The organism is Acinetobacter sp. Ac_5812 (assembly GCF_013072695.1).
In the GTDB taxonomy this organism is placed as follows: domain Bacteria; phylum Pseudomonadota; class Gammaproteobacteria; order Pseudomonadales; family Moraxellaceae; genus Acinetobacter.
Genome location: NZ_LXUK01000005.1, coordinates 57672 through 173014 on the forward strand (window position 1 = coordinate 57672; position 115343 = coordinate 173014).

Annotated in this window: 112 protein-coding genes and 1 riboswitch (2 of these 113 cut by a window edge); of the genes, 60 read left to right on the forward strand and 52 right to left on the reverse strand. The window is 41.1% G+C overall.

From position 1 onward, the window contains the following. Nucleotides 1-711: the 3' portion of a branched-chain amino acid transaminase gene (locus A7P55_RS03705; RefSeq protein ID WP_004652473.1), read on the forward strand. Its footprint begins 216 nt before the window's first position; 711 of the gene's 927 nt are visible here — the last part of the coding sequence; the start codon falls outside the window, past its left edge; it ends in the stop codon at nucleotides 709-711. A 175-nt stretch (nucleotides 712-886) separates the two neighbouring features. Then, nucleotides 887-1642 (forward strand): hypothetical protein, encoded by a 756-nt coding sequence (locus A7P55_RS03710; protein WP_016162601.1) that lies wholly within the window; start codon nucleotides 887-889, stop codon nucleotides 1640-1642. Nucleotides 1643-1727: 85 nt separating this feature from the next. Here A7P55_RS03710 and A7P55_RS03715 read toward each other — a convergent pair whose 3' ends face one another. The 3 genes from A7P55_RS03715 to A7P55_RS03725 are packed head-to-tail and all read right to left on the reverse strand — an operon-like array spanning nucleotide 1728 to nucleotide 4836. Then, a complete protein-coding gene (locus A7P55_RS03715; RefSeq protein WP_171551134.1) occupies nucleotides 1728-2753 on the reverse strand; it encodes an NAD-dependent epimerase in 1026 nt (341 codons plus the stop codon). Beyond that, the gene (locus A7P55_RS03720; RefSeq protein ID WP_171551135.1) at nucleotides 2750-3919 is read right to left on the reverse strand and encodes a nucleotide sugar dehydrogenase; all 1170 of its coding nucleotides are present in this window, start codon (nucleotides 3917-3919) and stop codon (nucleotides 2750-2752) included. Before A7P55_RS03720 ends, A7P55_RS03715 begins: the two co-directional genes overlap by 4 nt. A 35-nt stretch (nucleotides 3920-3954) precedes the next feature. Next, on the reverse strand, nucleotides 3955-4836 hold the full coding sequence (locus A7P55_RS03725) for an ATP-grasp fold amidoligase family protein (protein ID WP_171551136.1): 882 nt from the start codon (nucleotides 4834-4836) through the stop codon (nucleotides 3955-3957). A gap of 375 nt (nucleotides 4837-5211) precedes the next feature. Here A7P55_RS03725 and A7P55_RS03730 point away from each other — a divergent pair, with 375 nt between their 5' ends. From A7P55_RS03730 to A7P55_RS03760, 7 genes are all read left to right on the forward strand, one after another. Next, a complete protein-coding gene (locus tag A7P55_RS03730) occupies nucleotides 5212-6210 on the forward strand; it encodes a Stealth CR1 domain-containing protein (protein ID WP_171551137.1) in 999 nt (332 codons plus the stop codon). A gap of 3 nt (nucleotides 6211-6213) precedes the next feature. Next, complete coding sequence (locus tag A7P55_RS03735; protein ID WP_171551138.1) at nucleotides 6214-6972, forward strand: glycosyltransferase family 25 protein; 759 nt, start codon at nucleotides 6214-6216, stop codon at nucleotides 6970-6972. A gap of 73 nt (nucleotides 6973-7045) precedes the next feature. Then, nucleotides 7046-7960, forward strand: coding sequence for a capsular polysaccharide synthesis protein (locus tag A7P55_RS03740; protein WP_171551139.1), 915 nt, complete (start codon nucleotides 7046-7048; stop codon nucleotides 7958-7960). A 77-nt stretch (nucleotides 7961-8037) separates the two neighbouring features. Next, nucleotides 8038-8817, forward strand: coding sequence for a glycosyltransferase family 25 protein (locus tag A7P55_RS03745; RefSeq protein WP_171551140.1), 780 nt, complete (start codon nucleotides 8038-8040; stop codon nucleotides 8815-8817). 9 nt (nucleotides 8818-8826) lie between these two features. After that, a complete protein-coding gene (locus A7P55_RS03750) occupies nucleotides 8827-9594 on the forward strand; it encodes a glycosyltransferase family 25 protein (RefSeq protein WP_171551141.1) in 768 nt (255 codons plus the stop codon). A 27-nt stretch (nucleotides 9595-9621) separates the two neighbouring features. Further along, nucleotides 9622-10401, forward strand: a complete 780-nt coding sequence (locus A7P55_RS03755) for a glycosyltransferase (protein ID WP_171551142.1) — start codon at nucleotides 9622-9624, stop codon at nucleotides 10399-10401. Nucleotides 10402-10421: 20 nt separating this feature from the next. Further along, a complete protein-coding gene (locus A7P55_RS03760; protein WP_016540675.1) occupies nucleotides 10422-11573 on the forward strand; it encodes a glycosyltransferase family 4 protein in 1152 nt (383 codons plus the stop codon). A gap of 22 nt (nucleotides 11574-11595) precedes the next feature. Here A7P55_RS03760 and A7P55_RS03765 read toward each other — a convergent pair whose 3' ends face one another. From A7P55_RS03765 to A7P55_RS03780, 4 genes are all read right to left on the reverse strand, one after another. After that, nucleotides 11596-12459, reverse strand: a complete 864-nt coding sequence (locus A7P55_RS03765; RefSeq protein ID WP_171551143.1) for a lysophospholipid acyltransferase family protein — start codon at nucleotides 12457-12459, stop codon at nucleotides 11596-11598. Between the two features lie 4 nt (nucleotides 12460-12463). Continuing rightward, nucleotides 12464-12685 carry a hypothetical protein gene (locus tag A7P55_RS03770; protein WP_004802750.1) on the reverse strand — a complete coding sequence of 74 codons (222 nt, stop codon included), beginning with the start codon at nucleotides 12683-12685 and terminating at the stop codon, nucleotides 12464-12466. A 124-nt stretch (nucleotides 12686-12809) separates the two neighbouring features. After that, the gene (gene aspS / locus A7P55_RS03775) at nucleotides 12810-14591 is read right to left on the reverse strand and encodes an aspartate--tRNA ligase (RefSeq protein WP_171551144.1); all 1782 of its coding nucleotides are present in this window, start codon (nucleotides 14589-14591) and stop codon (nucleotides 12810-12812) included. Nucleotides 14592-14735: 144 nt separating this feature from the next. Continuing rightward, nucleotides 14736-15506 carry a DUF4184 family protein gene (locus tag A7P55_RS03780; RefSeq protein ID WP_171551145.1) on the reverse strand — a complete coding sequence of 257 codons (771 nt, stop codon included), beginning with the start codon at nucleotides 15504-15506 and terminating at the stop codon, nucleotides 14736-14738. Between the two features lie 137 nt (nucleotides 15507-15643). On the opposite strand from A7P55_RS03780, the gene znuD reads away from it, so the two are divergent. Next, nucleotides 15644-17722, forward strand: a complete 2079-nt coding sequence (gene znuD / locus A7P55_RS03785) for a zinc piracy TonB-dependent receptor ZnuD (RefSeq protein ID WP_171551146.1) — start codon at nucleotides 15644-15646, stop codon at nucleotides 17720-17722. Between the two features lie 138 nt (nucleotides 17723-17860). Here znuD and A7P55_RS03790 read toward each other — a convergent pair whose 3' ends face one another. Continuing rightward, entirely contained in the window at nucleotides 17861-18181 is a 321-nt protein-coding gene (locus A7P55_RS03790) for a helix-turn-helix domain-containing protein (RefSeq protein ID WP_171551147.1), read from the reverse strand. 108 nt (nucleotides 18182-18289) lie between these two features. Here A7P55_RS03790 and A7P55_RS03795 point away from each other — a divergent pair, with 108 nt between their 5' ends. From A7P55_RS03795 to A7P55_RS03805, 3 genes are all read left to right on the forward strand, one after another. Next, entirely contained in the window at nucleotides 18290-18706 is a 417-nt protein-coding gene (locus A7P55_RS03795; RefSeq protein WP_171551337.1) for a carboxymuconolactone decarboxylase family protein, read from the forward strand. A 220-nt stretch (nucleotides 18707-18926) separates the two neighbouring features. Continuing rightward, nucleotides 18927-20390, forward strand: coding sequence for a phospholipase D family protein (locus A7P55_RS03800; protein ID WP_171551148.1), 1464 nt, complete (start codon nucleotides 18927-18929; stop codon nucleotides 20388-20390). Nucleotides 20391-20414: 24 nt separating this feature from the next. Beyond that, nucleotides 20415-21224 (forward strand): hypothetical protein, encoded by an 810-nt coding sequence (locus A7P55_RS03805; protein ID WP_171551149.1) that lies wholly within the window; start codon nucleotides 20415-20417, stop codon nucleotides 21222-21224. 84 nt (nucleotides 21225-21308) lie between these two features. Here the strand turns inward: A7P55_RS03805 and A7P55_RS03810 are convergent, their stop codons facing one another. Beyond that, nucleotides 21309-21755 (reverse strand): hypothetical protein, encoded by a 447-nt coding sequence (locus tag A7P55_RS03810; RefSeq protein ID WP_171551150.1) that lies wholly within the window; start codon nucleotides 21753-21755, stop codon nucleotides 21309-21311. Between the two features lie 170 nt (nucleotides 21756-21925). Here A7P55_RS03810 and A7P55_RS03815 point away from each other — a divergent pair, with 170 nt between their 5' ends. Together A7P55_RS03815 and A7P55_RS03820 are read left to right on the forward strand one after the other, a co-directional pair. After that, the gene (locus A7P55_RS03815) at nucleotides 21926-22417 is read left to right on the forward strand and encodes an RcnB family protein (RefSeq protein ID WP_171551151.1); all 492 of its coding nucleotides are present in this window, start codon (nucleotides 21926-21928) and stop codon (nucleotides 22415-22417) included. Between the two features lie 153 nt (nucleotides 22418-22570). Beyond that, nucleotides 22571-22942 (forward strand): RcnB family protein, encoded by a 372-nt coding sequence (locus A7P55_RS03820; RefSeq protein ID WP_171551152.1) that lies wholly within the window; start codon nucleotides 22571-22573, stop codon nucleotides 22940-22942. 44 nt (nucleotides 22943-22986) lie between these two features. On the opposite strand, the gene A7P55_RS03825 is transcribed toward A7P55_RS03820, so the two are convergent. The 4 genes from A7P55_RS03825 to A7P55_RS03840 all read right to left on the reverse strand — a co-directional run bounded on the left by A7P55_RS03825 (nucleotide 22987) and on the right by A7P55_RS03840 (nucleotide 28039). Beyond that, on the reverse strand, nucleotides 22987-23484 hold the full coding sequence (locus A7P55_RS03825; protein ID WP_005296737.1) for a phosphate-starvation-inducible PsiE family protein: 498 nt from the start codon (nucleotides 23482-23484) through the stop codon (nucleotides 22987-22989). A gap of 122 nt (nucleotides 23485-23606) precedes the next feature. Then, nucleotides 23607-25388 carry an acyl-CoA dehydrogenase C-terminal domain-containing protein gene (locus A7P55_RS03830; protein WP_171551153.1) on the reverse strand — a complete coding sequence of 594 codons (1782 nt, stop codon included), beginning with the start codon at nucleotides 25386-25388 and terminating at the stop codon, nucleotides 23607-23609. A 162-nt stretch (nucleotides 25389-25550) separates the two neighbouring features. Next, nucleotides 25551-27353, reverse strand: coding sequence for an acyl-CoA dehydrogenase C-terminal domain-containing protein (locus tag A7P55_RS03835; protein WP_171551154.1), 1803 nt, complete (start codon nucleotides 27351-27353; stop codon nucleotides 25551-25553). A gap of 311 nt (nucleotides 27354-27664) precedes the next feature. Next, entirely contained in the window at nucleotides 27665-28039 is a 375-nt protein-coding gene (locus A7P55_RS03840; RefSeq protein ID WP_065343946.1) for a heavy-metal resistance, read from the reverse strand. Nucleotides 28040-28170: 131 nt separating this feature from the next. Between A7P55_RS03840 and baeS the strand changes: the two genes are divergently transcribed. From baeS to A7P55_RS03860, 4 genes are all read left to right on the forward strand, one after another. Then, the gene (gene baeS, locus A7P55_RS03845; protein ID WP_171551155.1) at nucleotides 28171-29844 is read left to right on the forward strand and encodes a sensor histidine kinase efflux regulator BaeS; all 1674 of its coding nucleotides are present in this window, start codon (nucleotides 28171-28173) and stop codon (nucleotides 29842-29844) included. Nucleotides 29845-29889: 45 nt separating this feature from the next. Then, a complete protein-coding gene (locus A7P55_RS03850) occupies nucleotides 29890-30576 on the forward strand; it encodes a response regulator (protein WP_004652437.1) in 687 nt (228 codons plus the stop codon). 163 nt (nucleotides 30577-30739) lie between these two features. Continuing rightward, nucleotides 30740-32095 (forward strand): hypothetical protein, encoded by a 1356-nt coding sequence (locus A7P55_RS03855; RefSeq protein WP_171551156.1) that lies wholly within the window; start codon nucleotides 30740-30742, stop codon nucleotides 32093-32095. Between the two features lie 38 nt (nucleotides 32096-32133). Next, a complete protein-coding gene (locus tag A7P55_RS03860) occupies nucleotides 32134-33207 on the forward strand; it encodes a hypothetical protein (RefSeq protein WP_171551338.1) in 1074 nt (357 codons plus the stop codon). Between the two features lie 358 nt (nucleotides 33208-33565). Here A7P55_RS03860 and A7P55_RS03865 read toward each other — a convergent pair whose 3' ends face one another. The 3 genes from A7P55_RS03865 to A7P55_RS03875 all read right to left on the reverse strand — a co-directional run bounded on the left by A7P55_RS03865 (nucleotide 33566) and on the right by A7P55_RS03875 (nucleotide 36909). After that, a complete protein-coding gene (locus A7P55_RS03865; RefSeq protein WP_171551157.1) occupies nucleotides 33566-34147 on the reverse strand; it encodes a L,D-transpeptidase family protein in 582 nt (193 codons plus the stop codon). Between the two features lie 12 nt (nucleotides 34148-34159). Then, nucleotides 34160-35602 (reverse strand): protein adenylyltransferase SelO family protein, encoded by a 1443-nt coding sequence (locus tag A7P55_RS03870; protein ID WP_171551158.1) that lies wholly within the window; start codon nucleotides 35600-35602, stop codon nucleotides 34160-34162. Nucleotides 35603-35739: 137 nt separating this feature from the next. Then, nucleotides 35740-36909 carry an acyl-CoA desaturase gene (locus tag A7P55_RS03875; protein ID WP_016162632.1) on the reverse strand — a complete coding sequence of 390 codons (1170 nt, stop codon included), beginning with the start codon at nucleotides 36907-36909 and terminating at the stop codon, nucleotides 35740-35742. A gap of 211 nt (nucleotides 36910-37120) precedes the next feature. Here A7P55_RS03875 and A7P55_RS03880 point away from each other — a divergent pair, with 211 nt between their 5' ends. Further along, nucleotides 37121-37645 carry an META domain-containing protein gene (locus A7P55_RS03880; RefSeq protein ID WP_171551159.1) on the forward strand — a complete coding sequence of 175 codons (525 nt, stop codon included), beginning with the start codon at nucleotides 37121-37123 and terminating at the stop codon, nucleotides 37643-37645. A gap of 37 nt (nucleotides 37646-37682) precedes the next feature. Here A7P55_RS03880 and A7P55_RS03885 read toward each other — a convergent pair whose 3' ends face one another. The 3 genes from A7P55_RS03885 to A7P55_RS03895 all read right to left on the reverse strand — a co-directional run bounded on the left by A7P55_RS03885 (nucleotide 37683) and on the right by A7P55_RS03895 (nucleotide 40936). Then, nucleotides 37683-38399, reverse strand: coding sequence for a glycerophosphodiester phosphodiesterase (locus A7P55_RS03885; RefSeq protein ID WP_171551160.1), 717 nt, complete (start codon nucleotides 38397-38399; stop codon nucleotides 37683-37685). A gap of 21 nt (nucleotides 38400-38420) precedes the next feature. Next, nucleotides 38421-39008 carry a cob(I)yrinic acid a,c-diamide adenosyltransferase gene (locus A7P55_RS03890; RefSeq protein WP_171551161.1) on the reverse strand — a complete coding sequence of 196 codons (588 nt, stop codon included), beginning with the start codon at nucleotides 39006-39008 and terminating at the stop codon, nucleotides 38421-38423. A gap of 104 nt (nucleotides 39009-39112) precedes the next feature. Further along, complete coding sequence (locus A7P55_RS03895; RefSeq protein ID WP_171551162.1) at nucleotides 39113-40936, reverse strand: TonB-dependent receptor; 1824 nt, start codon at nucleotides 40934-40936, stop codon at nucleotides 39113-39115. 34 nt (nucleotides 40937-40970) lie between these two features. Beyond that, nucleotides 40971-41185: riboswitch (cobalamin riboswitch) on the reverse strand. A 119-nt stretch (nucleotides 41186-41304) separates the two neighbouring features. Here A7P55_RS03895 and A7P55_RS03900 point away from each other — a divergent pair. The 3 genes from A7P55_RS03900 to A7P55_RS03910 are packed head-to-tail and all read left to right on the forward strand — an operon-like array spanning nucleotide 41305 to nucleotide 43696. After that, entirely contained in the window at nucleotides 41305-41961 is a 657-nt protein-coding gene (locus A7P55_RS03900; protein ID WP_171551163.1) for a phosphoribosylanthranilate isomerase, read from the forward strand. Beyond that, nucleotides 41945-43174 carry a tryptophan synthase subunit beta gene (gene trpB / locus A7P55_RS03905; RefSeq protein WP_171551164.1) on the forward strand — a complete coding sequence of 410 codons (1230 nt, stop codon included), beginning with the start codon at nucleotides 41945-41947 and terminating at the stop codon, nucleotides 43172-43174. The genes A7P55_RS03900 and trpB overlap by 17 nt, the downstream gene beginning before the upstream one ends. 9 nt (nucleotides 43175-43183) lie before the next feature. Continuing rightward, nucleotides 43184-43696, forward strand: a complete 513-nt coding sequence (locus A7P55_RS03910) for a DUF1543 domain-containing protein (RefSeq protein WP_171551165.1) — start codon at nucleotides 43184-43186, stop codon at nucleotides 43694-43696. Nucleotides 43697-43755: 59 nt separating this feature from the next. On the opposite strand, the gene A7P55_RS03915 is transcribed toward A7P55_RS03910, so the two are convergent. Further along, nucleotides 43756-45531, reverse strand: coding sequence for a bifunctional metallophosphatase/5'-nucleotidase (locus tag A7P55_RS03915; RefSeq protein ID WP_252727825.1), 1776 nt, complete (start codon nucleotides 45529-45531; stop codon nucleotides 43756-43758). Between the two features lie 217 nt (nucleotides 45532-45748). Here A7P55_RS03915 and A7P55_RS03920 point away from each other — a divergent pair, with 217 nt between their 5' ends. Together A7P55_RS03920 and A7P55_RS03925 are read left to right on the forward strand one after the other, a co-directional pair. Beyond that, a complete protein-coding gene (locus A7P55_RS03920) occupies nucleotides 45749-46744 on the forward strand; it encodes a DUF2804 domain-containing protein (protein WP_171551167.1) in 996 nt (331 codons plus the stop codon). Between the two features lie 125 nt (nucleotides 46745-46869). Next, nucleotides 46870-47247 carry a hypothetical protein gene (locus A7P55_RS03925; RefSeq protein ID WP_241312102.1) on the forward strand — a complete coding sequence of 126 codons (378 nt, stop codon included), beginning with the start codon at nucleotides 46870-46872 and terminating at the stop codon, nucleotides 47245-47247. Nucleotides 47248-47332: 85 nt separating this feature from the next. Here A7P55_RS03925 and A7P55_RS03930 read toward each other — a convergent pair whose 3' ends face one another. Continuing rightward, nucleotides 47333-48208 carry a metal-dependent hydrolase gene (locus A7P55_RS03930; RefSeq protein WP_005206151.1) on the reverse strand — a complete coding sequence of 292 codons (876 nt, stop codon included), beginning with the start codon at nucleotides 48206-48208 and terminating at the stop codon, nucleotides 47333-47335. Nucleotides 48209-48324: 116 nt separating this feature from the next. On the opposite strand from A7P55_RS03930, the gene A7P55_RS03935 reads away from it, so the two are divergent. After that, nucleotides 48325-49347, forward strand: coding sequence for an AraC family transcriptional regulator (locus A7P55_RS03935; RefSeq protein WP_171551168.1), 1023 nt, complete (start codon nucleotides 48325-48327; stop codon nucleotides 49345-49347). A gap of 293 nt (nucleotides 49348-49640) precedes the next feature. Here A7P55_RS03935 and A7P55_RS03940 read toward each other — a convergent pair whose 3' ends face one another. Next, nucleotides 49641-50972 (reverse strand): Na+/H+ antiporter NhaC family protein, encoded by a 1332-nt coding sequence (locus A7P55_RS03940; RefSeq protein WP_171551169.1) that lies wholly within the window; start codon nucleotides 50970-50972, stop codon nucleotides 49641-49643. Between the two features lie 275 nt (nucleotides 50973-51247). Here A7P55_RS03940 and trpA point away from each other — a divergent pair, with 275 nt between their 5' ends. From trpA to A7P55_RS03965, 5 genes are all read left to right on the forward strand, one after another. Then, nucleotides 51248-52051, forward strand: coding sequence for a tryptophan synthase subunit alpha (trpA, locus tag A7P55_RS03945; RefSeq protein ID WP_005149961.1), 804 nt, complete (start codon nucleotides 51248-51250; stop codon nucleotides 52049-52051). Continuing rightward, on the forward strand, nucleotides 52048-52944 hold the full coding sequence (accD, locus tag A7P55_RS03950; RefSeq protein WP_171551170.1) for an acetyl-CoA carboxylase, carboxyltransferase subunit beta: 897 nt from the start codon (nucleotides 52048-52050) through the stop codon (nucleotides 52942-52944). Before trpA ends, accD begins: the two co-directional genes overlap by 4 nt. Further along, nucleotides 52941-54227 (forward strand): bifunctional tetrahydrofolate synthase/dihydrofolate synthase, encoded by a 1287-nt coding sequence (gene folC, locus A7P55_RS03955; protein ID WP_171551171.1) that lies wholly within the window; start codon nucleotides 52941-52943, stop codon nucleotides 54225-54227. Before accD ends, folC begins: the two co-directional genes overlap by 4 nt. Further along, nucleotides 54218-55273, forward strand: coding sequence for an SPOR domain-containing protein (locus tag A7P55_RS03960; RefSeq protein ID WP_171551172.1), 1056 nt, complete (start codon nucleotides 54218-54220; stop codon nucleotides 55271-55273). The genes folC and A7P55_RS03960 overlap by 10 nt, the downstream gene beginning before the upstream one ends. 94 nt (nucleotides 55274-55367) lie before the next feature. Beyond that, entirely contained in the window at nucleotides 55368-56321 is a 954-nt protein-coding gene (locus A7P55_RS03965) for a hypothetical protein (protein ID WP_171551173.1), read from the forward strand. A 118-nt stretch (nucleotides 56322-56439) separates the two neighbouring features. Here A7P55_RS03965 and A7P55_RS03970 read toward each other — a convergent pair whose 3' ends face one another. Further along, nucleotides 56440-57024: a dual specificity protein phosphatase family protein gene (locus A7P55_RS03970; protein ID WP_171551174.1), complete on the reverse strand. Its 585-nt coding sequence runs from the start codon at nucleotides 57022-57024 to the stop codon at nucleotides 56440-56442. A 1-nt stretch (nucleotide 57025) separates the two neighbouring features. Continuing rightward, nucleotides 57026-57835: an MBL fold metallo-hydrolase gene (locus tag A7P55_RS03975; protein WP_171551175.1), complete on the reverse strand. Its 810-nt coding sequence runs from the start codon at nucleotides 57833-57835 to the stop codon at nucleotides 57026-57028. Between the two features lie 242 nt (nucleotides 57836-58077). Between A7P55_RS03975 and A7P55_RS03980 the strand changes: the two genes are divergently transcribed. Next, the gene (locus tag A7P55_RS03980) at nucleotides 58078-59556 is read left to right on the forward strand and encodes a hypothetical protein (protein ID WP_171551176.1); all 1479 of its coding nucleotides are present in this window, start codon (nucleotides 58078-58080) and stop codon (nucleotides 59554-59556) included. A 57-nt stretch (nucleotides 59557-59613) separates the two neighbouring features. On the opposite strand, the gene A7P55_RS03985 is transcribed toward A7P55_RS03980, so the two are convergent. Beyond that, the gene (locus A7P55_RS03985; protein WP_004802824.1) at nucleotides 59614-60249 is read right to left on the reverse strand and encodes a peroxiredoxin; all 636 of its coding nucleotides are present in this window, start codon (nucleotides 60247-60249) and stop codon (nucleotides 59614-59616) included. A 363-nt stretch (nucleotides 60250-60612) separates the two neighbouring features. On the opposite strand from A7P55_RS03985, the gene secA reads away from it, so the two are divergent. Beyond that, nucleotides 60613-63342, forward strand: a complete 2730-nt coding sequence (gene secA, locus A7P55_RS03990) for a preprotein translocase subunit SecA (protein WP_171551177.1) — start codon at nucleotides 60613-60615, stop codon at nucleotides 63340-63342. 148 nt (nucleotides 63343-63490) lie between these two features. After that, nucleotides 63491-63895, forward strand: coding sequence for a hypothetical protein (locus A7P55_RS03995; protein ID WP_171551178.1), 405 nt, complete (start codon nucleotides 63491-63493; stop codon nucleotides 63893-63895). 62 nt (nucleotides 63896-63957) lie between these two features. On the opposite strand, the gene lpxO is transcribed toward A7P55_RS03995, so the two are convergent. The 3 genes from lpxO to A7P55_RS04010 form a co-directional block, all read right to left on the reverse strand. Next, nucleotides 63958-64863: a lipid A hydroxylase LpxO gene (gene lpxO, locus A7P55_RS04000; protein WP_171551179.1), complete on the reverse strand. Its 906-nt coding sequence runs from the start codon at nucleotides 64861-64863 to the stop codon at nucleotides 63958-63960. A 163-nt stretch (nucleotides 64864-65026) separates the two neighbouring features. After that, the gene (locus A7P55_RS04005; RefSeq protein WP_171551180.1) at nucleotides 65027-66337 is read right to left on the reverse strand and encodes an MFS transporter; all 1311 of its coding nucleotides are present in this window, start codon (nucleotides 66335-66337) and stop codon (nucleotides 65027-65029) included. Nucleotides 66338-66441: 104 nt separating this feature from the next. Beyond that, on the reverse strand, nucleotides 66442-67083 hold the full coding sequence (locus A7P55_RS04010; protein ID WP_023271383.1) for a hemolysin III family protein: 642 nt from the start codon (nucleotides 67081-67083) through the stop codon (nucleotides 66442-66444). 101 nt (nucleotides 67084-67184) lie between these two features. Between A7P55_RS04010 and A7P55_RS04015 the strand changes: the two genes are divergently transcribed. Further along, nucleotides 67185-68402, forward strand: coding sequence for an SAM-dependent methyltransferase (locus A7P55_RS04015; protein WP_171551181.1), 1218 nt, complete (start codon nucleotides 67185-67187; stop codon nucleotides 68400-68402). 116 nt (nucleotides 68403-68518) lie between these two features. Beyond that, nucleotides 68519-69151 carry a hypothetical protein gene (locus A7P55_RS04020; protein ID WP_171551182.1) on the forward strand — a complete coding sequence of 211 codons (633 nt, stop codon included), beginning with the start codon at nucleotides 68519-68521 and terminating at the stop codon, nucleotides 69149-69151. 73 nt (nucleotides 69152-69224) lie between these two features. On the opposite strand, the gene A7P55_RS04025 is transcribed toward A7P55_RS04020, so the two are convergent. The 5 genes from A7P55_RS04025 to A7P55_RS04045 form a co-directional block, all read right to left on the reverse strand. Beyond that, a complete protein-coding gene (locus tag A7P55_RS04025; RefSeq protein ID WP_016660169.1) occupies nucleotides 69225-69452 on the reverse strand; it encodes a hypothetical protein in 228 nt (75 codons plus the stop codon). A 173-nt stretch (nucleotides 69453-69625) separates the two neighbouring features. Then, a complete protein-coding gene (locus tag A7P55_RS04030) occupies nucleotides 69626-70480 on the reverse strand; it encodes a patatin family protein (RefSeq protein WP_171551183.1) in 855 nt (284 codons plus the stop codon). Between the two features lie 335 nt (nucleotides 70481-70815). Next, nucleotides 70816-71040 (reverse strand): hypothetical protein, encoded by a 225-nt coding sequence (locus tag A7P55_RS04035; RefSeq protein ID WP_005206131.1) that lies wholly within the window; start codon nucleotides 71038-71040, stop codon nucleotides 70816-70818. Between the two features lie 166 nt (nucleotides 71041-71206). Further along, on the reverse strand, nucleotides 71207-73342 hold the full coding sequence (locus A7P55_RS04040) for a 3-hydroxyacyl-CoA dehydrogenase NAD-binding domain-containing protein (RefSeq protein WP_171551184.1): 2136 nt from the start codon (nucleotides 73340-73342) through the stop codon (nucleotides 71207-71209). A gap of 10 nt (nucleotides 73343-73352) precedes the next feature. Further along, nucleotides 73353-74558 carry an acetyl-CoA C-acetyltransferase gene (locus A7P55_RS04045; protein WP_171551185.1) on the reverse strand — a complete coding sequence of 402 codons (1206 nt, stop codon included), beginning with the start codon at nucleotides 74556-74558 and terminating at the stop codon, nucleotides 73353-73355. A gap of 217 nt (nucleotides 74559-74775) precedes the next feature. Between A7P55_RS04045 and A7P55_RS04050 the strand changes: the two genes are divergently transcribed. The 4 genes from A7P55_RS04050 to A7P55_RS04065 all read left to right on the forward strand — a co-directional run bounded on the left by A7P55_RS04050 (nucleotide 74776) and on the right by A7P55_RS04065 (nucleotide 77520). After that, nucleotides 74776-75873 carry an agmatine deiminase family protein gene (locus A7P55_RS04050; protein WP_171551186.1) on the forward strand — a complete coding sequence of 366 codons (1098 nt, stop codon included), beginning with the start codon at nucleotides 74776-74778 and terminating at the stop codon, nucleotides 75871-75873. Nucleotides 75874-75956: 83 nt separating this feature from the next. After that, nucleotides 75957-76493 (forward strand): AAA family ATPase, encoded by a 537-nt coding sequence (locus tag A7P55_RS04055; RefSeq protein WP_171551187.1) that lies wholly within the window; start codon nucleotides 75957-75959, stop codon nucleotides 76491-76493. Nucleotides 76494-76546: 53 nt separating this feature from the next. Beyond that, nucleotides 76547-77092, forward strand: coding sequence for an AAA family ATPase (locus tag A7P55_RS04060; protein WP_171551188.1), 546 nt, complete (start codon nucleotides 76547-76549; stop codon nucleotides 77090-77092). Beyond that, complete coding sequence (locus A7P55_RS04065; protein ID WP_171551189.1) at nucleotides 77089-77520, forward strand: NUDIX domain-containing protein; 432 nt, start codon at nucleotides 77089-77091, stop codon at nucleotides 77518-77520. The genes A7P55_RS04060 and A7P55_RS04065 overlap by 4 nt, the downstream gene beginning before the upstream one ends. A 1-nt stretch (nucleotide 77521) precedes the next feature. Here the strand turns inward: A7P55_RS04065 and A7P55_RS04070 are convergent, their stop codons facing one another. Both A7P55_RS04070 and A7P55_RS04075 read right to left on the reverse strand, forming a co-directional pair. Continuing rightward, nucleotides 77522-78007, reverse strand: coding sequence for a GNAT family N-acetyltransferase (locus tag A7P55_RS04070; protein WP_171551190.1), 486 nt, complete (start codon nucleotides 78005-78007; stop codon nucleotides 77522-77524). A gap of 94 nt (nucleotides 78008-78101) precedes the next feature. After that, a complete protein-coding gene (locus A7P55_RS04075; protein WP_004652394.1) occupies nucleotides 78102-79115 on the reverse strand; it encodes an AraC family transcriptional regulator in 1014 nt (337 codons plus the stop codon). A gap of 478 nt (nucleotides 79116-79593) precedes the next feature. On the opposite strand from A7P55_RS04075, the gene A7P55_RS04080 reads away from it, so the two are divergent. The 5 genes from A7P55_RS04080 (at nucleotide 79594) to A7P55_RS04100 (ending at nucleotide 86924) form a co-directional block, all read left to right on the forward strand. Then, entirely contained in the window at nucleotides 79594-80712 is a 1119-nt protein-coding gene (locus tag A7P55_RS04080; protein ID WP_216077961.1) for a CaiB/BaiF CoA-transferase family protein, read from the forward strand. A gap of 144 nt (nucleotides 80713-80856) precedes the next feature. After that, nucleotides 80857-82080, forward strand: a complete 1224-nt coding sequence (locus A7P55_RS04085) for a carbohydrate porin (RefSeq protein ID WP_171551341.1) — start codon at nucleotides 80857-80859, stop codon at nucleotides 82078-82080. Between the two features lie 143 nt (nucleotides 82081-82223). Further along, nucleotides 82224-84629, forward strand: a complete 2406-nt coding sequence (locus A7P55_RS04090; RefSeq protein WP_005208740.1) for a glucose/quinate/shikimate family membrane-bound PQQ-dependent dehydrogenase — start codon at nucleotides 82224-82226, stop codon at nucleotides 84627-84629. Between the two features lie 173 nt (nucleotides 84630-84802). Then, a complete protein-coding gene (locus A7P55_RS04095) occupies nucleotides 84803-86446 on the forward strand; it encodes a nitrite/sulfite reductase (protein ID WP_171551191.1) in 1644 nt (547 codons plus the stop codon). Next, the gene (locus A7P55_RS04100; protein WP_171551192.1) at nucleotides 86439-86924 is read left to right on the forward strand and encodes a DUF934 domain-containing protein; all 486 of its coding nucleotides are present in this window, start codon (nucleotides 86439-86441) and stop codon (nucleotides 86922-86924) included. The genes A7P55_RS04095 and A7P55_RS04100 overlap by 8 nt, the downstream gene beginning before the upstream one ends. Before the next feature lie 69 nt (nucleotides 86925-86993). Here A7P55_RS04100 and A7P55_RS04105 read toward each other — a convergent pair whose 3' ends face one another. From A7P55_RS04105 to A7P55_RS04115, 3 genes are all read right to left on the reverse strand, one after another. Continuing rightward, nucleotides 86994-87437, reverse strand: a complete 444-nt coding sequence (locus A7P55_RS04105; protein ID WP_004652388.1) for a VOC family protein — start codon at nucleotides 87435-87437, stop codon at nucleotides 86994-86996. A gap of 129 nt (nucleotides 87438-87566) precedes the next feature. Further along, nucleotides 87567-88742 carry a thiolase family protein gene (locus A7P55_RS04110; RefSeq protein ID WP_171551193.1) on the reverse strand — a complete coding sequence of 392 codons (1176 nt, stop codon included), beginning with the start codon at nucleotides 88740-88742 and terminating at the stop codon, nucleotides 87567-87569. A gap of 110 nt (nucleotides 88743-88852) precedes the next feature. Then, nucleotides 88853-89368: a GspH/FimT family protein gene (locus A7P55_RS04115; RefSeq protein WP_171551194.1), complete on the reverse strand. Its 516-nt coding sequence runs from the start codon at nucleotides 89366-89368 to the stop codon at nucleotides 88853-88855. A gap of 366 nt (nucleotides 89369-89734) precedes the next feature. Here A7P55_RS04115 and omp38 (A7P55_RS04120) point away from each other — a divergent pair, with 366 nt between their 5' ends. Then, the gene (omp38, locus tag A7P55_RS04120) at nucleotides 89735-90751 is read left to right on the forward strand and encodes an outer membrane protein Omp38 (protein ID WP_016162674.1); all 1017 of its coding nucleotides are present in this window, start codon (nucleotides 89735-89737) and stop codon (nucleotides 90749-90751) included. 456 nt (nucleotides 90752-91207) lie between these two features. Next, on the forward strand, nucleotides 91208-92308 hold the full coding sequence (gene omp38 / locus A7P55_RS04125) for an outer membrane protein Omp38 (protein ID WP_171551195.1): 1101 nt from the start codon (nucleotides 91208-91210) through the stop codon (nucleotides 92306-92308). 128 nt (nucleotides 92309-92436) lie between these two features. Here the strand turns inward: omp38 (A7P55_RS04125) and A7P55_RS04130 are convergent, their stop codons facing one another. The 5 genes from A7P55_RS04130 to A7P55_RS04150 form a co-directional block, all read right to left on the reverse strand. Continuing rightward, nucleotides 92437-92595, reverse strand: a complete 159-nt coding sequence (locus tag A7P55_RS04130; protein WP_171551196.1) for a hypothetical protein — start codon at nucleotides 92593-92595, stop codon at nucleotides 92437-92439. A 4-nt stretch (nucleotides 92596-92599) separates the two neighbouring features. Then, nucleotides 92600-93805, reverse strand: a complete 1206-nt coding sequence (locus A7P55_RS04135) for an RtcB family protein (RefSeq protein ID WP_171551197.1) — start codon at nucleotides 93803-93805, stop codon at nucleotides 92600-92602. 251 nt (nucleotides 93806-94056) lie between these two features. After that, nucleotides 94057-95514: an amino acid permease gene (locus A7P55_RS04140; RefSeq protein ID WP_171551198.1), complete on the reverse strand. Its 1458-nt coding sequence runs from the start codon at nucleotides 95512-95514 to the stop codon at nucleotides 94057-94059. 277 nt (nucleotides 95515-95791) lie between these two features. Next, entirely contained in the window at nucleotides 95792-96817 is a 1026-nt protein-coding gene (locus A7P55_RS04145) for a class I SAM-dependent methyltransferase (protein WP_171551199.1), read from the reverse strand. Nucleotides 96818-96879: 62 nt separating this feature from the next. After that, nucleotides 96880-98238: a nucleobase:cation symporter-2 family protein gene (locus tag A7P55_RS04150; RefSeq protein ID WP_159414334.1), complete on the reverse strand. Its 1359-nt coding sequence runs from the start codon at nucleotides 98236-98238 to the stop codon at nucleotides 96880-96882. Nucleotides 98239-98414: 176 nt separating this feature from the next. Here A7P55_RS04150 and typA point away from each other — a divergent pair, with 176 nt between their 5' ends. From typA to A7P55_RS04165, 3 genes are all read left to right on the forward strand, one after another. Continuing rightward, nucleotides 98415-100250 (forward strand): translational GTPase TypA, encoded by a 1836-nt coding sequence (gene typA / locus A7P55_RS04155; protein WP_017402215.1) that lies wholly within the window; start codon nucleotides 98415-98417, stop codon nucleotides 100248-100250. A gap of 244 nt (nucleotides 100251-100494) precedes the next feature. Continuing rightward, nucleotides 100495-100929, forward strand: coding sequence for a large conductance mechanosensitive channel protein MscL (gene mscL / locus A7P55_RS04160; protein WP_171551200.1), 435 nt, complete (start codon nucleotides 100495-100497; stop codon nucleotides 100927-100929). 157 nt (nucleotides 100930-101086) lie between these two features. Next, entirely contained in the window at nucleotides 101087-101413 is a 327-nt protein-coding gene (locus tag A7P55_RS04165) for a gamma-glutamylcyclotransferase family protein (RefSeq protein ID WP_171551201.1), read from the forward strand. A 66-nt stretch (nucleotides 101414-101479) separates the two neighbouring features. Here A7P55_RS04165 and A7P55_RS04170 read toward each other — a convergent pair whose 3' ends face one another. Next, entirely contained in the window at nucleotides 101480-101770 is a 291-nt protein-coding gene (locus A7P55_RS04170) for a peptidylprolyl isomerase (RefSeq protein WP_004802898.1), read from the reverse strand. 30 nt (nucleotides 101771-101800) lie between these two features. Next, complete coding sequence (mutM, locus tag A7P55_RS04175) at nucleotides 101801-102622, reverse strand: bifunctional DNA-formamidopyrimidine glycosylase/DNA-(apurinic or apyrimidinic site) lyase (RefSeq protein ID WP_171551202.1); 822 nt, start codon at nucleotides 102620-102622, stop codon at nucleotides 101801-101803. Nucleotides 102623-102829: 207 nt separating this feature from the next. Between mutM and A7P55_RS04180 the strand changes: the two genes are divergently transcribed. Next, complete coding sequence (locus A7P55_RS04180) at nucleotides 102830-104959, forward strand: TonB-dependent receptor (protein ID WP_216077963.1); 2130 nt, start codon at nucleotides 102830-102832, stop codon at nucleotides 104957-104959. Nucleotides 104960-104997: 38 nt separating this feature from the next. On the opposite strand, the gene A7P55_RS04185 is transcribed toward A7P55_RS04180, so the two are convergent. The 5 genes from A7P55_RS04185 to A7P55_RS04205 form a co-directional block, all read right to left on the reverse strand. Next, the gene (locus tag A7P55_RS04185; RefSeq protein WP_171551343.1) at nucleotides 104998-105810 is read right to left on the reverse strand and encodes a tetratricopeptide repeat protein; all 813 of its coding nucleotides are present in this window, start codon (nucleotides 105808-105810) and stop codon (nucleotides 104998-105000) included. Between the two features lie 250 nt (nucleotides 105811-106060). Then, a complete protein-coding gene (locus A7P55_RS04190; protein ID WP_171551344.1) occupies nucleotides 106061-106783 on the reverse strand; it encodes a DsbC family protein in 723 nt (240 codons plus the stop codon). Between the two features lie 83 nt (nucleotides 106784-106866). Next, entirely contained in the window at nucleotides 106867-107226 is a 360-nt protein-coding gene (locus tag A7P55_RS04195) for a protein tyrosine phosphatase (protein ID WP_171551203.1), read from the reverse strand. Then, complete coding sequence (locus A7P55_RS04200) at nucleotides 107192-107422, reverse strand: hypothetical protein (protein WP_171551204.1); 231 nt, start codon at nucleotides 107420-107422, stop codon at nucleotides 107192-107194. The genes A7P55_RS04195 and A7P55_RS04200 overlap by 35 nt, the downstream gene beginning before the upstream one ends. Before the next feature lie 89 nt (nucleotides 107423-107511). Continuing rightward, complete coding sequence (locus A7P55_RS04205) at nucleotides 107512-108234, reverse strand: folate-binding Fe/S cluster repair protein (RefSeq protein ID WP_171551205.1); 723 nt, start codon at nucleotides 108232-108234, stop codon at nucleotides 107512-107514. 182 nt (nucleotides 108235-108416) lie between these two features. On the opposite strand from A7P55_RS04205, the gene A7P55_RS04210 reads away from it, so the two are divergent. From A7P55_RS04210 to A7P55_RS04230, 5 genes are all read left to right on the forward strand, one after another. Continuing rightward, nucleotides 108417-108869 (forward strand): SRPBCC domain-containing protein, encoded by a 453-nt coding sequence (locus tag A7P55_RS04210; protein ID WP_171551345.1) that lies wholly within the window; start codon nucleotides 108417-108419, stop codon nucleotides 108867-108869. Nucleotides 108870-108903: 34 nt separating this feature from the next. Beyond that, nucleotides 108904-109266, forward strand: coding sequence for a DUF2004 domain-containing protein (locus A7P55_RS04215; RefSeq protein WP_171551206.1), 363 nt, complete (start codon nucleotides 108904-108906; stop codon nucleotides 109264-109266). A gap of 24 nt (nucleotides 109267-109290) precedes the next feature. After that, complete coding sequence (locus A7P55_RS04220) at nucleotides 109291-109647, forward strand: DUF488 family protein (protein WP_171551207.1); 357 nt, start codon at nucleotides 109291-109293, stop codon at nucleotides 109645-109647. A 51-nt stretch (nucleotides 109648-109698) separates the two neighbouring features. Beyond that, complete coding sequence (locus A7P55_RS04225; RefSeq protein ID WP_005150064.1) at nucleotides 109699-110043, forward strand: zinc ribbon domain-containing protein YjdM; 345 nt, start codon at nucleotides 109699-109701, stop codon at nucleotides 110041-110043. Between the two features lie 147 nt (nucleotides 110044-110190). After that, nucleotides 110191-110526: a YegP family protein gene (locus tag A7P55_RS04230; protein WP_005150067.1), complete on the forward strand. Its 336-nt coding sequence runs from the start codon at nucleotides 110191-110193 to the stop codon at nucleotides 110524-110526. 56 nt (nucleotides 110527-110582) lie between these two features. Here A7P55_RS04230 and A7P55_RS04235 read toward each other — a convergent pair whose 3' ends face one another. Both A7P55_RS04235 and A7P55_RS04240 read right to left on the reverse strand, forming a co-directional pair. Further along, on the reverse strand, nucleotides 110583-112298 hold the full coding sequence (locus A7P55_RS04235; protein WP_171551208.1) for a proline--tRNA ligase: 1716 nt from the start codon (nucleotides 112296-112298) through the stop codon (nucleotides 110583-110585). A 198-nt stretch (nucleotides 112299-112496) separates the two neighbouring features. Beyond that, on the reverse strand, nucleotides 112497-113150 hold the full coding sequence (locus A7P55_RS04240) for a hypothetical protein (RefSeq protein WP_171551209.1): 654 nt from the start codon (nucleotides 113148-113150) through the stop codon (nucleotides 112497-112499). Between the two features lie 279 nt (nucleotides 113151-113429). On the opposite strand from A7P55_RS04240, the gene pilG reads away from it, so the two are divergent. The 4 genes in view from pilG to A7P55_RS04260 are tightly spaced (at most 46 nt apart) and all read left to right on the forward strand, a layout consistent with a single transcriptional unit that may run on beyond the window. Continuing rightward, the gene (gene pilG, locus A7P55_RS04245) at nucleotides 113430-113813 is read left to right on the forward strand and encodes a twitching motility response regulator PilG (RefSeq protein WP_004802929.1); all 384 of its coding nucleotides are present in this window, start codon (nucleotides 113430-113432) and stop codon (nucleotides 113811-113813) included. 20 nt (nucleotides 113814-113833) lie between these two features. Continuing rightward, nucleotides 113834-114196: a response regulator gene (locus A7P55_RS04250; RefSeq protein ID WP_004652355.1), complete on the forward strand. Its 363-nt coding sequence runs from the start codon at nucleotides 113834-113836 to the stop codon at nucleotides 114194-114196. A gap of 40 nt (nucleotides 114197-114236) precedes the next feature. After that, the gene (locus A7P55_RS04255) at nucleotides 114237-114773 is read left to right on the forward strand and encodes a chemotaxis protein CheW (protein ID WP_005206065.1); all 537 of its coding nucleotides are present in this window, start codon (nucleotides 114237-114239) and stop codon (nucleotides 114771-114773) included. 46 nt (nucleotides 114774-114819) lie between these two features. After that, nucleotides 114820-115343 carry the 5' end (the start) of a methyl-accepting chemotaxis protein gene (locus tag A7P55_RS04260; RefSeq protein WP_171551210.1) on the forward strand. 1561 nt of this gene lie beyond the right edge of the window, so the window shows 524 of its 2085 coding nt (coding positions 1-524); the start codon lies at nucleotides 114820-114822; its stop codon lies off the right edge, out of view.

The window sequence follows — 115343 nt, forward strand, 5'->3', positions numbered from 1 at the left end:
GTTCCATTTGATCAAGCGACACTAGAACAAGCACAAATTGATGTGGTTCGTGAAAATAAATTAGCATCTTGCTATTTACGCCCATTGATTTGGATTGGCTCTGAAAAACTCGGTATTGCAGCAACAGACAACACCATTCATGCCGCAGTTGCCGCATGGGGTTGGGGTGCATACCTAGGTGAAGAAGCAATGGCGCGTGGTATTCGTGTGAAGACTTCTTCATTCACACATCACCATCCAAACGTGACTATGTGTAAAGCAAAGGCATGCGGTAACTATACCGTGTCGATCTTGGCGCATCAGGAAGTGGCACGTTCAGGTTATGACGAAGCGATGTTGCTTGATCCACAAGGCTTTGTTTGCCAAGGTGCGGGCGAGAATGTATTCCTGATCAAAGATGGTGTCTTGCACACCCCAGATTTAGCGGGTGGTGCATTGGAAGGGATTACCCGTCAAACCGTGATTACTATTGCTAAAGACCTTGGCTATGAAGTAGTTGAACGTCGTATTACTCGTGATGAATTCTATATTGCAGATGAAGCATTCTTTACCGGTACTGCTGCGGAAGTAACACCGATTCGTGAATATGATGACCGTGAAATTGGTTGTGGTTCGCGTGGCCCGATTACCACTGTGATTCAAAAGACTTTCTTTGATGCAGTACAAGGCCGCAATGACAAATATGCACACTGGTTAACTTATATTAAATAAGCTGTAATCGTGCACAAAGGCGAAGCTTAGGCTTCGCTTTTTTATTGACGAATTAATACTAAAAAAAACAATCCGCTCTATGCTAAGATGAGCGTATATTCAGTGCATATGATTGAACACTTTTGTTTTTTTGGACAAAGTGTAGCCTCGTATCTCAAGCATTTAAGGTTATCAGATGGTAGATATTCAACAAAATTCGGCAACTCATGAAGACAATGTGATCTTGTGCATGAAGTGGGGAACCAAGTATGGTGCTGAGTACGTCAACCGTTTGTATAACATGGTCAAACGTCATTTGACTCTGCCTTTTAAAATGGTGTGCTTGACCGATCGTACCGAAGGTATTGACCCGAATATTCAATGTTTTCCGATTCCATCTCTAGATTTGCCAGCAGGTAGCCCTGAGCGTGGTTGGAATAAACTGTCGACCTTTGAACCTGATTTGTATGGCTTAAAAGGCAATGCTTTATTCCTCGATCTGGATGTGGTGATCATTGATAATATTGACTGCTTCTTCCAAGCGGAAGGTGAGTTCTTGGTGATTCACGACTGGAAACGCCCTTGGCGTATTACAGGCAATAGTTCGGTTTATCGTTTTAAACTGGGCGCTTTTCCAGATATTCTACCGTATTTCCGTGCAAACTTTAATGAGATCAGTCAAAAGTTCCGTAATGAACAAGAGTACCTGTCTTGGTTTGTGCATAAAGAAGGCAAACTGAGTTATTGGAATAAAGACTGGTGCAAAAGCTATAAATATCACTGTTTAAGACGAGTGCCATTTGCTTATTTTCAGCCGCCTATCAAACCAAAAGGCGCAAAAATCATTATTTTCCATGGTGAGATTAACCCACCTGATGCGATCAGTGGTGGTGGTGGTAAGTGGTATCGCTATGTGTTGCCATCGGATTGGATTAAAGAGTCTTGGCAATAATCTAAGCCCTATTCATCCTGAACATGAAGAGATGAATCGAATAAAAAAATCAGGCGCAATGCCTGATTTTTTGCTTTAAGGGGTGTTAAATATTGTGGTATTGGCGATACCAATCAACAAAGTTTTTCACGCCATCGACCACTGAAGTTGCGGGTTTATAATCCACATAGTTTTCTAGCGCAGAACTATCGGCAAAGGTATCTGGTACATCGCCAGGCTGAAGAGGAAGCAGATCTAAAATTGCTTCTTTACCTGCCGCTTTTTCAATCGCCTGAATATATTCAATCAGTTTCACCGTACGGTTGTTACCAATATTGAAAATTCTAAACGGAGCATTGCTGGTGGATGGATTTGGATGGTTGCTGTCCCAAGTCTCATCAGGAGTCGCAATCTTGTCGCTGGTACGGATAATCCCTTCAACAATATCGTCGATATAGGTAAAGTCACGGGTGTGGTTGCCATGATTAAACACAGGAATTGGTTTGCCTTCAAAAATGTTCTTGGTGAACTTAAACAAGGCCATATCTGGGCGTGTCCACGGTCCATAGACAGTAAAGAAACGCAGTCCTGTGGTTGGCAATTTAAATAAATGACTGTAGCTATGCGCCATTAACTCATTGGCGCGTTTGGTTGCAGCATAGAATTGTAGTGGATGATCGACGCCGTGCTGTTCGCTAAAAGGCATGGTGGTGTTGGCACCATAGACACTACTAGTGCTGGCATAGGTTAGGTGGGGTGTTGCTGCGTAACGGCAGGCTTCCAAAATATTGGTAAATGCAATCAGGTTGCTCTCCACATAGCTATGTGGATTTTCAAGTGAATAGCGGACACCGGCCTGTGCAGCCAAATGGATCACACGATCAAAACTATGATCTTGGAAGCATTGATCCACCACTGCTTTATTGGCGAGATTGTCACGAATCAGAGTGAAACTGCCTGTATCGTTGCGCTCAGCCAGTAGTTGTAATTGCTGAGCACGGGCCTCTTTCAGGGATGGATCATAATAATCGTTAAAATTATCAAAACCGACCACATCATCACCGCGTTCCAGCAGTTTTTTTGCAACACTAAAGCCGATGAATCCAGCAGCACCTGTGACTAGAACTTTCATTCATCGCCTCCAAAAATATCTCGGGTATAAACTTTATCTTGTACATCTAGCAATTCATTGGAGAGGCGATTGGCAATAATCACATCACACGATTGTTTGAACTCATTTAGATCTTGAGTGACTTTAGAGTTAAAAAAGCTGTCTTCATGAAAGGTCGGTTCGTAGATAATGATTTCCAGACCTTTGGCTTTTAACCGCTTCATCACGCCTTGAATGGCTGAGGCGCGGAAATTATCTGAGCCGCTTTTCATCACCAGACGATAGATGCCCACCGTGCTTGGATTTCTTGCCAAAATCGAATCCGCAATAAAATCTTTACGGGTTCTGTTGGCGTCGACAATCGCTTTAATCAGATTGCTGGGCACATTGTTGTAGTTTGCTAGTAATTGTTTGGTGTCTTTGGGCAGGCAATAGCCGCCGTAACCAAAAGATGGATTGTTATAATGACTACCGATACGTGGGTCAAGACAGACCCCGTCAATCACTTGTTTGGTGTCTAGGCCAAAGCTTTGTGCATAAGTATCTAGCTCATTAAAAAATGCTACACGCATTGCCAAATAGGTATTGGCAAACAGCTTGATCGCTTCGGCTTCAGTTGAATGAGTTAAAAGTACAGGAATATCCTGTTTGATCGCGCCCTCTACCAGTAAATCGGCAAATTGCTGCGCACGTTCAGATTGTTCCCCAACGATGATACGAGATGGGTAGAGGTTGTCGTGCAGCGCTTTACCTTCACGTAAAAATTCAGGCGAGAAAATAATGTTTTCAGTCTGGTATTTATTTTTGACTTGTTCGGTGAAACCTACAGGAACGGTAGATTTGACGATCATGGTCGCATTGGGGTTAATTGCGAGAACGTCCTGAATGACGCTTTCTACACTTTGCGTATTAAAGTAGTTGGTTTGAGGGTCGTAGTCAGTTGGCGTGGCAATAATAATAAAATCAGCATTTTGAAAAGCCAGTTGCTTGTCTGTCGTCGCTGTGAAATTGAGCTTTTTTTCTTTTAAAAAAAGTGAAATATCATGATCTTGAATCGGTGATACTTGGTTGTTTAGTAAATCTACTTTAGTTTGTAGGATATCCAGGGCGATGGTTTCATGGTGTTGTGCAAATAGCATTGCATTTGACAACCCGACATATCCTGTTCCAGCAATGGCTATTTTCATAAGTACCTAACAGATTCTAAATACATGATGGACGGCTAATAGGATAGCCACAATGCACCTAATTTTAAATCCCATTCTACAGGGGTAATCACCATTCGTCCTGCATTTGGAGTGAGCGTGATTTCACTAAAATACACATGATCTTGAGAGAGTAAGAAGTCTACCCGGCTGTAACCATAGGAAAAACAAAGTTTTTCTGAAAGTTGAATGATCTCTTGCAATTGTTTCGGGGCAGCTAGAGCTGAAGGTGAGTTCTCTTTAAGGTCGACCCGAAATGGCTGTAACGCCCATTGTGTATCATACATATTTGAATAGTCATTGCCTTGAGCATCTTGGACATCAATTTCCAGATATTCTGGTCGGCCTTCAAAACAATGTACACGACACGTGGTAATGGCGGATTGACTGGCAGGGTCGACATAGAGTTCTACATATTCTTCAACCAGTACTTTAGGGCAAATATCTTTGTAGTGCCATTCACGCTTTCTAAAATACATATTCATTTTGAGATGATTTTTGATTTTAGCTGTTGCTGCTTCGACATTAAACTTGCTTTTATCGCGACAGACCATGGCGCTGCCACTGTCATGGGTACATTTTAAAACAAATTGATTGGGTAACTGGTTAAAATCAATCTCATCAATACATTTGTAAATGCCAATCAATGGAACAAAATAGGCATCACCAACCTTTGCCGAAACCAGCTGTCTGACTGCACATTTATCTGCTAATTTTGTGAACAGGGGGCTTCGCTCGAAAATCATTCGGGCAGTGACTTTTTCATTGAAGCTTTTTGGCGAGCAAAAATCAGGGGTATAACCTAATTTGCAGATAAACCGTTTAGTGAGATACGCTTTATCTGAAACAAATTTAGTTCTAATTATTTTTGCTTGATACTCAAAGTAGTTATAAATCATCAGTCAAAAGATTAAATCCCGTCAAAGTAACCTGTAATTATAATAAAAATACCTAAATTCGTCTAATAAAAATATGGTGTTTTTAGGTGTAAAATGATTCCAAAAGGTTTGATTTTGTTAGGGATTGTCAGGGGTTAAGCTGAGGTTAATTAAGTCACTAAACAAGGTGGAATTATATATCTGCTGATTAGCTCATCGATATTAAAATTTAAACAATTATAATAGATTGATTTATATGGAATGATTGAACAATCAATAGGCCCGCTATTACGAAAAGAGACTGACTGTGAACAGATCAGTGGTGTTATCATATGCTCCTAGATTAAACATGTTTGGCCGTATTTTCGTGCTTTCGGATCGTTTAAGAGTGAATTGATGAGTGAAATGATGCAACCGGTTGATGTGGTGATTGCTTGGGTGGATGGCAATGATCCGAAGTTAAAACACAAGCGCATGCAGTATCAGGGCAAAACACAAGCTTCTGATGCTGTCAGTGATACCCGTTTTGCTAGCAACCATGAAATTTACTATAACGTTGCATCTATTTTAAAATATGTCCCATTTTGTCGACATATCTATATTGTGACAGATGGTCAGCAACCGCAATGGATTGATGACTTTGTTCAGGATGGGATTTGTGAGGCAGGTAAAATTCGGATTGTCGACCACCGTGAAATTTTTGCGGGTTATGAGCAATACTTACCGACTTTCAATACACGTTCGATTGAAACCATGCTCTGGAATATTCAGGGCGTATCCGATTACTTTTTCTATTTGAATGATGATTTCTTTTTTAACGCGCCAGCGCAATTAGAAGATATTCTTCTCGATGAGAAAATGGTGATTTACGGGCATTGGCAAAGCAGTTTTGTGCTCAAGGCCAAGCTTTGGTATCGTCAGCTTTTAAATCAATATTTTAATAAGCCGATACAACCTAAACATATGATTGCGCAAATGTTAGGTGCAGATATGCTTGGATTTAAAAAGTTTTTTGAAATTCATCATTATCCGCATGTGGTTAGCCGTAAAATATTACAAGACTATTTACTTGCTCATCCTAAGTTTTTAGAAAAACAGATTCAGCATAAGTTCCGCAGTGTCGAACAAATCAATCCGATTTCATTGATGAATCATTTGAAGATTCAAAAGGGTGAGGCCTTGCTAAAGCCTGATCTTGAGATTGCCTATTTAAAAAATGAAAGCAGTTTAAGCAGCTTCTTGCAAAGCTTGGGTAATGAACAGATTAAATATGGGTGTATGCAAAGTCTGGATCAATTGAGTGATGTGGCGGCGGCAGAAATTTATGCAGCTTTAAATCAAAAATTGGCAGGCTATATACCCAACGTTTTATTGGCTGAAACGGCCAAAGGATAAATGATGAAAGTTGAAACTTATCTAATTAACCTTGATGGCAGTGATCAGCGTCTAGCCAGTGCGACCGCACAATTACAGCAACAGGGATGGCCATTTACCCGGTTTTCGGCCTATGATGGGCGTGGTAAGGCCTTATCTGAGTTCAAGCAATATGATGATGCCGAAGCTCAACGAATTTTAGGTCGTAGTCTGATTAATTCAGAGTTGGGATGTTATCTGAGCCATTATGGTTGTGCTGAAAAGTTTCTTAAAAGCGACGCTGATTATTTGGTGGTTCTAGAGGATGACATTCAGGTTCTACCTAACTTTAAGCAGAATCTTGAGTCGTTGCTGAATTATTTGGATCAACATAAAGAATTAGATTGGTATGTGGTCAATATGGCAGCGAAAAAGAAAAAGCTCGCCAAAGATATTGTGCAGATGGATCATTACAACCTTTGGCATGCTTATTATTTCCCCATCCGAGGGGTTGGGCTGCTTTGGTCGCGTAAAGGGGCGGAAGAGTTTGTAAAACTTGGCAAACAAATACATGTGCCTGTCGATATCTTTTTCCAAGGCTGGCTCAGCAAGAATGGAAAAGGCCTCGGTGTTTGGCAGCCTTTTGTTAAACCTGCTGGATTGGACAGTGATATTTTGGGTACAGTTGCAACACAAGGTATTCAACGTAAAGACTTGGAAAAACGCGATTCGTCTCATGGTTTAAAGAAGCAGAAACGAATGTGGCGTGACCGTTTTTATGCTTTTAAGCATCTCTTCTTTTAATGTAAATGGTCTATGCAAATCACTGGCGTGAAATGAAGTACGAAAGTGATTTGGTTTTAGCTGAGTTCCCTATATGAAAATATTTAAAAAAATATTCTATCTGTTAAAGTTTTATACGATGTACTCGAATAAACAGAGAAGGGTTAATGAAGCGATAGACAACGATGCAGATTTGATTGTACTTAATCCGATTGTGCAGAATACTGTAATTCCTAAAAAAATTTGGATGTATTGGGAAGGTTCACTTTCAGGCTTTGTCGAAAAATGTGTTGAGCAAGTTAAAAAGACCAATCCAGATTATGAGGTTCATTTTCTCACGCCAGATACAGTGAAAAACTTTTGTGATATTGATTTTGGTCGTTTTCCAAAGGCAACACCGCAGCAAAAGGCCGATTTGCTCCGTTTTGAACTGATTTATCAGTATGGAGGAGTTTGGTTGGATGCAAGCATCCTTGTTTATGAAAGCTTAGACTGGATTCAGAAACTGATTGCGAAGAATCATACCAACAGCTTTGCCTATTACCGTGCCAAGAATACAACACTCAAAGATTTTCCCGTCTTAGAGAATTGGTTACTAGCCAGCGCAGAGAAAAATATCTTTTTTAAAGAATGGTTTGATGAACTGGTGAAAGCGATTGAGAGCACACCTAAAGTCTATCTGCAGCAGCTTAAGGAAACCGAGCCAGACTATCAAGATTTGTTTCAACAGATTGGTCGTTTGGAATATCTGGTGGCTTATGTGGCCTGTCAGAAAGTGATGCGTCGTCATTTGCCGAGTATGTGCTTAATTAACTGTGATCAAAATGCGTTGTATTTTCAGGTAAAGCACCAATGGGTGAAAGAAAAAGTGCTGATTGATATGGCCATCAACTATCCACCTGTGGAAATGCCAAGATTGATTAAGCTTGCAGGGAAGGAAAGAAAAACACTGAGCCATTATTATGAAAAAGGCATGTACCTAGAAGGCTCGTTGTTGGACATTTCTTAACAATAGAGGATTAGAATATTGATGAAAGGGGAAGTAGAAGGCAGTAGAATATCTGCAATATTGAAGTTTCTAATGTTATGAAAAAATTTGTTATTAGTTTATCCACCGCACATGAGCGCAGAGTGCATATTGATAGTGAGTTCGCTAAGAAAGGCATCGATTTCGAATTTTTCGATGCTTTAACACCAGAACCCGCTACTTTATTTGCTCGAGAAATGAACTTAAATGTCGATGAATATTCTTTAACAAAGGGTGAAGTTGCATGCTTTATGAGCCATGTTTTTCTGTGGAAAAAAATGATCACAGAAAATATTTCACATATGGCTATTTTTGAAGATGATATTTATCTAGGTGAAAATGTTAGTAAGTTTCTTCAGGATGCATCATGGATAGAGCAGAACTGGCATTTGATCAAAATTGAAGAATTCACTCCAAGGGTTGCCTTGGGACAAAAGATTAAAGAGTTTACCTGTGACCCAGACAGGGCTATGTTTGATCTTAAAAGTAAGAATTTAGGTACAGCAGGTTATATTTTATCGTTGTATGGCGCTCAACAGTTATTGGGCTATATCCAGTCATTAGATAAGCTGATTGCATTAGATCATTTGATGTTTGAAAACGTGATAAAAGATAAAACGTTATCTGTATATCAAATGAAACCAGCATTGTGTATTCAAGATGTGACACTTTATTCAACCAAAGATAGTGTGAAGTTTGCAAGTCACTTATATAAAGAGCGTCAGGTTCGGATGAAATATAATAAGAAAAGTGGGGTTGATAAAATATTGCTTGAGCTTTTTAGAGTATTTCAGCAAATCAAAAATATTATTTTCCTAAAATCTGTTGGATTTAAATAAGGAAATGAAGTGGTGAAAAATTTTGTAGTGAGCTTGAAAACTGCAGTTGATCGTCGAACACATATCGAAAATCAATTTATGCAGCAAGGGATCGCTTTTAGTTTTTTTGATGCCATAGAGCCTCAACAGGTTGAAGAACTCGCAGCACGCTTATCAGTTCGTATTCATAATTGTCATTTAAGCCAAGGTGAGTTGGGGTGTTTATTTAGTCATGTTTTGCTTTGGAAAAAAGCAATTGATGAAAACATCGACTATATTGCGATCTTTGAAGATGATATTTATTTAGGGGAACAGGCCAAAGCTTTTCTTAGTGATCATGAGTGGATAAAAGCTCAATGGGATATTATCAAGATAGAGAAGAATTCAGCATTTAACTATTTATCATTAACGGATAAGACCTCTCTAGCAAATGGTCGAGTAATCTCAAGATTATTAAGTCCTAATTTTGGTACAGCAGGATATATTCTTTCGAATAAAGCAGCTCAAAGCTTACTTTGCTATATACAGAGTTTATCTGTGGTTGATCATGTTGATCAAATTGTGTTTAAAAAGTATTTGAAATATGGTGAATATCCAGTTTATCAGGTCAATCCTACATTATGTATTCAAGAGTATCTTTTATACCCAGATGATAATAAATTCCAGTCTAGTTTATCTTGGAGAGATTCTTATAAAAAGAAAGAACAGAGTCCTTTAAATAAAATTAAAAGAGAACTAACAAGAGTCTTTTTACAGTTATATCGACTGCCTTTTAAAGTGAAAATTATCTTTAAGTAATTTATAGATTAGGTTAATGAGGTACTAATGGAACTTCCAACGATTCATGCTCTATGGATTGGTAATACACTAGGTAAAATATCAAGTTCTTGCCTTCAATCATTTGTTATGCGAGGACATACGGTTTTCTTGCATACTTATGGTACAGTTTCGGATGTACCTAAAGGCGTACAGTGTGTAGATGCAAATCAAATTATTTCAGCAGAGAAGATTTTTAAGCATAATCAAACAGGAAGTTATGCACTTTTTTCTGATGTGTTTAGATATGAGTTATTAAAAAAAGTTTCTGGAATATATGTTGATTGTGATGTTTATTGTTTAAAGCCTATTGAGATTCCTGAGTCTCAATATTTATTGGGCTTTGAAAGTGATCATAAGATCAATGGTGCAGTATTAGCAATGCCTCAGGATAGTAACTTGTTAGCCGCTTTATTGGATGCTGCTTATAACCCATTTTTTGTACCTCCATGGTATAAAAAATCTCGTCAAAAACGCTTAAAACTCAAAAAAATGTTAGGTATAGGTCAGCATATCGCAGATATGCCATGGGGCGTTATAGGCCCTGATGCGATTACTCATTTTGTAAAGACACAAAACTTAGTTGAATTTATCCAGCCTATAGATGTGTTCTATCCCGTACATTATCAATGTATTGGTCAATTGACTGATTCAGGCTTAAGTATTGAAGATATTACGAGTACGAGAACGCTTGGTATACATTTGTATAATGAGATGCTGCGAAATTTAGATTTGGATAAAATTGCTCCAAACAGTATTTTGGCCAAAATGTTTAGAAATGAAATTTAAATGCAGAGTAAAAATTTAAGATGAGTGTCGAAAAGAAAAAAATCAAAATTGGCCTAATTATTGATGAGTTTTTTGGTGCAGTTGGTACTGCTTATGGCGGATATGGTTTTTTAGCTAGACGGCATATTGCAAAATATCTTCCGAATGAGGATTTTCAGGTAGATGTTTTGCTTGGACGAGGAAAGCGCAGGTTTTTTGCTGAGTCGTATCCAGTGGATGATGTGAATGTTTACCGTTTACCTCGCAGCAAGTGGTTTGCAAAACAATGGTTAAAAAAACAAGATTACGATCTCTATTTAAGCATTGAACTCACATATGGTTATGTTTTAAAACATGAACCAAATCCGAACAAGAAGTTAATTCTATGGGTTCAAGACCCAAGACCTCACTATGAGTGGGATGAAATTAATACCGTAAAGCTATTCCCAGAAACCTCATATTATAATCAAAAAATATATGACTTGGTTCATGAATGGTATAAACAAGACCGAGTTAAGTTTATATCTCAAGGATATTTTTTAAATCAAAAAGCGAAAGATTTATATCAATTGAATGATGATGTTGATATCCAGTATCTACCAAATCCAATTGATATCGATGAAAGTTTTCATTTTGATACGCACCAGAAAAAAAATATGATTATTTTTTTAGGTCGAATTGAGTCGGTAAAACGAGGTTGGTTATTTTGTGAAATTGCTAAAAAAATGCCCGAGTATGAGTTTTTTGTATTAGGTCAAACTTTTAGAGAAGATGAAAAAAACTCTGAAATCATGAAGGATTATTATGCAATTGAGAATTTGCATTTTGCTGGTCATGTTGATGGGGCAGAAAAAGAGCAATATTTGAAAGATGCTAAAATATTGGTGAATACTTCCATTCATGAGGCACTTCCGATCTCATTTCTAGAGGCCTTGTCTTTCGGTACATTGCTTGTAAGTAATCGTAATCCAGAAGCGTTGACTGAGAAGTTTGGTATTCATGTTGGGGATGTTCTTGGAGATGGTTTTGATAAAGTTGACCTTTTTGTCAATGCAATTAGAAGTCTAATGCTTGATGATGAAAAGTGTCAGAAATTAGGCCAACAAGCGATTCAATATATTAAAGATAGACATAGTGTTGAAGACTTTCAGGAAAATATGCGGACCACAGTACTACGTACCTTAAACAAGTGATTAGAGCGCGTCTGTGCATGGTTTAGGCGTAGTGGTTGGTTTTGCTACCTCTAAACCGTTTATAACCCCACATATATTCAGCAGGAAAGCGGTTAATCATCTGTTCAACGGCTTGATTGAGTGCAGTTGTGGCAACTTCGATATCTCGATCATACAATTGCGGATCATTCAGGTCATCACAATACACATCAAAACCTTCACCATCTTCACGACGGAAACAGCTTAATCCGACTAGGCGACATTGGGTTTTTTGTGCCATTTTACTGGCAAGTGTGCTGGTGAGACATGGAATTCCAAAAAAAGGAACCACAACACCACCCGATGGGTCTGGGACATGATCGGGCAAGATGACACTGAAGCCACCTTGCTTTAGATTTTTAAACAAGGCTTTTACACCAGATGCGTCAGTTGGGACTAAAGTGGCGTTAAGACGCTGACGGGCATGTAAGGCAAAAGCATTAAAGCCAGAATCTTTCATGGGTTTGTACATGATGGTTGGAATACCATATTGGTGTACCCATGCATTCATCATTTCCCATGTGCCCAAATGCGGGGTAATAATCAGTGCGCCTCTTGGATCACTGAGCGCATCTGTTAATACTTCCAAACGATGTACCGTATGAATCTGTTGGATGCTCCATTCAGGTGGCATCGCCCAGCATTTACCCGATTCAATATAACTGAGGCATTGTTTGGTGACGCTTTCTCTCGCGAGTTGTTCTTTTCGTTCTAGACTAAGTTGAGGATAGGCTAGCCCTAAGTTGACTCTGGTTTTCCACAGCATACTTTTATTCGGATTTTGATTGATAAAGTATGCCGCCACTTTTGCGATACTGCGCAAAAGTGCTAAAGGGAGAATACGAAGTAGGGTAGCGTAAAACGACATGATCTTAGTCTTGTTTATCTACGTTGCCCTTAAGCACCATATAGATTAATGCAACAAAAATCAGTAAAGCACCCGCCAAGCTACTTACACAGAAGTATAAAATGCGTTGATTGGTGTCCATATTGAAGAGTTCATTTGCCAAGATGTAACGCATGAAAAACCATTGAGCAAGTGAAAATACAATAAGTACAATTGCATGTCGACGTACATCAGGACGCATTGCCATAAGACGGATCTCTCAATAAAAAAGCAGCTTATTATGCCACTAGCGGACATGTTCGCAAAGTAAAACTCGAATATAAAAAAACCCTGCATAGAGCAGGGTTTTTGTTGAATCATAAACGCAATGTTTATTTTTCTTCAGCTTTTGCTTTTTCGCGTAAACGAATACCTAAGTCACGTAATTGATTTGCTTCAACTGGCGCTGGTGCTTGAGTCAGTGGACATTCAGCTGTCTTGGTTTTCGGGAATGCAATTACATCACGAATCGAAGAAGCACCTGTCATTAACATGATTAAGCGGTCAAGACCAAATGCCAAACCACCGTGCGGAGGCGCACCGTAACGTAATGCATTCAATAAGAAGCTGAATTTCTCTTCTGCTTCTTCTTCACCAATCCCTAAAGCTTCAAAAATTGCTTTTTGCATTTCTAAAGTATAGATACGAAGTGAACCACCACCGATTTCAGTACCGTTCAGGACCATATCGTAGGCAACAGAAAGGGCTTCACCAGGATTGCTCTTTACTTCTTCAACACTTGATTTTGGTAGTGTGAATGGGTGGTGAACAGAAGTCCACTTGCCATCATCAGTTTCTTCAAACATTGGGAAGTCAACCACCCAAAGTGGCGCCCACTCGCAAGTCGTCAGCTTCAAGTCATGACCGATTTTCACACGGAGTGCGCCCATCGCATCATTTACAACTTTAGCTTTATCCGCACCAAAGAACACGATGTCGCCATTTTCAGCGCCAACACGTTTTAAAAGATCAAGCACGATTGGCTCGATGAATTTAACGATTGGAGATTGAAGACCTTCGATGCCTTTTTCAAGTTCGTTGACTTTGATGTAAGCCAAGCCTTTTGCACCGTAGATGCCTACGAATTTGGTGTATTCGTCAATCGCACTACGTGGCAATGAACCCGCACCAGGAACGCGTAAAGCAACGATACGACCTTTAGGATCTTTTGCAGGGCCTGCGAAGACTTTGAACTCAACGTCTTGCATTAAGTCTGCAACGTCAACAAGCTTCAATGGAATACGCATATCTGGTTTGTCAGATGCATAGTCACGCATCGCGTCGGCATATGTCATACGTTCAAATTTATCGAATTTTACATTCAATAATTCATTGAACATTTTAACCGTTAAGCCTTCCATTAAATCCATGATGTCATCGTCACTCATGAACGATGTTTCAACGTCGATTTGGGTAAATTCAGGCTGACGATCCGCACGTAAATCTTCGTCACGGAAACATTTCGCTATTTGGTAATAACGGTCAATACCACCTACCATCAGCAACTGTTTAAACAATTGTGGTGATTGTGGAAGAGCGTAGAAGCTACCATTTGAAACACGGCTTGGCACTAAATAGTCACGTGCGCCTTCTGGTGTAGCACGTGTCAAAATTGGTGTTTCAACGTCTAAGAAACCATGATCTTCGAAATAGTTACGGATCAAGTTGGTCACTTTAGAGCGGAAACGTAAGCGCTCTAACATTTCAGGACGACGGATGTCCAAGAAACGGTATTTCAAACGAATTTCTTCTGAAATATTGGTGTTTTCGTCATTCAATGGGAATGGCGGAGTATCAGAAGCTGCAAGAACTTCAATCTCTTTACCTAAAACTTCAATTTGACCACTCACCATGTTGGCATTTTCAGTACCTTCATAGCGACGACGAACACGACCTGTAATTTTTAATACAAATTCTGAACGTGCTTTATCTGCTGTTGCGAATGCTTCAGGAGTATCTGGATCGATCACGACTTGTACAAGACCATCACGGTCACGTATATCAAGGAAAATCACACCGCCATGGTCACGGCGACGGTGAACCCATCCGCATAAAGTCACAGTTTGATCGATTTGGGCTTCTGTTAAAGAGCCACAGTAATGAGTGCGCATCATATTGAATTATATATCCAAACTATATTGGCTGTAGAAGGTGAATGCGTAAACAGCGCAGCACCAATGAAGGGGAGATTATGCCTTGTTGAACGTATAGTCTCAAGTCTTAATCTTTTCAAGCGAATTTTAAACAGACGCTTTTTGTTAAAATGATTTTAGACGGTTGGTCCGATCTAAAAACAAGAACACTAGACAAGCCATGGTAAAGACAGTTAATCCCGCTTGTGTAAACTCATTGATCGATTTACCAACAAAAAAATAGCGCTCACTGTTCCAAAGCTCAGCACTGATATGACGGCTATAGTCTAAAACTGAAAACAGTCCATATAAGATGGACAGGATGACGCTGAGTAGAGCAAATCCTTTGAGTTTAGCTGAGACAGGATGCTGATGTTTATGACGCTTATAATAATGCCAGCACATTTTCACTAGGAACGGCAAAGCAATAATGGATGACCCGATCTGTAAGATAAAATGTAATGGATAACGAAAACCCAGCAGTGAGATGTTCTGAGCCAGCAGTTCTTTGAAAGCAAAGCTTCGAAAATCGAGATGGGTCAGTCCATCCCAGATCAAATGCGTGCTGATCCCCAGTATCAGCGCAAGGCAGCTGAGAAAGCTGAAAGAAATAAAATCATCCAGTGAGTGAATATTTAAAGGATCTTTGATTTCAAGACAGCGATAGGTCACAGGACGATAGATGAAATACCACAATAAGCAAAAGAATAAGCCAATCGGTAGATTCGGAAATAAGATACCTGACCATTGGTGGGTCAAAGTGATATTTTCTTGGGTAAATAATCGATAAAGATCGGGTGTCATACAGCCAATCGCTAAGGCTGCGACAGGCAAATGACCCTGACTTAATTTAGATAAGGGTGGGGCAAGGACCGCATGTGAAAGTGTAAAAGGCATATCGTTGAAAAACGACCATTCATTGAATCATGGAGAAGCAGTGTAGCAAATGTTCTTTGTTGCACTGTTTTTTATTGCAAAATAAATGAAATGTTATAATATAACAAAAATAACGATCGACTGATTCGAGACACGATATGTCATTTCCACAGAATATTTTGACCTTATCTATTTTAGCTGTTGTATCTGTACCTACGTTTGCAGCAGAAAATGAGCAAGTGACAAGCTTAGAGACAATACGAATTAAAGCACATCCACTAGAGCAAACATCGAAAGATTTTGCTGTTGCCGATACTGTCGTAGATCAAAAACGCTTGCAACAGGGCGCTGTCACCATTGGAGAGGCATTGAGCAGTGAACCTGGGATCTATTCCAATCAATTTGGTGCGGGTTCAAGCCGGCCTGTGATTCGTGGGCAAGATGGGCCACGCGTAAAGATCTTGCAAAACTCTTCTGAAAACATAGATGTCTCGACGCTATCTCCGGATCATGCCGTCACTGTAGACCCTGCACTTGCGCAACAAGTTGAAGTGATTCGTGGACCATCGACTTTGTTATTTGGCGCTGGAACCGTGGGGGGTTTGGTGAATGTGACCGATAGCAAGATTCCGACCAAAATGCCTGAAAATGGCTATGAAGGTAATGTGGGTTTACGTTACAACACGGGTAGTGATGAAAAACTGGCAACTGCTGGGGTCACCGTTGCTCTCGGTGATCAAGTGGCATTGCGTGTTGAGGGCTTAAATCGTGAAGCCAATGACTATATCGCGCCGAACTATGTGCATGAGGGTGAACGTGAACGCCGTGTCGGCAATACTTTTGCCAAAGGCGAAACGGTAAATGTTGGCCTATCTTGGATTTATGAGCGTGGCTTTACCGGAATTTCATATAGCAATCGTCAAGATAAATATGGTTTGCCTGGACATAGCCATGAATATGAGAGCTGTAGTGCTCATCTCTCTGGGCGTCCTCATTTACACTGTGGTGACCATGATCACGAAGACGGAGATGATCACGATCATGGGCATGACGATCACGACCATGATCATGCACATGAGGCAGGGCCTTGGATTGATCTGAAATCTGAGCGTTATGATGTACGTACTGAACTGAATGATCCATTTACGGGCTTTAAAAAGTTACGTGCTCAGGCCAGCTATACTGATTATAAACATGATGAAATTGAAGAAGACACCATTGCGACTCGCTTTAAAAACAAAGGTTATGATGGTCGTTTAGAATTGGTACATAATCCAATTGGGCCATGGGAAGGGGTGATTGGAACCCAGTATGGTCAACAAAAATTAGAACTCACTGGTGAAGAAGCGTTCTTGGCACCAAACATCACCAAGAAGTGGAGCATTTTTGCTTTAGAGCATGCACAGTTCAATGATGTCCATGTTGAAGTGGCAGCACGTGTAGACCAACAAAAAATTGATATTGAAGATTCGAGCAAAAAAGATTTCGACGGTTCAGCCTTTTCTGTTTCAGGCGCTGCAAATTGGGAGTTTGCGCCAAATTACAAACTCTCTTTAGTGGCTTCACATCAAGAACGTTTACCTTTAGCGCAAGAGCTCTATGCCAATGGTGGACATTTTGCGACCAATACCTATGAACTAGGTAATGATCAATTGAAGAAAGAAAAATCCAATAATGTGGAACTTGGTTTCCATTATGACAATAACAAGTTTGATTACCATGTGCATGTCTATCACAACTGGTTTGATGACTACATCTATGCCCAGACTTTAGATCGCTATAAAGATTTCCGCTTGGTGCAATACACCCAAGATCAGGCACGTTTTTATGGTGCTGAAGCTGAGGCGGGTTATCAGATATCAGACATGTATAAAGTCGGTGTATTTGGTGACTATGTGCGTGGAAAAATCGACAATGAAAATGCACCGCGAGTACCAGCAGGCCGTCTAGGAACAAAAGTAAATGCGGACTTTGGTGATGGCTTTAGCGGTTCAGCTGAATACTATCATGTGTTCCAACAAGACAAGATTGCCGCTTATGAAACTGATACGCAAAGCTATAACATGCTGAATTTAGGTGTGGCATATACAGGTAAATATAGTAAGGCTACAGATTATCGTGTTTATCTGAATGCCAATAATTTGCTCGATGATCAGGTGTACCAACATGCATCATTCTTATCGACCATTCCACAAGTTGGACGTAATTTCACGGTTGGGGTGAATTTTAACTTCTAAGCGAAGTTAAAATCGAATTGTAAAAAAGTCATTCGCGGGCAGCATGAGATGCTGTTTCTGCGAATGGCTTTTTTATTGAGGAGGTAAATTGTACTGAATCTCTTTTTTAATGAGAGTAACCCGATCTCAAGCATTTTTTTAGGGGGTTCGCGATTTTAACCATATCCCCACTTCTTGTAATACATCGACCAATTTCTTTAGGTTTTGACCTTCAGCCGTGATGGAATATTCAACTTTGACAGGAACCTGTGCATATACTTCTCTTAAAACAAAGCCTTCTTCTTCTAAAAATCGTAGCTCTAAGGTCAGCATTCTTTGCGATATATTCGGAATTACTCGGCGTAGTTCATTGAAACGCATTGGTTTCTCTAACAAAAACGAAATTATAAGCATGCGCCAACGTCCACCTAATACTGTCATCGCTTCTTCAACTGAGCATCCTGAAATATTATCTTTCATGTTAAATATAGGTATAAAAAAGTTACCTATATAACAAAATAATACCTAATTTACAATTTATACCACATCCTGAATAATGATTTTTCCTTCGATATGAGTGATGTGATGATGGACTATAAAGACATTGCAAAAAAAACCATTCAGCATTTGTACGCCGCACATGCTTCGATCAGAACCTCAGGGATAGATCCCAGTTTGATTGCTTTAGCGGAGTTATATGTTTCCCAAATCAATGGCTGCGCCTATTGCTGCGCCTATCATGCACAAGAGTTGAGAGACATGGGTGTTGCAGCTGCGCTAATTGATAAAATTCCAGGTTATAAGCATTCAAATGCTTTTTCAGAGAAACAAAGTTTGGTCTTGGCGTGGGCAGAAGCAATGACCCATTTATCTGATCAGCTTGAGTCGATTAAAAGCCAGTTGCCTATGCATTTTAATGACAGGGAAATTGTTGAGTTAAGCAGTAGTATTGCCTTGATGGGGGGCTTAAATCGATTAAGAATCGCCTTGGGGGAGAAAGTTTAGCTGTTTTTAATATGCCACGCTGGAGTGATGTTGCACGATTAGCTGTTTTAATAGCTTTGTTAGAGCCTATCTGGATACACTTAATTGATTTTAATTCTGTAAACAATCACTAAATTAGCATTGAAAAATCAAAGTATAAGCTCTAGCCTAGATAAAGTTCCCCCTCTTTGATAAAGAGGGCTGGGGAGATTTTTATTCGACTAGGGCTTTTTTTGTTTATATGCGCATCTTCCAACGAATTCATCGGAAATTAAACTGGTCAGGTCGACGTTACATGGCAGTCATATTGTGTATTTTTGCGATTGGATACATTGCTTCGGCAATTTATCACAGCGTAAAACCACTCCCAAAAGGATTGGATTTTACCGGTCAGTTGCGTCATGCCAATGTGAAATTCTTGGCCGATCAGACCTATATCGATGCACAGGGCCAACAACAAGTTGACCAGCATATCTTCAAAGAAGTGTTTCTGTTGATTGATCAGGCACAAAGTACCATTGTGCTGGATATGTTCTTGTTTAATCAGGAAGTAGGGAAATCCACGGTTAAACAATTTCCTTTGATGCAGGAGCTCACTGATGCTTTAATCGTAAAGCGTCGTTTGCATCCAAACGTCGAAGTTGTGGTGATTACCGATCCGATTAATTCGGTCTATGGTGGGCTAACACCAAAGCATTATCTGCAGTTGCGTCAAGCGGGCGTAGATGTGATTGAGACAAATTTAAAGCCTTTACGTGCTTCAAATCCGCTTTGGTCTGGTTTTTGGTATATCTGCTGTCAAAACTTAGGTAATAATCCTGAGGGCGGTTGGTTAAGCAGTCCGTTTGGCAATGATAAAATTACCTTACGGAGTTATTTAGAGCTTTTTAATTTCAAAGCCAATCACCGTAAAACCTTGGTGGTTGATACTGTGGATGGCTGGAAAAGCTTGGTGACTTCTGCCAATCCACATGACGGTAGTTCGCATCATAGCAATGTGGCTCTGGTGGTGGATGGTCCAACAGCGATTGATGTGTTGCAAACTGAACAAGCAGTGGCCAATATGTCTGATGGTTCTAGCCCATTTGTGATTATGGGCGGACTTGCCGAAGATAAAACATTACCGCAAGTGCAAGTCCTGACCGAAAAAGCCATTTATGATGCCGTTGTGAAAATGATTGAAACCGCCAAGAGCAAAGAGCATCTAGATATGGCGATGTTCTATTTATCGGAACGCAATATCATTGATGCCCTCAAGCAGGCGCAGCAACGTGGTGTCAACATTCGTATTATGCTTGACCCGAATAAAGACGCATTTGGCTTGAAAAAGAATGGTATCCCTAATCGTCAAGTGGCTTCGGAACTCAACGCCGCTGGCATTCCAATCCGTTGGTGTGATACCCGTGGTGAGCAATGTCATAGCAAAATGCTACTGAAATACAATGCTCAGCAAGCGGAGATTATCCTTGGTTCTGCCAACTTAACCGCACGCAACTTAAAAAATTATAATCTCGAGACGGATATACGAGTGATTGGTGCAGCACAAGCGTCAGTGTTTAAGGATGCAGGGCAGTATTTTGATGCAGCATGGACAAATGCCAATGGCCGTCAAATCACGGTGGATTATGCAAAATATGCCGATGAGTCAAAAGTAAAATACTGGATCTATCGTTTTATGGAATGGTCGGGTTTATCGACATTTTAATTGAGCAAAATGGCGTTCTAGAAAATGGCTAAAATTAAACTGACTATTAGGCAGGATCAGCAGATTGATTTAGATGTGCATCAACTTAATCATTATGCCGATATTGTTAAGATCCAGAGTTGGGCAGAACTTCTGGAATGCTATCTTGCTCTAAAACAGGATGTTTATCCTAAAAAAGTGTTTCTGGTTTTAGATGATGCCGCACAAGCAAAATATACCTCGATGCATGCGGTCGAGGATGATCGCTTGTATGTGGATTTCAGTGACGATCTCAACGGGATTGAGGTGGGTGAACCAAGCTGGGAGCAAAGCTATCAAAATGTTTGTGTTCCAAAGCAATTACAGCATTATCTTCAACAGTTGAATGATCCTGTACAGCAGCAGCGCTTTGAAAGCCTAGCTGAAAAAATGCAGCATTATGATGAAAATGATTTAGAAGCGCTGCTTTATTTCAATCAACATTTATTGATTTCACTGGATAGTGTCATTGAAGTTAAAGTGGCCGATATTACAACCGAAGCGTTGAAACTGGCGATGCTGCCGAATGGCTATTTTTCCTGTGATTTTGATCCCTTCGAGAATTATGCGCTGATTCAGAAAATCCAGCACTATGGTTTTGAGTTTATCGGGCTCGGGGCGGCTTTGTTAGGGTGGATCAAAACAGTAGAGTTTAAAGCAGATAAGATTGATGACTTAGTTCAGGATCTGGCTTTGATTTATCCTTTGGGCTCCATCCATCAGCAACAACTGAAAGCGCTCATTTTAAAAAATGATTATCTGATTTTACCTTATTCTGAATCACCGCAAGAATATTTAGGTTACGACTTATCCTGATTTAGAAAGCCAGCTCAACAAGCTGAATTTGGACCTTTATTTGCTATTCAGCTTGTTGAAAGACATACATCATTAATAAAAAAATTAAGGGCTTGGCGGGATTAATTGATCTAAATCCTTATCAGCCATTTGCTCGAGTTCAGTTAAATCTGTTTTGATTTTCCACTGCGTTTCATCATCGACAGGATTTGGTAAGCGGGCTTCTAGCCAGTCACAGACTACATCAGGAGTGAATTCTGGATGATTACACTGGATTACCCAAGCCAAGAAATCTTTAGCTTCACCGTTCATATAGGGTGGTGGAGATACGGGGAAGAACTGGGTCGGTAAACGTTCATTGGTGGATAAATAATTGAGAACATGTCCAAGTTCTTGAACGGTTTGCCATGCTAATGGGTGTTCAACATCAATATTGAATTTAAACCACCATGCGTGTTGACCATCTGCACCATGCGCAACGATACGTGCTTCTTGTACACTTGGCACTTTACAGAAGAATTGATAGAGACGATCAAAATTCATTTCAGCCACAGATGTTGCCTTAAAACCAAAAAAATGATTCTAGCATATCTAGGTAGCGCTGTAGCTCGCTGCTGTTTATCTTGGGAATTCAACAGCTAATCTGAAAAAATATTATTACAACAGTTGTGCTTATTTTTTATTCTAAAATAGACAGATACTCTGCTTTTAGGGAGATCACGATGAAGCAATTTCAACCTTATATTTATGGCTTGGCGGCTATATTGAGCTATCTCCCAATAATGAGCTATGCGGACAATGCTTGGAGTGGCTATAGTGGGGTAGAGCGCCGTTCCTCTCATCAGACTACTCCTGCCTATCAGCAGCCTACACAAGATCCATTTGCGTTCTCAAATCAGCGTTATACGCCGACAGCGCCACCGAAAGGTTATTACTACCAACCCAATCAAAATAATTACTATCCTCATCCGAATCATCGACCGGGTGTTCGTGTCGAATATTATCCAGACACCCAATATGATCGCAGTTACCGCCGTGAGTCTTTTGTGGTAGGCAATGAATTACCTGGTGAATTCCGCAGTGATCGATATGTGCTTCGGGACTGGGGCAATTATTCATTGCGTGAACCGCCGCGTGGCCGACATTGGGTGGTCGTGGATGGACGTTATCTTTTGGTGACTGATGATAATTTTACCATTGAGATTATTCGCTGATGTTTGAGGGTTTTTTAAAATTTAGCAGCTAGCGGATTCTTCATAATTTCTCGCTATTCATTACAAAGCTTTGCAATGTCGCGGGTTTTATTCATGCTTTCTCCTTGAGTTTTTCTTAATCTGATTTCAGATCGAAAAATAGAGGATTAAATCATGAAGAAGACAGCAGTATTACTGGTATCAACACTTATGCTAGGTGTTTCTGCCTCAGCCATGGCAGATTCAAATCGTTGGAATCATGATCATAAGGATCGTTACGACAACCGCTATGATCGTTATGACCACCGTTATGATCATCGAGAACAACCACGCTGGTCGAATAGCGACCGTGGTAATCATTATGGTCAACGTATTAACTTCAAGCGTGGTGAGCGTTTACCTTCAGAATTCCGTAGTAACCGTTATGTAGTGTCTAACTATCGTACCCATCGTTTGTATCAGCCACCACGTGGTTATAACTGGATGCAGGTTCAAGGCAAATATGTGTTGGTGGACTCGAACTATCGTGTCTTCCGAGTTGCATAACAAATGCATAAATAAAAAAGCAGGCGATCCGCCTGCTTTTTTATTTATGCCAGTTCGTCATCTTGTGGTCGAGGGGTTTTGTTGGAAGGCAATTGTTGTTCCTGATCTTTACCTCGGATCACAGAAGGGTAGTTCCACGACGCAAAACGTACCACCAGAATCGCAAACGCTAAAATCAAGATCGAACCTGTGGTAATCACTAAATCCATCGATGCTTTATGATTGTGCTGAATATCGGCAATCAACAGACGAGTGAGTGCGGTAATTGCGACATAAATCAAAAAGCGCACTGGCATATGGTTGGTCTTGAAATAAATCCCGACCATGGCGCCTAATTCTAAATAGATAAACAGCAGCAAGATGTCATCAATGGTGGCGTACTGTTTTACCGTTAGAATTTCAATCACGGTATGCACGGCTGACCATGCAATCATACAGCCGATAATAAACAAGGCTAAGTAATGAAAGGCTTCAACTGCGTAGTGACCGAAGCGGTCAAGCAGACGAGGTAAGCCTTCAAGTTTTTCTTTAGAGTTCGACATAGAGATTTATATTCTCAACATGATCATTAGAATGTTATGCAAGTTTTATGCTGATTTTATTATAGCGATAAAAAAACTGCCTCAACCAAATGATTGAGGCAGTTTTTAACATCACGCCAAAATTAAGCTTGGTTGGTGAAGTAATCTTCGCTGAAGTTCATGATCAAGTCTGAACCTGCTTTGATTTTCGCTAAACGAGAATCTAATTCAGGCAAGATACGGTCTACAAAGTATTGCGCTAAAGCAACTTTGTTTTGGTAGAAATCACCAGACTTATCTTTTGCAGCAGCAGCGATTTTTGCAAACATATAGGCAAAGCTGAGTAAGCCCACTGCATGTAAGTAATCAACTGCAGCTGAGTTCGGGAAATCTACGTTTTCAGCCGCTTGCTCGATAATGAACTGCGTGATTGCTTCAATTTCAGTAGCAGCGTCTAAAGTTGCATCTTTAATGAAGTTCAAATCAGTGTCTAGATCATTGGCGAAGTCACGGATTTCAGTGATGTACTCAGCAATGAATGCGCCGCCACATTTAATGGTTTTACGACCAATTAAATCTTGAGACTGAACACCGTTCGTCCCTTCGTAAATTTGAGCAATACGAAGATCGCGGATACATTGTTCCATACCCCATTCACGGATATAACCGTGGCCACCAAACACCATTTGTGCATCCAAGGTTGCTTGGAAAGCCGTATCAGTGAGGTAAGCTTTTGCGATAGGTGTTAACAGTGCAACACGGTTGTTCGCTTGCTTCACCGCTTCTGCATCAGTCGAGAACTTGGTGATATCTAGTTGTTGACCTACGTAAACTGCAAATGCACGAGAAGCTTCGTTGTTGGCACGTGCGTTAAGTAACATACGACGTACATCACCATGTACTAAAATGCTGTCCGCTGGTTTATTTGGTGATTGAACACCTGCTGCACTACGACCTTGTAAACGGTCAGTCGCGTATTGTGCCGCATTTTGATACGCAAATTCAGAAGCACCGAGACCTTGGATACCCATCGACAAACGTTCGTAGTTCATCATCACGAACATTGCAGCAAGACCTTCGTTTTCTTTACCCACGAGGTAACCTTTGGCACCATCAAAGTTCATCACGCAAGTTGCAGAAGCTTTAATCCCCATCTTGTGTTCGATAGAACCTGGGCCAACTGGATTGCGCTCACCTAAAGAACCATCTTCATTTAACAGGAACTTTGGAACGATGAATAATGAGATACCACGTGAACCCGCAGGTGCATCAGGTGTCTTCGCAAGCACAAGATGAATGATGTTTTCAGCGAGGTCGTTATCACCACCGGTGATGAAGATTTTAGTCCCCGTAATGTTATACGTACCATCTTCATTAGGTTCAGCTTTAGTTTTGATAATGCCTAAATCTGTACCTGCATGGGGTTCAGTTAAGCACATGGTGCCTGACCATTCACCAGAGTAGATTTTAGGTAAATAAGTTTCTTTTTGCTCTTGTGATGCATAGCTGTTTAAGGCCATACCAGCACCCACAGAAAGAAGCGGGTAGAGCATGAATGAAGGGTTGGTCGCGAATAACATTTCATCAGACAGTACAGTCAGCATTTTTGGCATTGCCTGACCGCCCCATTCTTCATCAGCACCTAAGCCGATCCAACCGCCGTCAGCGTATTGACGGAATGCTTCTTTGAAACCTGCTGGGGTGAAAACTTCGCCATTTTCCCAACGTGCACCTTCTTCATCACCCGTACGGTTTAACGGATGTGTCACGTTTTGGGCAAACTTCGCCATTTCTTCTAAAATTGCTTCAGCGGTTGCAGCATCTACATGAGCCAGTTTCTCATTAGACTGCCAAAATTGTTCTGCTTTAAATACATCATTTAAGATGAATTTCATGTCTGCTAAAGGCGCATTGTAAATTGGCATAATCGTTCCCTTCTACGCACAGTTTCATGTGCAAAGTGATCAAATAAAACGAACAAATAAATTGAATCGTATAAATTTAGCATTGATTAAACAAAAAAAGGACGGTCAAAACTGACCAGTCCTTTTTCTGTGATGAACGTTGCATCTCATTCTAAACTATGTTTAGAAAGCGAAGTGTTCCGCATCAAGTTCAAACAATGGCGCAACGCCAGTTGAAAGTACGTCTACATGCGAGCGAACACGTGGCAAGATCTTCTTGAAGTAGAAGCGAGCAGTGGTCACTTTTGCATTGTAGAAGTCAACTTCAGTTGTACCTTCAGCTAATTTCTCTTGAGCAACAAGCGCCATACGTGCCCATAAGTAAGCAAGCGTGACATAGCCAGAGAAGTATAGGTAGTCAACCGCAGCTGCGCCCACTTCATCCGGGTTTTGCATTGCACGCATACCGATTTGCATGGTGATGTCACCCCATTCTTTGTTGGCAGCAGCCAATGGTGCAACGAACTCTTGCATTGCAGCATTGTCTTTGTTTGCTTCAACAAATTTATGGATGATCTTGGTGAAGTCTTTCAACATTGCACCTTGAGTTTGCAAGACTTTACGACCTAACAAGTCAAGTGCTTGAATCTCAGTAGTACCTTCGTATAAGCAAGCAATACGTGTATCACGTACGATTTGCTCCATACCGTGTTCAGAAATGAAACCGTGACCGCCAAACACCTGTACACCGTGCTTCGCAGATTCAGAACCCGTCTCAGTTAAGAATGCTTTTGCGATTGGCGTTAACAAAGACAAAATGTTGTCAGCAAACTTACGCTCTTCTTCAGTTTCGCCTTTTTCAACGATATCTGCATATTGAGCCAATAAGTAAACCAACGCACGACCGCCTTCAGCAAATGATTTTTGCGTTAAAAGCATGTTACGAACAGCTGGGTGAACGATAATTGGATCGGCATCTTTCTCTGGTGCTTTAGGACCAGAAAGAGAACGCATTGCCAAACGATCTTTCGCATACGCCAAAGCGCCTTGGAAAGATGATTCAGATGCAGATAAACCTTGAACCGCTGTACCGATACGTGCTGTGTTCATGAAAGTGAACATGCAGTTTAAGCCACGGTTTTCAGGTCCGATCAAGTAACCTTTTGCTTGGTCAAAGTTAATCACGCAAGTTGCGTTACCATGGATCCCCATTTTGTGTTCGATTGAACCACAACGAACCGCATTACGCTCGCCAACTGAACCATCAGCATTGACGTGGAATTTAGGTACGATGAATAAAGAGATCCCTTTCGTGCCTTTTGGCGCACCTGGTAAACGCGCAAGTACGATATGGATGATGTTGTCAGCCATGTCGTGTTCACCAGCAGAGATAAAGATTTTCTCGCCAGAGATTGCGTAACTACCGTCAGCATTTGGTTCTGCTTTAGAACGGATGATACCTAAGTCAGAACCTGCATGAGATTCAGTTAAGCACATCGTCCCTGTCCAAACACCTGAAACAAGGTTTGGCAAGTAAGTGTTCTTTTGCTCATCAGAACCGTGATGTTCTAAAGTACGAACAGCACCGTGAGAAAGACCAGGGTACATGCCCCATGACCAGTTTGCAGTACCCACCATTTCAGAGATAGAAATCCCTAAAGAGTTTGGTAATGCTTGACCGCCAAATTCTTCATCAGCAGAAAGAGATGGGAAGCCAAGTTCGATATATTTTTGATACGCTTCTTTAAAGCCTGTAGGTGTTGTTACAACACCGTCATTCCAAGTACAACCTTCACGGTCGCCGACTTGGTTTAAAGGAGAAAGTTCGTTTTCGCAGAAATCAGCCGCTGCTTCTAAATATTGATCAACCAATTCACGGCTTACAGTGTCTTGAAATGCAGGAAGTTTCGCGTAATGTGCTTCAGCATTTAATAATTCGTGCAATACGAACTGCATATCACGTAAGGGTGCTTTGTATTGTGGCATAGCGGGTTCCTCAATACTGGTTAAACCAGAGTTATAATCTTAGTCAATGATAAATGTGCCCAACAGCACCATTTTGTACTGCTAATCGTGCAACAAGTTATAGTTCGGTACAAGCTTTTGCAGGTCATTTCTTAGTGACTGTGAAGTCAAAGTTTATGGTTCAACCTGTTTAAGCGTTTAGATTGTAGGTGCTTTTTTGGCTTTTGAGTGAAACTGTAGCGGCAAAATCGTAAGCAGCTGTGTACTTAAAAATCAAGATGCTTTGGCCATAAAAAAAGGCGCTTTAAAAGCGCCGATGAGGAACAGGGAAATTAAGTGCTTGCGTTGGCTTGGCGTTTGAACTGTGATTTATCTGGGGTAAAACGAACTTCACAGGTGCCTTCAATTACACGCTTATTCCATTGAACATTCACGCGTTCTCCAATCCGCTTTCCTTGACAGGCTTGCTCAATCTGGGCACGTTGGGCTTGATGTTCTTGGCGCATTTGTTCGCGTTGCTCTAAGCGTTGTTCACGTTTGGCTTGCCATTCAGCACGTTGTTCTGGTGTAAGAGGTGCACGTTGCATATTATGGCGGTGATGGTCACGATCCATTGACTGTTCCGCTGGTGTGGTTGACTGACAGGCCGCCAGACCTAAAACAGAACCGAGTAGGGTGGTCATCAATACGATTTTTGTCTTGTTCATTGTTTTATCCAGCATGATCTGTTGTGATTCGATGGTTAAAGATTAGATAATAAAGATGAAGAAACAATGGAGAGTTTTTTTCGACCATGTTGGTTACAATCCACAAATAGAACACTATTGAGAATCTGCTTTTGAATGTTCGCCGCGTGCCCTTAGCCCTACGCCTGTTTTTAACGGTATTACTGACGACCTTGTTGATCGCAACGATTAGCTTGGGGATTTTGCATTGGACCATGCAAAAGAACTTTGCGCGTTATGTGGCCGATGTGGAAATGCAGAAGCTAGACCGATTGATTGCCAATTTAGGCAACGTCTATACGGTTTATCATGACTGGGGAAATGCAATTCAGGCGCAGATTCTGCAAATTGAAGGTACGGCAGCACCAGATGACTATGACCGCCTGTCTCAGTGGTGGTTGCGTCGTCAGTACGATATTGCCCTACAACAACGTTATTTTAATGACCATACCTTACTTAGCCTATCTCCAACGCTGGCACAAAATAATGTCGAGATCAAAAATCGGCAGATATTTAATGATGAAGAATTAAAGATCCTCAAACAAAATTTACCTTCGGAATATCAACCTTTTGAAGGCTTGCGCTTTCCTTTAAGTCCACGTCAATTCCGTTTAAAGACGGATAGCAAAGAAGATAAACAAGAAAGCAAACTGAATGCGGCACCTGCTGAGCAGGGCAAAAAGCGCTTTGTCTCGATTCCTGACCGTTTAGGTTTAAGCTCTCGACTGTCTTTATACGATGAGAATCAGCAGTTTATTGTGGGCGAACCTGCAACGGACCAAATTTCGTTCCGTCCGATTGTGGTGGGCGAGAAGGTGGTCGGTTACCTCGGATTAAAGCCCGTACTGGATCAGGATGATGCTTCTAGTATCAATTTCTTTAGTAATCAAAAACGATATTTGCTATTGGTCTATGCCTTAACGGTACTTTCAAGTTTGGTTGCGGCACTGTTGATGGCGACTTATTTCAAGAAACCAATTCAACGTTTATTAAAAGCAACCTTGGAACTGACCCGTGGCAATTATCAACATCAAGTGATGATTAAGCGTAATGATGAGCTGGGTGACTTATCCAATCAACTCAATCATTTGGCTGATATTTTACATCAGCATGAAGAATCTCGCCGTCAATGGGTATCCGATACCTCACATGAACTGAAAACACCTTTGGCAGTATTGCAGGCGCAGATTGAAGCGATGCAGGACGGGATTCGTAAGGCGACGCCTGAACACCTGAATGCCATGATGCGTCAGGTCAGTACGTTGAAGAAGTTAACCCAAGATCTCGCAGACCTAGCACAAGCCGATGCACAACAGTTGAAATGCTATTTTGCTGAAGTCAATCCGTGGGATGTGGTACTACAAGAAGTTGAAAACTTTAGATCGACGTTTGAACAAAACCAGCTTGAAGTAACATTATCCGGCGAAGGGGCAACCTTATCTTTAGATCGGGATCGCTTTAAACAGATTATCGTCAATCTGTTAGGGAACTGTGTTCGTTACACCGAACAAGGTGGAAAAATACAGATTCACACTCAACAAGATGAGCAACAATGGATAATGTATGTAGATGATAGTCCATTGGGCGTAAATGATGAGCAACTGGCACGTTTAGGCGAGCGCTTCTATCGTGTCGATGATTCGCGTACACGCAGTACGGGTGGTACAGGTCTAGGTTTGGCCTTGTCGTGTAAGTTGGCACAAGCTTTAGGTGGTTCACTGACTTTCGATCATTCACCATTAGGTGGATTACGTTGTGTCCTGACTTTCCCAAAATCAATTCAATAACTTTTAGATCCTCTCGTGTTGAGGATGATGGATAGGATGAAAACCATGAAACATATTATGTTGGTTGAAGATGAGGTTGAACTTGCACAGTTGGTTCGTGATTATTTAGAAGCTGCTGGTTTTGAAGTCAGTATGTTTCATGATGGTCAAGATGCTTATACTCAGTTTCAGCAACGTAAACCGAGTTTGATGATTTTGGACTTGATGGTGCCACGCATGGATGGCTTGACCATTTGCCGTAAAGTCCGTGAACAGTCTGATCTACCGATTATTATGGTCACCGCACGTACTGAGGAAATTGACCGTGTTTTAGGTTTGAATATGGGAGCAGATGACTATATCTGTAAGCCATTCAGTCCCAAAGAACTGGTTGCACGTGTACAAGCAGTATTACGCCGTTTAGAGCGTAAAGCAGAGCCTGAGCAAAACGATTTATTCCGTATTGATAAAGCGCAGCAACGTATTTGGTATCAACAAAAAGCACTGACTTTGACTCCTACTGAGTTCCGTTTATTAGAGTTGTTCTTGGAGCACTTAGGTCAGGTTTATTCTCGTGCGCAATTACTTGATCATATTAACCCAGATAGCTTCGATGTAGCCGATCGAGTAATCGACAGTCATATTAAAAACCTGCGCCGTAAGATTTCAGAGGCGGCGGATACAGGCAATCGTCATGAATGGATTCAGGCGGTTTATGGGGTGGGTTATCGTTTTGAATATCCAGATGAGTAAAATATTAAAAGCCCTTTATTTATAAAGGGCTTTTTTAGTTGAATAAAAAATTGTCATTATAAATATAAATAGCTATTATTCCTCGCAAAGCCTATATATGGTTTTTTAAAATCCTAAATTTAAAACAGTTTAGATAATAAGTTTATTATAAAAGGGGTCTCCAATGTTTAAAAAGACATTTTTAGCTTTCGCTTGTTCTACAGTTTTAGTTGCTTGTGGAGGAGGTGGCGGCAGCTCATCAAATAATACGGATAATGGTAATCCAGTTGCACCTGTTTCAGATTTAGATAAAGCAAAACAACTGATTGATACAACCAATAGCATTGTTGCTTATTTTGATAGTTTTGATAGTTTGCAATCTCAATATCAACCAACCTTTGATGCAGTTAGCGATGCTGGTAAGGATATTGACAATGCAGCAGGGCTGGTGCTCACACTTGCTACATTAGCCTATAATGATGCTCAAGGATCAAATAAGACCTATAATGCAGCACAATTGCAGACTTTACTCGATAATGATGATTATATTGACTATCAATTAACGGATAGTACATTTGCTGTGACAGTAAATGCATCATCCGTGACAGTTTCAGGTAGTGCAAAAGCAGAATATTGGACAAATACGATTTGGGATTTTAAAACCAATACATTGAAAGATATTTTTGGTGAGGGGGCTCAAGTTACGGTTAATGCTGTAAAGCTAGAAGCGCCTTATACAGCTGTAACGGATAAATATAACTTTAAAATCGTTGCTGGTGGGAAAATCCTAACCAAGAATGATGTAAATAAAAAAGATGCTTCTTTAGAGTTTAAGAGTGATAGTACAGCACAAGCCATTTATAGTACTGCTGCATTATTAGACAATCGTGGCGATTCACGTCCTGAGACTGCGGAACTTAAGTTCTCAAATGTTGTATTGAAAACAACAGATGCAGAAATTGAATTAACCGAGCTGGCAAGTAAAGCTAAAAAAGTTCAATTCAAAGACGGTAATAATTTGGGGACAGAGATCATTCCAACTGAACTTACTTTGAAAGGTAAGGCCATTAGTGGTTCAGAGAGTCTAAATTTAGATGCAAGTATCAAACTAAATAACGATTTAACCAAGACAATTGATATCACAAATGGTGAATCTGCTGCATCATTTATTAATGCAGACCTCGTGGTAAAACTATCAGGTAATGTTAAAGGTGGCGCTAATGCAATCAAGCCATTTAATATTGATTTATCTGCTAAACGCAGTGATTATCAAAAAGGCACTGCAAATATTAAAATTACAGTTGATAAAAATGCTTTAAATGTGGATGTCAAAACAGAAAACTTAGTTGCTGAAAAACCAGCTGTTTCTGCAAAAGTATCTCATTCAAATGGTGCATTTGTAGATATTGCAAATGTAGATCAGTTTACTTCAGCTGATATTAAAGTTGGCAATACCAAGTATGGAACAATCAATAAGGTTTCAAGAAGCGTTTATTCTGCCACCTTTACTGATAACACCACCAAAGCCATTGCACCATAATCATGAAAGGAGAGGGGTAGATGCTACCCCTTTTTTATATGCTAAGAAAAAGTTTCGTGCTTTCTATTTTATTGATAGCTGGCTCTTGTAATGCCCAAGAGCAATTGTACTATCAAGTACGTGCCGATGTTTATAGTGAACCTTTATCGATTAAATCATTTACAGATGATTGGAGTGATCCAAACTTTAAATCTGGAAAGAATGCTTTTGCCCATGGATTAATGCAACTTGGCGTAAAACAAGGTGCATGGGATCTAAGTTGGATCTGGCGTTATGATTATCTATTAAGATTCAGTAAAGATACGGCTAAACTTTATTATCAAATAAAAAATGAAAAACCAATTGATGCGAATACTCAATATAACTTACAGCTTGAGGCGCAGCATGTGGATACAGTCGGGTCTAGATTTGCCTATACATGGCAGTTGAGCCCGAACTGGAGTTTAACGACGGGTGCAACCGCATTAATTGGGCGGCATTATGTGGATGGTCAAGTCAATGCCTTGGCTCAAACAACGGATCAGATACAACTCATGGATCGAGTCAAATGGTTGAATGGTCAAATTGACTATAGCTATGATCAGCCTGCGTTAAAAGAGGATAAAATGGGATGGAAAGAGCAAGCCAACCAAGGTTATGGTTTTGCTTTAGATGCCTCAATTACAGGGACGATTGCGAATAATTTTAAGATTCATGTCAATATTCAAGATGCACTAGCCTACTTATATTGGCAAGATGCGCCTTATACCCGATATAAAATAAGCTACGATCAGGATATGCGTCCGCGCTTTGATATTCAGGGGAAATTTAATACATATCAGCAATACACGCAGAGGCTACCTTATAAAGTTTATACTGATATGAGTTACCAGTCAGATCAACCATGGAGCGTTGGGCTCAGTTCGATAAGCAATGAATATATGAGCCTTTGGCAAATGAATGCGTATTGGGACAAGATTTTTAAATGGGGAGTACACTTTGAACCCCAAACTCATGCTATGGGAATCTCTATTCAGCATGATAACTTCGGTTTGAAATATATCACGGATGATCTGAATACCAATCAAGCCAAGAGGATGGGGGCACAATTATTTGCCCAATATCAATGGTGATAATGATTGAAGAGCCCATCATTTTTGTCTTGATATGAGACTAAGATGAACGTCGTGTGTAGTGAATAAACTATTTGAAGAACTGCAAAAAGTTTTATCCTGTGGATAACCACAGCGTTATCCACAGAAAATGTGGATAGTTTCGCAAAGCTTTTGTTGAAATTATCTTCTTTTCTGGTGATTACTTAGGTATCCGCTTTTTATAAGCAAAATATTTTTACATTACTTTACAATTGCTTGTGAGGAGTTATGACGGTAAATTATAAGTGATTCCAGATGATAAACTTATCCCCTGCATAAGCCTTGTGCAGTTTGATCATCGTCTTTATCCGCAAAAGTTACTCTGGATATTAGCCCATTATGGATGAATGATAATAGGGGTGTGATCCTTGACCAATTTCCATATTTCATCCATATCTGAGTTAGTCACCGCAATACAGCCCAGCGTCCAGTCTTTACGTGGCATATAGCTTGCGCTTGCGGGAAATGATGTGGCTTGTGTTGGTACAGTGCCATGAATCATTACATCACCGCCAGCGGATTGACCCTGCTGTTGAGCATAGGCGCGATCTACTTTATTCGGGTAGGAGATATGCAAAGACTTATAGTAAGCGCTTTGAGGATTGCGCCAATCGATAGAATAAGTTCCTTCAGGTGTTTTGCCATCACCTTCAAACTGTTTGTGTCCGATCGGATCAAAGCCTAAACGCATGGGATAGCTGCGAATGATTTCCTGTTGGTGTTTCAATTGCAAAATGCGCTGACTTTTAAACACTTCAATTGAAGTCACGGGTTTGTTTTGTTGCAGCTGTTGTATTTCTTGGGCTGAAAGAGGCTGATGTGTCGATCCTAATGTTGGGATGAACTTGCCATACTGGAAATAAGCCAGTCCCAATAACAGGATTAGAATCGCACATCCGATCATCAGCCCAATTTTCATAGATTTCTTCTGCTAAGATGAACAACTGACAGAAATTTCAGGCACATCGCTTGGCAATGGTGCAGTATCTGCTTCTGTTTCTAAATCAGCTTGTTTTTGATAAGGTTGATTCAGCAGCTTAAACAAACGATCAACCTCATTAAAGTCACCACGTTCCGCAAGTTCAATCGCTTTCTGCGCCATGTGATTGCGTAGAATATACTGTGGATTGACCTGCTGCATGATTTCATCCAAGGCATCAGTATCTTGATGCTGTCGAATATTTTGATAGCGTATCAGGAAGTCATCAAACTGTTGTATATGGATGCAGTCATCTCTTAATGCTTTGTAATCCTGTTGCTGCAAACGAAGAAAACTTTGGGTGTAATCTAGCTGCTCGGTTTGCATGATACCAAGAAAGGCAAAACTACAATCTAGGCTGTCTTTATGAAATTCTGGCAGCCCCATTTTTTGGCATAGGCCTTGACCATAATAGTGTAAGAAGGCCGGCTCAAACCGTTCTAAGCATGCTGCTAGATCGAGTTTGAATTGTTCTTTGTTTTCTGTGCTCGCCAACGGAATTAAATTATTCAGCCACGTCCACAGATTCCAATGACCGATACTCGGTTGGTTTTGATAGGTATAACGACCTTGGTAATCGGAATGGTTGTTAATCCAATTGGGGCGGAAACGTTCCATAAAACCATATGGGCCAAAATCCAGAGTTGAACCTGTAATATTGAGATTGTCGGTATTCATCACCCCATGGGCAAAACCAACCAATTGCCATTTGGCAATCATGATGGCGGTTCGCTCAATCACAGCTTCAGCAAAAGAGAGTATTGGATTTTCAGCTTTCAGACATTCTGGATAATGCCATTCAATACATTTTTGCGTGAATTCAGCCAAAAGCTCGGGGGCATATTGATTGATCCATTCAAAATGTCCTAAACGAATATGGCATTCGGAAGTGCGCAACAGCATCGCACCTAGCTCTAAGGTTTCGCGCTGTACGCCTTGAGTTGAACTGGTAAAACCAACAGCATGACTTGATGCAACACCCAAGGCATTCAACGCATGACCCGCTAAATATTCACGAATGACGGAACGTAGCACAGCACGTCCATCGCCCATGCGCGAGTAAGGGGTAGAGCCAGCACCTTTGAGATGTAGATCAATCGTTTCACCTTGCTGATTTAGGATTTGCCCGATCAACAAACCGCGGCCATCTCCTAACTGTCCAGCCCATTGTCCAAACTGATGCCCTGCGTAGACCATAGCGAGTGGTGGGAATTCGGCAAAGGTTTTTTGTCCGCTACAGATTTCAACCCAGTTGGCTTTATCTTCTTCGCTCCACTGCAATTCATTGGCGAGTGCTTCATTAAAATGACCTGCTTTGGCATCACGCAATGGACTGGGCTGCTGTTGGTGATAGAGCTTGGGATTGAGGGAAGCATAGCGGGGATTGAATTGCATAACTGAAACATCAGAGAGAGCTGAATCATGACTATAGCAAATATCAGTGTGAAATGGTGAATCGTCGGGAGAAAGGAATGGTAGATGAACAGGCATAAAAAATGGCCTCTATTGAGACCATTTTAGTTATCGATCATTTATTCAGAAACAGGTGCTTTTTTGATATTACGCATCAAGGTTTCTAAACATTCACGATGGTGACTTAAGCGGTGTTCAAGCAATTGGAAATCAACTTTCAGTTTGTGATCCATCTGATGAATTTTCTCAGCCATCGCTGCTTTCTTCGCTTGAAGCTCTTGTTCTTTCAGCTTTGCCCAATCATTTAAAGTATGGGTGAAAGCTTCATATTCTTGTGCGATACGTTGTTTCATTTGCACGATGTCAGTATTCACATCATGACCATAAATCGCCAAGTCACGTTCCGCATATTTGAACTTCATCGCAAGCTCTGCTTTTTTGATATTAAAGCTTGGAATACGACGTAAGTTTTTTGCTAAACCAAGTTTAGAACTGGTCCAGATCAACCATTTTGTTGGATCATATTGCCACCATTTCACTCCGTTACGGTAATCGTATTGGAAAATGTGGTGGTAGTTATGGTAGCCCTCACCCCAAGTGAAAATAGCTAACACGAAGTTGTCACGCGCCGTATTTTCATCTGTATAAGGACGTTTGCCCCACATATGACATAGTGAGTTAATAAAGAAGGTGACATGGTGACTGATGATCAAACGTAATAAACCACCGAGTAAAATGACACCCCAGATATCGCCTGTCGCCCAACCAATCAAGCCTAATACACCAACGTGAACTGCAATCACCATTGGCACATAGTAGTTGTGTTGGAACATCACTAATTTGTCATTGAGCAAATCAGGTGCATTTTTGAAATCTGGTTTAGATGGGGAATGATCGCGAATCATCCAACCTAAATGTGCATACCAAAAGCCACGTTTGATTGAATACGGGTCTTCATCAACATCATCGACATGGCGGTGATGGGTACGGTGACCTGAAGCCCAGAACAAAATACTGTTTTGAACCGCAAAGGTGCCGCCAATCATGAGTAAAATTTTAAGCGGTAATGCTGCTTCATAAGCACGATGTGCCCAAAGACGGTGATAACCTGCTGTAATTCCTAGGCTACTGAGTGCCAATAGGAAAATCATACTCACCCATGCACTTACACTAAAATCATAATAATAGGCGTACAAAGGAATTAATATAGCAGCAACAATTGGTGTTCCAATTAAGGTAATGCTAGCAGTCCAGTTAATGGGTGCTTTTTTGAGTGGGGCGGAAGTCATATCCGTCAGCGCTCCTAAAAACCTTGTTTGCACAAGATAATAAAACTAAACGAGATAGCAAAACCAATCATGACGATATATTGCTATTTTATCACTGATATTAGCATGTCCAAATCAATTAGCACTAGCATTATTCTACAGTTGTATCGAAAGAACAGTAACAGAATTCATTTGTAAAATTAATCAATGAATTAAAAGGTGAAAAAAATCAATGTCTGAGCAAATTACCATGAAAAATCCCATTTTTTCTTTGAAGGCATTTTTTAACAAAACTTTAATATTCTCTGCGGCAGTCATGCTTGCGGCTTGCCAAAGCCAACCCAAACCTGCGCCCAAAAGCACCCTACAACCTAAGCGAGTTGTTCAGCCACCAGCAATGCAAGTACGCAAAAGTGTAGATGGAGTTCAGGATGTGGAATGGCAGATTACAACGATTCAGGGCAAGCGAGCATTGTTCTTTAATCAGTATCCAAGTTTCTCGCTCAATTCAGTTTCAAAAATGGTGGCGGGACACACTGGCTGTAATCAGATTTATGGTCGCTATAAGTATGATTTTGCTCAAGGCAAGCTGGATTTTGATGTGATGGCACAGCATCAAAGTTGTGATAAGGCGTTGGCGCAAGAAGCGGACTTGATGGATGCGATACAGCGTGTTGAACGTTTTCAGTTGGAGGGTACCAACTTATACCTATTGGATGCCAAAGGGCAGCGTCTTATTCAGGCGCAACGTAAATAATAAAATAAAAAAAGGCGGAATTTATTCCGCCTTTTGCTTAGGTCAAATGCTGTAACATCGTGGTGGGTAGATCGGTAATCAAACCTTGAATGCCTAATTGCTGAAGATGTTTGGCGCGTTCAACTTCATTCACTGTCCAGACACTAATCTCAAGATTGGCCTGTTGAGTACGTTGAATAATGTCATCAGTTGCCAAGGCATCTCCCCAGCCAATTTGACAACAGCCATATTGCTGTGCCAGTTCAATCGCATATTCACCAATCGGGATTTCCACCAGTAGTCCACGCTTAAACAAACTCTGTTGTTGCTGTAATACAGCCAAGATTTTGACATCAAAACTGGTAATGGTCGCGGTTGCTTCAAAACCTTTTAAATCTTGTTGTAACTGCTGAATCAAGCGCTCAGCCGCAGCTTCGTCTGCAACAGCCTTAATCTCCACTTCGATATGTTCAAAGTCGGTTAAACAATCTAAAACATGCGGTAGACTTGGCGTGTATTCTTCAAAGGCCCATGCTTGCCATTGATGGCGATGATCGAATTGCTGGGCTTCAACTAAGCTACTGTTTTCAACTTGTTGTGAACGACCTGCGGTGCGTACAAAATCATCATCATGAATCACCACCAAGTGGTCATCTTTTAGTTGACGTACATCAAATTCAACGGCACGTACACCTAAATCATGCAGATAGCGGAATCCACCTAAAGTATTTTCAGGCGCTTCGCCACGCGCACCACGATGACCAATAATTCGCATCTTTATCTACCCAAGAAATGATTATGCTTGATCGATACTGTCATTAATATTCTTTTGCCACAACACTTCGTTACCACCTTCAGCACGTTGTAAGGCACGTGAAGCAACGAACAACCAGTCCGATAAACGATTCAGTAATTGTAATGCGGTTGTCTGAATATTTTGGTCACGATGATGTACCGACAATAACGAACGTTCGGCACGACGGCAGACTGCACGGGCCTGATGTGCATAACTACATGCTAAAGTACCTGATGGCAGAATGAAGTCTTTTAACATCGGTAAAGACTCGTTCATGTGATCGATTTCTTTTTCAAGGAACTCGATGCATACAGGTTGAAGTAGGTGGTAATTTGGAATACACACTTCACCGCCTAAATCGAACAACCAATGTTGAATCAGGCTTAAGCTTTTATCCCAGTGTGCTTTATTTTCAACTGTGCTGGCACTGATTTGTGCACGGAGCACACCAATGGTTGCATTCAGTTCATCGACATCACCCAAAGCTGCAATACGTAAATCATCTTTGGCAACGCGTGAACCATCCCCTAAGCCAGTTGTGCCTGAGTCGCCTGTACGGGTATAGATTTTACTTAAACGATGTCCCATAGTTCTGTTTCTCTGATCCTGAAAATAAAAAGGGGATAATGTCGGTCAGAACATTACCCCGAAACTGGAGTTAAGAAAATATTTTTTATGATTTTATCACGCGATTAATAACGGAATGTGACACCCGCAGAAGCTAGGCGACCACCGTTGATGTAGTAACTACCACTACCGTAAGCGGTACGATATTTTGAATCACCTACATTCTGGATATTTGCAAAGACATCTACATTTTTATTTACTTTGTATTGCCCATGCATATCTACACGGAAGTGCCCAGGGATTTGAACATTATCAAATGCACTGTTGTCGTAATCACCATTCGCAAGCATAGTTGTCGAGAAGGTATATTGTTCATCGGTCCAACCTGCAGTTAAAGCAATATTTTGACGAGGACGACGACTTAGATCTTCATCATTTTTCTTATTTTTTGCACGCACATAGTTGTAGCTTAAATTGGTAAACAGGTTATCACCTTGCCATTTCACATAAAGCTCACTACCTTCCATTTTCGCTTTTTCAAGATTTCTCATTTGATTGAGAACACCGTCAAAATCAATGAGGTTGTCGACTTCGGTGGTATAGAGAGATATACCTGTTGAAATATTGTAAGCTAGTTTTTGATCTAGACCGATTTCGTAAGACAAGCTTTCTTCTGGCTTTAAGTCTGGGTTACCGCCATAAGCATACATATCATTAAGTGTTGGTGCTTTAAAAGCTGAACCAATATTGGCATAAACGCTGGTTAAAGGTAGAACTTGATAGCGAACTGATCCTTGAGCAACGGTATGTGTGCCGAACTTTTCATTGTCTTCAACTCGGATACCAACTTGGGTATTTAACCCAGCTTGATCGTATTTGTGTTGGATATAATAACCAGTTGAGTCAATATCTTCTTGGTATGGTGAGCCATAAGAAAGAACATCACCGTCAATATTACGGTGGGTTACACCAACCAAAAGCTGTTGATTTGGAGTAAAGCCCCATTGACCATAGATCTCAGATTCTTGGGTTTTACTATGCACAAAATCTGTCGAATTATTTTGATCTATTTCATCTTTAAATTGAGAGAAACGGGCATGTACTGCTAAATTCTCAAGAATATTTAAACGTCCTTTCACGTTAATGATTTCATTTTTAAAATCTTGAGAAACGAGTTTGCCAAAGTTGTCGTAATCGCTAGAACCTTGATTCTCACTGTAATCAACCGAAGCTGCATATTGCGCTTTATCAACCCCAACTTTTGCGCTATAGCCCTTTTGATCAAATGAAGCATCAGCTGCATTTTTGGCGTCTTTGACAGGGGTACCATCTGTTTCTAAGCGTTGTCCACGAATTTGAGCATAGAAGCCATTTTCAGCCAGATCTGCACCGATGACAGATTTATAAGTTTTATTTTCACCAATTTCACCTGTTACAAAAGCAGAGGTTTTTTCGGGTGTTTTTGAAATCAGCTGAACGACACCTGAGATTGCATCTGTACCATATAAAACAGAAGCTGGGCCTTTTAATACTTCAATTTGCTTAATGTCAGTTGTATCAATAAAAGGTAAAGAGGCTGTGCCCGAGGTTGCTGAATTCAGGCGAACACCATCTCTTAAAACAAGTGTTTGGTTTGAATTACCACCACGCAGGAAGATAGATGCTGTTTGTCCATAGCCACCGCTTTGTACCATATTGATTGAAGCGTCGGTTTCTAATAGTTGAGGTAAAGATGCGATTGGTGATTGTTCAAGGATTTTTGGTTCAATAATATTAATACGTGCTGGCACGTTTTTAATTGATTCGGGTGTTTTTGATGCCGTCACAACAATCGTATCTAGCGTCGCAGTTTTATCGCTTGATTGATCTTGAGCAAAAACAGGTGAAGAAAACCCCATTGCAATAGCAATAGCACCAACTAAACGAGTCGGTTGAAAAACAGTAGACATGCGCGCTCCAGACATTCACCCGTCGTGAATGATAATGTGGAAATACACAACAAGCAGGTCTCCGGACTTCACTATAATCATCAAATAAATGATGTTACTCATCATCTTCCCACATCATACCGATGCAGTGATTTGGCGTTGAGCTGAGATGAGTGATTCGGTGTTACCGTTGCGAGGGCAGTGTTGGACTTACACCAACTTCCCTATAAACAAAAGAATTTGCTTTAGACTTGTTGCAAGATTACGCAAAGTATAAAGTGTTAACGTTTTTTAAACAATTGCATTTGCGAATGAACTTTGCCCAAAGCAAGTCAAATTGCATTACAATGCGAGAGTTTCAAAAATATTCAGTTTAGATTGGACAGCTCATGCGCCAAAGCCAAATGCGAACTCGCGCCAAGATTTGTGGAATTACCCGAGCACAAGATATCCACGCCGTTGTAGAATCAGGGGCAGATGCGATTGGTTTTGTATTTTTTCCACCCAGTCCACGACATGTCAATATCGAGCAAGCCCAAACTTTGGCAAAGCTGGTACCACCTTATGTGCAGTTGGTTGGCTTATTTGTAAATGCCAGTGCTGAAGAAATTCAAACGGTGCTTGATTCCGTTGCTTTAGATGTATTACAACTACATGGCGATGAAACGCCAGAACAATGTCAATTAATTGCAGCACACTGTAAACGCCGTTGGTATAAGGCCATTCAAGTCAAACCCGATTTAGATGTTGTGACTGAAATCCAGCGTTATCAAGCAGCGGGCGCCAGTGCGGTCCTGTTGGATGCATGGCATCCTGAACTGAAAGGCGGCACAGGGCACAGTTTTGACTGGACCCAATTCCCACAACTTGAAATTCCACTCATCTTGGCAGGGGGCTTAACCCCTGAAAATGTCAGTGAAGCTATTGATACTACAGCGGCATTTGCTGTGGATGTCAGCGGAGGCGTCGAGTCCGCAAAAGGTATAAAAGACCAACAACTGATTGAAAAATTTATGCAAGGAGTCCAACGTGGATCAGCAAAATAACGTGATTGACTACACCCAGTTTCCAGATGCTCAAGGGCATTTCGGTATTCATGGTGGACGTTTTGTATCAGAAACGCTGATGGCTGCACTTGAAGACCTCGAAAGTCTTTATGGTCGTATGAAGAATGATGCTCAATTCTTAGCTGAATTTGACCGTGATCTTGCCTTCTATGTTGGTCGTCCTAGTCCACTTTATTATGCTGAGCGATGGTCTCAGCACCTCGGCGGTGCGCAAATTTACCTGAAACGTGAAGACCTGAACCATACGGGTTCGCATAAGGTTAATAACACCATTGGTCAGGCTTTATTGGCAAAGCTGTCGGGTAAGAAGCGCATCATTGCGGAAACAGGTGCAGGTCAGCACGGTGTGGCGACAGCAACCATTGCGGCACGCTTAGGCATGGAATGTGTGGTGTACATGGGTGCTGAAGACGTGAAACGTCAGGCCATGAATGTCTATCGTATGCGTTTGTTGGGTGCAACGGTGATCCCTGTGCAAAGTGGTTCAAAAACCTTGAAAGATGCCATGAACGAAGCGATGCGTGACTGGGTCACCAATGTTGACAGTACTTATTATGTGATTGGTACTGTTGCTGGTCCGCATCCATATCCACAGCTTGTTCGTGATTTTCAGTCGATTATTGGTCGCGAAGCGCGCCAACAAATCCAACAACAAGCAGGGCGTTTACCTGATGCTCTTGTGGCTTGTGTGGGTGGGGGTTCAAATGCGATGGGCTTGTTCTATCCATTCTTGAATGATCAAGACGTGAAAATGTACGGTGTTGAAGCCGCAGGTTATGGCATTGAAACAGGCAAACACTCAGCGCCATTAAATGCAGGTCATGTGGGTGTGTTACATGGTAACCGTACTTATTTGATGTCGGATGAACAAGGTCAGATTATTGAAACACATAGTATTTCTGCTGGTTTGGACTATCCGGGCGTAGGTCCAGAGCATAGTTTCCTGAAAGACATGAACCGTGTTGAATATGTGCCAATCAATGATGATGAAGCCTTACAAGGTTTCCGTGATCTCACTCAAATCGAAGGGATTATTCCTGCACTTGAAAGCTCTCATGCGATGGCTTACGTCACTAAACTTGCGCCAACCATGTCTAAAGATCAAATCATTATTGCCACTGTTTCAGGTCGGGGTGATAAAGACTTGATGACGGTTGCGCGTATCGATGGTGTTGAAATGGTTGAGATGTAAGTTTTCACAATGCCAAGTTTGTTTATGGTGATGTTGGGTGGCCGACATGCCAGAGCCAATACCGAAGTGCATGATGTGGTGATGACAATTGGTCACAGTTTGTCTGAGCTTACACCGCAGCTTAAACAGGCTTGGTTTGGTGAATTGAAAGGCTTGCATATCGATGCTTGGGCACAGATTTCAGGTGTTCAATCACAAGGCGTGAATTATCAAATTCAGTTTTCCGATGCCGCACCGTCTGCTTTGGATGAAAAATTATATTTGATTAACTTAGGTGGATATTCACTTAACGCTTTTGGTGAATTGCATAGCTATCATTTGGTGGTTGCAGCAGATGCAGTGATTGCAAAACAGTTGGGTAAGCAGTTTATCGAACTAGATTGGCATAAACCGCATACCGATCGTGTGGTGGATGTCGATGATTGCATTCCAATTGATCATGTTGCTGGGCGTTATATCCATTTAGTTCAAGGTGAGTTTAGCCCAACAATTTGGGAAAATACCTATCTGACTTTGGATTAATCGACAGATAAAATGAAAACTGGGAAGCAATTGCTTCCCAGTTTTTATTATGTATACAGTTAAGGAATCAGTTTGATTCGATCGGTTTTCGGTGCATTTAGCGGTGAGTGTTGCACCACATATTTTTCTAAGGCATCGATATCTTGTCCGCCACCGACTGGATTTTTACCTTCTTTTAATACCGTGAAGTTATCACCACCATCAGCAAGGAAGCTGTTGACCGTCACACGATAAACCTTACTATCATTCAGCGCTTGTCCTGCAACCAAGATATTGCTGGCGCGTGGTGAAGTCGAGTTGTCTTTCTTATATGAATAACTGAACTCTTTGGATGGTTGTAAGATACGAACTGTGGCTGCGTTTGCGCCTGACCATTGCTGTTCTAACACGTCACGGATCTGTTTACCTGTTAGGCTTAGTGTCACAATTGAATTGCCGAATGGCTGAACGGTAAATACATCACCAAAGATGATCTGATTACTGCTATTCACCAACAAATCAGCACGAACACCACCCGGGTTCATCAAGGTAAAGTCAGAACCTTGATTACTTGCTGTTAGTGCCATGGCCTGTTGTGCATCAGCAATTAAATTTCCGAGTGGGCTTTCACCACTTTCGGTAGCATTACGATTAATGACACCATTGGCTGTACCGACCACACGGGCTGAAATGGTGGTGACGGCTTGGCGATATTTATCCAGAATTGCTTCGATACTTGGGGTTTTATTAAACTTCTCATAGAGATCAGTCAAGTTTACGGTAGTTGAGCCAGAGCTATAGGCTTCACTTTGAATCGGAACTTGTTTGGCGTCCTTTTTAATCACATCACCTGTTTTGCCATCCAGTTCTAATTGAATATTGGTAATGGCTGTGCCGTATTGGCCCGCAGAAGTAAGTAAGAACGGTTTTTGTGGATTCTTGGTGGCATAGTCACAGATATAAGACTGATGCGTGTGGCCAGAAACCACCACATCGACCGCGGGATCTAAGCGATCTAAGATACCGAGTAATGGGCCACTGAGGCCATCACAAGTTTTCTTATTAAACTTGGTACTAGGTGCAACACCTTCATGCACGACTACGACAATCGCTTCAATGCCTTGTTTTTTTAACTCAGGAATCAAGGCATTGACCGTATCCGCTTCATCATGGAAGTCGACATCTTTAATGCCCGCCGCTGACACAATGCTTGGCGTTGCTTTCAGGGTCATACCAATAAAGGCAACTGGAATACCGCCATAAGTTTTAACTTTATAGGCTGGGAATAGGGTTTTCTTCGGATCTGCCTTCATCGAGACATTGGCGGCCAAGAAATTGAATTTGGCACCCTCAAATTTTGGATTGATCTGACAGGGTTTAGCACTGGTATATTGCTGACAGCCACCATTTTGCAAACGACGTAATTCATCTGTACCGCGGTCAAATTCATGATTACCGACCGCATTGAAATCAATCTGAATATCGTTCATGGTTTCGATGGTGGGCTCGTCCAAGAACAACGAGGATGTGAGCGGTGAAGCACTAATCAAGTCGCCTGCTGATACGACAGCATTGTTTGGATATTGCGCACGCAGCTTTTTGATAGCGTCAGCAAAATAACTGACTCCACCGACAGGAATGCGTACGGTTTTACTGTTATCGCTTGGATCATCTGCTTCAATAAAACGTTTTGGCGGTTCTAAATTGCCATGAAAATCATTAAACGCAAGGATGTTGATATTTTGATTTTTGCGTTCAACGGTTGGTGTCTCATTATTGTCATCATTGTCGTTACAAGCTGTTAAAGCCAGCATCATGAGACAGAGCACGTTTGCTTTTAGTAGTCGTTGAGTCATCATGGTTTTTGATCGAGTGGTATAAGATTGTTTTTTAAAATAAAAGGTCTGTATGAATCTTTGATGAAATTGTGAGCTAAAAAGGTTCGTCAGGGGCTTGGATTTATCGGTTAAAATGTGAATTAAGTTGCACTTCTTCATGTAAAAATAGTAGTAAATTTGATCACTTACAGTCTATTATGAGCATAGCTGCGACCTAGCAATCATGGAATATAAAATGGATTTGATACAAGCCAATGGTCAACCGCGTTATGGACGTTTTGAGCAAGTCCCTTCGCGGATTAATCTGGACGACTATATTTATAAAACGCCTTATGGACAGGTGTTAACAGGCTGGCGCAAACAACTTAAATATAAAAAATTTAAATTCTGTGGTTTGCAGCATGAGCATTACAGTATTGGGGTCGCGATTGTCGATTTATCTTGGGCAGGTCATGGTTTTTTCTATGTCTATGATCATCAGTCTGAAAAAGTCATTGAGTGGAATGCGATTCAACCCTTGGCATTAAAAACACAGTTGGATGAGCAACCCTTATTTAGCCAAAGTTCGTTTAAAAAATCCGCTTATCAATTCGATATGCAACATGCCAATGGCGTGCGTTATATCCAAGTGACTAAACATGGCGAAATTCAGTTAAAAGCACGGATTTTTTGTGCGGGTACGGATGCACTCAGTTTATGCAGTCCGACGGGAATTAATGGCTGGACCTATACCCAGAAGCAAACCACTTTAGCTGTTGAGGGATGCTTTATCAGCCCTGATCGACAACAGATTGAATTTAATGCGCATAGTCTTGCTGCTTTAGATGATACCTGTGGTTTTCTACGGCCTGAAACGGCTTGGTTCTGGTTATCTTGCCAGTTCCGTGATGCGCAGGACCGTCGTATTGGCCTTAACCTTGCTTCAGGGGTTAATGAAAGTTTTGGCAATGAAAATGCTTTATGGGTGAATGGACGTTTGTATCCACTGACGGATGTTTTATTTGAACAGCAAAATGAAAACACTTGGTCGATTCGTTCTTTGGGTGGATGTTTGAATTTGATGGTGGAAACAGGCTGGTGCCGTTTTGAGAATATTAATCTGCGTTTGATCGGCAGCCAGTTTAATCAATGGCAAGCCAAAGTCAGTGGGACGATTGCGCATGAGCAGGTTGAGTTGGTGTCATTAGATAGCCAATATGGTTTGTTAGAACAACATTATGCGAAGTGGTGATGAAAAATATGCGTCTGTTTTTTCATATTAACCATGAAGTATATTACTCTGGAGAATTCCACTGCATAGTGGATAAAAAGGATAAATAATGTTTCTTAGTAAATTTATATTAGAAGGATGAATTGATGGTTGATAATCATGCAAATCCACTAGTTGTTGAGATTGCGAAAAAATTTATAACTCTCATGATCGATATTGAACCACAGTGGAAAAAAGCATATTTAAGATTTTCCTATAGTAATTCAGTTGCAGAAACGAAAGCGTCATTTGTGTTTGAAACTAGAATAGAAATAATAGATGTTTTGAAGCATAAACACTTCTTTCATAGTATAAATATGAAAGGACAAGAATTACTTGCAGCCTTTGATAAAACTAAAGGTATATTTCTATTGGTAATAGACTCAAACTTTGATTATGAAATTAATTTTGAGTACCACGATATTAACCGTTGGAAAATTAGCAAGTTAGCAGGTGGGACTGGAGTACCTGAAGGTATTGTATAGTTGTGAGTAAATCCTAGAAAGAATACTTTTTCCCCGTTCCACCGCATAGCGGTGGAGGATTAAAGGTATTTTTATTTAAATAGAACTAAAGCCCCGCTTGCCAAAAAGCTTCACCCGCTGCAATCGGATCATTGGTCTTGGCTAAAGTATCAATCCAGACATCGTATTGGCGAATAACCGGATGTTGATTTGGATGGAAATCCTTTTTAAACCAGTCGCTATATTGCGCTCTTTTCGCCGTCAAAATACCGTTACGACCAAAGAACCACGGTAAACCTTTACGTGCCATATCAAAACGTTGTCTTAGGTTAAAACCATCGGTTTTAAGCATTACATCGGTACGATACAGGGTAAAGCCAAACATCATGACCGTCGTGAACACTAAGGCAAAACGACGGGTTGCTTCAGGCACTTCGCCAACTTCACGCATCACATCAAAAGCCACATCACGATGTTCCATTTCTTCAATCGCATGCCAAGCAAAAAGTGCACGGACAAAAGGATCTGCTTCTGCCAATGTTTCTTTTTTACTATAGAAGGTATCTGCCATCAGTGCGGTTAAATGCTCGGCTGCTGCGGTCATGGCAATGTTGTATTGTGGTGAGCGATTCTTCAGCTCAAATCGAAAAATTTTCTTTAAACGCGTCGTGAACTGGTCTACAGGCATGCCTTGATCTTTCATGACTTGGTTCATTTTGTCATGTGCAATACCATGTTGTGCTTCCTGACGGATAAAATCAGCCACACGTTCCTGCAAGTCTGGATCATCAATTTTGTCACGGAATAAACGGACACATTCAATAAAGTAGCGCTCGCCATCAGGGAAGGTGAGGCTTAAAGCATCAAACATACGGGTACGGAACGGATCCCCCCCAAACCAGAAGCGTGGCGCTTGGTCGAGGTGGAAGTCCAGTTTGGTTCTGACAACAGGATCAACTTGATAGGAAACATGTGCATTCATCTTGACTATTCCTTGTTTTTCTTCATGTACTCAGTATGGAAAAAGTCCGATGAAATGTTTTGACAGTTACAGCCAAGTTTTATACAAATAACGACAGCTCAGGATGAGATTGCCCCATGTCAGTTAAAATAATTATTGGCTATTTGCGTTTGTTTAATCGTGTTTTACAACAGGAACAAATTGATTTGTCTAAAGTTGTTGCACCTGAACTTTGGCAAGCCTTTCAAGCCTGTCTGGAAAATCCCGATGAGCGTGACTTTGATGTCGAACGTTACGCCTTATTGTTACAGGCTGCTCAAGCACACTTTACTCGTCCGATTACTTTGGTATTGGCAGAGCATGCCAATTTACAAGATTTAGGTTTGATGGGCTATTTGGCATCGACCAGTATTGATCTACAGCAAGCCTTGCAATTATTACAACGTTACTATTCGCTGGTGTTTAAACAAACCAATTTAGAGCAGCTCGATGTACAGCAATACTCTGAATATATCCAAATTGTTTGGAGTGCATCCTATAGTGATTATCGGGAAATGTATGAGCTCAATCTGGCCTTGATCTTTAAAATTTCGCAGTCGATTGTGCAAGATGCTTTAGTGCCACCGCAGATGATCCAATTTGGCTATGCACCGCATACTGCGCTTTATCATTTTGAAAAGTTCTATGGTTGTCCGATTCAAATTCAGCAGGGACAGTACGCCATCCGCTTTTCCAATCAAATTTTAAAGGCAAAAAGTATTGCCGCAGACCAGCAACTGAACCAAGTGTTATCCACTCAAGCGCAGCATTCATTGAATAGCGTGAGTTCTTTTGAAGTCCAACAGCAGCAATTTCGCCAAAAGATACATGGCTTTATCGAGCAAGGTTTATTGCAACAGGAAGAGGTATTGCAAAGTTATGTGGCGAAGCGTCTGCATTGTTCGGAACGAACGCTACAACGTCAGCTCAAAGCCCATGAGCTGAATTTTCAGGATGTGCTAGATCAGTATCGTTTGGAGCAGAGTAAGTTGTATTTGCAGCAAGGGAAGTCTTTTTCTGAAATTGCGGAGCGGTTGAATTATGCGGATCAGAGTGCGTTTGGGCGGGCGTTTAAGCGTTGGACAGGAGTTACGCCCAAGCAGTTTTTGAAATCACTTTAGATTTTAGATCAGACTGCTAATCAAACTTCTAATTAATAAGTGAGTTTAGCTAAGGTTGTTTAATTGATGGATAATCAGATGGGTTTGATATTTCCCTTACTTTTCAGGGATGAAAAGTAACAAAAATCCTCTGTTGGACTGACGGTACATCCTAAGCAAATTTTCAAACACTGCTTTGAAATGCAGCGCAAGGCCAGTCCAACGGGCGACATCCATGTCGCCTGTCACGATAGTAAATGTGGTGTAAATTAAAGCGTTATTGAGAGTGGGATTTGATCAGTAACTCAAACTTACTATTGGTTTTTAAAACGTGGATAATTAAAGACAATGGCGAGTACCGCACAAACCGCAAGAATCCAGCAATAGTAGATATTGCCAATCAATTCAACAGGTGAGAGTTTGGCAATCGAACAGGCCAACAGTAGTTGCGCACCGTAGGGGATAATCCCTTGAACCACACATGAGAAAATATCAAGCAACGCCGCGCTACGTTTTGGATCTACCCCATATTCTCTTGCCACTTCACGCGCCATATCACCCGATAAAATAATCGCGACGGTATTGTTGGCGACGAATAGATTCGAAAATACCACCAGAAAGCTAATCCCTAATTCACCAGCACGTTGTTTACCGAATTTAAACAGGCGTGTAATGGCATAGATGCGTTGGATCAACCACTGCAAACCGCCTTCTTTTTGCATCAAAGTCGATAGTCCACCCAACAACATGGAAAGTAATGCCACCTCAAACATACTGACAAAGCCATCATAAATCGCACTATTCAGTTTCAGTACATCAAAATCTGGCTTTTCTATTAAGCCCATTAGCCCTGATAAAATCACGCCGATCATCAGCACTGCGAGGACATGCAGGCGGGTAAAAGCGAGGAAAAACACAGCCAGATAAGGCAAAATCAGCCAGATATCATAAGGGATTGATTGAATCGCTTCCGCCTCGTGGCTCATCGAAATGTAAACCAACAAGGTAATAATGGCAGCAGGGAGTGCAATCCAGACATTGACTCTAAATTTATCTCGAAGTTCAACATTTTGGCTACGGGTTGCGGCGATGGTGGTATCCGAGATCATCGATAAATTATCACCAAACATAGCACCACCGACTACTGCACCAATGGCATAGACGGGTCCAATATCAGTGGCTTGGGCGAAACCAAAGGCAATCGGGGCACAGGCTGCAATGGTGCCCATTGAAGTTCCCATCGCGGTTGCAATAAATGCAGCAATGATAAACAGCATGGGTAAGACAAATTCAGCTGAAATCAGTGAAAGTCCCAACTGTACCGTCGCATCGACGCTGCCTATGGCACTGGAGACACTGGCAAAAGCACCTGCCAGCATAAATACCATAAACATCAGAATCAGATTGGGGTGACTGGCACCTTGCAAAAATTCTTCAATTGCTGCATTCAGTTTTTGTTTATATAACAATAAAGCCAAAATCACGGCTGGAATGGCTGCAACAGGTGCTTTGACTTGATAGAAGGCAAATTCTGTCCCAATTATTGAATGATAGACACCACTCCCGAGAAAGATGATCAAAAATACCAATAGCGGTAGCAAAGCAAGGGCATTGCTTTGTACTTTTTCCTGAGCGTGGGCAGACATAAAAATAAAAAGAAAACTTAAAAATTGCGGCTAGTATAAAGGAGCTGGGCTGATTTCTAAAATGCAGTGTGATCAGGCCAAAATTAGGAAGCTTTGATCATTGAGAAAAAACTCAAAATATAGATAAATGTAGCAAGGCTGTTGTAAGTAGTATGATTCACTGTCTCAATCACGTCAAACTCTGTTCAATGAACAAAAAATAGCGTTACAATGCAGTGTTTTTGTATCACTACAAACAACTCCTTAATTTATATAAATCAGGAAAGCATAATCCTATGTCACGTCTTGCCACTCGTTTTGAACAGCTTAAATCTCAGCAACGTAAAGCGCTTGTTTCTTATGTGATGGCAGGTGATCCGCATCCACAAGTCACTGTTCCATTGCTTCATCAAATGGTTGAAGCAGGGGTCGATGTGATTGAATTGGGTCTCCCATTCTCTGACCCGATGGCGGATGGCCCTGTGATTGCTTTAGCTGCTGAACGTGCTTTGGCAGGTGGAACCAATACACTTGATGCATTGGATATGGTGAAAACCTTTCGTGAAAAAGATCAAACAACACCAGTGGTACTGATGGGATATTTAAATCCTGTTGAAGTGATTGGTTATGAAAAGTTTGTTGCTTATGCGAAAGACTGTGGTGTTGATGGTGTGCTTTTGGTGGATTTACCACCAGAAGAATCGAAGCAATTAGGTGAAGTTCTTAAACAAAATGGAATGGATCAGATCTTCTTGCTTGCGCCAACTTCAACCGACCAACGTATTCAACATGTGGTGAATCAAGCCAGTGGTTTTGTTTACTATGTGTCATTAAAGGGTGTGACCGGTGCAGCAACGTTAGATACCTCTGAAGCAGCAGCGCGTATTGCAAAAATTAAGTCTAAGACCAATGTGCCAGTGGGCGTCGGTTTTGGAATTAGTGATGCTGCGTCTGCAAAAGCGATGGGTCAAGTTGCCGATGCCGTGATTGTAGGAAGTGCTTTCGTTAAATCTTTTGCGACATTGCCAGCGGATGAAGCTGCGCAACAGACGGTGAATAAAGTGAAGGAGCTTCGAGCTGCGCTCGATGAGTTAGTATGAGTCAAGAGTTAACATCAGGGAAGGTTCTTAACCCTTCAACACCTTGGACTGAGCGTCACGTCCCTGGTATTCAGGTTGCAGATCAACAGCAGATATTTAAATCGACTTTTACTGAGCCTACGATTGAATGTCCTGAGTGTCATGCGCTGGTAACACGTACTGCAATGTCATTTAATGCCTATGTGTGTCCTCAGTGTGATGAGCACTTACATATGCGTGCGCGTGATCGTTTGAACTGGTTCTTTGATCAGGTGAACGGAGAACTGGGCCAAGAGTTTAGCGCCAAAGATCCATTAAAATTTGTGGATAGCAAAGCTTATCCAGATCGCATTCGTGAAGCACAAGACAAAACAGATGAAACCGAAGCGCTTGTGGTGATGCAGGGTTCGTTGAAAGGCCTAGACCTGATTGCGTGTGCCTTTGAGTTTGATTTTATGGCGGGTTCAATGGGTACCGTCGTTGGCGACCGTTTTGTACAGGCTGCTGAACGCGCAATCGCATTGCATCAACCAATGATCTGTTTTGCTGCCTCTGGTGGCGCACGTATGCAAGAAGGCATGTTGTCTTTGATGCAGATGGCGCGTACAGCGGCTGCAATCCAAAAAATGAAAGAAGCGCGTGTTCCATACTTAGTGGTACTCACTCATCCTGTATACGGTGGTGTAACCGCTTCATTGGCGATGTTGGGTGATGTACATATTGCTGAACCGAAAGCGATGATTGGCTTTGCAGGTAAACGTGTGATTGAACAAACTGTACGTGAAAAACTGGAAGAACCGTTCCAACGTGCAGAATATTTGCTTGATCATGGTGTGGTCGATCAGATCGTTCATCGTCATGCATTACGTGATACTGTATACAGACTTGTCGCTAAGCTGATGAATTTACCTTGAAACCACTCGCTCCACATTCAACAGACACATTAACAACATGGCTCGATTATTGGGGCCATGTTCATGTTACAGGCATTGATTTAGGTTTAGAACGCGTCATTCCCGTTGCTGAAAAGCTCGGGGTGATGCAGCCTCAAGCGAAGGTATTTACCGTCGCTGGCACCAATGGTAAAGGTTCAACCACCACAACCTTGGCTGCGATTTTAAATGCGCAGGGCTATAAGGTTGGGCTATATCAATCACCGCATATTTATCGTTTTAATGAAAGGGTAAAGTTGGCGGGTGCTGAAGTTGATGATCGAAGTCTGATTGATGCTTTTGTTCTGGTTGATCAAGCACGACGTGAATGTGGTTTAAGTTTATCTTTTTTTGAAGCAACCACTTTGGCTGCTTTTTTGATTTTTAAACAGCAACAATGTGATGTTTGGGTACTTGAGGTCGGTTTAGGCGGTCGTCTTGATGTGGTCAATGTGATTGATCCTGATATTGCGGTAATTACCAATATTGGCCTAGATCATGTGGATTGGCTCGGCGACACCGTAGAAAAAATCGCATTTGAAAAAGCAGGGATTATTCGTCCGAATATTCCAGTGGTTTTCGCGGGTCAGCAACAACTGCCGCAAGCCATTCAAGATAAAGTGTCTGAAACTCAAGCTCAGCTATATGCCTTGAATCGAGATTATTTTTATCAGCAGAATGATAATGGTCAAACTTGGTCATTTGCGTCTTCTGGAACCACATTACAGCTTCCTGTTGGACAACTAGCGCTAGATAATATGTCTACTGCAGTAGCCGCTGTATTGGCGAGTGGTGTTGAGGTTTCGCAAGCAGCGATTGCAACGGGTATTCAGCAAGCACGCTTACAAGGTCGTTTTGAAATACGACAAATCCAAGATAAAACCGTGATTTTTGATGCTGGGCATAATGCGCATGGCGTCGAATTTTTATTGAAGCAGTTGCGAAAATTCTTAAAATACAATAAACAGTACACAGATGTTGTTGCAGTATTTTCAATGCTGGCAGATAAAGACATTGCTTCTGTCACCGATTTACTAAAAACAACAGTAAAAGATTGGTTTATTGCTAATTTAGATGTGCCTAGAGCCGCACCAGTGCAACAGATACATGATGCATTGCAAGGGCAACAGGTATACGAGTTCGGCAGTATCCAGCAAGCGTTTGAAACTGTGCTGAAACAAAGTAATAACAATCAGCTGATTTTAGTCTGTGGTTCGTTTCATACCTTAGAAGCGGTCTGGGAGTATTTAGAAGAATGTCGATGAATAACAAACAACGTTGGATGGGCGGCGTTGTTCTACTCGGTGGTGGTGTTTTATTAGCTGCATTGCTGTTAAAGGGCAATGATGAAATTGAGCAAGATCACACGCAAGCTCCAGTTACTCATCCGATTCCCAAAACTGAGTCTAAGCCGAAAACGGCACAGCCAGCTCAAGACAGCGAAATGGTGTCATTGCAACCATTGGCTGTCGATGTGGAAACAGAAAAGCGGTTGCTGGAAGAACAGCGTCGTTCACGTGAAAAAGCGGTGGCAGAACAAGAAGCGCGTGCAGCTGAATTCTTAAAGATGCAGCAACAGGCCGAAGCAGCAGCAGCACGTAAAGCTGCAGAAGAATATGCAGCGATTAATGCACGTCGTACGGCAGCTCAAGAAAGCTCGGATAATATTCCACCTGAATTGGTTGAAGATGAGAAAGCCAAGGCTCAAAGACTTGCGGATGAAAAGAAGCGAGCCGAACAACAGAAAACAGATCAACAAAAGTCTGATGCTGATAAGAAGTTAGCGGAAGATAAACGTAAAGCCGAAGCTGACAAAAAAGCAGCAGAAGACAAACGTAAGGCGGAAGCGGAGAAGAAAGCTGCTGAAGATAAGCGTAAGGCAGAAGTGGATAAGAAAGCCGCTGAAGATAAACGCAAAGCAGAAGCTGACAAGAAAGCAGCAGAAGATAAACGTAAGGCAGAAGCAGAGAAAAAAGCTGCTGATGAGAAGAAACGTAAAGCTGACGAAGATAGCAAGAAGAAAGCTGAGGCTGAGAAAGCACGCGATCTGATGGAAAATGGCGATAAAAAGTGGATGGTACAAGTGGCTTTGGCTGCAAACCAAGCCAATGCAGACGCCGTTGTATCGAAATTACGTGCCAAGGGCTACAAGGTAACGACCAGTCAAACCTCGAAAGGGATCCGGATTATGGTTGGCCCTGCCAAGGATCGTGATACTGCGGATAACACGCGTAAGAAAATCACAACGGATGAAAGCTTAAATATGAAATCTGCTTGGGTGATTGATTGGGTTCCGCTTGACCAACGATAAACCTTGATCATCCCCTAGATTAAATCAGGAACACATCACAGGCTTTATTGATGCTGTGAGTGTTCCATCAAAATTAAATAGGGGACTCGCGATCATGAATACAGCGATCAGAATATTAGAACGATTTATTTTTTCACAAGATTCCGATGTGAGTGCACTGTCTGGTGTTGCCTGTATAGGGGATGATGTTTATTTTGTTGGTGACGATGTTCGGTACTTATTAAAAACCAATCGAAACAATAATCTGACCAGTGCAACGGTTTTTGAAAAAGTTCCGTTATCTGAGTCGTCTGAGCAAATATCACTTAGCGTATTGAGCAAAGCAAAAAAGCCTGATTTTGAAGCATTAAGTTGCATAACCTTGGATGGTCAACAGCAACTACTGGTGATGGGATCAGGTTCTACCGAAAATCGGAAACAAGCATTACTTTATAATCCATCTAACAATCAAATCCGCATTTTTCTGGATGCAGTTGATTATCACTTTTTGCAAAACAGCGTTGAATTAACGGGTGGAGCAGATCTCAATATAGAAGCTATCTGTTCAGACCATCGTCATCTGTATATCTTTCAACGTGGCAATATTAATCGCCATCATGGTGTTTTAGTCTTTGATTTAGCTAAAATTCAAGCAGGAAAATCGTTAGAAAATGCGCTTATCAACTCGCTTAATCTCAACTTGCCTGAGATTGAGGGTGCTGCAAGTGGGATTTCTGATGCCTATTTTTTTGTGGATAAAAATCTAATAGTAGCTACGGCAGCGGTTGAGCAAACATTAAATACCTATGATGATGGTGATGTGCTGGGTAGTTTTATTTTGCTGTTTTCGCCAGATGGCCAAGCCTTATCCAGTCATTTGATTCAAGATGAAGAAGGTAAAACGCTAGTAATTAAAGTTGAAGGGATTACTTGGTTAGAGTCGAGATCTGATGGGGAAGTGTTCTTATTGGTCACGGATAGCGATGGTGGTGATTCTGAAATTTTGAAGGTCTGGTTGACTCATTCAGCTTTTGAAAACCAGAAGGTGGAAGTAAAACTTGCTTGGTGATCATGCAATTTTGAGCAGTATATTGTGCAGGTTGATTCATGATGACTGGACAATTTAGCATCTTTAATAAGCTCTATCTACTAAATAAATAGAGCTTCTTCCAAAATACTTTCAATGTTTAGCCAGATGGATTAGACAGTTGTTGTTGAATCCATTTTACATTTTCAGGTGTAAATAAATGGTCAATGTTTTTCCAGATCACATGGAAGCCATAGCCTCCTTGTTTCATCTCTTTGACCGCATCATCTATTGACCAGTTTTCAAAAATAATCCGATACATGGCAATCGTTGCACCAGTACGGTCAGAACCATGGTAGCAATGCACTAAAATTTTATGATTCTTTTCTTTGGCTGTTTGAATCGCTTGCATGGTCTGCAATAGATATTGACGATTGATGGCCCATGTATAAATCGGAATATGCACTAGATTAAACGGTTGATCTTTTAAAACTTTGGCATCTTCATTTCTGGCTCTAAGATTGATGACCGTATCAATATTATATTGTTTTAGGCTTGGAATGAGCTCATTGCTGGGCTGATCACTACGAAAGACATCATTGCTAATTTGATAAAAATTATGCTGCTGTGAAATCAGTGTTCCCCAGTTTTTTGGACGTTGTTCATCATTGAGGCTTGAATGCTTCATGCATCCGCCTACACTGAGTGTAGAAATCAGGGTGAGGGCAAGGAGTGTTTTTTTCATATTACTGATAACGATTGAATTCGACGGGATCGTGCGCACAAATTAACTCAATGCTTGGTTCATGTTGAGCGAGATATTGTAACTGCTTGAGGTTTTGCAAACGCAGTTGATTATCTTCAGCCAATAAGCGTTCAGTGAAATCTAAGGCTCTGAGTTTATTTTTAGGATTGAGCTCCAAATGGGTGTAATAGGCATCACCACAAAATAGCATCCAACCATCCGCTTTTTTGATGGCAATACCACAATGTCCAGCGGTATGTCCGATCAAGGGAATCATTAAAATTTCATCCTGAAATAACGGAAGCCCTTGGACTTTTTGTAGATTAAACCATGCTTCGCCGTCGTTGTGTTCAGCAAAGTTCCAATGGCGGTGCTGTTTGAATTGTTCTGTTTTATAGCGAAGTTTGCCTTTGGCTGTGAGGGATTGAGTGGCATTAAACTCGGCGGCTAAGAGATGCACGGTGGCATTGGGGAAATCCGAAATTCCGCCTGCGTGATCAAAATCCAGATGGGTCACAAAAATATGTTGTACATCACTGGGGTTAAAACCGAGTTTTTGAATTTGCTGAATAGCGGTGAGTTTTAGATTTGGCACAATCGAGCCAAATTGTTTGAGTAAACGGCCCAAGCGTTGTTCAGTATGCAAATAGTCTTGGAGCCCTAAGCCTGTATCAATTAAGACTAAACCGCGATCAGTTTCAATCAATAGACAATGACAGACCAGATGTGCTTTCCAGCCTTTTTGTCCAAACAGTGGTGCGCAAGTCGGGCAGAAGCTGCCACAATGTAGATGGTGGATATTGTAGATCATGGTGCTTTTTTTATTGTGTGGCGGATCGAATTATTTTTATAACCGATTGATTCAGAAATACCAATGGATTTATTTTCACTTCCAGTAATTAGTTGATTATAAAAGTTTTTAGTTAGAGCATAAAATGTAATTCTTAACTGATAACAAAGTTATAAGACAATTTTCATTCCTTGTATATGGAATAGATTTGTTGAGCATTCCTGAGTAACGTTAACGTATTAAGTTTACTGGGAGCTCTAAACATGGAAACAAGGATTGAAACTTATAAGAAAAATCACAAGACTAAACAGATTGTAATGATTTTGGGACTTTTAGGAGGAATTTGTATTTGCTCACAACTTACCTTTGCAGAAGGTCAATGGATTGCTGACCAAAAGGGTTGCAAGGTTTGGAATGCCAATCCCGCTTCGAATGAAAGTATTACATGGAGTGGAACATGTCCAAGTGGTTATGCAAATGGTTATGGGATTTTACAATGGTATAAATCGGGAATGGCAGGGGGTCGATATGAGGGGGAATATTTAGAGGGAAATGTAACAGGAAAGGGAATATATCAATATTTGTCTGGGAATCGTTATGAGGGTAATTGGGTAAATAATCATCCAGAGGGAAAGGGGAAATATATATGGTCAGATGGGGGAAGTTATGATGGCGATTGGGTTGATGGTAAGAGAACGGGTAAAGGTGAATATAAATGGTTAAATGGTGATCGTTATATGGGTGCTTGGGTGGACAATGAAAGGCATGGAAAAGGGATGTTCATTGATGATAGTAGTCGTTACGAGGGTGATTGGGTTCATGATAAAAAAGAGGGAAGAGGTGTTCTTAGTTATGTTAATGGCGATCGTTATGAGGGTGATTTTTTAAATGATTCAATTAGTACAGGTACAAAGTTCACAGCTAGTGGAAATACAATAAGGTTTGTTAATGGTGTAGATCAATCAACATATACTCCATTTAGCTCTACTCCAACTTATATGGCTTCAAGCCCAACCCCATCGGCTAAAACTTCTTCAGTAGGAGCTTCATTTTTAACTGGGCTACTTAAAACAGCCGTTGGAGTAGCCGTGGCCCATTCAACAGGCAATAACGCCTTAGGTGCACAAGTTGCTTTAGCTAGTCCAGAAGAACTAAGTGGACTTACAAATCAGGTGGCATTGGAAAGTCGTCAGCATAGCGAAGCAGAAGCACGTAAAAAGCAAGCGATCAAAGATCAACAAATGCAACAGCTACAAGAACAACAAGCTGCGATGGAACGTGCACAACGTCAATCAAGCTATGGAATGGTTTCATCGAATGGTAATTATGGAACAATTGGTTCAGGTAGTGGCTCAAATAACAGTTATGGTAATACACCAACGACCATAAGTAGTGGGCAAAATAATAGCTCGTCAAATTCTAATAGCCAACCCAAAACAGAACGCATCAATGTGCCATCTCAAAGTGGTTGTATAAATTTCGCATGGGATAAGCAAGATGGTAATATACAATGGTTTAAGTTTAGAAATGGCTGTGCTTATCCTGTGAATGTCTATTGGCGGACAAAGATAAAAGGAGAGTATAAGATGACATTAGGAAGTGGACAATCGGATAGCGGTTGGTTATCTAGAGATAGAGATAGGATAGAAAATTATAAAGCTTGTAGTCTAAAAAATGGAAAATATGATATATCTTTTGATCATTCAACAAATCAGTGTTGGAGCTTTGCTGATTTTAGATAACTTTATTTTTAGGACAACTTACCCAAAGAACTCATTGGGTAAGTTTAAAAATCGGCATCACTCAGGCTGTGGCGTGAGTCTTAAATAAGGTTTGACGGCCTTATAGCCTTTCGGGAAGCGTTGTTTGATTTCTTCTTCATCTTTCAATGACGGTACAATCACCACATCTTCGCCATGTTGCCAGTTGGCTGGAGTCGCCACTTTGTGCTTATCGGTCAATTGTAGTGAATCTACCACGCGCAATACTTCATTAAAATTACGACCTGTCGATGCAGGATAGGTAATAATCAAACGAACTTTCTTGTTCGGGTCAATAATCACCAATGAGCGTACCGTTAAAGTCTCACTGGCATTGGGATGAATAAAGCCATACAACTCAGAAACTTTACGGTCTTTGTCCGCGATAATCGGGAAGTTGACCGTGGTGTTCTGTGTTTCGTTGATGTCCTGAATCCAGCCTTGATGTGATTCAACATCATCGACTGAAAGGGCGATGGCTTTCACGCCGCGCTTGTCAAACTCATCTTTTAGCTTTGCGGTATAGCCAAGTTCCGTGGTACAGACTGGGGTATAGTCGGCAGGATGGGAAAAAAGGATTCCCCAGCTATCCCCTAAAAAGCCATAGAAATCAATATCGCCTTGGCTTGATTGTTGTTGGAAATTTGGGGCGATGTCGCCTAAACGTAATGTCATGATCAGTCCTCTATACATTCTTTATGTTTTCTATCTCCATTCAATATGCAGTATTCTCTTTATAAATAAAAAGATTGTTTTTTTATTTTGTTATGAATTTTTTGGATATGAGTAAGTGGTGATGCTAAAAAATGATCAGAAATACACATTCAAATCGATGTAAGTTAAATGCAAATTTGCTACATTAACGCTCTTTGGTTGTGTGATGTCAGAATCGCCTCGCAGATTTTTTTGCCTGTTTGAATGCAAAGCACTTGTAGTTCTTATTTCTGACTCCATAATAACAGCTAAGAAAAAATTAACCGACCTAGGGTTTGTTGAAATTGACAAACCTTATAACAAACAGGATTAGAGAGTTTATTCATGTTGGCAAGTCTGATCGGAGGTATCTTCGGTACAAAAAATGAGCGCGAGCTCAAACGCATGCGTAAAATTGTTGAACAAATTAATGCGCTTGAACCGACGATATCTGCTCTTAACGATGCAGACCTCTCTGCAAAAACTCCAGAATTCAAACAACGTTTTAGTAATGGCGAAAGTTTAGATAAGTTAATGCCAGAAGCGTTTGCGGTGTGTCGTGAAGCAGCAAAACGTGTCATGGGCATGCGCCATTATGACGTGCAGTTGATTGGTGGTATTACCTTGCACGAAGGTAAAATTGCCGAAATGCGTACAGGTGAAGGTAAAACCCTGATGGGTACTTTGGCTTGTTATCTTAATGCATTAAGTGGTCAAGGCGTTCACGTGATTACGGTGAACGACTACTTGGCACAACGTGATGCTGAGTTAAACCGTCCATTATTCGAATTCTTAGGGCTCAGCATTGGTGTGATTTACTCCATGCAAATGCCTGCTGAAAAAGCACAAGCCTATACTGCTGATATTACTTACGGTACCAATAACGAATTCGGTTTCGACTATCTACGTGACAATATGGTGTTTTCTCTACAAGAGAAAAAGCAGCGTGGTTTAAGCTATGCCATCATCGATGAAGTCGACTCAATTCTCATTGATGAAGCGCGTACGCCATTAATTATTTCTGGCCAAAGTGAAGATTCATCTCATCTTTATCAGCTCATTAATAATATTCCCCCAACATTACGTCCACAGAAAGAAGAAAAAGTGGCTGATGGTGGGCATTTCTGGGTCGATGAGAAACAACGTTCAGTTGAAATGACTGAAGTCGGCTATGAAACGGTTGAGCAAAAACTGATTGAAATGGGCTTGTTGGCTGAAGGCGAGAGTCTTTATTCAGCGACTAACCTGAATTTAGTTCACCATGTCACTGCAGCGATTCGTGCACACTATCTCTATCAAAAGAATGTGCACTACATCATTGGCGTTAATCCACAGACTCAGAAAGAAGAAGTCATTATTGTGGATGAAAGTACCGGTCGTACCATGCCGGGTCGTCGCTGGTCAGAAGGTTTGCATCAAGCGGTTGAAGCCAAAGAGAACATGGAAATTCAACCTGAAAACCAAACCCTTGCAACGACAACCTTCCAGAATTATTTCCGTCTGTATAAAAAACTTTCAGGTATGACCGGTACTGCAGATACTGAAGCTGCGGAAATGAAAGAAATTTATGGCCTAGATGTTGTCATTATTCCAACGCATCGTCCAATGGTTCGTAAGGATCATAACGATTTAATTTACTTAAACCGTAATGGTAAATACACCGCGATTATTGAAGAAATTACCAATATTCGTCAGCAGGGTGTTGCACCGATCTTGATTGGTACCGCGACTATTGAAGCAAGTGAAATCTTGTCTTCTAAGTTACTACAAGCCGGCATTCATCACGAAGTCTTGAACGCAAAACAGCACGAACGTGAAGCGGATATTATTGCGCAAGCGGGTAGTCCAAATGCGGTGACGATTGCGACCAACATGGCGGGTCGTGGTACAGATATTTTGCTGGGTGGTAACTGGAAAGCCAAGCTTGCGAAAATCGAGAATTCAACGCCTGAAGATGAAGCACGCTTACAAGCACAGTGGGAAAAAGATCACGAAGACGTTTTAAGTTCGGGTGGTTTGCATATCATTGGTTCTGAACGTCACGAATCACGTCGTATTGATAACCAGTTACGTGGTCGTGCAGGTCGTCAAGGTGACCCAGGTGTATCTCGTTTCTATTTATCGCTTGAAGATGACTTGATGCGTATCTTCGCGGGTGATCGTGTGGTTGCTATGATGCGTGCAATGGGCTTACAAGAAAGTGAAGCCATTGAACACAAAATGGTCAGCCGTTCAATCGAGAATGCGCAGCGTAAAGTTGAAGCACGTAACTTTGATATTCGTAAGAACTTATTGAAATACGATGATGTAAACAACGAACAACGTAAGATTATTTATTCGCAACGTGATGAAGTATTGGCTGAAAGCACTTTACAAGATTACATCGAAGAAATGCATCAAGAAGTGGTGAAGGGCTTAATTGCGGACTTTATTCCCCCTGAGTCGGTGCATGATCAGTGGGATATCGAAGGTTTGGAAAATGCTTTACATGCAGATTTAGGCATTGACTTACCAGTACAGCAATGGCTAGACCAAGATCGTCGTTTAGATGAGGAAGGTTTGATTGCGCGTATTACTGACGAGGTGCTTGGACGCTATCGTCAACGCCGTGAACAAATGGGGGATGAATCAGCAGCAATGCTTGAACGTCACTTTATGTTGAATTCACTTGATCGCCATTGGAAAGATCATTTAGCGGCGATGGATTATCTGCGTCAAGGTATTCATTTACGTGGTTATGCACAGAAAAATCCTGAGCAAGAATACAAGAAAGAAGCCTTTAACCTGTTTGTGAATATGTTAGGTGTGATCAAGTCTGATGTCGTGACGGACCTTTCTCGTGTGCATGTGCCTACAGCAGAAGAGTTAGCAGAACTTGAAGCACAGCAACAACGTCAGGCTGAATCAATGCGTTTGTCTTTCGAGCATGATGATGTTGATGGTTTAACAGGTGAAGTCACTGCTTTTGAAGAAACTGAAGTGACAGAAAATGCATTCCCAGTACCAGAAAGTCGTAATGCGCCTTGTCCATGTGGTTCAGGTCTTAAATACAAACAATGTCACGGTAAAATCTAAGTTCATGACTTGATTTAAGCTGAAATAAAAAAGCAGAGCATCAGCCTCTGCTTTTTTTACGAGAATTTACTTGAGTCCAAGCACGCTTTGTAGTTTCATTATTGGACTTACAGATCTTGATTGAGTTCGCATTAAAAGCGGGAAGACAATGAAAAAACCATTACAACTTTTAATTTTGGCAACTGCGGCGGTATCTGGTTTTGCATTTGCAGACGATGCACCACAAACCACAACTGTGGATAAAGTATTGGCAGCAAAAGGTACCAATACAGCTGAAGCACAAGTCAAGCGTGAAGTAACAACTGTGATTAGCCCACGTACTGGCATTCGCTATACCTTAGGTGATACAGGCAACCGCCCAATCGTATTGCAAACGGCTGCAATCGCACCTGCAAACTCAGCAAATATTAACCGTATTGTGGCAGCAAACCCTGCATTATCAGCACAAAGCCAAGAGAAAGCTAAGATTGCTTTAATCGGTGAAACAGCTGTTCAGGCGGCCAATGCGGCTGCGGCACAAACTGCAGGTACACAGACTGCTAAAGCAAATTAATTTCAATTTGTTTGAAATAAAAAAGAGATGCAATTGCATCTCTTTTTTATGGAAGAATTTTATTATAAAAAGCTAGGTAATAAAATTAAGCCAATCAGGATAGCAAAAAGCAGCCACTTCGATACGTAGTAAAGTGGGCGATTACGCTCTTTTAAACCACGACCATAGTGATGCACGGCATAGCCATATTTAAAAATACGGTTAATAAAGCCAGTTTTATCTTGATCATCATTGGGTGAGCTTGCCGCAGACATGACATTACGACCAAACCAGTAATTAAACTTTTGTGCCCAACCCCATTTCATAGGACGTTCGATATCGCAGAACAAGATAATACGAGTCTCATCGGTTTTGTTTTCAGCCCAGTGTACGAAGGTTTCATCAAAGACGGTGGCTTCCCCATCTCTCCAGCTATAACGTTCTTGATCAACCTCAATAAAGCAATCATCACTATTTGGTGTGACTAAGCCTAGGTGATAGCGTACCGAACCTGCATAGGGATCACGGTGTTTACCTAAGTAGCTGCCAGAAGGCAATTCGGTAAACATCGCCGCTTTGACGGATGGAATACTTTCCAGTAACGCCACCGTTTTGGGACAGAGTTGATGTGCAGATGGATGACTATCTTGATACCATTTCAGATAAAAGCGTTTCCAACCTCGTTTAAAAAAGGTATTAAAGCCAGCATCATTATTTTTTTCAGAAGCTTTAATTTGATTTTGCAGTTGAATTGCTTCTTCACGAATCACTTGCCAGTTATCCTGCAATGGTTTCAGTTCTGGGAACTGTGCCACATCGAAGAAAGCCTGATTCGGCAACTTAGAAAAGCCCGTCATAAACATGTTGATCGGTGCTAAAAATGTCGAATGGTCAAATAATTGTCGAGATGCTTTTAAGCGCTCTTTACCCCGTAAGTAGGTATACAAAAAGCTGACTAAAAATACGGCAACGATAATCACTGCGTACATAACACAATCGTCTAAAAAAAAATGAAGGCGGTTATTTTAGCACAAAAAATATTTGGAAGAATGCAGCCCTAAGCGCAACTTTATAAGATAAAAACTATGAAATTAAATGGTATTTCAGATGATCTGAGCGTGTGTTTTTCACAGATCATCTGAAAAATAATGATTAAATTTGGTTATTTACATCATCATGCTTGGTTTCACGTATCATTAAAAATGCGATCAACGATAAAATCGAAGCCAAACTTAAATATAAACCAACTGCACCTAAGCCATAACTTTCTGCCAACTTGGTTGCGATATACGGTGCAAAGGATGCGCCGAAAATACCTGCCAAGTTAAAAGTTAAAGCTGAGCCTGTATAGCGAACTGAAGTTGGAAAGATTTCTGACAATACGGTTCCAATTGGACCATAGGTTAAGCCCATAATCGAAAGACCGATACATAAGAACAAGAACACCAGAATTGGGCTACCTGAGCCGAGCAGTGGTGCAAAACACAGTCCGAACAAGGCTGAAAGAATGCATACCGCAATTGATGTATTTCTACGGCCAAATTTCTCTGCAAAAATTGCAGATAGGGGAATAAAGGCAGCAAAACATAATGTCGCTACGAGCTGCAATACTAGGAATTCACCACGGGCATAGCCGAGCTTGGTGGTGCCCCAGTTTAAGGCAAATACGGTGGTGAGATAGAACACCACAAAAGTACAGATTGCTGCGATCGTACCGAGGATGAGCATTGGTAAATGCTTGGTCATGACCTCTTTAAACGGTACATTCACTTCTTTTTGCTTGTTTAATACTTTCTGGAAAGCGGGGGTTTCATGCAACTTTAAACGGATGTATAAACCGACCAAAACCAACACTGCACTTGCAATAAATGGAATACGCCAACCCCATGTCATGAATGCTTGTTCAGACATAAAGGCATTGAGTAGCAGGAAGGAACCTGTTGCAAGAATGAAACCGATTGGTGCGCCGAGTTGTGGAAACATGCCATACCAAGCACGCTTGCCCTCTGGTGCATTCTCAGTGGCAAGCAGTACCGCGCCGCTCCATTCACCACCTAAACCTAAACCTTGGCCCAAACGGCATAAGGCGAGCAATAGCGGTGCAGCAAGACCAATTTGTGCATAGGTCGGTAATAAGCCAATACACACGGTTGAAATCCCCATCGTGAGCAAGGCTGCAACCAATGTGGCTTTGCGTCCGATTCGGTCACCGAGATGTCCAAAAACTGCAGCACCAATCGGGCGAGCAATAAAAGCAATCGCAAAGGTCGCCAGTGACTTGAGCACCGCAGCGCCATCGCTACTTTCAGGGAAAAATAAGTGTGGAAAAATCAGTACTGCTGCTGTGGCATAGATATAAAAGTCAAAAAACTCAATCGTGGTACCGACAAGGCTGGCAAATAATACCCGTACTTTTGAATTGCTGGCCACTTCTGGGGTGGCAGTCGTAGTGCTTGACGACATACAAGACCTTCATGTTATTCATTCAAGAAACAGAATAGCGGTTGTCTTGAAAATTCCTTTTGAATGTGCAGTTTTACTTCGAAAACTTAATGCTATATATGGACTTATAATACATAACAGTAGATTGCCAAAAAGTGTAACCCTGCGCCTAATAGCACAAAAACATGCCAAATTGCGTGGGTATATCTTACCTTTTTTAAGGCATAAAACAATGTGCCGATGGTATAAGCCAATCCCCCTGCAATCAGCAGTTGTACCGCTTCTTTAGACAGATAACGTTGCATATCATCCATCACCAAAACAGCCAGCCAACCCATGACTAAATAGGCGGCCAAAGATAGCTTTTGGAAGCGATGAATGAAGACCAGTTTGAACAACGTCCCGATCAGGGCAATGGCCCATAAGGCGATCAGTAAGTAATGCGCCTTAGCGGTCGGAATGGCGATACTGAGAAAAGGGGTATAGGTGCCCGCAATTAGATAGTAAATCGCGGTATGATCCAGTTTCTTATACCAATAGCGTTTACGTTCGTCTTGGGCAAAGTGATACAGCATGGAACTACTCAGTAATAGCACCAAGCTAAAGCCATAGACCCATAAGCTGATCCATTGTCCTAAAGGTAGGCCATAGCCTTTGATGATCAAAAAGATTGAGGCAATTAAAGCCAGTACTGCGCCAGCCCCATGACTATAGGCATTAATCAGTTCTTCTTTGGGGTCATAGTCCAGCAATGTGTTTGTGTTCATCAAGCGATCTGGTTGCATAAAAATACAACTGTATCGTAATGCAATTTCCCTTTTAAAGTAAGACGCTTTAAAATTTAGTTTCTATTTGTCAGGTTTTCATTATGTTTGCGCCGAAATTTTCTTTTGAACAAGAACAGCAGTTTTTCTTGGATATCCAGCAATCTATTGAAAATAAAAGCTTTGATCGTCTGATTTTGAGTCAGTACAAAGGCGAAATGGCACAATTAGAAAAGATGACTTTCCGTGTAATTGAACTACAGGGTCAGGCAAGTTTATCTTGTTTATATCATTACACCACACAAGACATGACCAAAAACTATGCGATTGATGAAGGCTTAGAAAAAATTGCTGAGCTATTGAACCTGTCTAAGCAAGCCAATCTATTCACTTCTGATCAAGATATTCAACTCAAGAAAAATAAAAAGAAAGCGATGTTGAATAGCCAGAAAAAACAAGTTCCTACAGCCAAAATAGAACAACAGCAGCATGATCGTGAAAAGCAGCGTTATGTACAACAACAAAGTCCATTTTTAAAGTATCTCGGTATTACCGATGAAAAAGGGCAAATCATTCCAAGCATGGCGCGTAAGTGGAAGCAGATTAATAAATTTATTGAAATCTTTTCGCATGCCTATGAGCAGATTGATGCATCACAGCAAGAATTGAATATTGTCGATTTTGGTTCAGGAAAGGGCTATTTAACCTTTGCCTTGTATGACTATCTACAAGCACAACAGAAAACACCGTTAATTACGGGAGTTGAACTGCGTTCAAACTTAGTTGAGTTTTGCCAAGATGTTGCTGCTCAGACCGGTTTTAATCATCTTGATTTTTTTGAAGGGGATGTGCGGAGTTATCAACCTGAAAAGTTGGATGTAATGATCGCCTTACATGCTTGTGATATTGCGACTGACTTTGCCATTCATACCGGTATTCGTCTGAATGCGTCGATGATTATGTGCGCGCCGTGTTGCCATAAGGAACTCCGTCCACAGCTAAAAAGTCCAGAGGTGTTACAGCCGATGTTGCAATTCGGGATTCATGCAGGGCAACAGGCGGAAATGCTGACCGATACTTTACGTGCCTTATTGTTAAAAGCTTATGGTTATGAAACCAAAGTATTCGAGTTTGTGTCTTTGGAGCATACCAGTAAGAATAAAATGATTTTGGCGACGAAACGAAAGGATATTCAGCAACCCGATGCAAAAATCATGCAGCAAATCCAAGCGTTGAAAACCATGTATGGCATTGAAAAACAGAGTCTGGAATTGTTATTGCAAGATCAAATGCCAATCGAGAATATCGGTTGTAAGTGCTAATCACATGCATTGATTGCTGGATAAATCTAACGATATCAATCAATATGGGTTGATATCGTTACTTATGCGATAGGGTTGTAAATAAAAATTGAAGAATAACAAGTCGAGTCATTCCAATGATGAAAAACAAAATGTATCTCGCTATTTTGCTCTTGGTCTTCTCCAATTTAAGTGAAGCAAAAGAGTTTGAGAGTCCACTCAATCAGAAGGGCGTTGTCAGTTTTAATCCTTCAACGCAAGCCAGAGTTCGTTTATATGGCCAAAATGGTCAGCAAATATATATGCAGCATACTTTTGATTGTAAAAATAGAAAACAAGGGATACGTGAAAATTTAAGTGGCTACGGGGCATGGAATGCTTTCAAAACCTATACCCGAATCAATATGAATTATTCGATTGGTATGCCACGCACAATCATACAAAAGGACATTGAGCAGAATTTTAATACCTATCAGATGGTGACCTATAAGGAATATGTGGTAACTGCCAATCAACCGATCAATCTGCATGGATTTGTAGTGGGTACAGAGCAGACTACGGGCAAAGCCAAAGTGGTCGATGGATGTGAGAATACGGAAGCTTCATTTAAACCACAAGCAGGCCGCGAGTATGAAATATTGGGAGAGAATGAAAACCAGCAATGCCAATTTAAGGTCTATGATTTAGCGTCGAAGCAATTGGTTCCTGTCTCAGAGCAAGCCTATATCTGCCCAAAAGATAAGTGGAAGTTTTGGAGAAAAGACGAATAAAGATGAACACTTTGATTTTTTCCAGTCAGATGACAAACTCCCAATAAGAGAAGTTTGTCAGGGGTAAAACTGGTTAATGCTGTTCTGTTACGACTTCAGAAGTGGCTGATTGTTGAGTGTGTTGCTGTTCTTGCTGTTGCGCTTTACGTTGTGCACCTGGCATATAATCAGGTTCTTGGGTCATGGCCAAATAGAAAAAGCTTAAAAAGATGGTGCTGAGTACACCGACAATGATGACAAATTTCCATCCCAATACCGTTTCTTCATTTGAATCTTTTTTGGGGGATGGTTGGTTATTCATAATAAATTCCAAAAATAACAAAAAACAAAACTAGATTTTGCGCCTTTTTGGACTGATTTGCCAAGTAAAAATATGGAGTTGGGGGAAAGTGATCAGCAATGGGCTCATACTTTAGAGAGGGAAGCGTATTAAGAATAAAACCGCTTCACCATCCAAAGTCGACTGAATAAGGATTAAAGCGTATTCCAGTCTTCAATCGCTTTATAGCCTGTTTCTAGACCCACATCATAACTATAGCGAATCTTGGCTTTATCCTTAGAAAGACGACCTGCCATGTTTTTTAAATCAGGGGGACACACTTCCAAAATTTTCTGGTTAGCGGCTGAGCGGGTAAATTCGACGGCATCGTTATAACGTTGTGTGCGAGTCAAAAGACTATGCGCAAAACCACGTTGCTGCTTAAACAGGTATTTGGCAAGCAATTGGTCACCTTTACTGCTGGCCTTATAATAACTTTTCGGGCGAGTTCTGAGTACCATGAGTTTAGAGACATCATGCTGTTGTGCCGCCCAATGTACGGGTAAGGCATCGGCCACACCCCCATCAAAGTAGGGCTCACCAAAAACCTCAACGGCTTGACGTGTTAATACCGGAATCGAGCTCGAGGCTCTTAATCCATCAAGGATATTGTCTTTGGAGGCTTTGATATAAGTGGCTTCACCTGAAATGGCATGCGTCAATACCATATAAAATTCAGGGTGATTGGCAAACAGATGGGCTTGATTGAGCGGATGCTCTTTTTCGACGATGTCCCACATCCATTTTAAATCCAGTAAGTCACCACCTTTGAAAAAGCGACCATATTGAATAAACTCAGAACGAAGCGAGTGATCGAGATAGAGATTTAGGGTGCGGCCTTGCTGTGCTGCGAGGTAGTTGGCCACATTGGTTGAGCCTGAAGAGACGCCAACGCAGAGATCAAAAGGATTAAATTGTTGCTGTAAAAATGCATCTAAGACACCGCTGGTGAATGCACCGCGCATTCCACCACCTTCAACGACCAGTGCCTGACGATTTTGTTGAAGCATTGAAAATCTCGAATATCATGATAAATCCATGTTTTACACGGATTTATCATATTCGACAACAGGGTCTGTTGATATTTCATCCATGCATTGCGTTATCGGCTAAAACGACATAAACAAGGCATGAAATGAAGGCAATGGCGATACCCTTGTCAAGTTTCATAACGCAGTTTATGGATGTTTTAGCCATAACCCTGCGGGACAGGGACATTTTTTGCCGCTACTTCGTTATGCCTTAATTTATTTAGAATAACTAAATTGCATAAGACATGCCTTGTATCGTCTAAAAAATGTTCTCTGTCGCAAGTATCTCTGAAATGTCGACAGACCCTAATATTTTAGTGATTGTGTTGATGTGCTTCCGTTGCCCCTGTTTCTGTTGTCACTGATGATTGTGACATTTCAGCTGGGGTAGCCGCTTTCTTTTGATTCATTGGCATATAATCTGGTTCATTATTAATAGCCAAGTAGAAAATCACCATAAACAGTACACTGAGAATTGTGGTGATAATTAATGCTTTCCAACCCCAAGGCGAAGTTTCTGGGCAGAGTTTTTCAGACATAAGAAATTTCCAAATGATGCAAAAAAATAAAGCAGAATTGCTAAAGTTATAGCATAAATTGTGATGCATTACTCAGATGTTTTGCTGTGATTTTGTCGAGCATATAAAAAAGCCCGTACAGACAAGGAGTTCCATACGGGCCTTAATTGGCTTGGCTAAATCGAGATTATTGAATCACAGTATTTTGCTGTGCTTGTTCTTTCAATAACTTTGGTGGTGTAAAACGGTCACCATATTGTGCCGCCAGTTGCTCAGCACGTTGTAAGGATTTTTGAATGCCGTTCTGATTCAGGAATTGAATGGCACCACCTGTCCAAGGGGCAAAGCCAATTCCAAAAATCGACCCGACATTGGCATCAATCACTGATTCTAAAACCCCTTCTTCATAGCAACGTAACGTATCCAGTGCCTGCACAAACAGGAAACGGTCAATCATGTCTTGTTCAGAAATCGTATCGTCTTTCTGCCAGCGACTAAGCCCATCCCATAAATGCTTTTTACCATTTTCAGGATAGTCATAGAAACCTGCACCTGCCGCTTTTCCTTTACGGTTCAGTTCATGAATCATGGTATATACCACTTCATCCACAGGAGTTTTTGGCAAATCTTTACCTTCTGCTTGCAAGGCTTTACGGGTTTCCCCAGCAACATGCTCAGTCAACGTTAAAGACACTTCATCCTGAATCGCCAGTGGACCAACAGGCATACCTGCTTTCAATGCTGCCATTTCAATTTTGGCAGGGTGTACACCTTCTGCGAGTAAACGCATTCCTTCTTGGATGAAAGTACCAAACACGCGACTGGTAAAGAAGCCACGGCTGTCATTCACCACGATTGGGATTTTGGCAATTTGTTGAACAAAGTCATAAGCCTTCGCCAAAGTTTCGGCAGAGGTTTGTTTGCCTTTGATAATTTCAACCAGTTGCATTTTATCGACTGGACTAAAGAAATGTAGTCCAATGAATTTTTGAGCATCTTTACTCGCCGTCGCCAAACCTGTGATGGGCAGGGTAGAGGTATTCGATGCAAAGATTCCACCTTCAGCCAAATATTGTTCAGCTTCCTGAGTCACTTTAGCTTTCAGTTCTTGGTTTTCAAATACTGCTTCGATGATCAGGTCACAGCCTTGCAGATCTGCTGCATTTGCCGTTGCAGTAATCAGTGCTAAAACTTGGTCACGCTTTTCTGCGCTCATACGACCTTGTGAAACACGTTTATCCAATAGTTTCTGTGAATAAGCTTTGCCTTTTTCTGCATTTTCAACAGAGACATCTTTGAGGACGACCGGAATGCCTTTGATTGCAGTTGAATAGGCAATGCCTGCACCCATCATCCCTGCACCTAACACACCGACTTTAGTCGCTTGCCATTTTGCAACATCCGCAGGGCGACTTGCACCAGACTTAATTGCATTGAGACCATGCCAAAAAGTACCGATCATATTCTTAGAAATCTGACCGACTGTGAGTTGAGTAAAGTAACGTGATTCGATACGTAAAGCGGTATCAACATCAACCTGCGCACCTTCTACTGCTGCCGCCATGATCGCTTCAGGCGCAGGATAGCAACCTTTGGTTTTGTCACGCAGCATCGCAGGAGCAATCGCAAGCACTTGTGCTACCGCAGGCGTTTTTGGATCGCCACCTGGAATCTTGTAGCCTTTGACATCAAAAGGTTGTTGCGATTTCGGATTGGCTTTGACCCAAGCAATCGCCTTGTCTAACAGCTCTTGTTCGTTCTCAGCGGTGTCATGAACTAAGCCGAGCGATTTTGCTTTATCCACGCCAAACTGCTTACCTTCCATCAAAAATGGAAATGCATTTTGTAAGCCAAGCAAACGTACCATACGCACAATACCGCCACCACCTGGCAGTAAGCCTAAAGTGACCTCAGGCAAACCAAATTTGGTTTTTGGGTCATTGATGGCAATACGGTAGTGACAGCCCAATGCAATTTCCCAACCACCACCAAGTGCCGTACCATTTAAGGCAGCAACAACAGGCACACCCAAAGTTTCAATCGCACGTAAGTCACCTTTGAGCTCTTCAATCATTTTGAAGAATTCAGTGGCATGTTCAGGTTGTACTTGAATCAGCTCATCCAAGTCACCGCCTGCAAAGAAGGTTTTCTTGGCAGAACGGAAAATAATACCTTTTAGATCGGTTTCTGCTTTAAGCTTTTGGCTGACGTCATTGAGTGAATCACGGAATTCTGCATTCATGGTATTGGCAGATTGACCCGATGAATCAAGGGTAAGAATTACAATATTGTCAGCGTTTTTTTCGTATTTAATAGCGCTCATGTTGTGCTCCTTACACCAACTCAATAATGGTGGCAATCCCCATTCCACCACCGACACACAATGTAGCCAAGCCACGTTTTTTACCTTGACGCTCTAATTCATCCAGCAAAGTGCCTAGAATCATCGCGCCAGTCGCACCCAATGGATGACCCATCGCAATGGCACCGCCATTGACATTGACTTTCTCGGCTGGAACCTTGAGCTCATTGATAAAACGCATCACCACGGCCGCAAATGCTTCATTGACTTCAAATAGGTCAATATCATCAATCGTTAAGCCAGCTTTGGCCAAGGCTTTACGTGCAGCAGGCGCAGGACCTGTCAGCATGATGGTCGGGTCTGTACCCACCAATGCGGTTGCCAATACTTTGGCACGTGGCTTTAAGCCTTGTTCTTTGACGGCTTTTTCAGAAGCCAATAACACCACCGCAGCGCCATCAACAATGCCTGAGGAGTTACCCGCATGATGCACATGGTTGATTTTTTGTGCTTCAGGATACTTCTGTAGTGCAACCGCATCGAAGCCCATTTGTCCCATCATTTCAAAGCTGGCATTGAGTTTTGCTAAGCCTTCAACTGTGGTCGCACCTCGAATAAATTCATCTTTTTCTAAGATCAGCACACCTGAATGATCTTTAACTGGCACCACAGATTTATCGAAATAACCTTTGGCCTGTGCTGCCGCTGCTTTTTGTTGTGAGCCGACTGCAAACGCATCAACATCTTCACGGCTATAGCCATCTAAGGTTGCAATGAGGTCTGCACCAACGCCTTGTGGTACAAAAGAAGATTTTAAGTTGGTTTCAGGATCAAGTGCCCAAGGGCCGCCATCAGAACCCATTGGGATACGTGACATGGATTCCACACCGCCTGCAACGACCACATCTTCCCAACCAGAGCGGACTTTTTGTGCTGCTAAATTGACTGCTTCCAAACCAGATGCACAGAAACGGTTGATTTGCACACCTGCCACATCATCATTCCACCCTGCGGCAATCGCAGCGGTTTTGGCAATATCGCCCCCTTGATCAGCAATCGGTGTGACACAACCTAAAACGATGTCATCGACTTTTGAGGTGTCTAGTTGGTGACGTTGTTGTAATTCATTCAGTAATGATGTCAGTAAAGTAATGGGTTTAACTTCATGCAGTGAGCCATCTTTTTTTCCTTTTCCGCGTGGCGTGCGAATGGCATCAATAATGTAGGCCTCGCTCATAGGTTTTCCTTGTATCACCTTAAAATTGTTGTTTATCGAGTGTACTCAATTTAAATGTCAGTGCAATGATGATAAACATTGACAAGTTTGATGTTTTTCGCCAATGGGATGGGAAATTCAAACAATCGTTAATTTTGGTGTCTTTTGATAAGTCTGACAGTGTCTTCGATTAGACTAGTGCTTGAAAATGAGAGATAGAAATGATGAGCGAAACTACATGATAAAAACCAAGCGTCACTATGCAGCGATGGCATTGATCTTGTCACTTTTGGGATGTGATACATCTGGACGGGATGTTGAAAACAGCACAGCAAAGCAGGATAAAAACAAGATGAGTCAAATCTATTCCAATCAAGTTGCTGATGACAAAATGTTGTTGGTGTTGTCTGCACCTTCTGTACATGATCCTTATTACAAGTCTGCTTTTCAACGGATTGTCGATTTCCAAATTGATTACGCCAAGTCCATTTTGGGCAATGATAATGTGGTGATTGTGGTGGATAAAGACACTAAGCCGTATTTCACAGGCAAAGTGCCTGAAGATATTTTACTGGTGGATGATGTCCGTGATATTTGGATGCGCGACTTCACTACGGTTAATCCAATGCAGCCTGTGCAATTTACCTATACTTGGGCCTCGATGACGCAGAAACAAAGTAAAGATGTGCAAAAAAGTTTTAGCCAATTTGCTGACCGTTATCAAATTCAAAGAGCCAAAACTGATTTGATGCTAGATGGGGGTAACCTAGTTGATGACTATGCGGGTCGTGTGATTACCACCACACGTTTCATGGAAGATAATGAGCTTAGTTATAACGAGGCCAAACAAGAGTTAAAAGCCACGTTGGGTGCAATTGAAGTTGCCATTCTAGAGCCAGATGAAGAAGTGCTGGCACATTCAGATGGTATGGTCAGTTGGGTGGATAAAAATACCTTGCTGGTGAATGACTATTCAAAAACACCAGCATTTAGAACCACCGTAATGAAGGAGTTAAAAGCTTCTTTTCCAACTGCAAAAATTGTGGAAGTGCCTGTTGAATATAAGACTAATCCGAAAGGTCAGTGGGAGGGTTTTGAGTCAGCATGTGGTGTGAATTTGAATGCCACGGTCACACATCACAATATTTATGTGCCAACCTTTAATATGCCGCATGATCAAAAAGCACTCACGATCATCAAGCAGAATACTTCTAAGAAAGTTATTCCTGTGAATGCTGAAAGTGTTTGTCCAATGGGCGGCAGTGTGCGTTGTCTCACTTGGCAGGTGACAGGGGACAATGCTGCGAAACTGATTCAAGCGGCAAGAGATAAGTAATTGATTTATAACTTGCATCGACTGGTTCACAAGCCGATGCAAGTTGTATAAACTCACATGCCTTTTTATTGTGCTAATAACAAATGAAATTTATTAATATTATTGGTACCACAGGTTCAGGTAAATCGACGCTTGCCCGACAGTTGGCGCAAAAACAACAATTACAATACATCGAACTGGATAATTTACTTTGGTTGGATGACTGGCAGGAGTCACCGAATGATGATTTTTTTGACAAGCTTAAATCAAGCATGGACGCGGCACCCGCTGGTTGGGTGATTGATAATCTGTATACGCGTAGTATCGATAGGATTTGGTCTGAGGTCGATACGGTGATCTGGTTGGATTATTCATTTTCGATCAATTTATATCGACTGACAAAACGAACCTTGTGGCGGGCTTTGAGTCGAGAACGATTATGGGAAGATTCAAACAATAGAGAGAGTTGGAAAATGATGTTCTCCAAGAAATCGATCTTTCTGTGGATGTTGCAGAAATATCCGCAAAATAAGCGGCGATATTTAGCCATGATGCAACATCCAGACTATCAGCATATTCGGTTTATACATTTAACCACACCAACGCAAACGAGGCGTTTTTTAGAAAGTCTACACTTATAAATACTCATCATCAGTGTAAGTAAAATCATGTGTTATACAATCAGGGGGGGGGGATGAAATTTATTAATGTTGTCGGAACATCTGCTTCAGGGAAAACCACTTTTGCTCGTCAGCTTGCTCAAAAGCTGGCTGTGGCGCATATTGAAATGGATGATTTGTTTTGGTTGGATAATTGGCAGGAAACACCTGATCAGGAATTTTTTGCTAAATTACAAGCTCAAATGGAGCAAGCCACTGCTGGATGGGTGCTTGATGGTAATTATTCTCGAACGCAGGATTTGAAGCAGAGATATGTTGATACGATTATTTGGTTAGATTATTCCTTTTCCTTGAATCTGTATCGCTCAGTGAAACGGGCGATCAGTCGAGCAGTAACGCAAAAAAGATTGTGGGCGAGTTCGAATAATCGAGAAAGTTTTAAGAGCAGTTTTCTGTCTAAAGATTCGATTATTTTATGGATGATTAGTCATCATGCTAAAAATCGGAAAAAGTATTTGACGATGATGAATGATCCCCAATACCAGCAAATTCGATTTGTTCATTTAAGCTCCCCGAAACAAGCAGCTGAGTTTTTACAGCAGATTAAGGCTAAACAATGACATCTATTCGCGCCAAAGCGTTATGCCTATTTCGCCACAATGACAAGGTCTTACTTGCAAAAGCGTATGATCCCAACAAGGACGAATATTTTTTCAGACCAATTGGTGGTGGTGTTGAGTTTGGAGAAACTTCTGTGCAGGCAATAGAACGAGAAGTCGAAGAGGAAATTCAGCAGCAGATAACACAGCCAAAACTTATCTGTGTATTGGAAAATCTATTTCGCTTTGATGGGCAGCAAGGCCATGAAATTGTGTTTGTATATGATGCCAAATTTGTCGATTCGGATGTGTACAACAAGCAAGAAATACAGGGTAATGAAACCAATGGATATCGCTATATCGCACAGTGGCTGAGTCGAGAACAAATAAAACTCACTCAATCTCCTGTTTATCCAAAAGGCATTGAGCAATGGCTATTCAATGCGTAGATCATCTCAAGTTTGCGTTTATGGACTCATTCGATAAATCTAAATGAAAGAATTGGTTATAGGCTGATTCGGTATATTCTGCGAAAGCTGCACCTTGAACAAAGCCAAACTTCTTATAAAGTTTGATTGCTGCATCAAAGTGAACGTCTTTTCCCGTTTCTAAACTGACTCGTTGATATTGACGCTCTTGAGCAACTTTCAGTAAATACTCCAGCAGCTGCTTTGCGACACCTTGGCGCAAATGGTCGGGATGAGTCCGCATAGATTTGATTTCTGCATGGTCGGGTGTCAGTTCTTGAATTGCGCCACAACCCAGTAATTCTTTATCGTTCCATAAGGTATAGACGCTAATTGAATCTTTTTGCAGGCTGCTGAGGTCTAAAGCAAAACGATGCTCAAGTGGAGTGTTTTGATGCAGGCCATACAAATGGATATGAATCAAATTTTGAACTTGTGGGTGAGAGAAGTCAGCTTTTTTAATGATCATTGTTATTCAAGCAAATTGTAGAGGTCTGCTTGATTATTAGCATATTTAAAATGCAGTGTTCAACTACATCAGGTTAAACACTGCATTGAAACGATTAGTTGTGATGACCGTGTAATTGGCGATATAGACCAGGGGTAACACCTGTCCATTTTTTAAAGGCACGGTGGAAAGTACTGGTTTCACTAAAGCCGACTTGCTGTGCTACATCTTCAAGAGTGAGATTAGGAGTCAACAATAAATGAATCGCCGCATCACGACGTAAGGCATCCTTAACACCTTGATAGCTTTTGCCTTCGGCAGCCAAACGACGACGTAAAGTTTGTGGCGATAAATACAACATTGCTGCCACATCGTTGAGCGTTGGCATTTCTTCGCCAATCTGGCTCTTTAATACATCGCGAATGCGTGAAGTCAATGAGTTGGTATTTTTGAACTTCACTAATAATTGTGCAGGTGCTGCTTTTAAGAACTCTTCTAAAGTCTTTTCATCCTGACGGATTGGGAGATCTAGATAATCTGCTGCAAAGGTAATTTCTGTACGGGGTGCATCGAATTGCATCACTGGGGCGAAGAACAATGCATCGTATTCATCAGCATGATTCGGACGCTCATAACCAAAATGCACACGCTCTAAAGGTAGGCGACGTTCAATTAACCATGATGCTAGACCGTGCCAGATCATCAGCATGCTTTCAGTAATGAAATGATCAGGGTCTAAAGCTTTAGGGATATGCGGCACTAAACGTGCTTCATGCTTGTCACGTTCCAAGCTAACTGACCATTCATCTCCAAACAATTTGTAGAATTGAGAGGAGAGTTCCAGTGCTTGCCCAAGGGTCTTAGAATGGATAATTAATTGGCACATGATCGCAAATGTACCCAAGCGACGTGGCTGTACATCGAAACCGACGTGTTCGTCTTGGGTGACCATCCATAACATTTTTACAAAACGGGTGTACTGCTCTGGAGAGATTCGAGCCTTCGGTTGGCGGAGTAATTCAGCCTCTATGCCGACATGTGAAAGTAATGTTTCAACGTCCATGCCTAGGCGTTTAACACCTGTTAAAGCCGCATTCACGAAGTGGATGCTGATCGTATCACGGCTCATATTGAATCCTTCAGTTTCTTTACTATTCACGATAATTGACCTAAATAACCGTCTAAAATAAAAAGGGCTTGTTAGTTGATCAGATATAGCTGCGACAATAGACATTTTTTAGATGGTACAAGACGTGGCTTGTGAAATTTAGTACTTCTAAATGAGCATGACATAACGCAGTAGCATCAAAAAATGCCTTTGTCCCGTAGGGTTGTAACAAAAATTTCCTCATACATCGTTATGAAACTCGGAAATGAATTGTCATTCCTGTCGTTTCATGCCTCGTCTGATAAAATTTTTGCTAACAACGCAACATATATATGATCAATTAACAAGCCCTATGGCAATTGACAAGAAAAATAATTGCGCCTTGTATACATGTTAAATTGCCGAAACTATCAAGGTAAATGGCTGAACATGACATTGTTTTTGTGTTTATCCACACCTAGTATAAAAGAAAATTTGAACAAATTGAGTAAAAATTATTATGCCATCTGCACTAAAGGGATTGAAAGTCCTCGATTTTTCGACTTTATTACCAGGACCATTTGCCAGTATGTACCTTGCGGACATGGGTGCAGAAGTTATCCATGTTGAATCACCGACGCGTCCAGACCTTGTACGGATTATGCCACCCTATGCCAATGGTCAGGCCACTGCGCATAGTTATCTGAATCGGAATAAGCAGTCGATTGCACTCGACCTCAAAGATGCAGCCAATATTGAACTGATCAAAAATAAAATCTCTGAGTTCGATATTGTGCTGGAACAGTTCCGTCCCGATGTGATGCGCCGTTTAGGTTTGGACTATGAAACGTTGGCCGAGATTAACCCACGTTTAATCTACTGTTCAATTACAGGTTATGGTCAGACTGGCGCGTATAAAGATCGGGCGGGTCATGACATTAACTATTTAGCATTGGCAGGCGTGTCTGGGCATAGTGGTCGTCAAGATGGTGGACCGCCACCCTTGGGCATTCAAATTGCCGATGTAGCGGGTGGTTCTTTGCATGCAGTGATTGGCATTCTTGCAGCTGTGGTTGAACGTCAACGCAGTGGTCTGGGGCAATATCTTGATATTTCGATGACGGATTGTGTGGCGAGTTTAAATAGTATGGCGGCTTCAGCCAGTCTGGCCGGGCAAACGCCACAAGCACCAGAGGCGGGAATGCTGAATGGTGCAAGCTTCTATGATTATTATCAAACCAAAGATGGTCGCTATTTTTCAGTGGGAAGTTTAGAACCACAATTTATGACAGGCTTGGCTGCAGCACTAGAATTACCCGTGTTGCTTGCAAAAGGAACCTCGTTTGACCCTGAAGATCGTCAAGCGGTAAAGCAAGCCTTGCAGGAAAAGTTTAAAACGCAAAACTTTGCCGAATGGCAAGATATGTTCCAAAGCTTGGATATTTGTGTAGAACCAGTTCTCAGTCTGGATGAAGCGTTGGTCTCGCCAATGGCTCAACAAAGAGGCTGGGTGGTTGATGTGCCAGTATCGGAAAATGCATTACAAACTGAGCCACAGTTGGCCTGTCCGATCAAGTTTTCACGTTCGCAAATGAAGTATGCCTTTATCGGTCAGGGTTTGGGTGAGGGTAAATGGTAGAAAATATGTGCGACTAATCACTGATTGTTAAAATATTGTACAGATTGTTAACATTTTGAATAAGTTGTAATTTAAAAATGAGAGTAACCTTTTATACACAATAACATAAAAGGTTACGTAAACATGACAATCTCTAAGTCTTTGATTGTTTCTTGTTTATCCGTTCTATCATTGAGTCTTTTCACACAACATACTCAAGCAGCATCTTCCGCATTTGACCCAAATGGTCAATGGCTGTTTGGTGATTGGAACGGTCAACGCACTGCGTTGCAAGAACAGGGTTACAAATTTTCTGCTGATTACACAGGTGAATTTGCAGGGGTTTTAGATTCTAAGCAATACTCAAGCCATGGCAGTGAATTTACTGGGCAATTGGCTTTAGGTACTAATTTCGACCTAAATAAAATTTTAGGTTGGCAAGATACTGAGGCCCAGATCACGGTGACATACCGTGATGGACAGCCTTTGTCACAAACCGCAGATGGCTTACAAGGTCACCAAAGTTCTGTACAAGAAGTTTGGGGTCGTGGTCAAACTTGGCGTTTAACCGACCTCTGGATCAAAAAGAAATTTTTAGATCAAGCTTTAGATATTAAAGTGGGTCGTTTTGGTGAAGGTGAAGACTTCAACAGTTTTAACTGTGATTTCCAGAACTTATCATTATGTGGTTCTCAGGTGGGTAACTGGGTTGGTGATCAATGGTACAACTGGCCTGTGAGCCAATGGGCATTGCGTGTCAAATATAACCTCCAGCCAGACCTATATGCACAAATCGGGGCATATGAATATAACCCTGAGAACTTACAGCGCGGCAAAGGTTTTAACCTAAGTACAGATGGCTCTCGTGGTGCGATTATTCCTGCAGAAGTGGTCTGGAATCCTAAATTAGGCGCATTGTCTCTGCCTGGTGAATACCGCTTTGGTTATTATTACAGCACAGCCGATGCCGCAGAAATTGAGAATCCTGCCAAAACTGGACATAAACAAGGCGGCTGGTTTACTGCGAAGCAGCAGCTCACTCGTCATGACGGTCAATCAGATCGAGGTCTAACAGGCTTTGTCAATGTCACGGTACATGATTCGAAAACCAATGCGATCAAAGACATGCAAAATGTCGGTTTAGTCTATAAGGGTTTATTGGATCAACGTCCTCAAGATGAACTGGCTATAGGTGTTGCTCGTATTCATGCCAATGATAAAAACAACAGTCTGTTGGATGAAGAATATAACACTGAGTTGTACTACGGCATTCATGCCACCAACTGGTTGACGATTCGTCCAAATATTCAATATGTCCACCATGTTGGCGCATTGAAGGATGGTGATAAGACTTGGGTGGGCGGGATTAAGTTCCAAACCATTTTCTAATTTCGATACTCGGGCAGTTTTGCAGATGCAGTCCAGATGATGGGCGATATCTGCAAGATTGTTATTGTGATTTGAACTCGACCATTGAATAGATAAGTCATCTTTTTAGTGGATCCAAAATATAAAAGATGCAAGGTGATCTTATGAATCAATCTGCTTCAAAATCTGGGCTTAGAACCTTGACGGTGGTGATTATCGCCCTCATTGCATTGTTCTTGCTCGTTGGTGGTATCTGGCTCGCAGCGATTGGCGGGTCTTTTTATTATGTGATCGCAGGTGTACTGTTGCTGATCGTGGCAGTACAACTCTATAAACGTGCCTCTGGTCCATTATGGGTCTATGCGGCATTGATGTTAGGCAGTGTAGTTTGGGGTGTTTGGGAAGTTGGGACTGACTTCTGGGCACTGGCACCACGTCTTGATATCCTTGGCATCTTAGGTTTGTGGTTACTCATTCCAGCGGTGACACGCGGGATTGATAACCTCACTTCAAGTAAAGTGGCACTGTCATCGACTTTAGCTATTGCGATTGTAGTGATGGTGTACTCGATCTTTAATGATCCACAAGAAATCAATGGTGTCATTCAAACGCCACAGCCAGCACAAGCGAAAGCAGTGGATGGTATTGCCCCTGAAGATTGGCCCGCATATGGTCGTAGTCAGGGTGGTGAACGTTATTCTCCACTCACACAGATCAACGATAAAAACGTCAAAGATCTGAAAGTGGCTTGGACTTTACGTACCGGTGATTTCCGAACTGAAAATGACTCAGGCGAAACCACGAATCAGGTCACGCCAATCAAGATCGGCAATAACATGTTTATGTGTACCCCACATCAACATCTAATCTCGATTGACCCTGCGACAGGGAAGGAAAAATGGCGTTTTGATCCAAAACTCAAAACCGATAAGACCTTCCAGCATTTAACCTGCCGTGGTGTGATGTACTACGACGCTGCCAATACCACTGAGTTTGCAACCAGCTTACAGGCGAAGAAGTCGACCTCAACCGAGTGTCCACGTAAAGTGTTTGTTCCTGTGAATGACGGTCGTTTAGTGGCGGTCAATGCAGATACAGGTAAAGCATGTTCTGACTTTGGTCAAAATGGTGAAGTGAATTTACAAGAGTTCATGCCATATGCTTATCCAGGCGGCTATAACCCGACATCTCCGGGTGTGGTGTCTGGTACAACCGTTGTGATTGCAGGTTCTGTGACGGATAACCATTCGAATAAAGAGCCATCAGGTGTGATTCGTGGTTATGACGTGAACACCGGTAAATTATTGTGGGTGTTTGATACAGGCGCAGCTGATCCAAATGCAATGCCAGGTCAAGACACTCAATTTGTTCATAATTCACCAAATGCATGGGCGCCACTTGCCTATGATTCAAAACTCGATATCGTCTATGTTCCAACAGGTGTAGGTACACCAGATATCTGGGGTGGAGATCGTACTGAGTTGAAAGAGCGTTATGCCAATTCAATGCTGGCGATTAATGCAACGACGGGTAAACTGGTATGGCATTTCCAAACCACACATCATGATTTGTGGGATATGGACGTACCATCACAACCTTCATTGGCGGATATTCAAGATAAATCAGGTCAAACGGTTCCTGCGATTTATGTATTGACTAAAACAGGCAATGCCTTTGTTTTAGACCGTCGTAATGGTCAGCCAATTGTACCAATTACCGAGAAACCTGTTCCGCAAACGGTGAAATGGGGTCCACAAACTAAAGGCGAGTTCTATTCAAAAACTCAACCTTTCTCTGACTTTGATTTAGCACCGAAAGATAAGTTGACTGATAAAGACATGTGGGGTGCTACCATGTTTGATCAGTTGATGTGTCGTGTGAAATTTAAACGTCTGAATTACGATGGTATTTATACACCACCTTCTGAAAATGGTACTTTAGTTTTCCCAGGAAACTTGGGTGTGTTTGAATGGGGCGGCATGTCTGTGAATGCAGATCGTCAGGTTGCGGTGATGAACCCGATTGGTTTGCCATTCGTAAGTCGTTTAATTCCAGCAGACCCAAACCGTCAACCTGTGGCGCGTGGTGCGGGTACTGAGCAGGGTATGCAACCAATGTATGGTACGCCATATGGTGTTGATATCAGTCCGTTCTTATCTCCATTAGGTTTACCATGTAAACAACCGGGTTGGGGCTTTGTTGCTGGTGTGGATTTAAAAACACATGAAGTGGTCTGGAAAAAACGTATTGGTACCATTCGTGACAGCTTGCCAACCTTATTCCAATTACCACCAGTGAAAATTGGTGTGCCAGGTTTAGGCGGTTCGATTTCGACTGCGGGTAATGTGATGTTTGTCGGTGCAACGCAAGATAATTACATCCGTGCCTTTAATGTTTCAAATGGCGATAAGTTATGGGAAGCACGTTTACCTGCGGGTGGGCAGGCAACACCAATGACTTATGAAGCCAATGGCAAACAATATGTAGTGATTATGGCCGGTGGACATGGTTCATTTGGTACCAAAATGGGTGATTATCTCGTGGCATACGCATTGCCAGATAAGAACTAATTTCATTTAGAAATTGAATGTCAAAGCTCAGATTCGTCTGGGCTTTTTCTTTTTGTGGCAATTAGATAGGCTTATCAATAAAACCGTTATTAAATATGCAAAAAAAGCATTTTGTTGATGAATAAAAGCTCGCTATGCTAGTCGCCTTTATAATGAATGACTAGCCATACGCCATGTATTTATATACGGATTTCGATCAACAACTGATTAACCAACGTGTTGCTCAGTTTCGCGATCAAACAGAACGCTATTTAGCTGGAAAATTAACAGAAGACGAATATCGTCCATTACGTTTGCAAAATGGTCTGTACGTGCAACGTTACGCACCTATGCTCCGTATCGCTGTGCCGTATGGCTTGATGAATACTAAACAACTCAGAAAAATTGCTGAAATTGCGACAGAGTACGATCGTGGTTATGCCCATGTTTCAACCCGTCAAAATATTCAGTTGAACTGGCCTGCATTGGAAAATGTACCTGACATTTTAGCAGAGCTTGCAACGGTACAAATGCATGCCGTACAAACTTCAGGAAACTGTATTCGTAATACCACCACTGACCAGTTTGCAGGTGTGGTTGCAGGTGAGATTGCTGACCCACGTCCAACCTGTGAATTGATTCGTCAGTGGAGTACCTTTCACCCTGAATTTGCCTTCTTACCACGTAAGTTTAAAATCGCGGTATCGGCTTTAGAAGAAAAAGACCGTGCTGCCACAGCATTCCATGATATCGGTGTTTATCTGGTTCGTAATGATGCCAGTGAAATGGGCTATAAAATCATGGTGGGTGGTGGTCTCGGCCGTACCCCGATTATTGGCAGCGTGATCCGTGAGTTTTTACCACGTGAAGATTTAATTGCTTATTTAGAAGCGACCTTACGTGTTTATAACTTACATGGTCGTCGTGATAACAAATATAAAGCGCGTATCAAAATTTTGGTGAAAGCATTAACACCAGAAGTGTTTGCACAAAAAGTGGAAGCTGAATTTGAGCACACGCGTGAAGCATTAAAGATTCAACCTGAAATCTTGAAAAAATTGGATGAAGAATTTACTCCATTTGATTATCAAGATTTAGAAGATCAGGACTTCACAGACTTATTCGCTGCACATCCGAAATTCAAACAGTGGTTTAACGTCAATACCAATGCACATAAAGTGAAAGGTTATCGTATCGTTACGATTTCTTTGAAACGTGCGGGTATTGCGCCTGGTGATGTCACCAGTGAAGAAATGAACTTAATTGCTGACTTAGCCGATAAATATACTTTTGGTGAGTTCCGGACCACGCACGAACAGAACATTTCATTGGTCGATGTGCCGCAGAAAGATCTATTTGAATTGTGGCAAACGCTTGAACACAGCGACATGGCACGTGCACATATTGGCTTTATTACCGATATTATCTGCTGCCCGGGTGGTGATTTCTGTTCATTGGCCAATGCCAAATCGATTCCAATCTCAGAAGCAATCAGCCGTCGTTTTGATGATCTAGATACCATCTATAACTTAGGTGAGCTGGATTTGAATATTTCGGGTTGTATGAATGCTTGTGGTCACCACCATGTCGGCAATATCGGTATTCTTGGTGTTGATAAGAAAGGCGCAGAATTCTATCAAATTACTTTAGGTGGTCATGCAGATCATGATGCATCTTTGGGTGATATTTTAGGACCGTCATTTGCAGCCGAAGTTGTGCCAGATGTGATTGATGAAATTTTAAACACTTACCTTGACCTGCGTACAGAAGGTGAGCGTTTTATCGATACCTATCGCCGTGTTGGTATTCAACCATTTAAGGAGCGTGCTTATGCTTAATACAACGCTACAAGTGCTCTCTAAAGATGGCACAATTGCAGACAATACTTATCAAGTTATTGCTGAAGATGGCGTGCTTCCACAAGGTGATGTAGTTGTAACAACTGCACAGTTGGATCAATTGGCACATATACAAGGCAAAAAAGCCCTATACCTCACAGTTAATGACTCTCCTGAAACACATCAATTTCCATTGAATGAGCTAGATGCCATTTTTATTGAATTTGCTGGTTTTAATGATGGCCGTGGTTATTCATTCGCTGCCTTATTACGTCGCCAAGGGTATCAAGGTGAATTGCGTGCAGTAGGTGATATCTTTAAGGATGTTTTAAATTATTTAAAACGTTCTGGCTTTGATACATTTGTGGTGAAAGAAGGCAAGGATATTCATGAAGCTGCTGCGGGGCTTCAGGACTTTACCAATCCGTATCAAGCATCAACAGCGGTACCTAAAGCAAGCTATCAGACTGGCGCATAAGCAGATTGAAAGAAAAAAGCTGAACTTCGGTTCAGCTTTTTTTTGTTTTAATTGTTAAGTTCACACTGATTATTCATCTAACTGGCAATTGATCATCCATTTAATCCCAAACTGATCAGTGAATGCGCCATAGAGCGCACCCCAGAAGGTTTTTTCTAAGGGCATCTCAATTTGGCCATTTGCAGACAAGGCATTGAATAATCGTTGCGCTTCGTCTTGTTCATCAGGATCAAGATTAATTGAAATATAGTGGTTGTTACCTTGGGTAAATACGCTATTTTGAGCACAGAATTGATCATTCACATCTGAAGCCATCAATACGGTAAATTCATTGATGGGTAGGGATACATGTAAAACCAAGTTTTTATCGGCTTCTGAAAGGCTGACACCTTCAGTAGGTGGCATATCGCCATAACGGCTGAGCATGGCAAATTCGCCACCAAACACAGATTTATAAAAATTGAATGCTTGTTCTGTTTGTCCTTTAAAATTTAGATAATGATTGAGTTGCATATGGGACTCCTTGTTGTTTTTTTATACACAGCATAACTTATCGGGAATTGAACAATGGGTGCATTATTTTTTGTAACCCTAAAAATAAAAATCCTGCATCAAGCAGGATTCTTATTGCATTAAAAGGGCTTAGATTAATTCAATCGCAACCGCAGTCGCTTCACCACCACCGATACATAAGGCTGCAACACCTTTCTTACCGCCAGTACGTTTAAGTGCATGAATGAGTGTCAGAATGATACGCGAGCCTGTAGAGCCAACTGGGTGACCCAATGCACATGCACCGCCATTGATATTGACTTTTTCAGCATCTAATTTGAAGTCATCGATTGGACACATAGTCACCATAGCAAAGGCTTCGTTGATTTCCCATAGATCGACGTCTTGTGCATCCCAGCCCGCTTTTTTCAATACTTTTTCGATAGCACCGACAGGAGCGATGGTAAATTCAGATGGGTGTTGAGAGTTTGACGCAGTTGCAAGAATTTTTGCTAAAGGTTGTAAACCACGTTGAGCTGCAACTTCACTTGAAGTTAATACCAAAGCTGATGCACCATCAGAAATTGAGCTTGCGTTTGCAGCAGTAATGGTACCATCTTTAGCAAAAGCCGGTTTTAATGATGGGATTTTATCGATCTTTGCACTTAATGGTTGCTCATCTTGATCAACAACCACGTCGCCTTTACGGGTAGAAACCGTTACTGGAACGATCTCATCTTTGAAGTAACCTTCGGTAATCGCCTTTTGCGCACGCTGCAAAGAACGGATGGCAAAGTCATCCATTTGTTCACGCGTATAGCTACGTTTATTCGCCATATCTTGTGCAAATGAACCCATTAAACGACCAGTCTCAGCATCTTCTAGACCATCAAGGAACATGTGATCTTTAATTTCGCCATGGCCCATGCGGTAGCCAGCGCGTGCTTTTGGCAAGACGTATGGCGCATTGGTCATTGATTCCATACCACCTGCAACCACGATCTCTGCGCTACCTGCTTTAATCATATCTGCTGCTTGCATCACAGCTTTCATGCCTGAACCACAAAGCTTGTTAATGGTTACTGCACCTGTAGAGTCCGGCAAGCCAGCCTTACGCATTGCTTGGCGCGCAGGACCTTGTTTTAGGCCTGCTGGTAAAACACAACCCATGATTACTTCTTCTACATCAGTCGGTTGCAGGCCAGAACGGGCAATTGCTTCTTTAATGGTAGCAGCACCTAATTCTGGCGCTGTAACACCAGATAATGCACCTTGGAAGCCGCCCATTGCTGTACGAGCGCCATTAACGATTACGATATCAGTCATGATGTGTCTCCACACTTATAATTTATAAAAATGTTCCAAACTTAAGCAGTATAGTAAAAAAAGGATCGGAATAAAGTATTTTACCCATTTTAGGCTAGACTGAAGAGTTTTTAGCAACTTGATAACTTTTCAAAGCGAATATTGCCCATCCGACTTAAAACAATTTTAGTATGGTACTGAGGGGATTCGGAGCAGTAGATAAAGCTGCCATTGGACGCAAAGGGAAGGCCATTTTCGGCTTGAAAAACAAGAGAGTTGGGACTTCGTCCAAAAGATCTAAAGTTGAGGTAACCATATTTATGGTTTAAAGGGACACTAAAGAGGAGTGTTTCATTCTGATCACGTTGGTTGTTTCGGTTAATATCAATAAATCCGATAAAACCTTTATTCCAATTTGTGTCACAGTTCTCAAAATTTGAACTTGGGCACAGCATCACATTTTTATGATGAAGTTGTGCATCCGTTTTTGCTTTTTGTATATGAATTGTGAGGATTCTTTTAAGGTAGTTTACTTCAGTGGAGATCATCATTTCACGAAAATGGGGAATAGCAATAGTAATCAAAATTGTCAGAATACCAAGGGTGATCACTAATTCAATTAAAGTAAAGCCAAAGGGTTTAAACATATTCTACCTATCTATTTTTTATTAATTTTTTTATTAACAGAGTGTTAAATGAAAACTTAATTTTTCTAGTGAGTATTTCTAAAAAAAAAATTAAGATATACTAAAGCATAAGTTCCTGAACAGTAATTCAAACAGATACCTGATGGGAATTGAAAATTTACTGAACTACAACGGAAATTGTAAGAAATTTTGTCAATAATTTATGAGGTTAAAGTTATCAAGCACTTGGAAAATTCATCAAGTGTTTGTATGATTCAAAGTGAAGTGAATAGCTGAAAAAATAATACTGTAGAACACCTGTGTTCTCAGGACGAAAAATCATAGGCTGAGCTTACACAAAACAATTGTTATCTCTGGAGGATATCCATGAAATTGAGTCGTATTGCACTTGCTATGCTTGTTGCTGCTCCTTTAGCTGCTGCGAATGCGGGCATAACTGTAACTCCATTATTGGTTGGTTATAGCTGGCAAGACAGTAAGCATAATAATGACAACCTAACAACTCATGCTGAGTTGCAGGATGATTTATTCGTTGGTGCTGCATTAGGCGTTGAATTAACACCTTGGTTAGGTTTTGAAGTTGAATATAACCAAGTGAAAGGTGATCTTGACGGTACTGGCGTAGCTAATGCTGAATATAAACAACAGACAGTTGCTGGTAATTTCTATGCAACTTCTGACCTAATCACTAAAAACTATGACAGCAAAATTAAGCCGTACGTGTTATTAGGTGCTGGTCAAACTAAAACTGATTTTGATGGTATCTATGAAGTTAAGAAAGATACTATTGGTAATGCTGGTTTAGGTGCTTTCTGGCGTTTAAACGATGCTTTATCACTTCGTACTGAAGCTCGTGGTACTTACGACTTTGATGAGAAGTATTGGAGATATACAGCACTTGCTGGCTTAAACGTAGTTCTTGGTGGTCACTTGAAACCTGCAGCTGCAGTAGTAGAAGTTACTCCAGTTGCTCCAACTCCAGTTGCTCCACAGCCACAAGAGTTGACTGAAGATCTTAACATGGAACTTCGCGTATTCTTCGATACGAACAAGTCTGACATCAAGCCGCAATACAAGTCTGAAATTGCTAAAGTTGCAGAGAAGTTAGCTGAATACCCGAATGCGACAGCTCGTATTGAAGGTCACACAGATAACACTGGTCCACGTAAGTTGAACGAACGTTTATCTTTAGCGCGTGCTAACTCTGTTAAGTCTGCACTTGTAAATGAATACAACGTGAATGCAACTCGTTTGACAACTCAAGGTTTCGCTTGGGATCAACCGATTGCTGACAACAAAACTAAAGAAGGCCGTGCTATGAACCGTCGCGTATTCGCTGCGATTTCTGGTAGCCGTACTGTTCTAGTACAACCAGGTCAATAAGCTCAATAACTTGAGTTTTTGAACTGAAAAAAAGCGACTCGTCAGAGTCGCTTTTTTTATGGATATATAGGTTTTTGTAGCATTGATGTAAAACTAAAACATAAGGATTCAAAACTAGAATAATCTTGCCTTAACTTTGGATGCTGTGTTGAGATTATTTAGTTTTGTTGAAAAGATTTTTGTAGCTTGTTAAAATTTTGATTAAAAAGTGATAAGCTTTCACCGCTTTATTAGATGTTGTTAAATTAGAATTTTCTAATTTTTTGAGAGAGGGAGAGTGTTTTTTTTCAGTGGCTGCAAACTTAATAGTGTCTGCTACTTGGAAAATTATCCAAGTATTTGTATGATTCAATATAAGTGAATGACTGAAAAAGATACAATAAAACTATTTCTCAGTATTCAAAAATTATTAGGGTTTAGAGAACAAACAATTTTTTGTTTTTTGGAGGATATTCCATGAAAATGAGTCGTATTGCACTTGCTATGCTTGTTGCTGCTCCTTTAGCTGCTGCGAATGCGGGTGTAACAGTCACTCCATTAATGCTTGGTTATCACTGGTACCCTGAGAATGCTCAGGACAAGATGCGTGATACTTTAACAGATCGTGATCCTCAGGGTCGTGGTGATGCTGGAAGCATAAAAAATGGTGTTGCGTTACAAAGTGATTTACTTGTTGGTGCTGCAATTGGTGTTGAGTTAACTCCTTGGTTACAAGCCGAGATTGAATATCAACAAACGAAAGCTGACGCAGCTCGTAATGAGAAAACCAATTTTAATGGTCAGCCGTGGGATGCTAAGCAACAAACTTTAAGTTTGAATGCAATTGCTACTGCTGATGTGTTTACTGGTAATTATGACAGTAAAATCAAGCCGTATGCTTTATTAGGTGTTGGTCACTCTAAAATTACAGTAGATAACCCAGGTTGGGATCGTCGTTCATATGACACAATCAGCAACTTAGGTGGTGGTGTGTTATGGCAAGTGAATGATGCTTTAACACTTCGTACAGAAGGTCGTGCAGTTTATAACTACGACAATAAGTGGTGGGAAGGTCAAGCCTTGGCAGCACTTCAAGTTGTGGTTGGTGGTCACTTGAAACCTGCCGCTGCTCCAGTAGTAGAAGTTGCTCCAGTTGAGCCAACTCCAGTTGCTCCACAGCCACAAGAGTTAACTGAAGATCTTAACATGGAACTTCGTGTCTTCTTTGATACGAACAAATCTGTTATCAAACCACAATACAAAACTGAAATCGCTAAAGTTGCTGAGAAGTTAGCTGAGTTCCCGAATGCGACAGCTCGTATTGAAGGTCACACAGATAACACTGGTCCACGTAAGTTGAACGAACGTTTATCTTTAGCGCGTGCTAACTCTGTTAAGTCTGCACTTGTAAATGAATACAACGTGAATGCAACTCGTTTGACAACTCAAGGTTTCGCTTGGGATCAACCGATTGCTGACAACAAAACTAAAGAAGGTCGTGCTATGAACCGTCGCGTATTCGCTGCGATTTCTGGTAGCCGTACTGTTCTAGTACAACCAGGTCAACAAGCTCAATAATTTGAGTTTTTGAACTGAATAAAAAAAGCGACTCGTCAGAGTCGCTTTTTTTATATAAATAATTTGGGGTGTTAGACATTTTGATTACTCCTATATGAATGTATACGTATTAAGTCGTGTGTTACGGCTTACCAAACTTCTTTTTTAAGCTGCTGTTTGGCATTCTGTCTTTCACGACGATGTTGTGCTCGAGGCTTCTCAGTTTCATGAACTCCACCTTTGTGTAATAAAGGTGAAAGCGCGACAGGATTACGTACTTTGATTTTAGGCATTTCTTTGAGTTTCATTTGCTTATCCTTTGACGCATAAAATTTGTTTGAGGGTATGTACGATCTCAATCAAGTCAGATTGGTTTGCCATGACTTGGTCAATATCTTTGTAGGCCGCTGGAATTTCATCAATCACCGCACGGTCTTTTCTGCATTCGATGCCTTGGGTTTGCTGAATCAAGTCATCTTGGCTAAATAGCAGTTTTGCCTTGCTGCGGCTCATTTTTCGTCCTGCACCATGTGAACATGAGCAGAATGATTCAGGGTTGGCCTTGCCTTTAACAATATAGGAGCGTGTACCCATTGAACCGGGGATTATTCCTAACTCATCGAATCCTGCCCGAATGGCTCCTTTGCGGGTGATTAGTAACTCTTCACCAAAGTGTTGTTCTCGACTGACATAGTTGTGATGGCAGTTAATTGCTTCTTTGGTCATTTGGAATGGCGGGAGTAGTGGACGAATCGCTTCTAATATCAGACGCATCATTTCACGTCTATTTTCAAACGCATATTCCTGCGCCCATTCAACCGCTTCCACGTAATCATTAAAGCTATTTGAACCTTCCGCAAAATAGCTCAAATCTTTATCTGGTACATGTCCAAATCGATGCTGAGCTTCTTTCTTGGCGAGTTCAATGAAATAGGTGCCAATTACATTACCTAAACCGCGGCTGCCTGAATGTAGCATCACCCAGACATCTTGATTTTCATCAAGGCAGAGTTCGATAAAATGATTACCACCACCTAAAGTGCCAAGTTGTTTCTGCCAAGTGGCATCAAACTTTCTGAGCATTCGAACCAAGCCAGGATGTTTTTTAATGATCGGTTGTAAGCGTTTTTCAAGCGGAATAATGCTCGAAGCTTTTGCTTTCACCTGTTTGTGTAATTCAAAGCCTACAGGGACTTTACGTTCTATGGCATGACGTAGCGGTGCAAGGTTGTCTGGAAGCTGTGATGCTTTTAGATTGAGCCTTATTGCGTTCATACCACAACCAATATCAACACCTACTGCTGCGGGGATGATGGCACTTTTCGTGGGAATCACGCTACCTACAGTCGCACCTTTGCCGACATGTACATCAGGCATCACTGCAATATGTGAATAAACAAATTGTAGTTGTGCCATTTTTTTCAGTTGTTCAATACTTTCGCTATCAATATCGTTGGTGAAGATTTTCACTGGAACGCCATATTCAGCACCAGCATTGAGTATTTTTTGTATGCCCATTTTCTTGTCTCGGGTATTTTAATTGTTGGTCCGAATAGGCATAAAAAAACCTAGCGAATGCTAGGTTGAATAGGGCATTCGGACAAGTGATCAATCGATTTGTACACTTGTCCGTGAGTCGACAGTGCCAAATCTTATGGTGTGTTTCCTAGTTGTAATGGCATGCTGTCGTCCTCCTATCATGTGGTGCCGTTGAAAATATGAGCGAGATTTTACTCATATTTTCATTTGGGTCAAGTAAAAAGCGGTTTTTATTCGCCTTCTTTTACATTCATTTCTTTATAAGCAATCAGTTTGGTCTTGTGTTTCCACTTATAACCCAGCCAGATCGCCAAGAATAATGGAATACTAATATAGGTTGAAATTAAACCTAACCAGTCAATTTTCCCGCCAAGTAAAGCTTGGTAGTTTTGACCTAAGATGATGATTGAACACAGAATAAATGCAAACCAAGGCGCAAATGGGAAGAATTTGGCGCGATAAGCCAGATCTTCAACTTTATAACCCTGAGCGATATAGCCTTTACGGAAACGGTAGTGTGAAATCGCAATACCTAGCCAGACAATGAAACCACACATCCCTGACATGTTGAGTAACCAGTTAAAGACCTGTTTCTCACCAATAAACGTAGTCAGGAAGCACAATGCAGCTACGGCAGTGGTTGCATAAAGCGCATTCATGGGTACACCACGACCATCCAGTCTTGAGAACCACTTAGGTGCACGGCCTTCTTTGGCCATATCAAATAGCATACGGGTAGAGGAATACATGCCCGAGTTACCCGCTGATAAGATCGCACTGAGAATAACTGCATTCATCAAACTTGCTGCAAAAGCAAAGCCTGCTTTTTCATACAATAAAGTGAATGGTGAGAGGGCAATATCTTCACTTTGCGCTGCTTTTAATAGCAGTGGATCATCATAGCTGACTAACGTACCGATGATGAAAATACAAAGGATATAGAACAGTAAAATACGCCAGAAGATTTGTTTGATCGCCAATGGAATGGTCTTTTTAGGGTCTTTTGATTCACCAGCGGCAACACCTACCATCTCAGTCCCTTGGAATGAGAATCCGGCAATCATGGCCACACCGATTAAGGCTTGCAGACCGCCGACAAAAGGCGCTTCTTTATAAGTCCAGTGCTGAAATACCGATACATTTGGCGTCATCATGATTTTAAAAATCATCCATATACCAATGATGATAAATACGATAATCGCAATCACTTTGATCAAAGAAAATAAGAATTCACTTTCACCAAAACCTTTTACGGTTAAGGCGTTAATTCCAAAAATAATGGCAAGGAAAATGGCACTCCAGTAGAAGCCTGGAATATCAGGAAACCAAAACTTCATGATGAATTGAACAGCAACCAATTCAAAGGCAACAGTAATCGCCCAGTTATACCAATAGTTCCAACCTAAGGCGAAACCAAAGCCATCTTCGACATAGCGGCTACCATAGGTAAAGAATGCACCCGATGTTGGGTTGTGCGTGGCTAACTCACCTAAGCTGGTCATCAAGAAATAAATCATGATACCGATGAGGGCATAAGCCAATAACGCACCACCTGGACCCGCAGTGGCAATGGTTGAACCTGAAGCAAGGAATAAGCCTGTGCCGATCGATCCACCAATGGCAATCATGTTCAGGTGTCGAGCCCCGAGCTTGCGCTGAAGGTGTTGAGGAGCAGATGTATCGCTCATAAAAATTCCTTAAACTGTATAAGGGTCTGTTGACACTTTATATCTGGGTTGCGTTATAGGCTGAAATTTCATCAATCAAGGCATGAAACGAAAGTAATAGCGGCTCTAGTGCTAAGTTTCATAACGAAGAGTGAGGGAATTTCAACCATAACCCTTCGGGGCAGGAATATTTTTGCCGCTATAGCGTTATGGCTGACTCATTTAGAATCACTAAATTTCATCAACCATGCCTTATATCGCCTAAAAAATATTCTCTGCCGCAACCATAGATAAAGTATCAGCTGACCCTGTTTGCACAGGCATATAACACCTTGAATCCTTGTTGATCGGCTTTCACCAGACATTCACCAAAGCTCTGTTCAATCAGAGGAGGGTAGTTTAGAAAACGATTTGCCACGATCCATAATTCACCTGAATTTTTCAGATGTTTTTTCGCACGTTGGCAAAGTTCCTCACTCGCATCGTAATTGGTATGAATTCCCTGATGAAAAGGCGGATTGCTGACGATCGCATCTAAATCATTCGGTGCATCCATAAAGCCAGTCACAGCTTGTAGGTTTAACTGGTTGAGATTCAGATTGTTTTTCTGAAAAGTCAGCTCAGTAGACCGTAATGCAAATGCATCAACATCAAGTGCAAAAATTTGCCGATTCGAATCTAGTTTGGCTAAATAGGCACTAATAATTCCAGCGCCACAACCAAAGTCGGCAATCTTACCTGATTTTACTTGACTAAGGTAAGGGACTAATACGGCTGTTCCGACATCTAAATGATCTTGACTAAATACACCAGGCAAGGCACAGATATTTAACTGTTCTTGATCTATTTGAACTGTATAAGTTTTTAACCAGTGTTCAAGTGGCTTTAACTGCTCTGTTCTTTCGATCTTCATTTGCCAAAGTTGGCAGTGACGTGCACTGTCAAGTTTTAGTGTTTTGCCGTATTGCAATAATTGTTTTGCTGCCCGCTCAACGCCGCCCTTTTTTTCACCAACCAGAAAAATATTTTGATCGAGCTTTAAATGGCTAACCACGACGTGCAAAATATAATTTAGTAATTCTTTCGACTTGGGAACAAAAATAACAACCTGATCAAACGTTGCGTGTGGGAATTCCGCGGAAAAATGAGAGCTAATTCCAGAGCTGATAAGACCTTGATGATCAGCATAATTCCAAGTCCATACTGAGGCTTGGACTTTATTGGGTAAAGTTTTGGCGAGTTGATCATTTGGGGCATTAATCAGTAAAACTTGCCCGCTTAAATAATCTTGTTGTCTGATGACAACTTCACTACGTGGATCCATTTTGATCTCTCATCAAAAACAAAGCCCAGTCGTGAAACTGGGCACTTGTCATGGTTGGATGATTATTTATGTGTTTCAGGTAAAACAATATTTAAAATTAGGGCTGCGATACCGCCTGTTGCGACCCCAGAGCTGAAAATATTTTTAAATAACTCAGGTAGATGCTCAAGAATCTGTGGTACTTGTGCAACACCGAGTCCGAGTGCGAGTGAAATTGCAATAATCAACAAAGCACGACGGTCAAGGTGAATACTGGAAAGAATATTGATACCAGAAGCAGCAACTGCGCCAAACATCACCATCACAGCGCCACCAAGCACCGCTTGCGGTACGGCTTGAATCACGGCAGCAACAGCAGGAAATAAGCCTAAAATCACTAAGAGCACGGCAATCCAAATCCCGACATAACGACTTGCCACACCAGTCAATTGAATCACACCATTGTTTTGTGCAAATACAGAACTTGGGAAGGTGTTGAAGATACCTGCTAAGAAAGAGTTCGCACCGTTGACCAGTACGCCGCCTTTAATCCGTTGCATCCAAACAGGACCATCGACCGGTTGATTAGAAATTTTACTGGTCGCCGTGACATCGCCAATCGCTTCGAGTGAAGTGACCAGATAGATAAATGCCATCGGGATGAACAAACTCCATGAGAAGCTGAGTCCAAAATGCATCGGTGTTGGAATTTGAATCAAGGGAGCATCGCTGAGTACTGAAAAGTTTAAATGCCCCATAAAACCGGCAAGAATATAACCAATCACCAAAGCAATTAAGATTGCTGAACTTTTGACCCAAATAATTTTGATACGATTTAGCAGAATAATAATACCCAGTACAGTACATGACATGATTAGGTTATCTGCATTGGCAAAGGTGTTGTCCTGCATTGCGGTATAACCACCGCCCATGCTAATCAAGCCTTCTTTAATCAAAGTAAGACCAATCAACAGCACTACAATGCCAGTGACTAACGGCGTAATTAGCTTTTTTACCCATGGTAAAATTCGAGAAACGCCCATTTCAATAAATGAACCTGCAATCACGACACCAAAAATGGCTGCCATGACTTGCTCAACAGGGGTACCTGCAGCAACCATTGCGCTCCCGATACCAATAATTGGGCCGATAAAGTTAAAACTTGTACCTTGGACAATGAGTAGTCCTGCACCAAATGGACCAACTTTTTTACACTGTAAAAAGGTTGCAATTCCTGAAATGATTAAAGACATCGAAAGGATCATATTGGTGTCTTCACGAGAGACGCCAAGTGCCAAACAAATCAGTAAACCAGGGGTGACAATCGGGACTAAAATCGCCAAAAGATGCTGTAAAGCGGCTAAAAATGCAACAAAAGGTTTCGGTCGATCATTGAGTCCGTAAACCAGATCAAGCTGCTGCTGAGGTTGTGAATTCGACATGGGAGTATAAAAAGCGAGAGGCATTAGTGGAATATTCTAATAGAGTTAGCTCGCTTTACCAACGATTCAATGACACTTCGTCAGAAAAAAAGTGCACTGTCAATAAACTGTCACTACTAAAGTTTAGTATTTTTCTGTATAATTTGCCCTCAAATTTAAAGCGTATCGAATTTTACATGTCAGATATTAAAACTCTCCGTAACATTGCCATTATTGCGCACGTCGATCATGGTAAGACGACTCTAGTCGACAAACTTTTACAACAATCAGGTGCTCTTGGTGATCGCGCAGGCGAGATTGAACGTGTTATGGATTCTAACGCGCTTGAGTCTGAACGTGGTATTACCATTCTTGCAAAAAACACTGCAATCAAATGGTTAGACGCACGTACAAACACCGAATACCGCATTAACATTGTGGACACTCCAGGACACGCCGACTTCGGTGGTGAAGTGGAACGTGTAATGTCGATGGTTGACTGCGTATTGCTTCTTGTAGACTCACAAGAAGGTCCAATGCCACAAACTCGTTTCGTAACGCAAAAAGCGTTCGCACGTGGTTTGAAGCCAATCGTGATTATCAACAAAGTCGACAAGCCAAGCGCGCGTCCAGATTGGGTTATTGATCAAGTATTTGATTTGTTTGACAACCTTGGTGGTACTGACGAACAGTTAGACTTCCCAATCGTTTATGCTTCAGGCTTACGTGGTGTTGCTGGTCCTTCACCAGAAGAATTAGCGGAAGACATGACACCGTTGTTCCAAACGATTGTAGATATTGTTGAACCACCAGCAGTTGATGTTGATGGTCCATTCCAAATGCAGATTTCATCACTTGACTATAACAGTTTCGTTGGTGTTATCGGTGTTGGTCGTATCCAACGCGGTTCAGTAAAATTAAACACTCAAGTGACTGTAATTGATAAAGAAGGTAAGACTCGTAACGGTCGTATCTTAAAAATCATGGGTTACCACGGTTTAGAGCGTGTTGATGTAGAATCTGCATCAGCAGGTGACATTATCTGTATTACAGGTATTGATGCATTAAACATTTCTGACACGATTTGTGATCCGAAAAATGTAGAAGCTTTACCGCCATTGTCTGTAGATGAACCAACAGTTTCGATGACCTTCCAAGTCAACAACTCACCATTTGCTGGTAAAGAAGGTAAATTTGTTACTTCACGTAACATTCGTGAACGTCTTGATCGTGAATTGATTCACAACGTAGCATTACGTGTTGAAGATACTGATAGTCCAGACCGTTTCAAAGTTTCTGGTCGTGGTGAACTTCACCTTTCAGTATTGATCGAAAACATGCGTCGTGAAGGCTTCGAAATGGGCGTATCACGTCCACAAGTAATCATGAAAGAAATCGATGGCGAAAAACAAGAGCCATTTGAAAATGTAACTTTTGACGTTGAAGAACAACACCAAGGTTCTGTAATGGAACAAATGGGCTTCCGTAAAGGTGAAATGACTAATATGGAAGTTGACGGTAAAGGCCGTATCCGTATTGAAGCAACAGTACCTTCACGCGGTTTGATTGGTTTCCGTTCTGAATTCTTAACCATGACTTCTGGTACAGGGATCATGACTTCTAGCTTCTCGCATTACGGTCCAGCAAAAGCAGGTACTGTTGCGAAGCGTCAAAACGGTGTATTGATCTCTATGGTTCAAGGGACTTGCTTGGGCTATGCACTCTTCACACTTCAAGACCGTGGTCGTTTATTCGCGAAGCCACAGTTAGAAGTATATGAAGGTATGATCATCGGTATTAACTCTCGTTCTGATGACATGGTTGTTAACCCAACTAAAGCGAAGCAGTTAACCAACGTTCGTGCATCAGGTACTGATGAAGCTTTGACATTAACACCTGCAATGGAATACACGCTTGAACAAGCGCTTGAATTCATTGAAGATGATGAATTAGTTGAAGTAACTCCAAAATCGATTCGTATTCGTAAGCGTTATTTAACTGAAAACGAACGTAAGCGTAATCGTGATAAATAATTTTTCTTCCTGAAAAATGAAAAAACCGCTAAATTTATTTAGCGGTTTTTTATTGCATAAACATTTTGCTCAATACATGCTTGAACACATATTTTTATTAAAATAAAAAGTGTTGTTAAAGTGTGAAATAACTTTCTTTTTTTGATAAAAATATTAAATTATCAACATTATGTGGATAACCGCGCTTGTGTAATAAACAATGCAAAAACAGGCTGCGATCAAGTTCAACTCTGGAGAGTTATAGATGAGTATTATTAAAGAATTTAAAGAATTTGCCATCAAAGGCAACATGATGGATTTAGCGATTGGTGTCATCATTGGTGGTGCATTCGGTAAAATCATTGATTCATTGGTGAAAGATATCGTAATGCCTGTGATTTCATGGATCTTGGGTGGTGATGTTGATTATAGTAATTGGTTCCTTGTACTTGGAGATAACCCAAATAATCTGACGAGTTTAAAGGCTGCTCAGGATGCAGGGTTGAATATCTTCGCTTATGGTAATTTCTTAACCATCCTCATTAACTTCTTGTTATTAGCATGGGTTGTATTCTTGTTGGTAAAAGTCATGAACCGTATTCGTAAACAAGAGGCGGCGGCTGCTCCTGAACCAGAGGCAACACCAGAAGATGTTCAATTGTTACGTGAAATTCGTGATGAGTTGAAGAAACAAGGTTAAGTCATCTTGTAAAAAAACGGCATTTTATATGCCGTTTTTTATTGTCTATCGGAATAGGATGCTACTGAATAAGGGTATGGAAATAATCATTATTACATAGAAAAATTGCTGCTTTCATTTTAAGATGCTGTGCATATGATGAGGGGGATTAACCAACATGAACCAATTATTTGTATATGGAACACTGTGTCCAAATCGAGAAAATGCCCATATTTTGGGTGGAATAGGTGGTGACTGGCAGCAGGCTTCGGTGCATGGCACCATTCATATTTTGGATTGGGGGCCAGATCAAGGTTTGCCTGCAATGGTGTTGAATGAAGCAGACCCTTTAGTTGAGGGATATTTATTTAGTACGGATAAATTAGAACAGAATTGGCAAATGTTGGATGATTTTGAAGGGATACAATATCAACGGGTAGAGGTTCAGGTTCGGTTGTCTGATGGTGACACAACATTGGCATGGACTTATGTGATGAAGCCCTGAATTAAAATGTTTATTCTTGGAACAGGCTGTTGAGCTTAAATCAGAATTTAAGCTCAAATCCATCTATTATCTCAACCCATCCATACGGAATTTTACTTCGACCAAATGAAAGCCAAACTGGCTTTTAATCGGACCATGTAAAATACGCTCTGCTGCGCTAAAAACCAGTTTATCGATCACAGGGACCAACTGACCTTTTTTCACTTCACCGAGTTCACCACCACGTTTTGCTGAATTACAGGTTGAATATTGCTTGGCAACCTTACTGAAATCCGCACCCGACTGAATGCGTTTTTTTAGCTGCTCAGCCAAGTCTTTGTCTTTCACTAGAATATGTCGAACAATCGCAGTTTGCATGATCTGTTCTCCTTTGTACATTTCACAAGCTTACGCTTTTTTTAACTTCAGTGGCTGGCATTGCGGGCAGAATACACTGGCACGCTGACCTAATTTTATGTTTTCTAATGTGGTTTCACAATTCACGCACATTTCACCAGCACGCCCATAGGCCAAAAGCGTCTGCTGAAAATAACCATTTTCACCCATCGCATTGCTATAGTCACGTAAGGTTGAGCCACCTAAGTCAATCGCCTGCTTTAAGATGCGTTTAACCTCAATGACCAACTTTTCCACCTGTACTTTGCTCAGCGTCGAAGCGGGTTGTGCAGGATGAACCCCGATGTTGAATAAACTTTCAGTCGCATAAATATTGCCGACACCAACAACTACATGGTTATCCATTAAAGCAATTTTAATGCCGACATTCTTTTTACTCAGTTTTTCACGTAAATAAGCTGCGTTAAAGTCTTCACTGAGTGGCTCAGGACCAAGCGTGTCGATCAGTTTGCTTTGATTCTGTTGGTCTAACCACAAAATACAGCCAAAGCGACGTGGATCATGGTAGCGGAGTTGCAAATCTTCAAAATCAATCACAAGATGATCATGCTTTCTAAGTGCTTCATTGGGCTCACATAAACGAAAGCTACCAGACATACCCAGATGCCAGAGCATATGGTCTTGTTCAAATTCTGCCAAGATATATTTAGAACGACGTTTAAGCTGGATTAAACGTTGTCCAATTAGCTTATCGAGATCGTTTGGAATCGGCCAACGTAAGCTTGCATTGAATACTTTGACGGCTTGTACACGTTGCTCTAAAAGTGGGAGTAGGCTGGTTTTGGTGGTTTCAACTTCAGGAAGTTCGGGCATAGAAAGCTCAAGTTGTTTCAACAACAATACAATGAGGGTAAATGTTTCACTTACAATTATGACGGTATTTAATTTTATTTACCAATGCCGATCAGTAACCAGATTGATGGTTTTGGCTAAAGTGAATGATGTAAGACAAATATAAAATAATCAGATGCTTACTTTTAAAAATCATCCTTTTGAAATTTTGAGAAATAAGGAACCTTCATGCCTTCACTGAAAATTAACCTTTTATACGGTTGCGTTGCAATGTGTATGGGGGCGGGTAGTAGCGCTGTCTGGGCAGTTGAATCAGATGCGGAACAAGCGGTGCAGCTTCCAACCATTAAAGTTGAAGCGACACGAACCAATACCACTTATATGCAAACCCCTGCGTCGATCTTTAGAGTGGATATGCCTCAAAATGATCAATCTGCGCAGGTGAACTTAACTGAAGTGGTCAAAGGGATTCCAAGTGTTCAATTACGCAATCGCGAAAATTATGCGCAGGACTTACAGCTTTCGATGCGTGGTTTTGGTGCGCGCTCTACTTTTGGCGTGCGTGGGATCCGCTTATATACCGATGGTATCCCAGCAACGATGCCAGATGGACAGGGCCAAACCTCGAATATAGATTTAAGTAGCCTCAGTCATCTTGAGGTATTAACCGGACCATTTTCATCACTGTATGGCAATTCATCAGGTGGAGCAATTTTGGCGACAACTAGAGAGGGACAGGGTAAAGATTCGATTGAGATGAGTTATGCGGGTGGTAGCCATAACAAGAATCGTGCAGGTCTGGTACTACAGGGTGGTGCAAAAAATCAAAATGAGCCGAGCTATATCATCAGTTCTTCGTATTTTGATACCGATGGCTATCGTGAGCATAGCAGTGCAGAAAAGGTCTTAAATAATGCGAAGCTGACGTGGAACTTGGATGATGGCACTAAAATTAACTGGGTCACCAACTACGTCAAGATTCATGCCGATGATCCTCAAGGATTGAATCGAACTCAATGGCAGCAAAATCCGCGTCAAGTCAACGATGCGAATAATCTTTATAATGTGCGAAAAGATATAGAACAAACCCAAACGGGCGTGACTTGGTCTAAACCGATTAATGATCAGCATGAACTGTATGCGATGGCGTATTTCGGTAATCGTCAAGTGACTCAATATCAGTCAATTCCCCAATCCGCGCAAAAAAATCCTAATCACGCTGGTGGTGTGATTGATTTTGAACGTAATTATTACGGTGCTGATTTCCGCTGGACAGGCAAAGAACTATTGCCAAATACCACTTTTAGTGCAGGGCTTGCTGTTGATAGCATGGATGAAGATCGTAAAGGTTATGAAAACTTTAATCTTGTTAATGGCTCGCCGTCTTATGGGGTAAAAGGCATATTGCGTCGTGATGAAGACAATACTTTGTGGAATGTTGATCCCTATTTACAAGCCTCTTGGCAGTTTTTACCGGCTTGGCGTTTAGATGCAGGTCTGCGTTATAGCAATGTACATTATAAATCTAAGGATCACTATTTGAGTAATGGCGATGATAGCGATAAAACGGATTATAACAAGGTGTTACCGTCCGCTGCCTTAAGCTGGCAAATTGTACCTGAGTTATTGGCCTATGCCAGCTATGCCAAAGGCTTTGAAACACCGACTTTCACAGAAATGGCTTATCAAGCTGATCCTAAAAAGTCTGGATTTAACTTTGATTTAAAGCCATCAACCAGTGATAACTACGAAATTGGTTTGAAGTCCCAAAACCCGTTTGGTGATTTCACTTTGGCTGTTTTCCAGAGCAAGACTCAGAATGATATTGTTTCGGCAGGTACTTCTGATGGTCGTTCAACGTTTAGAAATGCGGATAAAACAATACGTCAAGGTGCTGAATTGGCATGGAATAAAAAGCTTTGGAAAGACTTGGAAATGAATGCCAGTTATGGTTATTTGGATGCCAAGTTTGATGCTGCAATTCCGGCTGTCGGTACGGTCAAGGCTATTCAAAAGGGCAATGCGATCCCAGGTGTTGCGAAGAACCAAGCCTTTATTGGCCTAGCGTGGAAACCTGAGCAAGGCTTCTATGCGGGTGCAGATGTACAGTATATGGACAAGGTCTATATTGATGATATCAATAGCGATGCAGCGCCAAGTTACACCGTTGCTTCAGTCTATACTGGATATACATGGAAATTTGCAGATTGGGGCGTCAATAGCTTTGCGCGTGTCGATAACCTATTTGATAAAAACTATGCGGGTTCCGTGATTGTAAATGATAGTAATAGCCGCTTCTTTGAACCTGCGGATGGGCGGAATTGGAGTGCTGGAATCAAAGTCAGCAAACAATTCTAAGTGAAAAGAGCAGCATTTATTATGCTGCTCTTTGTTTTTTACTTTTTGGGTGCTTGAGCTGGCGCTGCTTTTTTTGCTGCGATTGCTTCTTCAACCTTGGCTAAAGATTCTTTTGCATTGGGATAGTTTGCTTCAGCTAAACGAGAAAAAATATTTTTTGCCTGCTCTAAATCTTGATCGATAATATTGCCATTGGCGAGCATATTGCCTAGAATCATCAGGGATGGTACGTAACCATTTTTTGCTAAATCTTTTAAGCTTTCAATGGCTTGTTGCTGCATGATTGGATTTTTATTTTTAACCCCGATACTTAAGTCATATACTGCCTTTAAATGCATGGCTGGATAATAATTTTTTCTGAGCAAAGGTAATAGTTTTTGCACAGCCATTTGATCATATTCTGGTTTTCCTTGCCTAAATAAAATATTAGCACTTTCAACAATTGCTTCTTCGGAGCCTTGATTTGAAGCTTTATCTAAGAACTCTTTATATTTTTTATCGTTTTTAGTTATTCCTAGGTCACCGTTATTATATGCCTGAGCAAGTGTAAAGCTAGCTTTGCCGAAGCCTTTGTTTGAAGCATCTTGATAATATTGAAAAGCCTTTTTTTCATCTTTTGTGGTGCCTTGACCGACTTGTGTCATATAGCCAAGGTTATATATTGCTTGAGTATTTCCTGCATTTGCTAAGCGTTGCATTTCTTGGAAGGCAGCAGAGTAATCTTTCGCTTCGTAAAGTTGAGTTGCTTTAGCAAATAACGGGTCTGATTTAGTGACAGATGTTTTAGCGTCCGCTGCAAATGCTGTATGGCTTGCAATCGTCATTAAACTTGCGATAAGCAATTTTTTCATGTTTATTTTTCCTTTCATGTTGATCTGCTTTCATCCTTTGCATAGCAGAACTCAATATGTTGTTCCCATCATAAAAGTTTGGTTAAAAATGTAAATAAGGATTTTGTATAAATCTTGGTAAATGGACGAGACGGAATTGAAATTCTATTGTTATTTAGTTGTTTAAAGTTAATGCCTTAGGTTGGAAGGTATGAACGGAGGCTTGAGATTTTTTGTGGCAAAAAAGTCAACAAGCCTTCATATTTAATCTTTATTTTGGGGGACTGGCTTCTTGTAAAAGTTGCTCAATCTGTTCTGCATTTTGTGGGCTACCTGAGAGTCGCATGCCATTTTGCAAAAATAAAGTTGGAGTGCCATCGATTTGTAATTTTTGACCTAGAGCGAGATTCTTCTGTATTGGAGTCTCACATTGTGCAGCATTTTTAGGTGCTTTACGGTGCAGCATATAATCTTCCCAAGCTTCATATGGATTTTTCGAACACCAAATTTTATTGGCAATCGTTTCTGCTTGAGGATGTAGTCTTTTAAGCGGGAACAAGAACAGATACACGGTGACATTATCAACTGAAGTCATGTGTTGCTCAAGCTTTTGGCAATAAGGGCAATCAGGGTCGCTAAAGACATAGAGGATACGTTCCCCATTACCTTTTACATATTTGATGGCCTGATCGAGTGGCAGTTGTTTGACATCAATTTTACCAAATTCAGCTAAGCGCTCTTCGGTTAGATTTTTCTTATTTTTGACATCGAGGAGGTTACCAAAAAACAGGTATTTGGCTGTTTCATCGGTATAGATAATTTTACCCGCGGCATAGACTTCATAAATACCAGGTAAAGGAGAGGGAGTGACTGATTTGACTGGAATTTCAGGGTAATTCTGTTTGAAGTTTCGTTCCAGTGTTTTGCTATCGGCATGCAGGCTTTGTACGCTGAGAAGGCCCAGGCTAAGTACAGATAACCATGTTTTGATCATTATTTTCATGAGAAATCGGTTGTATTGAGAATAGGTGAACAATAACCTTCATTTCGATTCACGACAAGAATGATTGTTAAACTTTATTTCAAATAAGGCTGCATTGCCAATTGCAACAATTCGATGAGTTCAGTCTCCATATAGTGATAGTCATCTGGAATATCGAGCACGAACACTTTCTTATGTATAAGTTGTTTGGAAAACTGTTGTTTGATCTGTTGCTTGTGCCGAGACTCCATTACAAAGATTTGTTCAGCCCAAGCAATATCCTTTAACGAGAGAGTATGTTTGGCGTGACGACTGGTTCCCGCTGAACGGGTATGTAAGCCATACCCTTGAGCGAAAATACGTTCGGCTGTAGGACTGCGCCATTGATTGCGACTGCAAATGAAAAGTGTGTTCAGTATGTTAAATCCAAGAGTTGAAATGAGCTTGACGTACATATTTTGCTTTGGAAATTCGAGGATATTCAATTCTTAATTGCTTGGCACGTGCAAGTTTATCTTGTCGTGTATACAGATATTTCCATTGTTTAGGAGGCTTCCAACAGAGAGAACTATGCCTACAGTCTCGACCACGAAATAGAAATTTTTGTTTACGCCGCCACGCTCGATTACGTGGTTGTGATACATCATCCATATTAAAAAACTCATGAGTTGATCGGGTTTAGCAGCCGCGATAACACATGAGTTTTTAATATAAAATCAAAGCCTGATTTTTACAAGTATTTAGCTTGGTCTTGCGACATCACCATTAAGTGTTTCTGGTAAATCTAAAACGGTTACGCCAAGTTCTTCTAAAGCAGCGGGTTTTGCAATGACCAAAGCCAAATAGCCTTCTTCAAAAGCAATACTATTCACTACTTCGACGTCTTTACTAAGTTGTGTTGCAGGTGCAGGCACTGCATCTTTAGCCTGAATTAAATGCAACCAGTGTTTTGGCTTTGCTTTAAACCAAAGACGTGCCACGATTTCCTGACCAAGGTAACAGCCTTTATCAAAATGCACGCCATCACGTTGATGTAAACGTAATTCTTGAGGTTGGAACAAATGCTCCGTGGTTTGGCTGATCCAAGCTTGTCCAGATTGGATTGCTTGAATTTTCCAAGTATCAATGTCTGTCGTTGTTGCAGAAAACTCGGTTTGCGTACCGACAATAGTTGGATAAACTGTTCCAACTTCTTCTAACTTCATTTTAGAAAAAGCACCAAACTTTTTAATGTGTTTAGACAACTCTTCAGCTTGATCTTGAGTGGCCACAAGCTCAAAACTTTCTGGATTTAATCTTTTAATCCATAAACCAAAATGAATACGTCCTTTTAAATCACAAATAGCAGTATAGCGACTTTCATTTTCAGGTAAGCGTTCTACATGAACCGTCACTTGACCTTGTAAAAATTTTTGTGCATCGACACCATTTAAACTAAAAGCAGTAAAACCAAGCTGACTCATAGATCAATCCTAAATCTGCGTTCTGAACACTAAAATATGGACTGTTATTTTGCGCCATTTTTCACAAAAAAGCAGCTTGAGATTCTCGATATTCGTGCTCAAATGAGCGATTGAAGGCATAGCTTTTGTACAATAAATCGCTATGATGAATCGATCCAACAGAATAATAGTGATATTGGAGAATAAGAATGACAGGTGCAGTTCGATTACATCGCGTATTTAATGCGCCACCTGCACGGGTTTATCAGGCATTTCTTGATCCTGATGCATTGGTTAAATGGTTGCCACCGCATGGATTTACCGCAAAAGTGCATCATTTAGACCCACAACAGGGTGGGACTTATAAAATGTCATTTACCAATTTCTCAACGGGGAGTTCACATTCCTTTGGTGGCACCTATGTTGAGCTGGTACCCAATGAACTTCTGCGTTATACCGATCGTTTTGACGATCCGAATTTACCCGGTGATATTCAGGTCACCATTCAATTGAAGCAAGTGCTTGTCGGTACAGAAGTACAGATTATACAAGAGGGAATCCCTGATGTGATTCCTGTAGAAGCATGTTATCTGGGTTGGCAAGAGTCACTTTATTTATTGGGCTTATTGGTGCAAGCAGACATACCAGATCAATAACGCAAACAACTTAATCTTAACTACAGAGTTTAGGATGATCATTACATCGGGGGATGCTATGTCAGAACAAGCGATTGTTGAACGCCGTGAACAACTTGCGCGTATCGCCATGCGTGAAGCTTTGGACAATCAACAAGCCGAAGATAGTGTGGAATTGTTTATTCAACACCATTTGGAGGAAGTGGAGCCAGCGTATTGGAAAAAACACTTTGCAACCTCAACACCAACACCTGCGCAGGTGCTAGAATTTTTGGTGCTTGCTCATCAATGGGAAGATGAGAACATAGACAGTTATGACTTGCTGGACTTTACCTTGCCAGATGACATCACTAACTATGTTATTTGCGTGAGTTTTGATGCAAAAGGGCAGGTCATAGATATTTCAATGGAAAGTTGAACGGATAAGCTGTAGGAGAATCGCGTGCAAGTTCAGATTAAACGTATTTATGATCCTGTAGAGCCAAGCGACGGGCAGCGTGTATTGGTTGACCGTTTGTGGCCAAGAGGAATTTCGAAAGAGCGCGCGCATTTAAATCTATGGTTGAAGGAAATTGCACCATCGACAGAACTACGACAAGCCTTTTGCCACAAGGCTGAACACTGGCTTAGTTTTCAGGAGGGATATTATCAAGAGCTTAAAGAGAATCCTGATGTACAGCAGCTCCGAGAAATGGCAGCGCAACAGCAATTGACGCTGATTTATGCAGCCAAAGATCCAGAACTTAATCATGCTTTGGTACTTAAAAATTATTTACTTGGCAAAGCGATTCAAACCTAAATTTTGAAAAACTGCGTCTATCCATCATAATAGTCGTTTTGAGTTTCTTTTATGTCTTTTCCACATTGCCCACAATGCCAATCAGAATATACTTACCAAGATGGCGACTTATTGATTTGTCCTGAATGTTCACATGAATGGAAGGAAGGGGAAGCAGCAGCTTCAGAATTACAAGACATCATTAAAGATGCCAACGGCAATGTTTTGGCTGATGGTGATAGCGTTACGGTTGTTAAAGATTTAAAAATTAAAGGCTCTTCATCTGTGGTGAAAGTCGGAACGAAAGTAAAAAGTATCCGTTTGGTGCCTGATGCAAGTGATGGCCATAACATTGATTGTAAAATTGATGGAGTAGGTGCCATGAAATTAAAATCTGAATTTGTGAAAAAAGTTTAGATTTTTATTTAGGAGCATGAAAATGCTCCTTTTTATTCATTACATAAATTACCAAAAATGAACAAAATTTAATCTTCTTAAACGGCAATTGCTGATCTATATTGGATGAGATAACAATCAATAGTAACTCCAAAAATAGAGGTCTTTATGTCAGGATGGTTTGAAGTGAGTCAGGCAAGTGATGGGCAATATCGCTTCGTATTAAAAGCAGGAAACAGTGAGACTGTTTTAACAAGTGAATTATATAAAACCAAAGCCGCTGCATTGAACGGGATTGCATCAGTACAAAAAAATAGTCCTGATGATGGTCGTTATGAACGATTAACATCTAAAAATGAGAAGCCGTATTTTAATTTAAAAGCGGCAAACCATCAGGTGATTGGTAACAGTCAGTTGTATTCAAGTGAGCAGTCACGTGAGAAAGGCATTGAGTCTGTGAAAAAGAATGGGCCATCGGAAACCATTAAAGACCTTACTGTTTAATCTTCAAATAAAAAAGCCGTTTCATTGAAACGGCTTTTTTAGATTCAGAATTTCAATTAGCGAATAAGTTTGGCTAATAGTTCTTCTTTATTCAGGTTGCTGGCTTCAGCATCACGACGGCCTTTATATTCAAAAGTACCGGCATCCAAGCCTTTCTCACCGATCACGATACGGTGTGGAATACCCATCAACTCAAGGTCAGAGAATTTCACGCCTGGACGTTCGTTACGATCGTCGAGTAATACGTCATAGCCTTGTGCTTGTAATTCAGCATAGAGTGCTTCAGCTGCTTCAAGGGTACGTGGCGATTTATGCGCATTCATTGGCACAATTGCAACTTCAAAAGGTGCAATCGCTTGTGGCCAAATAATACCTTTATCATCGAAGTTTTGTTCGATCGCAGCAGCGACTACACGTGTTACACCAATTCCGTAACAACCCATGGTGACAGTAAATGGCTTGCCATCTTCACCTAATACTTTACAGCCCAAAGCTTCAGAATACTTTGTACCGAGTTGGAAAATATGACCAACTTCAATACCACGTCTAATTTGGATCGTACCTTTACCATCTGGAGAAGGGTCACCTTCAACCACATTGCGCAGATCAAACACTTCTGTGAACTTCGCATCACGGTCCCAGTTTACACCGGTTGCATGCTTATCGACTTCATTTGCACCCGCCACAAAGTCAGACAATACCGAGGCAGCACGATCCACAATCACGGTTAAGCCTTTTTCAAGCAGACCTTGTGGACCGCAGAAACCCGCTGTTAGACCGTGTTGCTGCAATTGCTCTTCAGTTGCAAATGCTAAAGGTGCTGCAATCAATGGGTGCTTTTCAGCTTTAATATCATTGAGTTCATGGTCGCCACGGAGGAACAACGCAACAACTGGTGTATTGCCTTTATCGTCGGTTGGACCTTGTACCAGTAATGCCTTAACAGACTGTTTGGCATCAGCATTTAAGAATTGGCAAACATCAGCAATGGTTTTTTGATTTGGTGTATCAACTAAGGTTAATGCCTGAGTTGCAGCAGCACGCTCACCGACTAAAAGTGCTTCTGCCATTTCAACGTTTGCGGCAAAGTCAGATTCTGTCGAGAAAGCGATGTCATCTTCACCACTTGATGCAAGTACATGGAATTCATGCGATGCAGAACCACCAATTGAACCTGTATCTGCTTGTACTGGACGGAAATCCAAGCCTAAACGGGTGAAGATACGGCTATAGGTGTCATACATGACATCATAGGTTTCTTGTAATGATGCTTGGTCTGCATGGAAAGAATAAGCATCTTTCATGATGAATTCACGCGAGCGCATCACACCAAAACGTGGACGAATTTCGTCACGGAATTTGGTTTGAATTTGATAAAAATTCAATGGCAGTTGCTTATAGCTTTTCAGCTCGTTACGCGCCAAGTCGGTAATTACTTCTTCGTGAGTTGGACCCAGTACGAAAGGGTTGTCATGACGGTCTTTAAAACGTAATAACTCAGGACCGTATTGTTCGAAACGACCAGATTCTTCCCAAAGTGCAGCAGGTTGTGTAACAGGCATGAACACTTCTAATGCGCCAGAACGGTTCATTTCTTCGCGAACAATGGCATCCACTTTCTTTAAAACGCGCGTTCCCATGGGCAACCAAGAGTATAAGCCAGAAGCTAATTTACGAATCATCCCCGCACGTAACATGAGCTGGTGTGAAATCACTTCAGCATCATTTGGGGTTTCTCTTAACGTTGCAAATAAAAAGCGGCTTGCGCGCATGGAAACTGTCCTAAAGTTAAGTGTTATTTAAAAAGTGCTATAAAATGAGCAAAAATAATGTGCTCAGTTTTGAGCAATGGGCATTATGACATGAAACATTCAATTTCGCGCAGTATATAGCACTGGCATATGGTTAAATATTGAAATTGTTTAAAAATTAATATTGAGGGGCTAAGGGTTTTATACAAGATTTTGAGCTTAAGTCGAGCCGAGTGCATTTAAGCGATTGATAATATCGCTATATTCAACTTCAGTCTTGTGATAGGCATTGCGTAGGCTTTCAACCGTTTTTTTGACGTTTTCAATATTTTGAGCATTATTTTCTAGGTTGCTTTTAAGTTGTGTTGGTAACATTTCGCCTTTACGGTGATATTCCATTTCTTGACGCTTAAAACCAATCTTGTCCTTTTGCAATTGCTGCAATTGTTCCTGTTGATAATTCAACTGTTTTTTGAGGTTGGTTAAAATTTGATCGCGTTTTGCCGCTGCGATTTGTGGACTACCGTAGGCACGTTTGAGCCTTAAATCCTGTTCACGACGGCGTGCGAGTGACTCACGTTGGGCTGATTGCTGAACATCAGCAGCAGCATTATAAGCACGATTACGTTTGATCACTTGCATATTACGATCAAGTGCTTCATAACCATGTCGGATGTGTTCTGGCGTGACCGAGGTACTGACATTGGCAACACCATTTTTGTCATAATAACGATACCAAACAGGTTTAACCTGTTCAGTTGCTGCAAAAGTGGAACTGTTGACAAATAGCAATAGAAAAAAATAACAAATGTAACTACGAGTAATCGTTGTAAAGTGACGAATGCGGAAACCGCACTTTAACGAACCAGTCATTACATTCCCCGTAAAAAAGTTAATTAAATCACTTATTTTTAAATAATAATCAGTTGTATATTAGTGCTAATTTAGACATTTAAAAATAGTTATTCAGCAAAAAAATTAGGAATTTAATTAAAAGTGTGAACTGTTTGTGATTGTTAAGCGAAACTGATAGGTTGGTTCAAAAAACTTCATTGATAATGCAAGTAAAGATATGTTAAAAATATCAACTAATCTGTATAAAACAAATTAAACCAACCATAGTTTGTATTGAGTATTGGGGCAGGACAATAAATGGACGATAAATTTCAAAATTTAAAGGTGATGGTGATTGACGATTCAAAAACGATTCGCCGTACAGCTGAGACCTTATTACAACGTGAAGGTTGTGAAGTGATCACTGCGGTTGATGGCTTTGAAGCATTGTCAAAAATTGCAGAAGCCAATCCAGATATCGTTTTTGTAGACATCATGATGCCTCGTTTAGACGGTTATCAAACCTGTGCATTAATCAAAAACTCTCTAAATTATCAAAATATTCCAGTAATTATGTTGTCAAGCAAAGACGGTTTGTTTGATCAAGCGAAAGGGCGTGTTGTGGGGTCGGATGAATATTTAACCAAGCCATTTAGTAAAGATGAATTGTTAAATGCGATTCGCAACCACGTTAGCGCATAAAATTTAAGATTGAGGAAAAAATGGCTCGTATACTTATTGTAGATGATTCACCTACTGAAACATTTCGCTTTAGAGAAATTTTGACGAAGCACGGTTATGACGTTATTGAAGCGACCAATGGTGCTGATGGGGTCACTATGGCTCAAGCAGAATTGCCTGACTTGGTATTGATGGATGTGGTGATGCCAGGGATGAATGGCTTTCAAGCAACACGCCAGATTAGTAAGGGCAAAGACACACAGCATATTCCTGTTGTAATCGTGAGCACCAAAGATCAGGCTACTGACCGTGTATGGGGTAAACGTCAAGGGGCTTGTGATTATTTGACTAAGCCGATTGATGAACAGCAGCTTATTGATGTAATTAAACAATTATTAAGTTAATTTTTTGCTCAAGATGAGCCTTCTCAATACGGGATAGGGTATGGCAGCAAATGGATTTATCGAATTGCTTCGTTTATCCAAGCGAGGCAATAAACAATACACTTCAACTCAAAATGAAGTCAGCCGTTGGTCTGGTATCGCATTTGAGATGTTAGGGCAATATTTTGTTGCGCCGTTAGGGGAAATTTCGGAGGTGATTTATCCTCCGAAATATACACCAGTACCAAATACTCAGGCGTGGGTGCGCGGTTTGGCCAATATTCGTGGACGACTACTTTCAGTTTCTGATTTAACTCATTTTATTTCAGGACAACGAAGTCAGTTTTCCCCAACGCAAAAAGTGATTTGTATTAGCCATCAAGACCATTATGTGGGGTTGGTCGTCGATCAGGTTTTGGGGATTCAACACTTTAATAAAAAGAGTTTTTTCTCTCAGAATAATGAGCTGGATAATAAATTGAAAGATTATTGCCAAGGTCATTTCCACCAACATAATCAACAATGGCACGTGTTTTTATTGAGTCGGTTGCTCAGCAATCCACAATACATGAACGCATCAATAAAATTTATAAACTAATTTATACGCTACGGAACATAAACGCGTATTCAGGGGAGAAGCTGATATGGGCTTTAAACTTAAAAAAAAGAACGGCAATGGCGATAGTGCAGGGCTGAAAAAAGGTGGTGCGTTTTTAGATAATATTAAAGCGCAACTTGACCAGTTTTCACGCTTATTCGGTGAAACAGAGAAATCGAAACCGATTATCTATCGTGCTTTAATTGCTTTGGCCCTTGCAGTTATCCTCTTAATTTACTTATTCGTGAGTGTTCCGCGTTCAAACCAGTTGACCCGTAGTCTGGGTGAATTGCGTTTGTTATCGCAAACGATTTCGCGTCAAGCAACTGAAGCAACTGCATCTGGTACGCCAGAAGCGATGAAAAAATTGGTCGAGTCAGAGAAGCAGTTTGCCGAAAACCTAGACACTGTTGAGAGTGTGTACGGTAAAGGCTCTGATGAGTATAAGAAGGTGAGTGGTCTTTGGGATACTGTTGCCAAGAATATTGATCTGATTGCATCGCAACAAAAAGTCATTAATCAACTTTACGATACCAACATTTCGATCAGTGAAACCATTCCTGAAATTCA

Bases quoted from the DNA above. Each gene is read 5' to 3' on its own strand.
- A7P55_RS03720 (WP_171551135.1), bottom strand. From the start codon at position 3,919: ATGAAAATAGCCATTGCTGGAACAGGATATGTCGGGTTGTCAAATGCA.
- A7P55_RS03795 (WP_171551337.1), top strand. From the start codon at position 18,290: ATGGACTATAAAGACATTGCAAAAAAAACCATTCAGCATTTGTACGCC.
- A7P55_RS03755 (WP_171551142.1), top strand. From the start codon at position 9,622: ATGGAACTTCCAACGATTCATGCTCTATGGATTGGTAATACACTAGGT.
- A7P55_RS03790 (WP_171551147.1), bottom strand. From the start codon at position 18,181: ATGAAAGATAATATTTCAGGATGCTCAGTTGAAGAAGCGATGACAGTA.
- A7P55_RS04150 (WP_159414334.1), bottom strand. From the start codon at position 98,238: ATGTCGAATTCACAACCTCAGCAGCAGCTTGATCTGGTTTACGGACTC.
- A7P55_RS03735 (WP_171551138.1), top strand. From the start codon at position 6,214: ATGAAAGTTGAAACTTATCTAATTAACCTTGATGGCAGTGATCAGCGT.
- A7P55_RS03740 (WP_171551139.1), top strand. From the start codon at position 7,046: ATGAAAATATTTAAAAAAATATTCTATCTGTTAAAGTTTTATACGATG.
- A7P55_RS04135 (WP_171551197.1), bottom strand. From the start codon at position 93,805: ATGGGCATACAAAAAATACTCAATGCTGGTGCTGAATATGGCGTTCCA.
- A7P55_RS03885 (WP_171551160.1), bottom strand. From the start codon at position 38,399: ATGCGAATTATTGGTCATCGTGGTGCGCGTGGCGAAGCGCCTGAAAAT.
- aspS (WP_171551144.1), bottom strand. From the start codon at position 14,591: ATGATGCGCACTCATTACTGTGGCTCTTTAACAGAAGCCCAAATCGAT.
- omp38 (WP_016162674.1), top strand. From the start codon at position 89,735: ATGAAATTGAGTCGTATTGCACTTGCTATGCTTGTTGCTGCTCCTTTA.
- A7P55_RS04115 (WP_171551194.1), bottom strand. From the start codon at position 89,368: ATGTTTAAACCCTTTGGCTTTACTTTAATTGAATTAGTGATCACCCTT.
- A7P55_RS03745 (WP_171551140.1), top strand. From the start codon at position 8,038: ATGAAAAAATTTGTTATTAGTTTATCCACCGCACATGAGCGCAGAGTG.
- A7P55_RS04010 (WP_023271383.1), bottom strand. From the start codon at position 67,083: ATGAACACAAACACATTGCTGGACTATGACCCCAAAGAAGAACTGATT.
- A7P55_RS03980 (WP_171551176.1), top strand. From the start codon at position 58,078: ATGGAAACAAGGATTGAAACTTATAAGAAAAATCACAAGACTAAACAG.
- A7P55_RS03970 (WP_171551174.1), bottom strand. From the start codon at position 57,024: ATGAAAAAAACACTCCTTGCCCTCACCCTGATTTCTACACTCAGTGTA.
- A7P55_RS04185 (WP_171551343.1), bottom strand. From the start codon at position 105,810: ATGAAAAAATTGCTTATCGCAAGTTTAATGACGATTGCAAGCCATACA.
- A7P55_RS04165 (WP_171551201.1), top strand. From the start codon at position 101,087: ATGAACCAATTATTTGTATATGGAACACTGTGTCCAAATCGAGAAAAT.
- A7P55_RS03895 (WP_171551162.1), bottom strand. From the start codon at position 40,936: ATGTCTACTGTTTTTCAACCGACTCGTTTAGTTGGTGCTATTGCTATT.
- A7P55_RS04005 (WP_171551180.1), bottom strand. From the start codon at position 66,337: ATGTCGTCAAGCACTACGACTGCCACCCCAGAAGTGGCCAGCAATTCA.
- A7P55_RS04130 (WP_171551196.1), bottom strand. From the start codon at position 92,595: ATGAAACTCAAAGAAATGCCTAAAATCAAAGTACGTAATCCTGTCGCG.
- A7P55_RS03765 (WP_171551143.1), bottom strand. From the start codon at position 12,459: ATGTCGTTTTACGCTACCCTACTTCGTATTCTCCCTTTAGCACTTTTG.
- A7P55_RS04030 (WP_171551183.1), bottom strand. From the start codon at position 70,480: ATGCTTCAACAAAATCGTCAGGCACTGGTCGTTGAAGGTGGTGGAATG.
- A7P55_RS04100 (WP_171551192.1), top strand. From the start codon at position 86,439: ATGCTTAATACAACGCTACAAGTGCTCTCTAAAGATGGCACAATTGCA.
- A7P55_RS03930 (WP_005206151.1), bottom strand. From the start codon at position 48,208: ATGAATGCACATGTTTCCTATCAAGTTGATCCTGTTGTCAGAACCAAA.
- A7P55_RS04080 (WP_216077961.1), top strand. From the start codon at position 79,594: ATGCCATCTGCACTAAAGGGATTGAAAGTCCTCGATTTTTCGACTTTA.
- mutM (WP_171551202.1), bottom strand. From the start codon at position 102,622: ATGCCCGAACTTCCTGAAGTTGAAACCACCAAAACCAGCCTACTCCCA.
- A7P55_RS03920 (WP_171551167.1), top strand. From the start codon at position 45,749: ATGGATTTGATACAAGCCAATGGTCAACCGCGTTATGGACGTTTTGAG.
- A7P55_RS04215 (WP_171551206.1), top strand. From the start codon at position 108,904: ATGATCATTACATCGGGGGATGCTATGTCAGAACAAGCGATTGTTGAA.
- A7P55_RS03825 (WP_005296737.1), bottom strand. From the start codon at position 23,484: ATGTCGAACTCTAAAGAAAAACTTGAAGGCTTACCTCGTCTGCTTGAC.
- A7P55_RS03965 (WP_171551173.1), top strand. From the start codon at position 55,368: ATGAATACAGCGATCAGAATATTAGAACGATTTATTTTTTCACAAGAT.
- A7P55_RS04095 (WP_171551191.1), top strand. From the start codon at position 84,803: ATGTATTTATATACGGATTTCGATCAACAACTGATTAACCAACGTGTT.
- A7P55_RS04055 (WP_171551187.1), top strand. From the start codon at position 75,957: ATGAAATTTATTAATATTATTGGTACCACAGGTTCAGGTAAATCGACG.
- A7P55_RS04090 (WP_005208740.1), top strand. From the start codon at position 82,224: ATGAATCAATCTGCTTCAAAATCTGGGCTTAGAACCTTGACGGTGGTG.
- A7P55_RS03995 (WP_171551178.1), top strand. From the start codon at position 63,491: ATGAAAAAACCATTACAACTTTTAATTTTGGCAACTGCGGCGGTATCT.
- A7P55_RS04070 (WP_171551190.1), bottom strand. From the start codon at position 78,007: ATGATCATTAAAAAAGCTGACTTCTCTCACCCACAAGTTCAAAATTTG.
- A7P55_RS04045 (WP_171551185.1), bottom strand. From the start codon at position 74,558: ATGAGCGAGGCCTACATTATTGATGCCATTCGCACGCCACGCGGAAAA.
- A7P55_RS04145 (WP_171551199.1), bottom strand. From the start codon at position 96,817: ATGGATCCACGTAGTGAAGTTGTCATCAGACAACAAGATTATTTAAGC.
- A7P55_RS03715 (WP_171551134.1), bottom strand. From the start codon at position 2,753: ATGAAAGTTCTAGTCACAGGTGCTGCTGGATTCATCGGCTTTAGTGTT.
- A7P55_RS03915 (WP_252727825.1), bottom strand. From the start codon at position 45,531: ATGACTCAACGACTACTAAAAGCAAACGTGCTCTGTCTCATGATGCTG.
- accD (WP_171551170.1), top strand. From the start codon at position 52,048: ATGAGTCAAGAGTTAACATCAGGGAAGGTTCTTAACCCTTCAACACCT.
- A7P55_RS03870 (WP_171551158.1), bottom strand. From the start codon at position 35,602: ATGCAATTCAATCCCCGCTATGCTTCCCTCAATCCCAAGCTCTATCAC.
- A7P55_RS04190 (WP_171551344.1), bottom strand. From the start codon at position 106,783: ATGATCAAAACATGGTTATCTGTACTTAGCCTGGGCCTTCTCAGCGTA.
- A7P55_RS03865 (WP_171551157.1), bottom strand. From the start codon at position 34,147: ATGAAAATTGGGCTGATGATCGGATGTGCGATTCTAATCCTGTTATTG.
- A7P55_RS04105 (WP_004652388.1), bottom strand. From the start codon at position 87,437: ATGCAACTCAATCATTATCTAAATTTTAAAGGACAAACAGAACAAGCA.
- A7P55_RS04225 (WP_005150064.1), top strand. From the start codon at position 109,699: ATGTCTTTTCCACATTGCCCACAATGCCAATCAGAATATACTTACCAA.
- A7P55_RS04200 (WP_171551204.1), bottom strand. From the start codon at position 107,422: ATGGATGATGTATCACAACCACGTAATCGAGCGTGGCGGCGTAAACAA.
- A7P55_RS04235 (WP_171551208.1), bottom strand. From the start codon at position 112,298: ATGCGCGCAAGCCGCTTTTTATTTGCAACGTTAAGAGAAACCCCAAAT.
- A7P55_RS03925 (WP_241312102.1), top strand. From the start codon at position 46,870: ATGGTTGATAATCATGCAAATCCACTAGTTGTTGAGATTGCGAAAAAA.
- A7P55_RS03710 (WP_016162601.1), top strand. From the start codon at position 887: ATGGTAGATATTCAACAAAATTCGGCAACTCATGAAGACAATGTGATC.
- A7P55_RS04060 (WP_171551188.1), top strand. From the start codon at position 76,547: ATGAAATTTATTAATGTTGTCGGAACATCTGCTTCAGGGAAAACCACT.
- A7P55_RS04140 (WP_171551198.1), bottom strand. From the start codon at position 95,514: ATGAGCGATACATCTGCTCCTCAACACCTTCAGCGCAAGCTCGGGGCT.
- mscL (WP_171551200.1), top strand. From the start codon at position 100,495: ATGAGTATTATTAAAGAATTTAAAGAATTTGCCATCAAAGGCAACATG.
- secA (WP_171551177.1), top strand. From the start codon at position 60,613: ATGTTGGCAAGTCTGATCGGAGGTATCTTCGGTACAAAAAATGAGCGC.
- A7P55_RS04050 (WP_171551186.1), top strand. From the start codon at position 74,776: ATGATAAAAACCAAGCGTCACTATGCAGCGATGGCATTGATCTTGTCA.
- omp38 (WP_171551195.1), top strand. From the start codon at position 91,208: ATGAAAATGAGTCGTATTGCACTTGCTATGCTTGTTGCTGCTCCTTTA.
- A7P55_RS03805 (WP_171551149.1), top strand. From the start codon at position 20,415: ATGGCTAAAATTAAACTGACTATTAGGCAGGATCAGCAGATTGATTTA.
- A7P55_RS03860 (WP_171551338.1), top strand. From the start codon at position 32,134: ATGCTAAGAAAAAGTTTCGTGCTTTCTATTTTATTGATAGCTGGCTCT.
- A7P55_RS03830 (WP_171551153.1), bottom strand. From the start codon at position 25,388: ATGCCAATTTACAATGCGCCTTTAGCAGACATGAAATTCATCTTAAAT.
- A7P55_RS04075 (WP_004652394.1), bottom strand. From the start codon at position 79,115: ATGAGCCGTGATACGATCAGCATCCACTTCGTGAATGCGGCTTTAACA.
- lpxO (WP_171551179.1), bottom strand. From the start codon at position 64,863: ATGTACGCAGTGATTATCGTTGCCGTATTTTTAGTCAGCTTTTTGTAT.
- typA (WP_017402215.1), top strand. From the start codon at position 98,415: ATGTCAGATATTAAAACTCTCCGTAACATTGCCATTATTGCGCACGTC.
- A7P55_RS04240 (WP_171551209.1), bottom strand. From the start codon at position 113,150: ATGACTGGTTCGTTAAAGTGCGGTTTCCGCATTCGTCACTTTACAACG.
- A7P55_RS04205 (WP_171551205.1), bottom strand. From the start codon at position 108,234: ATGAGTCAGCTTGGTTTTACTGCTTTTAGTTTAAATGGTGTCGATGCA.
- A7P55_RS03960 (WP_171551172.1), top strand. From the start codon at position 54,218: ATGTCGATGAATAACAAACAACGTTGGATGGGCGGCGTTGTTCTACTC.
- A7P55_RS03730 (WP_171551137.1), top strand. From the start codon at position 5,212: ATGAGTGAAATGATGCAACCGGTTGATGTGGTGATTGCTTGGGTGGAT.
- A7P55_RS04195 (WP_171551203.1), bottom strand. From the start codon at position 107,226: ATGTACGTCAAGCTCATTTCAACTCTTGGATTTAACATACTGAACACA.
- A7P55_RS03890 (WP_171551161.1), bottom strand. From the start codon at position 39,008: ATGGGACATCGTTTAAGTAAAATCTATACCCGTACAGGCGACTCAGGC.
- A7P55_RS04020 (WP_171551182.1), top strand. From the start codon at position 68,519: ATGATGAAAAACAAAATGTATCTCGCTATTTTGCTCTTGGTCTTCTCC.
- A7P55_RS03875 (WP_016162632.1), bottom strand. From the start codon at position 36,909: ATGACTTCCGCCCCACTCAAAAAAGCACCCATTAACTGGACTGCTAGC.
- A7P55_RS03800 (WP_171551148.1), top strand. From the start codon at position 18,927: ATGCGCATCTTCCAACGAATTCATCGGAAATTAAACTGGTCAGGTCGA.
- A7P55_RS04065 (WP_171551189.1), top strand. From the start codon at position 77,089: ATGACATCTATTCGCGCCAAAGCGTTATGCCTATTTCGCCACAATGAC.
- A7P55_RS03940 (WP_171551169.1), bottom strand. From the start codon at position 50,972: ATGTCTGCCCACGCTCAGGAAAAAGTACAAAGCAATGCCCTTGCTTTG.
- A7P55_RS04170 (WP_004802898.1), bottom strand. From the start codon at position 101,770: ATGCAAACTGCGATTGTTCGACATATTCTAGTGAAAGACAAAGACTTG.
- trpA (WP_005149961.1), top strand. From the start codon at position 51,248: ATGTCACGTCTTGCCACTCGTTTTGAACAGCTTAAATCTCAGCAACGT.
- A7P55_RS04255 (WP_005206065.1), top strand. From the start codon at position 114,237: ATGGCAGCAAATGGATTTATCGAATTGCTTCGTTTATCCAAGCGAGGC.
- A7P55_RS04040 (WP_171551184.1), bottom strand. From the start codon at position 73,342: ATGAGCGCTATTAAATACGAAAAAAACGCTGACAATATTGTAATTCTT.
- znuD (WP_171551146.1), top strand. From the start codon at position 15,644: ATGTCATTTCCACAGAATATTTTGACCTTATCTATTTTAGCTGTTGTA.
- A7P55_RS03840 (WP_065343946.1), bottom strand. From the start codon at position 28,039: ATGAACAAGACAAAAATCGTATTGATGACCACCCTACTCGGTTCTGTT.
- A7P55_RS03850 (WP_004652437.1), top strand. From the start codon at position 29,890: ATGAAACATATTATGTTGGTTGAAGATGAGGTTGAACTTGCACAGTTG.
- A7P55_RS03820 (WP_171551152.1), top strand. From the start codon at position 22,571: ATGAAGAAGACAGCAGTATTACTGGTATCAACACTTATGCTAGGTGTT.
- A7P55_RS04180 (WP_216077963.1), top strand. From the start codon at position 102,830: ATGCCTTCACTGAAAATTAACCTTTTATACGGTTGCGTTGCAATGTGT.
- A7P55_RS03780 (WP_171551145.1), bottom strand. From the start codon at position 15,506: ATGCCTTTTACACTTTCACATGCGGTCCTTGCCCCACCCTTATCTAAA.
- A7P55_RS04015 (WP_171551181.1), top strand. From the start codon at position 67,185: ATGTTTGCGCCGAAATTTTCTTTTGAACAAGAACAGCAGTTTTTCTTG.
- A7P55_RS04250 (WP_004652355.1), top strand. From the start codon at position 113,834: ATGGCTCGTATACTTATTGTAGATGATTCACCTACTGAAACATTTCGC.
- pilG (WP_004802929.1), top strand. From the start codon at position 113,430: ATGGACGATAAATTTCAAAATTTAAAGGTGATGGTGATTGACGATTCA.
- A7P55_RS03985 (WP_004802824.1), bottom strand. From the start codon at position 60,249: ATGACATTACGTTTAGGCGACATCGCCCCAAATTTCCAACAACAATCA.
- A7P55_RS04025 (WP_016660169.1), bottom strand. From the start codon at position 69,452: ATGAATAACCAACCATCCCCCAAAAAAGATTCAAATGAAGAAACGGTA.
- A7P55_RS03835 (WP_171551154.1), bottom strand. From the start codon at position 27,353: ATGCCACAATACAAAGCACCCTTACGTGATATGCAGTTCGTATTGCAC.
- A7P55_RS03935 (WP_171551168.1), top strand. From the start codon at position 48,325: ATGTCAGTTAAAATAATTATTGGCTATTTGCGTTTGTTTAATCGTGTT.
- A7P55_RS03910 (WP_171551165.1), top strand. From the start codon at position 43,184: ATGCCAAGTTTGTTTATGGTGATGTTGGGTGGCCGACATGCCAGAGCC.
- A7P55_RS03725 (WP_171551136.1), bottom strand. From the start codon at position 4,836: ATGATTTATAACTACTTTGAGTATCAAGCAAAAATAATTAGAACTAAA.
- A7P55_RS04230 (WP_005150067.1), top strand. From the start codon at position 110,191: ATGTCAGGATGGTTTGAAGTGAGTCAGGCAAGTGATGGGCAATATCGC.
- A7P55_RS03760 (WP_016540675.1), top strand. From the start codon at position 10,422: ATGAGTGTCGAAAAGAAAAAAATCAAAATTGGCCTAATTATTGATGAG.
- A7P55_RS03770 (WP_004802750.1), bottom strand. From the start codon at position 12,685: ATGGCAATGCGTCCTGATGTACGTCGACATGCAATTGTACTTATTGTA.
- A7P55_RS03815 (WP_171551151.1), top strand. From the start codon at position 21,926: ATGAAGCAATTTCAACCTTATATTTATGGCTTGGCGGCTATATTGAGC.
- A7P55_RS04110 (WP_171551193.1), bottom strand. From the start codon at position 88,742: ATGACTGATATCGTAATCGTTAATGGCGCTCGTACAGCAATGGGCGGC.
- A7P55_RS04035 (WP_005206131.1), bottom strand. From the start codon at position 71,040: ATGTCTGAAAAACTCTGCCCAGAAACTTCGCCTTGGGGTTGGAAAGCA.
- A7P55_RS03975 (WP_171551175.1), bottom strand. From the start codon at position 57,835: ATGATCTACAATATCCACCATCTACATTGTGGCAGCTTCTGCCCGACT.
- A7P55_RS03880 (WP_171551159.1), top strand. From the start codon at position 37,121: ATGTCTGAGCAAATTACCATGAAAAATCCCATTTTTTCTTTGAAGGCA.
- A7P55_RS03855 (WP_171551156.1), top strand. From the start codon at position 30,740: ATGTTTAAAAAGACATTTTTAGCTTTCGCTTGTTCTACAGTTTTAGTT.
- A7P55_RS03900 (WP_171551163.1), top strand. From the start codon at position 41,305: ATGCGCCAAAGCCAAATGCGAACTCGCGCCAAGATTTGTGGAATTACC.